The sequence below is a fragment of the Bradyrhizobium sp. NAS80.1 genome (assembly GCF_001908205.1).
GTDB lineage: Bacteria > Pseudomonadota > Alphaproteobacteria > Rhizobiales > Xanthobacteraceae > Bradyrhizobium.
On the sequence record NZ_LGHL01000048.1, the window covers coordinates 1 to 113,918 of the forward strand.

Here is a 113,918-nt window from a genome sequence, read left to right on the forward strand (position 1 = left end):
GCCAGCCTGCCAGCGATCCCAGATCTCAGACCCCTGAACCGCAGAATAATAGATGCTACGTCGCCGCTTCATGCCCACACTCCATCTTTGCTAAAAAATTAGAGTGTTGCACCGACCGGTTGAGTCCACCGCGCATAGCGGACGTTCTGGCGAGCCCTGTAACTGCAACCACGGATTTTCTTGCGCCAGATATCCGCGATACGTGCCGTCGCGCGTACCCCGCAGTTCTCACGCTCCCCGAAGGACCCGAGAAACCGATTGGGGGTCCCACACTAAAGAAAGGCCGCCTGCGTTGCCACAAGCGGCCCAAGTGTAGGGAGGAAACGCCCAAGGAGGGCAGCGATAGCAGGAGCGCTACCGCACGCCCTATACAATACGATCGCGATCGGCGGCTCAATTGAACGTTGGTAATCGTCGGGCATCCAAACGCGTAACGGACCGACACGAAGGTTTAGGCCGCTCGCCCGCCCGGATCTCGCGCCAGCATTCGCGCATCATCGCAACCTCGATGCGACCTGTGCCAGCATCGAGCGCACACCGTCACCATGTTAGGGCGTGTCGGGGCTCAGGTCTGCTTAGTCCCCACGCTCTAGCGATAGCGAACATCCTTGCAGTTATTCGTCACCGCGAACGCGGCGGGTACTCGCTCTTGTCCCCAAATCGAGCGGCCGGCGCGTCGCGGGGCGATGGCGAACGTGCGGTTCCGGTCTTCGAAATAGCGTGTGATCGCTGTCTTAGCCTCGACCACACTGGCGTAGTCGCTGTTGTGGATAATTGCGCGAGCCATCCCACTGAACACCGCCTCAATGACATTCAAAAATTGCGCTTGTGCCGGCAAAGGCAATATCTCGATCTGTGGCGCTTCGTCGTGCTCGGCCCAACCATTAAAAAATTCGACGCGGCTGAGAAGCTCTTTGGATGAGTGCCACGGCGCCGCATCCCAGGAGAGGTAAATACGACGATAACCCTTGTACTGACGCCTCACTTGATCGATCAGTTTGCATGTCTCCGCGCTGTTCTTGCGATCAGAGTAAAAGTAAACGATCTGGTTTCGCGACAGTTCAAGCGCAGCAGTTACGATCAGCGAACCCTTTGACTTCTGCCACTGAGGGACGTGCCGAATGCTACCGGGCGGCTGCAGCGCTTTGCCCCCACGCATCCTTATGGCGAAGGGCCCAAATTCGTCGATTGAGAAAAATGCCTCATCCTCTTTCAAGTCCGAAAGCACTTTCTTAATCGCGTCCACCTTCTCGCGATAGAGTGCATCTGAGCTGGTGAGCGTGACCCGCGCCTTCCTCCATTGATATCCCGCTTTCTTGATCACAACGCTGAGGTTGTTACGGCTTGTCAGAACTCCATGCTTTTTTAGAGTGGAGTGAAGATCGTCCAATCGCCATGTTGTTCGGTTGAAGCCGCTATCCCTCGGTGGTGTGTGCAGCAACGCGAAAACGGCATCGCTTAGCTCACTGCCGGGCTGCAAGTGGCGCCGGGCAATGCGATGCGGTTTGGAACTTCGATCAGCAAATCCAGCCCGACCTTGCGTACGAAAACGCGCGGTCCACTTGAGCACCGTCTTTAGGCTGACTTGGAAGTCCCGAGCGACGGATGCCGCTGGTAGGCCACTGAGTACCCTCGAAACGATTAGAGAGCGGCAGTGTGGGCACGTTTGCGCGTTGGCGTGTAGTTTCATGGCTACTTCCTCTTGCGGCGCCCCCGACGGCTCAAACCTCGAACGCAAGGTTCGGGCGATAGGCATCAGGCGGAAAGGCGCGAGGCCGCTCGGAAGGCCGTAGAGCAGGCCGGGAGCGCAGGCTACAGCACCGGACCGGCCACAGGGCCAGGGCGGCAAGCCGCGCGGAGGGGCGGCCCAGAGGGACACAGGAACGGGGGCGTTAGCGGCGCATGCGGCGAAATAGGGCCTAATAGGGCCCAGCCGAATTCCGGCGGACCTTTCGCCCGTCGCGAAAGATCGAGAAATGCCCTTATTTTCAAGGACTTTCGACGTTTCCAACGGGGCGAAAAGAGCGCTTGCGGAAAGGACCACACGGTTTTGCCGTACGCACGGCTCGTTGGCGCCACAGGGTTCGACGGCGTTGTGCACATTGCCATCGAAATGCTGGCGAGACGAACCAGACAGCGCCGCTCGTCCAGCACGAAGCCTCGGGCTCACGGAGAGCAATCCGCCCCGCCCTTGACCGCCCGCGCCCGACGCTGCCGCGTCCACCGCAAGCCCGGCCCTGCGAATCGTGACGACACACGATCGCCCCTCAAGGGTGAGCCGGGATGGGCGACACATACGATATTTCCGAATTTCGGTAAAGCGGAATATTTTCGTGCGCGGCGCTTGACACCAAGTGGGGTGTTTTGCCCGTCGGCAAAGTGAGAACCCCGTAGCCCGGATGGAACGCCCGGATCGGCGGCAGGTTGCCGAGCTGCGGCCGACCGTCGGCGAGCCGGTGAAGGCCGTTGAGCAGGACGACTGCGGCTCGCGGCGTGATCAACTGGCAAATTATTGCCAGTTGCCTGATCAGCCCGGTCGGCACCTCGCCGGCCGGGTTCTTCATTTGAAAGCCGGTGAAGCACGCTGTTTGGCCGCTGGAGCGTCCGATTCCCGCCCGGTGTCGGTCGCGGCCCGGTCAGGGAGTCGCACCAGCGGGCCGCGCTGCGAGCTTCACTGCGTGATCGCCCAGAGCGTGCGAGTCAATCGGTCAGGTTGAGCGTCTTATCGGCGCAAACGTTGATGCCGGACGCATCCATCGACACGCCATCGTCGAACGTCCCGCGCAGATCGAAGCGGCAATCGTTGGCCTGCGGCAGTTTGGCCGACGCTTGCGTGCCGGATTTCACCGGGCCGACCACTTTCTTCCAGTCTGTAGAGCCGGCCCCGGCCGCCTCCAGCTGAACTAGGTCCGCTTTGCGCGAGTTCGTCACCGTTACAGTGACGGTGGCCGCCGGTTTCGCCTTGTGCTTGGGCGTCGGCGCGGCCTGCGCGGTAAGGCCGAACAGTGTCGCTCCTGCGAGCGCCGCTGCAAGTGTCCGAGTGTTCATCAGGTTCACTCCCCTAACTCAGGTTCACCCCCTAGCATCACCACGAACACGCGATACTTACGCCCACTGCGTTAACCATCTGTTAAAACGAATCGGGGCCGGCCTGACGAGGAAACGCACAGGCGGGCCGCGCTGCGAGCCGGGTGACGGCTGCGCCAGGGCTTCACTCCGGGTTCAGCTTGTCCAGCTCAGTCTTCGCAAGCGCCGTGGCCTTCTCGATGGCGTCTTGTCGCGTGAGGGTGCTGGGGTTCAGCCGGCGTGAGACGAGGTTGTCCCAATAGAACCGGACCGATTTCCGTCCGTCCGCGAACCATACCTCAAGGCTCCCGCAGTCGTCGTCTACACCACGGTGAGGAATGATGCGGATGGCATCGCCTTCGGCCATGGGGTGGATTGGTACCATTCCAGCGGGACGGGGACAAAGGTGGCATGTTTGGCAGCTGATGCGCGCGGTGTCTGGAAAACGGTGGCCTGTCCAGAGGCGTTATCTGAGCGAGAATTGCGCCCGGCGAGCAAGACACGCGCGCTCAACTCGTAGGATGGGTAGAGCGAAGCGAAACCCATCGCGGATCAGTTAGGCGCCGGAGCATGATGGGTTTCGCTTCGCTCTACCCATCCTACGTCAGCCTCCTACACCGGATCGAACGCCCGGATCGGCGGTAGGTTGCCCGTGAACTTCTCCACCTCCACCGCCGTGAGCTGCCCCGTGCAGCCTTGCGCGAAGGACGAAGTACCGATGTCGCGGGTGAGCACGTTCGGATTGCCGTGAACGCAGAGCGGCGCCTCGTCCTCGGGATCCATCGGGTCGTACCAGGCGCCGGTCGGTAGCTGCACCACACCGGGCGCAATGCCGTCGGTGACGTGCACTGCCGCAAGGCAGGCGCCGCGCTCGTTGAACAGGCGGATGATGTCGCCGTCCTTGATGCCGCGAACGTCCGCATCGCGCGGGTTCATGCGCGCGACCTCGCGGCCGCGATGTTTGGCAGCCAGCGAATGTCCGCCGAAATCGAGTTGGCTGTGCAGGCGTGTCACCGGCTGGTTGGCGACGAGGAAGCACGGGGCGCCAGGCTTCGGCATGTCGGTCTTCTCCAGCCAGACCGGATGGCCCGGACAATCCGCATCGCCGTGGCCCGCGATCTTCTCGGAGAAAATCTCGATGCGGCCGCTCGGCGTCGGCAGGGCATGAGTGACCGGATCTTCGCGGAAGCGGCGCAGCCGGCCGCCGTCGTCGGGCTGCTGCGGCACGACCAGGCTGCCACGCTGCCAGAATTTTTCGAAACTCGGCGCCTCCAGACCGCGCACTTCGAGCGAGGCGCGGGTCGGTTCGTAGAGATGCTCCAGCCACTGGCGTGACGTGCGTCCCTCGGTGAAGGGTTCGCGCGCGCCGAGCCGCTCGGCGAGTTCGGCGAAGATCTCGTAGTCGTCGCGCGCCAGGCCAAACGGCTCGGCGATCTGGTGCATGGCGACCATGAGGGGATCGTTGCTGGAATAGCCGATATCCTCGCGCTCGAGCGTCATCGTCGAGGGCAGCACGATGTCGGCGTGCCGCGCCGTCGCGGTCCAGGCGAGCTCGTGCACGACGAACGTGTCGACCTGCGCGAAAGCCTTGCGCAGACGATTGATGTCCTGGTGATGATGGAAGGGATTGCCACCGGCCCAGTAGACGAGACGGATGTCCGGATAGGTGCGCGTCTCGCCGTTGTAGCGATAGGTGCTGCCCGGGTTGAGCAGCATGTCGGCGATGCGCGCCACGGGAATGAAATCCCTGACGCCGTTGCGCCCCTGCCCCAGCGTCGGCCCCGGCACGTCGTTGACGCGGCGGCCGTAATAGCCGATCGCCCCGAGCGAATAGGCATAGCCGCCGCCGGGAAGGCCGATCTGGCCGAGCGCGGCAGCCAGCACCATGCCCATCCACACCGGCTGCTCGCCGTGTTCGGCGCGCTGCAGCGAATGGGAGACGGTGATCAGCGCGCGCTTTCCGGCAAGGCGACGCGCGAGCTTGCGGATCGTGTCGGCGTCGACGCCTGAGATCGCGGCGGCCCATTCGGCGTGCTTGGCTTGCCCGTCGCTCTCACCGGTGAGATAGCGCAGGAAGACCGGCCAGCCCTCGGTGTAGCGATCGAGGAAGGCCTGGTCGTGCAGGTTTTCCGTCACCAGTGTGTGGACGATGCCGAGCATCAGCGCGGTGTCGGTGCCCGGCACGCAGGTCATCCATTCGGCGCCGGCCTCGACAGGCAGATCGTCACGCAGCGGACTGACCAGGATGAACTCGCAACCGCGCCGGCGCGCAGCTTCCATGGCGCCGCGCTCGACATGCTTGCTGATCGAGCCACCGGCCACCATGGAGTTCTTCAGCGCCATGCCGCCGAACGCGAGCACGATGTCGGTGTCGTCAGCGATCTGCTCCCAGGTGACGTTGCGCTTGGTGATGTCTTCATAGCCCGCCAGGATCTGCGGCAGCAGCACCGAGGACGCGCCCGAGGAATAGGTATTCACCGAGCGCACATAGCCGCCCAAGGCGATGTTGAGGAAGCGATGCACCTGGCTCTGCGCGTGATGGAAGCGGCCCGCGCTGGACCAGCCATAGGACCCGCCGAACACGGCGCCGGGACCGCGCGTGTCGCGGATGCGGCAGAGCTCGTCGCCTAAGAGATCAAGCGCCTTCTCCCAACTGACGGAAACGAATTCGTCGCGGCCGCGGCGATCATCGGGGCCGGGCCCGCGCTCAAGCCAACCGCGCCGTATCGCCGGCTGCGCGATACGCGCCTGGTGGCGCAATGCACCGGGGAAATTGTCGATGATGCCGTTCGGATCGGGATCGCCCGCATAGGCCCTGACCTCGAGCCCGGCCTCGCTTTGGCGCGCGGAAAACACGCCCCAGTGCGAGGTATGCGGCTTGAAGCCATCGGACAGGTCAACGCCGGGGTCGGGGAAGCCAATCGTCTCATTCATCGCGTGTTCCCTTTCGCGGACCGTTGTTCGCATCCGCTCCCGTCGCAATCATCGACACAATATACAATCAATATAATGAGGCGCTCGCCTGAAGGGCAACGGATTACCATTGCCTGGAACCGGCAAGCATAGCGGCGTCGCGCAGATCGCACAGGCCGGCAACGCCATTCACTCTCGTGTCCGGACGCGCTGCAGCGCTCAGGCGTTGCTGCGCAGAGCCGGGACCCAGAAGGCAACACGACACAGCGCAGCAACATGGGCCCCGGCTCTGCAGCGCAGCATCGGGGGGCACGAGAGCGTGATTCAACCTCCTGATTTCAATTCTCAACCCGCAGACACACCTTCGCATTCCCGCGCCTGATCTCGCCCGAGCTTATCTCTCCACCTGCTGCGTGTTCCTACTCGATCAACCCGCCGCTTCTCCGGTGGTTCGCTCGAGATTCCGGATGTGCGCGCGAAGAAGCGACACGGCCCTCTCGAACTCCCGTTTCCTGAGCGCGTTTACAATCTGGCGATGCGCAAGACTTGAACCGGGCTTCCAGCCAGCGGAGCGCGTTGCAGAAAAGATGATCCGGGAGTTTGCCAGCTGAAGATCGTCGAGCATGGACAGCAGTCTGGGCATCTTGCAGGGTGACACGATCTCCCTGTGGAATGCTCGATTGGCTCGCTCCCAGTCGACTATCGATTGAGCTTGGTCGCCTGCAAGGAGCGCTCTTTCGATTCGATCGAAGCACGCGGCGTTCATTCTGGGAGCGGCCAAGGTGAGTGCTAGCGTCTCAAGAGCGGCACGGATTTCGACGACTTCTTGCACTGATGCAGGATCAAGCGGAGATACACGCACGCCGCGGCGAGGCACGTTAACAACCAGTCCGCGGGATCGTAGCAGTTGGAAGGCTTCACGCGCGGGCACATGGCTCGCGTCGAACTCCTCGGCCACATGGTCCTGCCGAAGAGGTGTTCCGGGAGCCAGCTCACCGGAAACAATGCGTTCTCCAATCACGTTTGCAATCCGCTCAGCAACTGTTTCAGCCATCTGCATCTCATAGATAATCTACGTAATTCCAAATTGACCGGCTCCCCTTGTCGGGTCAAGTACGAGAGCACGACGCAGATGAATAGATTATCTATGAAATTTGCTCGTGATCAGCACGACGGCGCAAGGAGAAGCGAGAATGCCGGAAGACTATTCGCTAACGGCGGAGAGCAGGAAGCTGCAAAGGTGGACACTTGAGGAGGCACGCTCCTTGTATGAGCGTCCCTTCAACGATCACCTGTTCCATGCGCACACACTGCATCGGGCCAACTTCGATCCCAATCGGGTGCAGCTCAGCAAGCTGCTCAACATCAAGACCGGTGGCTGCCCGGAGGATTGCGGCTATTGCAGCCAGTCCATTCATCATCTCTCGGGGGTGAAGGCGTCGAAGCTGATGACCCCAGAGCAAGCCGTCGAAGAGGCGCGCAACGCGAAGGAAAGCGGCGCCACGCGATATTGCATGGGAGCCGCCTGGCGCAGTCCCAAGCCGCGCGACGAGGCGACAATTGTCGCAATGGTGAAGGGCGTGAAAGCCCTTGGCCTCGAGACCTGTATGACGCTCGGCATGTTGTCGCCCGAGCAGGCCCAGACTTTTGCCGACGCGGGCCTCGATTACTACAATCACAACATCGATACTTCCGAGCGATTTTACCCGGAGGTCGCGACGACCCGCACTTTCAAGGAACGACTGGAAACACTGGCCTATGTTCGCGAAGCGGGCATGAAGGTTTGCAGCGGCGGAATACTTGGGCTCGGCGAAAGCGAGGATGATCGCATAGACATGCTGGTGACCTTGGCGAATCTGCCGACGCCTCCGGAAAGCGTCCCCATCAACATGCTCATCCCGATGAAAGGCTCCAAGCTCGCGGATGCCGCGCCGATCGATCCGATCGCGTTCGTTCGCATCGTGGCCCTCGCCCGCGTTCTTATGCCGCGATCGCATGTTCGTCTGACCGCTGGGCGCAGCTCCATGTCGGACGAAATGCAGGCGCTTTGTTTTTACGCAGGCGCGAACTCGATCTTCATCGGCGACACGTTGCTGACGGCAGCCAATCCTGGCGATGATCGCGACTCAAGTCTTCTGCACAGACTTGGCCTCACAGCGGAGACAGCGTGACGGCGCCTATGCCCGCTGCGGTCGCGGCATGCCGGCGCGGTCGACGAGCAAATCCGTGAGCGCTGCGCCCAGCCACATGCCGCCGAGAACGAGCCAGGCTGTGAGTGCGAACACCGAGGCGCCGATCACGCCGGCGCCGACCGCGCAGCCACCGGCGAGCATCGCGCCGAACCCCATCAGCACCGCGCCGAGCAAATAGCGCCGCATGCCGAGCCCGTCCGAAAACCCCTCGAGCTTCAGTTCATCAGCGCTCGTTGCGGCGACGAACGAGCCGAGGAACACGCCGGGAATGATGCCGAGATCGAAACCGAGCCGGAGCTGCGCGCTGTTCAGCACCAGCATCAACAATTCAGCCGATGGTCCGCTGAAGGTGAGACTCTTCAACGTCACCGGCGCGAAGGACGCCTGCGAGAGCTGGTAGGTGAAGAGCCAGCCTGCCACCACTGCCGCGCCGGTTGCGAGCGCGGACAGGATCAGGCGGCGCGGCAGCTGGCTGCGAAAGGCGAAGGCGAGCCCCGCGATCAACCACAATCCGCCGAATGCGAGCTTCTCGGGCGTGCCGGCGCCGAAGACGGCCATGATGTCGCGCGAGGGGCCGCCGTCGACCAGCCACAGATTAGTCACCCATTCGCGCGCGGGCGACAGCAGGCCGCGATAAGAAGCCTGCGCGGTGACCGCAAACACCAGACCCGACAGCAGCGCTCTGAGATTGCCGTTGGCCGAGAGCACGAGCAGCCGGCTGGCGCAGCCCCGTGCGAGGATCATGCCGCAGCCGAACATCACACCACCAACGAGCGCGCCGGAGATGCTGCCCTGCTGCGCGAGCTGGCGCGCCTCCGACACGTCGAGCCAGCGGAGCGCGACCAGCGCTTGCGTGCCCACCAGCGCCGCCGCAAAGGTCAGGAGCCAGATCGCCAGGCGCGGCCCGCCCTCGCCGCGGGAGAATTCGACGGCGGCGGCGCGCAGGCAGAAGCGGCTGCGCTGGGCGAAGAACCCGAAGACGCCGCCGACCAGGAGACCGGCGAGCCATGACAGCCGGTCTTCCCCCAGGAAATCGATGACGGTGGTCAGCACGGCCGCCTCAGTGTTGCATTGAGGTCTGGCAATCTACCGTGCGGCATGGCCTCGCTGTATGAGCCAGATCAAGCTCGGCCAATCTGTAGGAGATTTCTGCGCCCGGTCAGGGACGCAGATAGGCGTATCCCTGCTGTTGCAGCTCGGCGAGCCGCACCACGCCGCCCTTCTCGGCGACCACGAAGCCGGGCGTGAGGTCGTCGAGCTTGACGCCCTGCGCCTTCATCGTGTTGGCGCAGGCGTCAAATCCGACGCCGGCATCGGCGAGCTTCTTCATCATCGCAATGGTGTGGTCTTCGGCGGCGAGCGCGTGGAAGGCGCGCAGCGCGGGCCCATGCACGACCAGCCTGATGTCGGCCTTGCCTGGCCCGCCGACGCCGTCGACGTGGTTCTGGAGATTGCCGAGAACGAAGATGACGCGGTCGGCATCGGCGAGGTGATAAACGACGCGCTGCCGCGCCGGCGTTTCCGTCGCCGCGGCCGCTTCGCGCACCGCGAACGCGCCAAATAGTCCGGCAAGGCTCGCGCGAAGCATGGATCGACGCTGCATGGTCCCTCCCTATCTTGTCTGCTTGATGAACTCGGCGATCCGATCAGCCACATCTTCCGCGAACAGGTCGCGGAAGAAATGATCGGCGTCCTCGATTTTCTCGAGCTTTATCCTGCCGCCGCTCGAATCGGCCGACGGCGCGAAGGATGCTACCACATCGGGCACGACCGTATCCTTGGTTGCGGCGAGCACCAGCACAGGCAGCTTGAGCCGCGCCACCAGCGCCGCAGTGTCCTGGCCGGCGTCGGCCGCGTAGAAGGACGCAAAGGCGCGCGCAGTCACCACGGCGTTACGGCAATAGATGAAGCCCGGCACGTCCATCCACTCTCCGCCGCGCCCCGCCGCGACTTCCTTCGTCGCCTGCTCCAGGAACGGTTCGAGGAGCTTGCCATAGGTCTGGGCATATGAGGCGCGCAGATCGGCCTCCGCTCTCGCCGTCACCGGCGCCAGCAGGACCGCACCCGCCACCGGCGGAGCCTGGCTCGCCGCCAGATAGCGCGCGACCTGGTTGCCGCCGCGCGAATGGCCGAACACGTAGACCTGGCTCGACAGGCCCCTCACGCGGTTCACCCAAGCGCCGATCTCGGCGGCCGCATCATCCGCGACATAGTCATGCCGCGTGGCGCAATCGTACATGCCCCTGCGGCGATCAACTCCCAGCGACAGCGTATGAGCCAGCGAGGCGATGCCGCGCTGCTCGAGCGCCTTCGCAACGCCCTGAATGACCTCCATGTCCTTGTGGGCGAGCGTGCCATGGGTCATCACGACGAGCGGCGTGTCCGGTCGCATCGATGCGGGCGTGCGCAAGGTCGCGAGCGTCGTTCGCCCGCCAACCGAGAGCTCGAGCTCCTGCTCGCCCGCGCCCGCAGGCTGCGAAAGCACGAACAAGATAGCCAGTGCCGTCAACCATTGCATCAGCGGCTATTTCCTTTCTTACGGCCGGACAACCGCCCAGCCCTTTTCCGCCAGATCCATCAAAGCAGCAACACCGACCTGGGTGACGCTGACGCCCTCGATCAGCGGAGGTCGCCTGCCCTCCTTCACCGCAAGCGTCTCCAGCGTATTGCCGCAGCCGATGAAGCTTACATTGGGCATCGATTTCAAGAAATTTGCCAGGCGCTCCTTCACCGGCGAGCGGTCTTCGAGCACCATGTCGAGGCCGCCGTTGAAGGCGACCACCACGATCTCGACATCCTCGCCCTGTCCCGAATAATGCCGCGAGACATTGGCTGCAACATCGAGAACGGCGCGCATCTTGGCCGGATCGTCGTCGCTGATCTGAAGCGCAAGCTTGTGCGGCTCAGCCGCTCGGGACGGGACGGCCAGAGTTGTCGCAATGAAGGCAGCCGCGACGAGACCGCGAAGCAATCCGCGGCGGCTGGCCCGGCCGCGGCTCACTCCACGCCCCGCGGCTTTCCGTTCTTGCTATCCTCAGGAGTCACGTCGATGACGGCGGCGCGCGCGGTGATCTTCACCGGCGCGATGCAATCCTTCATGCAGGGGTCCTTCTGCCAGAAGGATTTCTCGCTGGTGGCGCGATCGTCCATCACAAAACCCTGCTCGTTCGGCATCTTGATCGTGGCAAGGTTCTTGTTGTTCAGCTCGAAGTTCTGGTCGGTGACGACGTCGTTCAGGTAAAGGACATAGGCGACCAGCGCATAATACTCATCGACGGAGAACGACTCCGCATTGCCGTAGGGCATGGCGTGACGGACGTAGTCGAACACGGTCGAAGCGTAGGGCCAGTAGGAGCCCACCGTCTTGACCGGGTTGTCAGAGGTCAGCGAGCCCTTGCCGCCGGCCAGCACCGGCCAGCGGCCGTTGCCCTCGCCGAACTCGCCGTGGCAGGTCGAGCAATTGTCCATGAAGAGCTTCTCGCCCTGGGTGACCGTACCCTTGCCGTCCGGCAGGCCCTGGCCGTCAGGCCGCACGTCGATATCCCAGCCGCGGATTTCGTCCGCGGTCGGCGCCCGGCCGACGTGATAGCGCGGGCCGCCCTTGGCATCCGGCTTCTGTTGCGCGAGTGCCGGTGCGCTCACCGCGCAGAGGAGCAGCGCCGCTGCAATGACCTTAAGCGACTTCGACATTCTCGACCTCACCATTGGCCTGTACATGCCAGGTCTGGATGCCATTGTTGTGATAGATGGAGTTGACGCCGCGGATCTTGCGCAGCTCGGCCTTGCTCGGCTGCACATAGCCGGTCTCGTCCTGCACGCGCGACTGCAAGAGCAGCGGCTCGCCATTCCAGTCGAACTCGTAGTAGAAGCGCGTCAGCGCCTTGTCGAGAACGGGCCCATCGAGCCGCGCCGGCCACCAGTTGCGGCCGCCGTCGAGCGAGACGTCCACGCGCTTGACCTTGCCGTTGCCGCTCCAGGCAAGCCCCGAGACGACGGTGAAACCCTTGCCGTGCTTGATCGGAGCCTGCGGGCTCGGGCTCGTGATCACCGACTTGGCGTCCATCGCCCAGGTGAACCGGCGCGCCTTGCCGTTCGGCATGAGGTCCGTGTACTTCGACGTCTCCTCGCGGGTGTGCCAGGGCTGATCACCCACCTTGATGCGGCGCAGCCACTTGATCCAGAGATTGCCCTGCCAGCCGGGCACCACGAGCCGCATCGGATAGCCCTGTTCGGGATAGAGCGCCTCGCCGTTCATCTTGTAGGCGATGATGCAATCGTCGAGCGCCTTCTCGATCGGCAGGCTACGATCCATTGCGGCGGCATCGGCACCTTCGACCAGCAGCCACTTGCCGTTGCTCTTGACGCCGGCTTCCTCCAGAAGCGTGCGCAGCGAGACGCCGGTATACTGCACGCAATGGATCATGCCATGGGTGAACTGGCAGCCATTGAGTTGGGCGCCACGCCACTCCATGCCTGAATTCGCCGCGCACTCCATGAAGTGAATGCGATTGACACGCGGATAACGCTTCAGCTCCTCCAGCGTGAGGATCAGCGGCCGCTCCACCAACCCATGGATCATCAGGCGATGATCGGCCGGATCAATCTCCGCAATACCGCCGTGGTGGCGCTCGAAGCAGAGGCCGTTCGGCGTGATGATGCCTTCGAGCTCGTGCAGCGGGGTGAAGCTCACCGAGGACTCGCGCGAGGCGGTCAGCCATTCGACGTCGCGCCGGATGACCTCCTTCTCGAATTTCGACGGTTTGCCATAGGGGCGCACAGCGACGCCTTCGCCGAGCGCCTTGGTCCATTCCGGCACGTTGGGCGGCTGGTTTGCCGGATTGCCACCGGCAATAGCAGGCTTCGCCAGCATCGACGCCGCGACGCCGGCGCCAGCGGCCAGGAAATTGCGTCGGGACTGCCGGGGACTGTCCATCTTCGACATCGTTTCTTACGCTCCGGTCACTTTGACAGCTCTGTTGGGTTCGAGGCGAACCGCCTTCTGTCGGGTCAGATAATTCGCAATGACCTCCCAGATCGGCGGCCCTTCAGTGCCTTCATTGACACTGGCCCAGCCGGCGACCTGATATTCCCTGTTGGGATCGATCGGCGTATCGGTCTTGAGCACCCGCATATCCGAGATGCGGCTGCCTTGCGGCTTTGCGACGTCGATCGCGTAGGAGAGTCCGCCGATGCGAACCATGTCGCCGCCCTGCTGATAGTAGGGGTCGACGTTGAAGAGATTGTCGGCGACGTCCTCGATGATTTCCTTGAGGCGCGCGCCCGTCATGCCCATGCGATAAACCGCAGGATAGGTGATCGCGGTCGCGTTGGTGACGTCCTCGAAGGTGATGTCCTGTCCGGGCAGCACGCTGGTGCCCCAGCGGAAGCCCGGGGAGAGCGCGATCTCGGCGTCGCGCTCCTGCAGTAACGCCTGGCAGATCAGGTCATCGAACGTGCCGTTGAAGTTGCCGCGCCGGTAGAGCAGCGTGTCGGTCCTGCCCAGCACCTTGGCAAGGTCGGACGCGAAGGGCTTGCGCACTTCGGCAATCTTCGCAGCCATCTCCGCATCGGCCGAAATCACGTCGGAAAACAGCGGGATCAGCTTGTAGCGGTAAGCCCTGACCTCGCCATCGCGGACGTCGAGGTCCAGCCGCGAGACGAACTTGCCGGACGAGCCCGATGCGATCAGCAGGGTCTTTCCGACCTTCACGGCCTCGGGCAGCGCGTCATGGGTGTGTCCGGTCAGGATGACGTCGATGCCCTTGACGCGGCTCGCAAGCTTGCGGTCGACATCAAAGCCATTGTGCGAGAGCAGCACGACGAGCTGTGCGCCGTCCTTGCGCGCCTTGTCGACCTGCGCCTGGACATCCTCCTCGCGTACACCGAAGGACCAGTTCGGAATCATCCAGCGCGGATTGGCGACCGGCGTATAGGGAAAGGCCTGGCCGAGCACCGCGATCTTGACGCCGCCACGCTCGATCATGGTCGAAGCATCGAATGCGGCCTCGTTCCATTCGGTGTCACGGATGTTGAGACCGAGGAACGGGAAGCCAAGCCCCTCGATCGCCTGCTTTACCCGTTCGGTTCCGTAGGTGAACTCCCAGTGCCCGGTCATGGCGTCGGGCTTGAGCAACTTCATGCAGTCGATCATGTCCTGGCCGCGCGTCTTCAGCGACGACCATGATCCCTGCCAGGTGTCGCCACCGTCGAGCAGCGCGACCTTGTCGCCGCGCTCTGCGCGGATCGCCTTGATCACCGTCGCGGCGCGATCGAGACCGCCAATCCGGCCATAGGTCTTGGCCAGCGCCTCGAAATCCTCCGACGTCAGCGCGTAGGCCGCCGACGAGCCGGGCGCGATCCCGAAGCGGGTCAGGAAATCCTTGCCGGTGACGTGTGGCGGAAGCCCCTTCGCCTCGCCCACGCCGAGATTGGTCGAGGGCTCGCGGAAATAGAGCGGCATGAGCTGGCCGTGAATGTCGGTCACATGCACCAGCGTGACGTTGCCGAGCGGCTCGAACGCGAGCAGCTCCTTCTCGGTCAGGCGCTGCTGGGCAACCGCCCGCGTCAGACCGGAAGTGACGCCGGTCGAAAGTGCCGCCGTTGCCGCAGCAACCTGAATGAACTCGCGGCGAGAGATCATGCGCAATGCTCCTGCATGCTCGTCATTTCAATTGCGCACCGAGGGCGTCTCGACCGGCAGGCCGATGCCGCGCCAGGCGACATAGAGCTCGAGCGCGACAAACTCATCCGACAAGGGCTTGAACGGCTCGGCACGCACGTCGAACATGCAGCCTTCGAAACGCTCGTGCAGCGGCACCAGACGCTGGTCGCGCAGCCGATAGGTCGGAAAGCCGTTGGTCTGGCCCTGGCTCAGGAAATCGGCGCGCATGAACTTGCCGTTGTTGCGCTCGTGACAGGATTCGCAGGCGAGATCGAGCTGGCCGTAGCGCGTGTAATAGATCTGCTTGCCACGGTCGAACCAGGGCGACATCGGGCCGTCGGCCTTCACCGCCACCGGCATGCCGTGCGACTGGTATCGCACGAACGTGGTCATGTCGGTCAGTTCCTGGGATTTGAATTTCCAGGGCTCGGCCTTCATGTGCTCCGTGCGGCAGATGTTGATGCGCTGCTCGAGATTGACCGGCTTCTTCAGCTTGTCGTCCCATTTCGGCATGGCGGCGCCGACACCCTTCATGCTGGTCTCGGCCTCGCCGTGGCAGCTCATGCAGGACTTGCCCTCGCTGCCCTCGACCTTCTTCCAGACGTCCGCAGCGCGCTCCACGGCGAGAAAGCCCGGGTTCTCGAGATCGTCGTCCTGCAGCGCACGGGTTTCCTTGCTGCGAAACTCGTAGCCGGAGATGATGCTCTTGAAGACGTGACCGGGCGGCGCTGCGATGCCCTTGCGCTCGGCGTCCTGCGCGAACGCGCTGGCCGCAACCGATACGCCGGCGGCGACCACAGCAGCGAGACCGAGATATCGCACTGGCATCCGTGCCCCTCCCTTGAAGCTTCAGGCGCCTTACGCCTTCAGCGCAACCTTCTCTTCAGCCGTGATCACCGTGCCGTCGTCGTCCGTCCAGGAGAACTTGAACGTTCCGGCCTCGTCCACCTTCGCATCGAACTGGATGTAGGGATTGGCCGAGATCGCCGGCTCCAGCGCGCAGGAGAACACCGGCTTGCCATTGAACTCGCAGGCGAACTTGTTGATGATCTTGCGCGGCACCGTCTTACCCTGCGCGTCCTTGCGCTGGCCCGATTCCATGACGTGCGAGACCAAGGTCTTGATCTGGATGACCTCGCCCTTGGCCGCTTCCTTCGGAAGCTTGATGCGCGGTTTGTCTGCCATCTTCTTTCTCCTAAGCCCTTAGCCGCCGCAGCCGCCGATCGTGACCTTCACGGTCTTCTGCTCCGTGAACAGCGAACCGTCGCTCATCTTCGCGATCGCAACCACGTTCTGCGTGGTCGCGAGCCGGATCCGGATCGAGGCTTCCGCCTTGCCCGACAACGGCGTGAAGGACAGCGTTGCAACGCCCGCATTAGGGTTGCCGTCCGCAAGGATCATGACATCCTTGACGTAGGAGTCCGCAGTCATCGGGCTCTCGATGCTGATCGACAGCGGCACCGTGTTGCCGTTCTCCGCGATCTCCGGCAGATCGAGCGAAATCTTGCCCTTGGCGGGCGCCTTGCCGCCAGTGAACTTCTCGATCCACTTTGCCGCGTCGTTCGTTACTTCGGCATCGGCCGCCATGGGCATCAGGGTCAGCATGACGAAGCCGCCCCCGAGCGCAAATGCCTGCCGTCGATTGATGGCTTTCATTCCTGATCCTCCTCGCCGTCAGTTCAGCGTCTTGAGAAATGCAATGACGTCCTCGACCTGCGCGGCCGTCAGAATCGACTTGCCGACGAATTCCGGGCGCACGCGGCTCAAGCCGTCGTTCTTGAAGAACGCCGGCATGACCGTGTCGGTAAAAATGCGCTTGGGGTCGGCGACGATGAGGCGCAATTGCGCCTCGGTGTAGCGGCCGGCCACGCCGTCGAGCGATGGACCGAACTCGCCGTGGAATTCCTCGGATTTCAGGCTGGTGACCTGGTGGCAGGCCAGGCAGTTGCCGAGCGTGCGCGCCAAAAACACCTTCTTGCCGGCATCGGCATTGCCGGGTGCGCCGGTCAGGGATTTCGGCAGGGAGTCGTTGACGATGTCGAGCTTGATCGGCTCCTTGATCGGCTCCTGGGCGCAGACGCCTCCAGCCGACAGACACAGTGCAAACGCAGCCGCAAGCGAGCGCCGCATGTTTCCTACCCTTATGGCGAGGTGACGCCCGCCGTTGACCGCGATGGACTCACAGTCCATCAAATTCAGTTATTACGATATGTTGATATGAACGACGACGTCAAGCGAAATTCGCGAAGCGCTCTCAGCTAGCCGTTGGTAGCGAGAAAATCCCGGAACGAGCCGCGCTCATAGGCCTGCTCCCGTACGAAGCGAAACATCGCCAGGAAGTGCTGCGGCTTGAGATAGCCCGGCGCCCGCGTCACCTCGCGGGCCATCGGCTCCTTGGCCTCGATGCCGCCCGACGACGGCGGAAAGAACTGGAACGTCGGCGTAAACCTGATCCCGTATTTCTGGGCGAGATCCTTCTCGGACAATTCCTGGCGGTCAAAATCCGTAACCTTGCGAGAGCCGATCAGATTGAGCTGCAACACCTCGAAATTGTCGCGGATGTATTTCGTGATGTCGGCGTCGGCGAAGTTCACCAGATGCGTCTCGCGGCAATAGGGGCAGCCACGCAACTCCCACATGATGGCGAGGCGTTTGCCGCCGGCGGCAGCGCTGTCGAGATCCTCGCGCAGATCGAGGAAGCTCTGCAGAAACCACGGCTCGTGATAGAGCCCGTCATCTCCGGGCGCCGGCTCGGCACGCGCCGCGCGCAAGCTCGCGACAAGAGCGGCACCGGGCGCCCATGCGAGAACTTTGCGCCGTGTCGGCTTGCTGGGCGACATCTGGGATTTGTCCTCTTGCACATCGATCATTTCCATTATGATATTCAAATACTCGAATGTAACAAGGATTTACTGTCTTGCGCTGCACCATCACCCTGCTGGCATGGCTGGCCTCGTGCGGGCTCGTTCTCGGTGCCGACGTCGGCAAGCCCAGAGATTTCGCATCGGCAATCGAGCCGATCATGGCCAATCTGCGCACCGCCGCGAGCTATTCCCGCACCGGCAACACCGCGCTGGCGCAAATGGAGTCCGATGAAGCCATGGCGGCGTGGAAGCGGCTTCAGGAGACCACAGCGTCCGGGCCCCTGCCCCCTTACGAGCCGGCTGCGCTGGCCGAATTTCTCGCCCAAGGCAGCGAACAGCTCAAGGCGGCGACACGCGCGCTAGACGGCGGGGACAATGGCGGCGCCGGCCGCGAGCTGCTTTCGCTTCGCCAATCCTTTCATGAACTCAGGCGCAGTTCGGGCCTTTACGATCTCGGCGACTGCGTCTTCGAGATCGCGCCGGCCATGGAGAAGCTGCGCGTTGCGGCCACGCAGTTCGGCGAGCAGCCTGCACCTGCGCGTGCCGAGGATACGGTCGCCACCGCGAGCGCGCTGCGCGATCGCCTGCAGCGCTGCAACGATTGGGCCCGCGCGGACGTCGCGGAAAAGAGTGAATTCCGCCGTTTGATCGATGGCGCGGTCGCAAGCAGCGGCGAGATCGCCCATGCAGCAATGGCGGGCGACGGACCGCTCGTGCATCGCTATCTGATAGAGCTGCAATCCTATGCGCAGCTCCTCGATTTCCGCTTTGGCTAAGTTCAGCCGATGCTGGTCAATCCAGGGAAATGCTGCAGCAGCCATTCGGAGACCGCAGGCATCAAGCCGGTCAGGAACATCAATCCGGTTACGACCAGAAAGGCCCCCATTGCTTTCTCAACTGCGCCAAGATGCCGGCGCGCGCGGCCCAGCGCCGCGATGAAGCGGCCGGTGAAGGCCGCGGCGGTCAGGAAGGGAATGCCGGTCCCGACCGAATAAGCGAGCAGCAAGAGCGCTCCTCGGCCCGTCGTGTCCTCGGCCCCTGCCATCATCAGCACAGCAGCGAGAATCGGCCCTGCGCAGGGGGTCCAGCCAAACGCAAACGCCAGGCCCATGACGAAGGCGCCCGCCACGCCGGCCGGCCGGCTGTCGACCTGCACCGTCGCGCTGCGATAGAGCAGCGGAATCCTGAGCACGCCGAGAAAATGCAGGCCCATGACGATGATCAGTGCGCCGGCGACGATGCCGAGCGTCGACAAATGGGCGGAAACGAAGCGTCCGGCAATCGATGCGGTCGAGCCGAGCGCAACGAACACGAGGGAGAAGCCCGCGACGAAGGCCAGCGCGGAAATCAGGATGCGGGGGCGCAGATCGGAACGGCCGTCGGAGAGATCCGTGACCGAAACGCCCGCCATGTAGCAAAGAAAGGGCGGGACCAGGGGCAGGATGCAGGGCGACAGAAACGACAACAGGCCCGCGACGAAGGCTGCACCGAGCGTGACGTCCAAGGTCATTGCGTCTCATCCCTATAACATATACGAATTTAATGATATAAAGCGCCGAGGAAGTCCAGAGATCGTTTAGAAGGCATGAGCCGAATCATCGCAATCCTCCTGGCCATTAGTGCCTTCACGCTCCCGGCGACGGGTTCGCGTGCCGCCGAGCTCGTCATGTTCGAGCGGGCGGGCTGCGTCTGGTGCGCGCGCTTTGACGCCGAGATCGCGCCGATCTACGGCAAGACCGAGGAAGGCCAAATCGCGCCGCTGCGTCGCGTCGACCTAAACGGCCCCCTTCCCGCCGACCTCGCCGGAATCGATCCGGGCGCCTTCACGCCGACTTTCGTCGTGGTAAAAGAGGGCCGCGAGATCGGGCGCATTCGAGGTTATCCGGGAGATGCCTTCTTCTTCGGCCTGTTGGACCGGATCCTCGCCGGCACGGGATCGGGGCCGGAAAGATCGTGACCGATCTCCGAGATTTTGAGCCAGGGGAATTTGACGCGATGCCATTGCCAAAGCTGAAGGATATCGAGGGTTCCGCCGAGCTCGAGCAGATGATCGAGAAGGCGCGCGAGGCCAGCGACATGCTGAAGGCCCTGTCGCACGAGTCTCGATTGCTCCTGCTTTGCATCCTGGCCGAAGGCGAGAAATCGGTGACCGAACTCGAGCAGTTCCTCGGCGAGCGGCAGTCGACCGTCTCGCAACAGCTCGCGCGCCTCAGGCTGGACCGGCTGGTGACGACCCGCCGCGACGGCAAGGCGATCTACTACAGTCTGGCCAACGAAGACGTCCGCAAGATTCTCACCGCCATCTACGACGTGTTCTGCGAGCCGGTGCGCCGGCGCCGCCGGTGATTTTCCACTCTGGATTTTCGGATCTTCCTAGCGCAGACTGCCGAGTAAGCAGAACAAAGACGTCCGGGAGGCATGCTGAGTCCTTCGATCATAGCGTTCGCATGCGGGCTTGCCGCAGGCGCGGTGCTCGGTGTTGCCGGCCGGGCGGGACGTTTCTGCACGCTTGCAATGCTCGAGGACGCGTTCTTCGGATCGGATTTCCGCCGGTTGAAGTCCTTCGCCCTTGCAGCCGCCGTCGCGATGCTTGCGACGCAGGCACTGGCTGAATTTAGCGTCGTCGATCTGTCGCGGTCGATCTACCTGACGTCGTCAATCGGCTTCGGTGGCGCGATCGTCGGCGGGCTGATGTTCGGCGTCGGCATGGCGCTGGTCGGCACCTGCGGCTTCGGCACGCTCGTCCGTGTCGGCGGCGGCGATTTGCGCGCCATCGTGGTCTTTCTTGTGCTCGGTCTCTCGGCGCTCGCGACCATGCGCGGCATTACGGGGATGCTGCGCCTGGCGTTGATCGAGCCCTTGGCCATCCGGCTGCCCGAGGGCACCAATCAGACGATGACATCGCTGCTCGCTGTGGGCACCTCGACGCACGCAATTCTCGTCGCATCGGTTGCGGCCACGCTGGCCTTCTGGGCGCTCGCGGACGGAAAACTGATCCGATCGCGCAGACTATTGCTTTCCGGCCTTGCCGTCGGCGCCGCCATCGCGTTCGGCTGGTTCGCGACGGGATGGCTCGCGGATGACGAATTTTATCCCGCCCGAGTTTCCTCGCTCACTTTTGTCGCTCCGCTCGGCGACACGATCCTATACATCGCTACCTTCTCAGGTGCGCGCCTGAATTTCGGCATCGGCTCCGTTGCCGGCGTTGTAGCGGGCTCTTTTGCCGCGGCAATGCTCGCGCGTGGCTTCCGCTGGGAAGCCTGCGATGACGCTCGCGAATTGAAGCGTCACATGACCGGCGCGCTTCTGATGGGCATCGGAGGGGTCATGTCGATGGGATGCACCATCGGCCAGGGATTGACCGCATTCTCGACGCTTGCTCTCTCGGCGCCGATCACCATGCTGGCGATCGCCTGCGGAGCCCGACTTGGGCTCGAGTTCACGATGACCGGCGAGTGGCTGCCAGCAGTGCGCAGGCTATTCGGCATGTCGACGTAACGAGACAGTACGTCGTTTCTGAGCCGCTATTTGTCGCGCGATAATCGGTCAATTAACCCGCAAGCTTCGACACCATGTTCAGCAACACGTCGGTTCCATCTGCACATTGTTGAGGTGTGCTGTATTCGGCCTCGTTGTGACTGATCCCGCTCTCGCTTGGCACGAATATCATCGCGGTTGGGCAGATTGTGTTCATCGGTACCGCGTCATGGCCGGCAACCGTAAGAATGTCCCGGTGCGAAAGCTCGAGCGCCTTTGCCGTCTCCCGCACCATCGCCGTCATGCCAGGATCAAATTCGATGGGGCCGAATTCGAAGTACTGCTCGAGTGATATCTCGACGCCGCGCTCCGACGCCACCTTGACGCAAGCGTCGCGCAGTTCCTGCTCCATCGCCAGCATTTCCGTTCGATCGCTATGCCGAACATCGCAGCTCAAGCGGACCTCGCCGGGAATGACCCCGCGCACATTAGGATAGAGTGAAAGATGCGGCGCATTCGACCGGCCTTCGCGCCCCCGTGATCGACCGATCCGGTCGATCTCCAGGGTCAACGCGGCCGCAGCGACCAGTGCGTCGCGACGCATGTCCATGGGCGTCGGCCCCACGTGCGCGGGCTCACCTGTCACAGTCGCGACGAAGTAGCGAGCGTTGAAGGATCCGTTCACGACGCCGATTTGCTCGCCGCCTTCCTTCATCAACGGCCCCTGCTCGATGTGAAGTTCGAGATAGGCCGAAATCTCGCGACCGCCTACGGGGGCTTTGCCGGCATAGCCGATGCGCGCGAGTGCATCAGCCACAGTGACCCCGTCGCCGTCGGTGCGGCCGAGGCCCGCTTCGAGGCCGTAATCGCCGGCGAACACCGAAGATCCAAGCGTCATCGGCGAAAAGCGCGATCCCTCCTCGTTGGTCCAGACGGCGACTTCCACGGGCGCTTTGGTCTTGATCGAGAGCTCATCGAGGCGGCGAAGCACCTCGATTCCACTGACCACCCCGAGCACGCCGTCGAACTTGCCGCCGGTCGGCACCGTATCGAGATGGCTCCCGATCATGACCGGCGCCGCGCGCGAGTCCGTGCCCTCGCGCCGGGCAAAGATGTTGCCGATACGATCGACGGTGACGCTGCAGCCCAATGCTTTCGCCCAGCTACAGAACCGGTCACGCGCCTGCCTGTCCTCGTCCGTCAGCGCCAGCCGCCTACAACCACCGCCTGGCGTCTGGCCGAAGGTTCCCATTTCCATCAGCGAGGACCAAAGCCGCTCGCCATCAACCCGGAGTATGCTCATGCTTTCGCTCGCTCGATTCCACACCAATCCGCAAGGAATAGCGCCATGGTCTTGGTCACAGCGCGCAGGCTATTGAGATCGACGCGCTCGTCGAACCCATGAGCGCTCTCGCAAATTGGCCCGTACACGATGGCCGGCGTTCCCTGATAGAGCCCGAAGAAACGCGCGTCCGTTGCTGCCGACGTCACCTCCTCTTCCAGAGCCGTGCCGAACACCATCCGATGGCTGTCTGCCAGGACTGCCTCCTGAGCCGCACCGTTCTCGAGCACGTAGCCCTCCGCCATGTGCCCGTGATATTCGATCCGAGGAGGATTGTTGGACAGATATGGGTCCGTCAGTGCAGCGTTGCGCACGCATGCCTCGATCTCCGCACACGCCTCGGCGAGGCTCCAACCAGGGAGGACGCTGCAGCGTACATGGAGCGTTGCCGTCGATGGCACGCTCGACGTCCATTCGCCGCCGGTGATCTCGCCGATGTTGAATCGAATCGGATGCGGATGATTCTTGTAGACCGGGTGATCGGACTTGCGTGCGTTCCACAGGTCTTCCAGCGCCTTGATGTGGGGCCACAGGGCAAGCGCCTTCTCGATCGCGTTGGCGCCGACCGAAGTGAAGCCGGATGCGTGCTGCGGATCGCCGGCAACATGCACGCGAAACCAGATCAGCCCGATCTCGGCGCGCAGCAACTTTGGCTGCAATGGTTCGGGCACGAAGGCGCAATCCGCCTTATATCCTCGCTGCAGGCAGGCGAGCGTTCCGTTGCCGGTGCATTCCTCTTCGACGACCGACTGGAAATGGATCGGCGCGGTGGGCTGGAAACCGGCCGCACGCACCGCGTCGAAGGCGAAGAGCGTTGCGGCGAGACCTGATTTCATGTCGCCCGCGCCGCGACCGTACATCCAGTGGCCGTCGATGCGTGGCTCGAACGGCGGGGTTGTCCATCGCGCTGCATCTCCAGTCGGCACCACGTCGACATGACCATTGAAGATCAGCGATCGCCCTTTGCGTGTCGCCGGCCGGTAGGTACCGACGACGTTGAAGGAATGTTCGTAGGATATCGTGACAGGGGCGAATCCCGGCAGATGCTTGATGTCGTCAACGTCGATGCGCCATTGGTCGACGGACAGGTCGCGCTCGGCCATCGCGCTGGCCATGAAATCCTGAACCGTGTGTTCCTGGCCGCGCAACGAAGGGATGCGCACGAAATCCTGAGTGAAACGAAGCTGCCTGTCGAAGCTTCGATCGACAGCCTCGATGATGGCGGACGCGACGTCCTGATCCAACATGATTTGTTCCCTGTTTATGATTGGTCTGTGCGCAGTCCGGCCGGACAAAGGCTAGAGGTGTTTGGCCGGTGACGTGGTGGGAGCCCTAAGGTAGGTAAAGCGCCGCCGCACGATCGGCCCGAGCGTTGCAAGCCCTTTGGGCAGGAACATCACAACGATGACGATGATCGCGCCGTAGATCAGCAGCCGCAGGTCGTTGAGATCGCGCAGCAACTCGACGACACATGTGAGGACCAGCGCACCGGCGAGCGGTCCGCTCAATGTGCCGAGGCCACCGACGAGCGCCATGGCGATGACGAGAATCATGAGATCGGGCCCGACAGCCGCGCTCGGTGTGAGGATCCCGATGTAGTGGCCGAAGAACGCACCCGCGAGCCCGACCAGGAAGGCACTGACGCCGAACACCAACAACTTGTGACGGGTCAGATTCACCCCGAGGCTCTCGGCAGCATCTTCGGCGTCTCGCATGGCGACGAGGGCGAGCCCCGACTTGGACCGCATGAGAAGCGTAATCAGGCCTGTCGAGAACACCAAGAGCACCAGGATAAGGTAGTAGTATCCGGCCTTGTCCGCCGGCGAGAACTTCATCTCGCCGAGCACCGGCAGCGTGAAGCTTTCGAACGGTGGAATGCCCCAAAGTCCGAGTTCGCCGCGCGTGATCGATTGCAGGTTGGAGATGGTGATGCGCACAATCTCGGCAAAGCCAAGTGTCACGATGGCCACATGCGGCATCGATCTGATGCGCAGGATCGGCAGCCCGATGAACAGTCCAGCCACGGTGGCGATCAAGGCAGCGATCCAGATCGTAAGCCAGGGACTAAGGCCTGAATGGAGGGCGACCAGCGCGGAGGAATATGCGCCAATGCCGAAGAAGGCATGGTGACCGAATGTCTTGAGGCCTGCAAACCCGGTCACCAGATTCCACGCCGAGGCAAATATCCCGAAGATCATCGACAGGATCAACACGTGGAGCACGTAGGAGTTGCTCGAAAGCAGCGGCAAGACAGCCAGCGCGGCGAGCGTGATCGCGACGAGAAGCCATTGCCATGGCCTAAGCGGCTGAAACATGCGTTCTACCCAACCATATACAAGTAGATGAAATCGCGAGCAGTGGCATCGTCAGCTTTTGCTGCCGAACAGGCCCCAAGGCCGAACCCAGATCACCGCGATCATGAGAGCGAAGGCAATGACATCTCTCCATTCCGTGGATGTCAGCTGCACACCGACTGCCTCGACCACGCCGAGAAGAAGACCGCCGACGATCGCTCCGGGAAAGCTACCCAGACCACCGAGAATGACCACGACGAAGCCCTTGAACAGGATGGGAAGGCCGCTCCATGGCGTGATGGCGTAGATCGGCGCCATCATCGCCGCGGCGATGGCGCCCAGCGCAGCGGCAATGCCGAAGGTGATGAGATAGATCCGCGACGCGGGGATGCCAACGACAGCAGCGGCATCCCGGTCCTGCGAGGTGGCGCGGATCGCCCAGCCAAGCCGGGTGGCTTTCAGCACATAGGTCATGACCGCAATAGTCAGAATCGCGACGCCCAGTATGAGCAGGCGCTGCATGGGAATGCGGATACCCGCGAATTCGACGATACCGGTCACATAATAAGGTACGCTCTGCACATTCTCGCCGAACAGCAGCAGGGCGGAATTCTGAAGAAAGATCGACAGGCCAAGCGTGACGGCGATGGTCGAGAAGGCCCATCCCTCTCGTTGCAGCAGATAGTGGATTGTAATTCGCTGAATGAGAGCGCCGAGGAGGAAGGCAGCCAACAGCGCTATCGGTATCGCCAGATAGGCAGGAACCCCGCAAGTGACGACCAGAAGGAAGACGAGGTAGCCGCCCAGCATGTAGAATTCGCCATGCGCCAGATTAAGCACGCGCATAGTGCCGTAGATCAGCGCAATACCGCTTCCGACCAGCGCATACATTGATCCGATGATCAACCCGTTGATGATTTGCTCGATGAAGAGAGAGATGGTCATCGGAGGCTTCCTCGCGCCTAGACGCCCAGATAAACGCGACGGATAACGTCCGAATGGATCATCTCCTCGCCGGTACCCGTCAGCATCATGCGTCCGCTCTCCAGGAGGTAACCGCGATGGGACACGCCGAATGAAAGATGGACGTTCTGCTCGTTGAAGACCACCGAGATTCCCTCCTGGTTGATCCGCTGGATGATGCCGGCGATCTGGCTGACGATCTTTGGAGCCAATCCGAGATAGGGCTCGTCCATCAGCAGCAGCCGCGGACGCGACATCAGGCTGCGCGCAATGGCCACCATCTGCTGTTCGCCACCACTCATCCGCCCCGCGATCTGGTCTCGCCGTTCGGCAAGGATCGGGAAGAGGCTTTCCACCCATTCGAGACGCGAGGCGATGTCCTTGTTGACGCTGCGGTGATAGGCGCCAAGCAGGATGTTCTCGCGTACGGTCATGGCGCCGAACAGGCGGCGTCGTTCCAGCACCATCGAGATGCCGCGGGCGACCATTTCATGGGTGGGCACCTTCGTCAGATCCTCGCCCTCGAAAATGATCTTGCCGGAGCGGACCGGGGTGAGTCCCATGATGGCCTTGAGCACCGTGCTCTTGCCGGAACCGTTGGGGCCGAGCACGGCGACGACCTCCTTCGCGCCGACCGTCATGGAGACGTCCCAGAGAATCTGAAAGTCGCCGTAGAGAACGTTGAGGTTTTCGACCTGCAGCATGGGAGCTTCAGCCATGTAGGACCTCCTCCCCCAGATAGAGTTCGACGACCTCCGGCCGCTGCATGACGTCTTCCGGCGTGCCTTCGGCCATCTTCTTGCCGCGGTTCATGAAGATCGCGCGATCAGCGAGCTCGTTGATGACGCGCATGTTGTGCTCGATGATCACAAGGGTCAGTCCCTCGCGACGAAGTTGCTTCACGAGTTCGATCAGCCCCGGGATGCTCTTCTGGTCGACACCGCCGGTCACCTCGTCGAGCAGGAGAAGCTTGGGCCGCGTCGCCATCGCGCGCGCCATCTCGAGCCGCTTGCGCTGGCCGGTGCTGAGCCCCTTGGCGAGCACGTTGGCCCGGTCGCTCAGCCCCACCATTCCCACGTAGCGGCGCGCGTCCTTGCGCGCATCCGCAATGCTGCGATGGTAGGCGAGCGAGCCCACCATCACGTTCTCTTCCACCGTCAATTCCTGAAAGGGTTGCGTGATCTGGAATGTACGCGCCACCCCGGCGCGACAGCGACCGTCAGGCCTGTAGAAGGTGATGTCCTGGTCGTCGAAGATGATGCGACCCGCAGTCGGCTTGTGGACTCCGGCAATGACGTGGAACGTCGTGGTCTTGCCGGCGCCGTTGGGCCCGACGAGCGCCAGGATCTCGCCGGTTTCGACTGTCAGGGACAGATTGGCAACGGCAACGATGCCGCCAAATGCCATGGTGATGTCGTCGACCCTGAGGAGCGTCTTCGAGGGCACGTTCGGCATTGAACAGTCGTCCGCATAGGGGATCAAGGGATCGACGGGACCCGGTTGGAATGCCCACCGGGTCCCGCCGGGTTTTACTGGGCGGGCTTGAACTTTGCGGTTGCAACCGTCGACGGCCAGATCGCGAAGCTGGTCCCGTTCTGGATCTGGGCGACCGGGACGGGGATGTAGTCAGCACCAATGCGCGGCGTGTGCAGCTCGGTGTCATAGACATAGCGGCCGATGGCGCACTTGGTGTCGCTCTTGGCGAACGCCTCCGACAGCTTGGCCGGTTCGACCGTGCCGGCAGCCTTGAGATTGTTCAGCAGCAGCATCATCTCGCAGTAGCCCTGCGCATGATCGCCATTGCCCACCACCTTGGCCAGGTTCTTGAATTCCGCAGCGAAGGCCTTGTGCTGGGCGCTGTTCACCGGATCGAAGAAGAACGGCGTCCAAAGCAGACCATTGGCCGCGCTCCCCGCGCCCGCCAGGAATTCGGGGCGGATCGGGTAGTAGACGGCCATGTGCAGCGACTTGAGACCCTGTTCCTGAATCTGCTTGACCAGTGCGATGCCGGAATTCACGGAGGTGAAGATCGAGACGATCATGTCCGGCTCATCGGCCCGCATTTTCGAAAGCTGCGGATAGAAATCAGCGTGCCCGAGAGCTACGACTTCCTTCGACGAGACCTTCCAGCCATCCTTTTCGAACAGCGGAATCGTGTACTCGGCGTTTGACTTGCCGTAGTCCGTGTCTTCCACCACGAAGGCAATCTTCTTGCTCTTGGGCTTGAAGCTTCCTGCGTCGATCAGTTCCTTGGTGGATGCGAACACGGCCTGCGCATAGGCGTCGCTATTGAAGCTTGATTTCCAGAAATTGGCGAAACGCTTCGGGTCCGACTGGATCTTCTTGGCGATCTCGATCGAGACCGGCTGGCCGCTCATGGCAAATTTGCCGAAGCTTGGCACGACCTCCATGATGGCGAGCGTGACGGAGCTGGCGATGCTGTCGCCGACGAGGATATCGACCTTGTCGCGGCTTAGCAGCTTCTGTGCGGCGCTGACGCCAACTTCGGGCCGCGAGGCGCTGTCTTCGAAGATGAGCTTGATCGTCTTCTGCTCGCCGTCGACCTTGATCCCGCCGTCCTTGTTGACCTGGGCCGCCGCGGCCTCATAGGCCTGGCGCATCGATATTCCCGACTGTGCGGCTGGTCCGCTCAGCGGGCCGATCACGCCGATAGCGATTTCGGCGGCCGGCGCTGTCGTTGCGAGCGTCACGCCGAGAGCGGCGCCAAGAGCGTATGCGAATATGCGGCTTCTCATTCCAAACCCTTCCTTAGTCTTCCTCTAACCATCGACCGTTTCTGATTGCCGGCCTGTTCGACGTCGACCGCTTCAAGCCCATCCACCCGCGATGAAGCGCGCGTCAGGGTCGTGATGCGTCCCTTTGGAGCAGCGCTCGTCACCCGGAGCAGAGGCCGCAGCTTCCCAAATCGATAGTGTCGGCCCTTTCCAATCGTGTCAAGGCATGACATCATGTGTCACGTGATAACACGCGCCGCGGCGTTTCAGGCAAGAGGCTTGCTGCTAATTTGATTGAGACTAGAGGCGGTAAGACATGACGATCGCGCCAAAGGTGAGTCTTCAGGCCCAATCACGACTGCGGTGCCCTGATGGCTTCCCCTCAGCCTCTTTCATTGTTTTTTGAGCGAGATACCGTTGACCCCGCCTGTCGCAACTCACGCATCAGATCCGCATCGCAAGTCGAGCTTGCCAGTGGTGCGAGCCGTCGAGCGCGCTGCCGCGCTGCTCAAAGCCTTCTCGCCCGGACATTCTCGTTTGACTCTCACCGAACTCGCCCGCGCAACCGCGCTCGACAAGGGCACTGCACGACGGCTGCTCCACACGCTGGCCGCGGTGGATTTCATCCACGTCGATCAGCAATCGCAGACTTACGCACTCGGCGCCGCTGTCCTGATGTTGGCGCCGGCAGTGAGTGTCGGCGGCGATCTGAGAGAAATTGCTGCACCGTTCCTGACGCGGATTGCAGAGACGACCGGCGCCACGGCCTTCCTGTGGGTTTACCATCAGGGCGAGGCGCTGTGCATCGATCGCGTCCGCGCGCGCTCCCTCCACATCGACACGCCGTGGGCCACCATCGGTGGCCGCATTGGGCTGAATTATGCTGGCGGAGCCCGAACCTTGCTCGCGTACATCGATGCAGCCGAACGCGAGCGTGTGCTGGCCGGGCCGCTCACGCCCATGACATCGTTCACCCAGGTCGATCCGGCGGTCTTGCGCGCCGATTCCGCTGCCATTCGCGCGCGTGGATGGGTGTTGGCCGTCGACGATTATGTCGTGGGGCTTGCTGGTCTCGGTGTGCCGATCTTCGATCGCAACGGCGCTTTCGTGGCAAGCCTCAGCATCACCACCCTGACGTCGCGACTGGTCCGCGAGGACGGCAGTCCGCGCTATCTCGACAGCCTGATCGATGCCGCCGCCGAGATTGGAGCCAGTTTACAGCCCTGATCGTTTGGCGAGTTCGTGCCTTGCGCAGCAGCCGTCAGGGCTTGAGCCTGCGCTCGAGTTCCTGGCGCTGGACTTTGCCACTCGTGGATCGCGGGAACTCGGCGAGGCCAATGAAGTGGAATATGCGTGGCCTTTTGTAGCCGGCAAGCTCGCGGGCGCACAGGTCGACGAGTTCAGCCTCGGTTGGCGGCTCGTCCCCGCCGCACGCGACGAAGGCGACCGGGACTTCTCCCCATCTGGGATCCGCGGCGCGCACAACCGCGACCTCCGTCACGCGCTTGTCGCGCAACAGGACGCGCTCAATCTCGGCAGGATAGATATTTTCGCCGCCGGACTTGATCAGATATTTGGCTCGGTCCACGAAATCGAGGGACCCGTCGGCGTTGCGCCTGAAGACGTCACCCATGTGGTACCAGCCGCCGCGGAATGCCTCCGCGTTCGCCTCGTGGGCCTGCCAATAGCCAGAGAACAATGTAGAGCCGCGCACGGCCAGTTCTCCAGGCTCGCCTGGTGCGACCTCCTCGTCTGCGGGGTCGACCAATTTGATCTCGCAAAACCCGTTTTGCTGTTTGGATAATCTTGTCGGAACTACTCCCGGCGAAATCAACGCTCGCGTTGCGGGAGGAAGGCCAGTCTCGGTTGACCCGAAGCTGTTCAGGTATGGCGCGCCCAGCAGCGCGGTCACCTCTGCGATCAGGTGCGGAGGCACGAGGTCTGCCATGGCCCCGCATACCCGCACCTTCTTCACAGGTTCCTGGTGAGCTTTTAAGCCCTCGACAAAGGCTTCGATCATGCCCGGTATCAAGAGCAACCAGCCGATGCTGTGCCGGGACACGGCGGTCAGAAGCGGCTCCAACTGAAATCCGTCGATGACGAGCACTGTCCCGCCACGCATAAGCGTGGCGAGTGCGTGATCGTTCGAAGCCATGTGGAACAGGGGAGCCCAAGCGACGAACGCGTCATGCGGTGCTATGCCGAGCTCCGAGGAGAATGTCAGCGCACGCATGATCATGGCCCGGTGCGAGATCACCGCTCCCTTCGGAAGGCCGGTCGTCCCACTCGTGTACAGGATGACAAGGCCGTCTTCCGAGCGTGCCACAGACGGAGGAAAGCTCCCTACCTGCTGTGCGAGTTCACTCTCGTAATGCGGCCCGATTTCGAGAACGGATGGCGATCCAGGGACAGGCGGGAGGCTGCTCACCAGATCGGCTTCTACGATCAGCAGTGCCGGCGCGATAAGCTCGATGCAATGAGCGAGTTCGCGACCTGCCAATCGCCAGTTGAGGCAGGCCGTAATGACCCCGAGATGAGCTGCCGCGAGTTCGACCTCAAGATATTCAGGGCGGTTTCGCGAGAGCAAGCCAAGCCGATCACCGCGCTTCAGCCCACGCGCGGTGAGCACGGCACTCAGCCGTCGGACGCGATCGAGAAGCTCTCGATAAGAGATGCATCGATCGCGATATTCGATCGCGACTCGCTCGGCGTTGACCTCGGCGCATGCTTCAAACAGGTCGCCAACGGTCCCAACCGCACATGCCGCACCGATTTCCCTACTGAGTCCGGTCGTCATCGGTTGCCTCACGAGATCAAATCGGGCATTCCGGCGGAAATACTGGCTTACGCTTCTCAAGATGGGACGCCAGGCCTTCACGAGCCTCCAGTCCGCTAAAGCCGAGAATTTCCAGCGCGGTCGATGTGTCGAACAGCGGACCATTGACCCGAAGCCAGTTGTTCAACGCGTATTTCGTCCAGCGGATCGCACTTTGCGCACCGCTCGCCAGGTCTTCGGCGGTTTCGAGCGCCACCTTCTGCAGGTCGGCGTCCTCGACACAGAGCGAGACGAGCCCGATCCGCTCGGCCTCCTCGCCGGATAACGGCTTGCAGGTCATCAGATAGTATTTGGCCTTGGCCAGACCACACAGCAGCGGCCAAATGATGCAGGCGACATCGCCCGCTGCGACGCCAAGCCGGGTGTGACCGTCGACGATGCGTGCGGACTTTCCGCAGATCGATACGTCAGCAAGAATCCCGACAACAAGACCCGCGCCAACCGCGACACCGTTGATGGCCGAAATGATCGGCTTGTTGCAGTTGATAACGTTGTAGACGAGATCCTTTGCTTCCTTCCAGGTGGCCATGCGCGCCACCGGATTGTCGAGGAGGCTCTTGATCAGCTCGAAATCGCCGCCGGCCGAAAAGGCCTTCCCCGCTCCCGTAACGATGACGGCATTGATATCCGGATCGTCATTGATGTCGCGCCAGATATGCGTGAGCTGGGTGTGGGTCTCCGCATCGACCGAATTGTACGTTTCGGGCCGGTCGAACGTCAGCCGCAAGACGCGCTTTGAGGGATAGTCGAGCTTCAACTTCGTATAGGCCGCGTAACGAGTTGACATGGACGTTCTCCTTTGATGTTCCCGCATTTGTGGCCGTGCCACGCGCACCTCAGCCTCTTGGGCGTTTCCAAGGCCCAGATCAACAGACGATCTGCTGATCTTCTCACTGATGCCGGACCCGGAATTGCTTGAGCGAGCCACTGTGCATGACCCGTCCTCCAAGAGGACGACCAATGATCCGCTCTGCCAGCCGCGCGGCCTCAATCAGTGCATCGAGGTCGACACCGGTTGCGATTCCCATTTCATGGGCCATGAAGACCATATCCTCGGTACAAACGTTCCCGGCGGCCGCGCCATTCTCATGTCCGGCAAACGGACAGCCGCCCAATCCGGCGACGGAGCTGTCGAACAGATCGACCCCCATGCGCAGGGCAGCGTAAAAGCTGGCGGGGCCACTACCCCGCGTATCGTGGAGGTGCAATCCGATGCGAGCGTCGGGCACGACTTCCCGAACGGCGCCGATGCGACGCTCGATCTCGGTAGGCACGGCCCACCCCACCGTGTCGGCCAAGTAGATCGCTGGAAGTGGCCGACGATCTTCCTTGAAGCGATCCACAATCCACCGCACCTGGTCCGTGACAGCCGAGACCGGGACATCGCCCTGCAAATTGCAGCCGAATGCCGTCATGATGTAAGCGGCCTGAATAGGTACGCCCGCCTCATCGTAGAGCCGGATCCAATCGTCCTGCTGCTGCAACATGGCCTCAGCAGTGCGCCCGTTGTTTTGCAACGCGAACGCGTTGGAGGCGTAGAACAGTAATATCCCCTTGAGATCAACGTTTCTTGCGCCCGCCGCTTGCCTGAACCCATTCTCGTTCAGCCACAATGCGGTATGCGCGACGCCGGGAACTTTCTCGATGTGCGCGAAGAGTTCGGCGGCATCTGCCATCTGCGGCACGCGTTTCGGATTGACGAACGATGCCACCTGGATCTGCTTCAGTCCTGTTCGCGACAGCGCGTCGACCAAGGCGACCCGATCCGCCAAAGGGTATATCGTCTTCTCGAACTGGAACCCCTCTCGGGGTCCCTCCTCGTGGATCTCGATATACGACGGCAGATCGCTCATGGAAATTTACTCCGATTCCGGCGTCACGACGAACACCACCTGATCGCGCTCGACGGTGCATCCCATTGGACACTCGATGGCAGTGACCCGACCCGCAAGCGGCGCAACGATGGACAGCTCCATTTTCATCGACTCCATCACCGCAAGCACGTCGCCGGCGGCGATCAGCTGCCCCTGCTCCGCATGAACCGACACGATGCGGCCCATCATCGGCGCACGAACCTGTCCGTCGCCGGCGCCGGCTTGCGCGAGCAATGAGCCCGACAGATAAGGATGCACCTCGAAGCTGGAGCTCGCAATGGCGGACGCGAAACCGGCGAACGTATCCGACAGCACCGGCGTGACCGTTATCGCGAGCCCATCGCACGAAACCATGGTCGTACCGTTGTCGTGTGCCTGGAAGTCGAGCGTCCGAACATTTCCGTCGACGCCGACCACAAGACAATCCCGTCCGCCGGCATAGCCAAACGTCACCTCGTGGTTCCGGCCCGACGCGACAAGCCGCAGCGTCGGCACCGTTGCAGGCTCGGACTTGCCCACGCCCAGCCGCCATGCGGTCAATCCTTCATAACCGCACCATGTCCGATCCTTTCGTGCCCATATCCACAGACCCGCGGCGATGTGCACTTCTAGCGGGTGCCTGACCGCTCCCCCGCTCGCGCCCGTCATCGCGTCGATGGTGCCGGTATGCACTTCGTTCGACAGCACGGCGGGCTCGGCAACGATGCGGTGTAGAAAGCCCAAATTGGTCGTCACGCCACCGACGCTGCAGTCGCGCAGTGCCATCGTCAACCTTGAATAGGCCTCCTCACGCGTCGCCCCGATCGCGATCAGCTTGGCGATCATAGGGTCATAATAGGGCGTGATCGGCATTCCCGCAGCAACGCCCGCATCGACCCGAACCATATCGGTCAGATGCAATTTCGCGATCGTCCCCGTAGACGGCAGAAAGCCCTTGTCGGCATCCTCGGCATAAAGCCGCGCTTCGACCGCTACACCGGAAGCCGATACGTCGGCCTGCGAGAGCGGTAACCGGCCAGTCGCGACGGCGCGGATCTGCAGTTCGACCAGGTCGAGATTGGTAATCAATTCGGTCGTCGGGTGCTCGACCTGAATGCGCGGATTCACCTCGAGGAAGAAGGCTGCTCCATCCTTCACGATGAACTCCACCGTGCCAAGGCCAGCATAGCGGGCCTTGGCGCCAAGCCGAACTGCATGCGCCAGGATTTCGGCGCGCAGAACCGGTTCAAGGCTGAGGACCGGGGCTTCTTCGATCACCTTCTGGTGCCGCCTCTGCAGGCTGCACTCACGATCGAACAGATGAATGACGTTACCTTGCCCGTCGCCGAGGATCTGGACCTCGATGTGACGGGCATCGGGCAGAAATTGTTCGACGATCAGACGTGGATCACCGAACGAACTCTTGCCTTCGCGCATCGCGGCAGCGATATCGGCCCGCACTGTCGCGGCATTCGTCACGACGCGCATCCCCTTGCCGCCGCCGCCGGAGGCCGCCTTGAGCAGAACCGGAAGACGCATGGTTGCGACGGCGGCCGCGATGTCCTCGACGGAAGCGCTGGGCTCATCCGTCCCGGGAACCACGGGAACTCCTGCGCGCCGCGCCACCTGCTTGGCGGAGGCCTTGTTGCCGAAGTCTCTGAGCACCTGCGGCGACGGTCCGATGAAGGCCATTCCGTGATCTTTCAGAGCCTCCGCGAAGTCGCCGTTCTCCGCGAGAAAGCCGTAGCCGGGATGAACCGCGTCGGCGCCGACGCGCCGGGCGGCCTCGATGATACGCTCGATAACGAGGTAGCTGTCGCCGGCGGCCGCGGCCCCGATCTCTACCGATTCACCTATCTCGCGCACGTGGAGCGCGGCACGATCGGCGGCCGAATGTACCGTTGCGACCTCGATTCCGAGACGACGACAAGTCCGGGCAATCCGGCAGGCGATTTCACCACGATTGGCGACAAGGATCTTGCGAAACACGCGACTACTCCGCCTCACATGCGAAATACGCCGAATCGCGTCTCGCGACGCGGGGTCCGGCTTGCAATATCGAGCAACAACGTCATCACATCGCGCGTTTCCGCCGGCTCGATTACCCCGTCGACCCACAGATTTCGGGCAAAGTTGTAGGCGTTGGCGAAGGTTTCGTACTCGCGACGGATCGGGTCCTTGAATGCTTTCTCCACCTCCGCAGTCCACTCCTGACCATTGCGCTCGGCGATTTGCCGCCGCACCAGCGCAAGCGTCGTCGCCGCCTGCTCAGGCCCCATGATCGCAGCACGCCCGTTCGGCCACATGAACATGGCCGTGGGGCGAAAGGCTCGCCCGCACATCGCGAGATATCCCGCGCCGTATGATCCGCCGACGATGATCGTGTACTTCGGCACGGATGCGGAGCTCATCGCCGTGATGAACTTCGCGCCGGCCTTCGCAATGCCGCCAGCCTCCGCTTCGCGCCCGACCATGAAGCCCGAAACGTCGGCCAGAAACAGCAGCGGAACATCGCGCTGGCAACACAGATTGATGAAGTGGGTTGCCTTCAGCGCGGACTCGGTGAACAGGACGCCGGCATTCGCCAGAATTCCAACTTGATGGCCGTTGATGCGACCAAATCCCGTGATCAGCGTGTTGCCGTACTCGGCCTTGAACTCCTGCAACTCGCCCGCATCCAGCATGCACTTGAGGATGGCCCGGGTGTCGGTCGGCTTGCGAGCATCACGGCTCACGATCTCGTAAATCCGCTCAGCCGGATGCAGCGCAGGCGCCGGAGCAGCTTGTGTCCGGCGCGGGCGCGCGGAAGCGGGCAATTCCGCGACAAGCCGGCGCGTGATGGACAATGCATGGGCATCGTTCTCGGCCAGATGATCGGTCACCCCGCTCACGCGGCTGTGCATCGTCGCACCACCCAAGGCCTCGGCATCGGTCAGTTCACCGGTCGCGGCCTGAACCAGCTGTGGTCCGCCAAGGTACATAAACCCTTGCCCCCGCACGATCACGACCTCGTCGCACAGCGCAGGAATGTAGGCACCGCCGGCCGTACAGGCACCCAGCACGACAGCGATCTGCGGAATGCCGTCCGCGGACATTCCAACCTGGTTGTGGAAGATCGAACCGAACAGCCCCTCATCGGGAAAGATGTTGGCCTGATCGGGCAGGAATGCACCGCCGGAGTCCACCAATGTGATGCAGGGCAGGCGGTTGTCCCAGGCGAAGCGCTGCGCGCGCACGTGCTTCCGGCAGGTCATTCCAAAATACGTGCCACCCTTCACCGTGGCGTCGTTGGCGATGATCATGCATGAACGCCCGGCGATCGTGCCGACGCCTGTGATCAGCCCCGCGCCCGGGGGAACACCTTCATAGAGTCCCTCGCCGGCAAGATCGGCCAGTTCGAGAAAGGGCGAGCCTGGATCAATTAAGACATCGATGCGCTCGCGCGCCAGGAGCTTGCCGCGCTCACGATGCTTTCGCCGGGCGGCGTCGGGACCCCCGACTCTTGCCGCACGGCGTCGCTCAAACAGATCATCCAGCAGCTTCCGATAGGCTTCTCGGTTCAGATCCGCTTCTGAAGCAACCGATGCCGTCTCGAGGTTCTCGACCAGTCCGCCAGTCATACCCTCACATCCCTCTCAATTCAGGCATCTTGCGCAGCGTCAACGACAGCTTTCGTGCGCCGGGCTTTTCGAAGAAGTTCGCGTCGATGATCGTGACGTCTGCCTTGACCGACAGCGCGTTTCGAATGCGCCCCTCGATATTGCTCTTGAGGACCGCATCGCCTTTCGGATCCCCTCCCTCGGCGCGCTCGACGAGAACCTTCAGATTGTCTTGGGTCGTGTGACCGGGGAAGTCGGCGACAACGCGCATAACGCGATTTGTCCCCGGCGTTGCGGCAACAACGTCCTGGACTGCCGACGGAAACAGATTGACCCCTCGCACGATCAGCATGTCGTCGGTGCGACCGAAACACCGGACGGCGGGCGTTGTCCGCACCCCACCCGAGCGTCCGTCGCTCGTCACGATGACATGGTCGCCACTTCGGAACCGCAACACCGGCGACGCCTCGCGTCCAAGCGCAGTATAGACAAGCTCGCCTGTCGCGCCGACATCGAAAGGACGCACGTCGCCGCTTTCCGGATCGATCAGCTCAACCAGGATATGATCGGGCGCGACCATGTACATGCCGTCGTCGGCGTTGCTCTCGGCCCAATAAGTGCACCCCAGATCGGTGCCCCCCCATCAGCTCGCGGCACGTCGCATTCCAGCGCTGCTCAATCGCCTGACGCACGGCCGGAATGCCGCCGCCGGGTTCTCCGCCCACGATCAGGCATTCGACGCCAAGCTCAGCTGCTTCGACGCCGGCGAGCTCTTTTGCCTTCTCCGCGAGGAAGAGCAGAAAGTTCGGAGTGCCGACGATGCAACGCGGACGAAGATCGCGGCAGGCGATCAGCAAACGGTCGAAGCCGCCGTCCGCGCCGATCGGAATATCGCGCGCCCCCAGATACTGGATTGCCTGGAAAATCGGAATGCCGCCGACAAATCCCTTGCTCATGGAGAAGCCGTGCAGCACGAGATCTCCCGGCCTCATCCCGCACGCGAACAGTGCGCGCGCAGTCATTTCCTGCCAGGCAAGCACATCTGCCTCAGTCAAGCCGACATAGGACGGACTGCCCGTGGTGCCAGAGGAAGCCTGGATCTGCACCACGTCTTCGAGCGACGCTGCAAGATGTTCGCCGAGCGGGGGCATTCCGGCAAGGCTGTCGCGCAAGTCCTGCTTGGTCGTGAACGGCACGCGCGCCAGATCCTCGATCGTACGGATACGCGACACGTCGATATTCGCCGCGTGGAAGCGGCGCCGATAAAAGGCCGAGCGCGCCGCGAGATAATCGAGCTGCACGCTGAGACGGTGTTCCTGAAGATCGCGGATCGCCGACGGGGACGCTGTCTCCACCCCGCTGAAGGTCGCGGCAATCGCATGGGAAAATGCCAACGGCTTACGAAATCGCATCTCACTCTCCCTTTTGGCGATCCACAAACGACGACGCCGAGTCCGGACGTTCAATTGTTAGATGGCCTCGCGCAAGAAAACAAGCGGTTGACCGTTTTTTTATTGGTCACAGCCGCAACGCGGCTCGGGCCACCCGGGGCGCGCTACTTCTTGATCAGGCCGATACCTTGCAGCACCAATTCGCGGTAGATTTCGATGATCTCGTCCTGAGACAATCTCCCCCGGGGGCGATACCAGTTGCACACGCCGGTGAGCATGGCGATCACTGCGTAAGTCGTCACTTTGGGATCACGCACCCGCCAGATCTTTTCCTTGTTTCCCCACTCGAGGATATCGCGCAGCTTGCGTTCGTACGTTTCGCGAAGCCGCACGATCTCGTTCAGGTGAGGCCCGGACAGGCTGCGGAGCTCCATGTTGCCGATGAAGACCTCCTCCCGCCGAGCCGTGTGCCAGCGCAGGTGGAATGCAACGAACGCCTCGAGCGCCGCAAGCGGCGTCTCGGGGCCCTCCAGATCCTTAGCCAAACCGTCAAGCAGTTCGACCAGGACCTCCTTGAGCAGCGAGTAAAGGAAATCTTCCTTGTATTTTATGTAGTTATAGAGCGACCCGGCCTGGATTCCGACATCATCAGCAAGGTCGCGAAGTTTCATCGCCTCGAAACCATGCTGATAGATGCGTTTGATGGCGGCCTTCCGGATGGTCTCCTTGGTCTTAACCCCGGTCGAGCCTGTGGTCCTTGCCATCAATTCGTCCCTTCATGCCGATTCTGCGATCCTACATATAGCATTTCGAACGCAGAAAACGGGCGTGAAGGCATGGGCTTATGCACCCCTACTCTGGGACGCGGACAAAGCGCGCATTCTTGAAATCGTTCTGCAAGACACGCACCGGCGAGTCCGAGAAGTGCTTGCTGGGCGAAAAGCCGAACGGAGCCGTAGCGCCGTTCACGGAAAACTTCTTGCCGCTCTCGAGTTGGCCGATAACGCAATCGCGTGTGAGGTCCTTCTCGCAGGCGCGCATCGACTGGATCAGGATGCTGGCGCCACTGTAGGACGCCATCGTGTAACGGTTCACCTTCTTCATTTCGTCGGCGGATAGATACTTCTTGGCGACTTCCACGAACGGCGCGGCGTCGGCATCGGAAAGATCGGCCATGTAATCGGCCGTGTAGTAGCCGTCACCCGCCTCGCCCGAGAGCTGCTGCACGATGGGGAGGTGGGCGGTCCACACCGTCCCCACACGCAAATCCTTCAAGCCGAGCTTCTTGGCTTCCTTGAAGATCGCGACGTTCTCCGCAATGATGCCGCCCGACGCTATGAATCCCACATTCTCGTTCTGGACGCGCAGCATTTCGGCCGAGAAGTCCTTCTGGCCGCGCTTATACGGAATCTCCAGCACGTTCTTCAAACCAAAGTCCTTAACCGCGCGCTGGTAGCCGAGCAGGTTGTTCGCGCCGAAGTCGTCGTCCTGGTAGATCACGCCGAAACGGGCGTCCTTCTTGCCCAACTTTTCGACCGCGTACTTGACCACCGCATAAAGGGCGTTGCCATAGTCGGTCCCGATGACAAAGATGTTCTTCTTGACCGGATTGTAGGCCTGCTCGGCCGGGTTAATCGAAACGATGGTAAGGACCTTCTGTTCGATGAACAACGGCATCATCGCGTTCAGATGACTGGTGCCCGAGGTCCCGGTAACGGCGAACACGCCTTCAGCCAAAAGCTTCTGGGCCGCCTGGAACGCGCGCGCCGGGACGTAACCGTCGTCCTCGGTCACCGCAACAACTTTGCGCCCCGCCACTCCGCCGGTAGCGTTGGCTTCCGCAAGCGCGACCTTGGTGCCGAGATAGTGCGCTTCGCCGGCAAAGCTCACAGGTCCAGTGAGCGGCAGCACCTCTCCAATCTTGATCTCCTTGTCGGTGATTCCGGGGTCGGCTGCATGCGCAGTACCGGCAAGTGCCCCCAGCATCAGAGCGCCCGCGACTCTTCTCATCAAATGCATCACTTTCTCCCTGTCGTTTCTATGGATTTCAGTAACGGAACGGCCAGTTGCTCCAAAGTCGCTTCGCATCGCGCCACAGCCCGATCAGTCCGTCGGGCTGTACCCGCAGTACGGTCATGATCACGACGCCATAGATCAGGCCTCGCACCTCGAGCGCGCGCGTCGAAAAGGTCTCCGTCAACCCGCTGCCAAGCGCATCAAACAACCACCTCGTGAACTCGGGCAGCAGCGACATGAAAATGGTGCCGAGAATGGCACCTGCGATCGACCCCAGCCCCCCGACGATGATCATCGCCAGAGCTTCGATGCTCACGAGTACGGCGAAGCTATCGACATTGATGTAACGCACCTGGTAGGCGGCGAGCGCCCCGGCCGCGCCGGTGAAGAACGCCGAGAGAGCAAAGGCCATCAGCTTGTAGGCAACCAGATTGATGCCCATCATCTCGGCCGCGATGTCGTGGTCCCGGATGGCGACAAAGGCGCGTCCGATCCGGCTACGCATCACGTTCATGGCCGCGGCAACGAACAGCACACAGGCCGCCAGGCTGAAATAATAGAACGACACCTTGCCGGCGAGCGAAATGCCGAGCAGATCGGCCGCCGGAAGTGACAGACCGGCTGATCCGCGCGTCAGCCAATCCAGGTTCAGGATCGAGTGCGTCACGATGATCGTGAACGCGAGCGTCGTGATCGCGAGATAAAGTCCCTTCAACCGCAGCGAGGGAATACCGACCAGCAGGGATAATGCCGCCGCCAAAAGACCGCCGCAGATGATGCCTGGAATGATAGGCACCGCGTAGTCGACGGCGAGGACGGCCGCGGTGTAGGCGCCTATCGCCAGAAAACCGGCGTGACCGAGCGAGATGAGGCCACACACTCCTGTCAGCAGGTTGAGGCCAACTACGCCAATCGCGGTGATGAGAATGGTGGTCGCCAGCGCCAGTACATAGGAGCTCGCAACCCACGGCAAGGCCATGCAGCCCACCAGCAACATCGCAGTCCATGCCTTGACCGCGCCGGAGTCGGTCAGCGCCACCAGCTCGAGGTAACTCTGCTTGAAATGTCCCGCCCGCATCAGACTCGCTCCACGTTGCGCGTGCCAAACAGGCCGAAGGGTCGAATCATCAGAACCACCAGAATGATCACAAAGCCGATGATCTCCTTGAGGCCGCGCCCTACGTAGCCCTCGCCGAGGTTCTCAAGGATGCCAATGATGAAGCCGCCCGCGGCCGAGCCGCCTACCGCGTCGAGCCCGCCGAGGATCGTCGCTGGAAATCCCCGCAGACCGAAGGCCGACATATCCGGGCCGAGTTCATAGATTGTCGAGATCAGGAGCCCGGCCAGTCCGGCAGTACTCGCGGCGAGCACCCAGGCCAGCGCATAGATCCGCCGCACATCGATGCCCATCAATAGCGCGACGGTCTCGTCGTTGGCGGCGGCGCGCATGGCAATGCCGGAGCGCGTATAGCGGTAGAACACCGCGAATCCCGCCATGATCGCGAGCAACAATCCGATCGCGATGGCCTGCGCCAGATAGAGACGAACGGGACCGAGCGACAAAACGATGTCTCCCGGCGAAGCCGAAAATTCCAGCGGCGCTGCGCCCCAGACCAGAACGACCAGTGACCTGATGAAGACTGCAAGGCCGACCGTCATCATCACGATCGAGATCGTAGGCTCCCCGATCATCGGACGGATCAGGACAAATTCAATGACGAGACCGAGCAGCACCGACACTACAATGACAACCGGCACCAGGCCCCAGAAGCCGAGCGCGGTGTGAACGCCGATAGTGTGGGCGATGTATGCGTTCAGCATCATCATCTCACCCAGGGCGAAGTTGATGACCCGGGTCGCCCGGTAAATAATAGCGAACCCGATCGCGACGAGACCGTAGATTGCGCCGACCGCCAGCCCCGACCCAAGGAGAGCAAAGAAATAGTTCAAGCTCGTGCTCCATAAAGCTCGGAGATTTCTTGCGCGAATTTCTGTTCGATCGATTTGCGCCGAACCTTCATGGTGGCGGTGAGCTCACCGTCGTCATGATCAAGCTCCTTGCTCAGCAGAGCGAACTTGCGCACCTGCGCCACCCGTGCGAAGCGGGAATTGGCTTTCTGCACGTCCTGCCCGATCAGCTCACGCACCTCGGCGAGCAATGTCAGGCTGCGAAACGTCGTGAACGAGAGCTGACGCTCCTGCGCCCACTTGCCCACGGTGTCGTAATCGATCTGGATCAGCGCCGAGACGAAGTTGCGGCCATCCCCGACCACGATGGCCTCGCGCACATAAGCGCTCTCCTTCAGCGCGTGTTCGATTTCCGAAGGCGAAATGTTCTTGCCTCCGGACGTGATGATGAGATCCTTCTTGCGGTCGATGATCTGCACCTCGCCGTCGACGACCGCCGCGATATCCCCGGACGCGATCCAGCCGTCATTCATCACCGCTGCCGTCGCTTCGGGAGCGTCTAGATAGCCCAGAAATACGGTCGGCCCTTTCATCAGCAGCTCGCCGTCCTCACCGAGGCGATACTGAAGCGAGGGGATCGGAACACCGACACATCCGAAGGCAGTTCGTCCCGGCTGCTGCTGAAAGGCGACGGCGGCCGTTTCCGTCATCCCGTAGACCTGGTAGATCGGAAGTCCGATGCAGCGGAAGAACAGGAGCGTCTCGGGCGACACTGATGCCGCTCCGCAGAAGCAGGCGGCAGCACGATAGAGACCCAGGAACCGCTGAATGTTGCGGAACATCAGCACATAGAGCAACCACGCCGCGGTCCTGTCGCGCAGGCTCCTCCGCTGGCCGCCGGCCGCAATCTCGCGCCGCGCGATAGGCAATGCCCGCGATAGCGCAAACTGATACGCCCAGCGGTGCAGCGGATAGGATTCCCTGATCTTGATATCGATGGTCTGCTGTAGCTTTTCCCAGATGCGCGGAACGCCGAGGAACAGGGTCGGCCCGATTTCGCGCAGGTCCGCAGAAACGGTATCGACCGACTCCGCGAAATTCACCACGGAGCCGCAACAGAGCTGCATCACCGTCGAGAATGATCGCTCCGCGACGTGACAGAGCGGAAGATAGCAGAGAACCTCGTGGTTATTTCCGTCGTAGCCGAAGGTATCGACAACGCTGCAGGCAGCTACCAGCATGTTTCGATGCGACAGCATCGCACCTTTGGGCGCGCCGGTTGTGCCCGAGGTGTAGACAATGATCGCGGGTTCGTCCGGCGAGCGCTCCGCCATTTGCTTCTTGTGAGCGACCAGCGCCGCAGGATCCTGCTCCAGCCGACGCCGGCCACGCTCGATCAGGTCGGCGAAGCTGATCAGGCCATCCTCCTGATAGCCTCGCATGCCTTTGTCATCGACGTAGACGATCCAGGACAGATTGGGCAGGTCTGTCTGTCGGCGCGCTTCGAGGATCTTGTCGACCTGCTCCTGGTCGCCGCACACGACAACCCGCGCTCCGGAGTTCTGGAGGATGTAGGCCAGCTCCGGCCAGGGGCTGGTCGGATACAGACCGACACAAATCCCGCCGAGCGACTGCGACGCGAGGTCGGCATACATCCATTCCGGAACACCCTCGCCGGCGATCGCCATCCGATCGCCTGGCCCATATCCAAGCTCCGACAGCCCAAGCGCAACGAGATCCATGTTGCAGGCGTACTCGCCCCAAGTGACGCGCTTCCAGATGCCGAGCTCTTTTTCCCGGAAAGCGAGTCGATCCGGCTGGATCTCGCTCCAGAGCCGAACGAGTTGCGGCAGTGGTAGATTTCCGGCACGAGCCAGATCGCGTATCGGATTGCTCATGCCGCTTCGCCCGCGCCGCCGAGATAGGCCGCCATCACCCGCGGATCCTGCGAGACCTGCGTTGGAGTGCCGTCGCCAATCTTCCGCCCAAACTCCAGGACGACGACCTGATCCGATATATCCATCACGATGCCCATGTCATGCTCAACCATCAGCACCGTGACGTTGAGCTGCTCCTTGATATCGAGAATGAAACGCGCGATGTCCTCGGTTTCCTCCTGGTTCATGCCCGACACCATTTCATCAAGGAGAAGGAACCGCGGCTCGATGGCCAGCGCTCGACCGAGCTCCACCCGCTTCTGCAAGCCGTACGACAACGTACCGACCGGCAGATCCCGCACATTCTGGATCTCAAGGAAGTCGATGATTTCCTCGACCCTGCGCCGGGCCCTGATCTCCTCGTTGCGGACACGCCCCCAATAGACCGCCGCCGTGAGCGGATCAGCCGAAAGCCGCGCGTGCATCCCGACTAGAATGTTGTCCACCACGGTGGCATGGGCGAAGACCGCCAGATTCTGGAACGTGCGACCCAGGCCGCGACTCGCCATGCGATAGGCCGGAGAGTTCGTGATGTCGCGCCGCTCGAAACTCACCCGCCCGGTCGTCGGCGGCACGAGACCGCTGATCATGTTGAGGACAGTGGTCTTGCCGGCCCCGTTTGGGCCGATCAAGCTGCAGATCGTCCCCTGCTCAACGGAAAATGACACGTCCTGCACGGCCTGCACGCCGCCGAAGGCCTTGCCCAGCCCTTCGACATCCAGAATCGAACTCACGACAGCCACCGCTTCCGGCGCTTATAATGTTTCACCTCGCGCATGCTGCGCCGATCCCCCTTGGCACCAAGACCCAGATAGAATTCGCAAATGTCTTCATTGCGCTTGAGCTCGTCTGAGGTCCCATCGAGCACAACGCGACCGTTTTCGAGAACGTAGGCCTGGCGTGAAGCATCGAGCGCGAGCTGAGCGTTCTGCTCGACCAACAGCACTGTCAGACCATTGTCGCGGCACAGACGCTCGACCGCCGCGTAGATCGCCTGCGCCATCAGAGGCGCAATGCCGAGCGACGGCTCGTCCAGCATCAAGAGGCGGGGATTCGTCATCAGCGCTCGCCCGATGGCCACCATCTGCTGCTCGCCGCCGGACAGATATCCGGAGAGAACCGCGCGCTTATCCTTGATCCGCGGAAATAGGGCGTAGATCTCCTCAAGCCTGCGCGCGACGTCAGCCCGTTCGGCGATGTGACCTCCCACAACGAGGTTTTCTTCCACAGTCAATTCGATGAAAAGCCTGCGCCCTTCCGGCACATGCGCGATGCCGAGCCGCACGATCTCATCAGGCGCCAGCGACGTCAGATCGTGCCCTTCGAACTTGATCAGCCCCTCGCGAATTGAGCCGTCTTCGGGATAGAGAACGCCGGATATGGCTTTAAGCAACGTCGTCTTGCCGGCGCCGTTTGCACCGAGCAGCGCCGTCATGCCGCCGACGCCGACCGCCAGCGAGGCATTACGAACGGCCTCAATGGCGTTGTTGTAGACGACCTGGAGATTTTCGACCTCGAGCATCTCACCCCCTCGCGCCGACCTCTTGAACGGGCCTCGCCGCCGCTACCGTTAGCAAGGCTCCGCAAGCGCTGCAATAAAAAAAACGGTTGCCCGTCCGTTTGTTGGCGCAGCCCTTTTTACCGCCAGGCAGGCCTTCGCTTCTCCAGAAACGCCTGCAAGCCTTCGCGCGCCTCCGCCGTCTCCCACCTCTTGACCAGAGCATCCGCCGCTTCGGCGATCATCTCGCCCTTGGATAGTCCGCCCGCCCTTTGAAATAGCCGCTTGGTTTCGGCAATCGCCCCCGGCGCCGACCTCAAGATCACGCCGACCTCCTCCTCGATAGCCGTATCAAGCTCGTCCTGCTCGACCACGCGATGCACGATACCGAATGTGAGCGCATCGGCAGCGGACACCGGATCACGACCAGTCAAGAAGCGCGCCCGCGCCGACGCTTCGCCGAGCCGAGCAACGACAAAGGGCGAAATCATCGCCGGGACAATGCCGAGCCTGACCTCTGACAAGCCGAACGATGCCTTCGTGCCTGCAATCGCAATGTCACTGCAGCAAACCAGCCCAAATCCCCCGCCGATCGCCGCACCATGGACGCGGGCGATAACCGGCTTCGGACACGCGTCCACAGCCACAAGCAACTCGCCGATCCGAAGCGCATCCTGACGGCGCTGCTCAGAGGAGAGATCCAGAATGCCACGCATCCATCGCAGATCGCCTCCAGCGCTGAAACTCCTGCCCTCTCCCGCCAGAACAACCGCGCGGACATCCCGCTCTTGCGAGATGCGCTCGACCGCATCGTTCAACGCAACAACCAACTCGGGATTCCAGGCGTTGTGCAGTTCAGGGCGATTAAGCGCAATCCGCGCCACACCCCGCGCGTCGACCTGACACGTCACGACGCCCGGCTGTGAGATCACCGACGATTCCTGCGTCATGACGGCTCCGACAATAAACAAACGGTTGACCGTTGCATTCCTAGATTGGTTTTGATACGCCGTCCACCGGAAAGAACGGCCACGACAAGCGAGAGGCGATCAAATGTCGCAGGATACTCGGCACCGAGCCAAAGGCTCGCCAGCCGCCGGCAATCCGCCGAAGATGCACAATGCTTTCCGGAAGCATACCTGCGATCGATCGAAAGACATGACCCGACGCGAACCTCGCAGCGGGGGCAATTCATGACGGTCCTTCGCGAGTTGGTCCATCCCGGCGTTGCGCTGATCACCATCAACCGGCCCGAAAAGTTCAATTGCATCGATCCCGCAACGGACGCCCTGATGCGCGAAGCATGGGCCTGGGCTGATCAGAGAGAGGACGTACGCTGCATCGTGCTGACAGGCACGAACGGATCGTTCTGCGCCGGCGGCGATATCGAGCGGCTCCTTCCCGACATTCGAGACCGCAGTCGGTTGAATGACGATGACGGGACCTTCTGCGGGTTGACCCGCGTCTATCCGACGCGAAAGCCGATCATTGCGGCGGTCAATGGTCTTGCCTTCGGCGGCGGCCTCGAACTCGCTCTGGCGTCCGATATTCGCATTGCCAACACCAGGGCCAGATTTGGCTTGCCGGAGGTTCAGATCGGTGTCCTGGCCGGTGCCGGAGGAGCAAGCCGCCTGCCACGCTTCATCGCGCCAGCCGTGGCAGCGGAAATGCTGTTGACGGGTGACCCGATCGACGCCGCAACCGCGCTCCGTATCGGTCTCGTCAGCCGCGTGGTCGAGGTCGATGCGCTTCTCGACACTGCATTGAAGATTGCTGGTCGTATTGCCGCCAACGCTCCGCTGGCTATCGCAAAGACCCTCGACCTCATCCGAAAGTCGCGTTCGCTCAGTCTCGCCGAAAGCTTCGACATCGAGCGAGCCGGCCTCCGCGATCTCCTATCGTCCGCGGACGCCGCGGAAGGCTTCGCCGCATTCGCCGCAAAACGAGCCCCTCAGTTCAAGGGACGCTGAGATGACTGATCTCTACCTGCTTGACGAAACCACGAGCCAAATCCGTGACACGGTTGCGGCGTTTGCCGCGGAGCGAATTGCGCCCCTGGCCGACAGGGTGGACCGGACCGACGTGTTCCCGCGCGAACTGTGGCCCGAACTCGGCGCGCTCGGCATTCTCGGCATCACCGCTGACGAGGCCGATGGTGGATCGGGCCTCGGCTATCTTGCCCATGTTGTCGCTTCGGAGCAGGTCTCGCGCGCGTCCGGCTCGATCGGAATTTCCTACATCGCCCACTCCAATCTATGCGTCAATCAGATCCGCCTCAACGGCAACGCCGCACAGAGAAAGCGCTTCTTGCCGAAGCTGATCTCGGGAGAGCATGTCGGGGCGCTCGCCATGAGCGAAGCGGGCTCTGGATCGGACGTCGTGAGTATGTCGCTCAAGGCTACCCGACGCGGCGATAAATTTGTCCTCAACGGCACCAAGATGTGGACCACCAATGGACACCATGCCGACGTCTACATCATCTACGCCAAAACCACGCCGGATGCCGGCAAGCGCGGCATCACCGCGTTCATCGTGGAGCGGAATTCGCCCGGGTTTAGCCAGGGCCAGAAGCTCGACAAACTCGGCATGCGCGGCTCCGGCACGTGCGAGCTGATATTCGAGGACTGTGAGGTTCCAGAAGAGAATGTTCTGGGGAAGCTCGACGGCGGCGTCCAGGTGCTGATGAAGGGGCTCGACTACGAACGCATCGTTGCCTCGTCAGCCTCCATCGGGTTGATGCAGGCGGCGCTGGATATCGCCCTGCCCTATGTCCGTGAGCGGAAGCAGTTCGGCCGCCCGATCGGAGAATTCCAGCTGGTCCAGGGCAAGCTTGCGGACATGATGACCTCGCTCAATGCCGCGCGAGCTTATTTGTATACGGTTGCTGCGGCTGCAGACCGGGGAATGCCGCTCAGGAAGGAAGCCGCCAGCGCCATCATGTTCGCGTCGGAGCGCGCGACCCAGGTGGCGCTCGATGCGATCCAGCTTCTCGGCGGCAACGGATATATCAATGATTTTGCCACGGGTCGTTTGTTGCGGGATGCCAAACTGTACGAGATCGGCGCAGGTACGACCGAGATCCGCAAGATGCTCATCGGTCGTGAACTGATGGAAGGCCATTGAACTCCGGTGACGGCAAAGCTGGAGCGACGGGCTAACGCCATGCTCGTCCGCCCCCTCGATCATGACCGCAAGAAGCTCAAAAGTCCGGACCGAATACGTCGCTGTTGAACTGGGCCGAGGCCTCGTCGTTGTCCATGCTGTTGATCAGGTTCTGCTCGGGATCCGTAAAGCCACCTGCTGAGAGCGCATCTGCCGGCAATGCGCCAAAACTGGCGCGATATTTGTCCATTGCGGCCACGCTGCCGACATAAGCACAGGTGCACCCGGAGGGATCGGCGTAGACATAGTAGGGACGCCCGCCCTTTTGCCGCAGCTGGAATTGATTGGGTGGAAACGACATCAGCCGCTTCAACATCTCCGGCGTGGTGGCGGCGATGGGGTTAAACCCCGACGATATCAACAATTGGCCCGTCGACTGCTGAGCATAGACGTGGGCGCCCAAATATACCTCGGCGAGAAGAACGACCGAGACGACGGTTGCAGTAGCGCATGCAGATCGAAGACTCATTTTCTGCTCCGGGGATGCCTGAGTGGACCACTGTTTCGAGCCTGGAGGGACACGGAAGGCATCTATAGATACGCCGTGTACGAGCCGATCCACACCAGGATCGACATCAGCAAGCCGATGACTCCGGCGTTGTCCGCGAACACGGTGGCGGTGCCGGGCATGCCGAGCCTGAGCTGACTGCGGTCAATGGTTTTCGGTATGGATATGGCAGCAGGATAGACCTTGGCACCGCCGATCGAGCCGACGCGCGCCAGCGCACCCGAGACCGCGATCTGGCCCTGCCCCACGCCCTGCGGGATGGCCGCGACCGTCGCTTCGTGGATACGGCCGGGATCATCGTCGAACACCAGCTTGACCCGCGCGCCGGGCTTGATGGTCTTGAATCCGTTGGGGGCGAACATGCCCGCAATGAGGATATCGCTTGTGACGACGAACGACATCACCGATCGCGCCGGCATGGCGCGGTCTCCAACGGCCAAGGCCATGATCGTAACGACGCCGTCGCCGACGGCACGGATCGTCGTTTGCTCGAGCTCCCATTTGGCCTGGTCAAGCTGGGCCTGGATCTGTGCGACGGTCGTATTGACCCCGCCGACCTCCGATTCCATAGCCAGCCGCGCATTCAGTTGCGCGGCCTTGGCTGCCTGTAGCTGAAACCCAGCCGTTTCGTACTGCACCTGGATGTCTTGCAGGCGAAACTCGGTCTGCGCGTCCTCGCTGACGAGCTTGCGGTAATCGGCAAGCCGCTGGGTGTGATAGGCGAGCTGCCCGGACAGCCCCTCGACATTTGCAGTCGCCTGCTCGTAACTGGCTGTCAATTGCTTGACCTGCTGGCGCGCCTGGGCGAGCGAGGCCTCGAGTTGGTCGACCTTGTACTGGAACGGTGCCGGGTCGATGCGAAATAGCACGGCGCCGGCTTTCACCGGTTCGTTAGGCTTGACCGGAATGTCGATCACCTCGCCGGAAACATTCGGCGTGACCTCCATGACGCGGGAAATCACGACAAAGCTTCCCGACGGGGTGAGGTAGTTGAACATCGCGAGGAACACCGCGAGGATAAAGGCACCGAACAGCCCTGCGACAGTACCGGACGCCCAACCCCATCGCACCAGCTTGAGCCTGAAGAAGACGAGCCACACCAGGATCAAGTACAGCGTCAGGATGATGAGCACGGTAGAACTCCCCTAACTGCCGAGTACCGGACACTAACAAGCCCGCAGCACGGCAGTATCGGCCAATTGCTTGCATCCACGACACCGGCGTGCGCCCGCCAGACAGGCCCGGAGCGAGACGCGTCAGCCCGTAGCTAGCCCGGCACAAGGGCGCCGGGCCAAATTCTACGCAGCTCCGTTAGTAGCACGGAGGATAAGGATAGTATCCGCAAACCGGCGGGCGATAGTAATACGGATACGGGTGGTACGCGTAGGCTGCCGCAGCGCCGGCCGCCGCGGCGGCTCCAGCATAAAACGCACCCCGATAGGCCGTACGTCGCGCAACGCCCGCGAATGAAAGCGGCGTAAAGGGAAGGCCGATGATGTCGATAAAGACAGAAGCAGGGCCATCGGCGCCCTTGAGGTCGCCTTCGAGGACATCGACATCGAAGGCAAGGTTATCGCCTTCGAGCTTGGGATTTTTCAAGGTGACAACGACATCCCGCACGCCGCTGCCGTCCTTCTGAAATACGGACACCGTGGCGTTAGGCGGATTCTTTGCAAAATTGTCGCTGCCCGATCCCCAATCTTCGACGATATGGCTGGTCAGATCGTGACCGGCCGAGCGAACTGGCCGATCTGCAAATATGATCGCATTTGGCGCGACGCCGGCGAGGACCAGCTTGCCGGGCTGCAGGTTCGCGCCTCTGGAGTTGACGACAATCAGCGATGGAACGACCTGGGGTTTGGTGGCCCCGATCGTCTTTAGTGGCGCATTGGGCGCCGTGTCTTGCGCCAAGGCCATGTTTGTGACCGTCAGCGCACCGAGAAACGCAAGCGCACGCATCGTATTCGATAGCATGTTTCAACTCCAAAATCAGGGACCATCCGGGCCGAGGCATGATGGGAAAGAATGGAGGCCGGCTGAATCGGCCGGCCTCCTTTCTTCATTAGTAACCGCCGAACTTGTAATTGACGCGCACGGTGAGCAGATTCACATCCGTTTTGGTGTTGGTGGTGATCGAACGGACAGGCGCCAGCGACGGCGTCGCGAAGGTGCTGCTGTCGCTCACCCGCCACAGATAGTCGTACTCGAGGCCGGCCGACCAATTCGGGGAGAAGCCGTACTCGAAGCCGACACCCACGACGCCACCCCAACGGGTGCGCTTCGCAAAGTCGAGGCCCGTGCCGGTTGCGGTGTCGTAAAGACCAAAATTCTGGCTACCAACCGCGGCACCGCCCTTGGCGTAGAACAGGACATTGTCCATCGCATAGCCAATTTGACCCGTGAACAGACCCAAGCCGTCGAGGGTCGACTTGTAGGTATTGGCCGGGTTCAGCAGACTGACACGCGTGTTGCGGATGTTGGTCCAGTCGCCCTGTCCTTCCAGACCGAACACCAACTGTCCGGCCTGCCAGCGATAGCCAACCTGGCCACCGATGGCGCCGCCGCCGGCGCTCTTGCAGCCTTCCGAGAAGATGCCGCCAATACCGTTGATGGCGGTGACATCGACACACTGGTTGCTCCAGCCATACCCGCCGTTCGCGCCGAGGTAAAAGCCGGACCAGTTGTACATCGCCACCGCGATTGGGGCCGCCTTGTAGACGGGCCGCGACGGAAGGTCAGCGGCCTTTGCAATACCCGTGAGCGAAACGGACATCGCAGCTGCCGCGGTAAGTAAGCTAATTTTCTTCATTGCCTGTAAGCCTCATCGAATTGGAGAACACCTGGGCCATTTGCCATCGACCTTGTCTCGGTCGATATGCAGAAACTGTCACCTCGGACCATTTCACCGCACTGTTGCACCAAAACACCATTCGGCGCTCACAGCGAATTGCGAGACTTCACTGCACAAGATCGGCGATATGTCTCGGATGGCAACTCTCCGAACAGCGACCGGTAGTGCCCGGCAAACCTGCCGAACTCGGTGACGCCATGGGCCGCCAGGATGTCTGCGAGCCTGGCCGATGCGCCGGTCTCGCGACGGACATCGTGGTAAACGAGGTTTAACTGCCGCAGCCTCAGATAGTGCTTTGGCGAGAAGCCGAGATAGCGCACAAAAGCGCGCAGCAAGGTTCGGTACTCCACCTTGGTAGCTTTCACGATATCCGTGATGTTGATGATGTCAGTCGACCGCGCCCGAACGAATTCAAGTGTCTCCAGAACGATTCGCTCGGACGAGAGGGTGTACTTGTTGGGCAGGACAGTTTCGCTCAGGCGATTGTCCCAAACGTAAGCCAGTTCCTCCATTAAGGCGCGCTCCATATCCCGGGCCATAATGGGCCGGTCAGCGGGAGCGCAATTGCGGATGGAGCGAAGAGCCTGCCTCGATGCTTCGATCAGTCTCGATGCGATCGGCTCTGGCAGCCGGACGAGATGCTTGGCGGTCTTCGGCGCATCCTGATTTGTGGCAGCGGGGAGGATCTTCCTCGCGATACTCTCTTCGCTCGGCAGCGACCACGCTATCCATTCGACATGACCGGTACGAACAAAGGTGAAGTGACAATCCGGAGGGAAAATGACCAGGTCAGACGCCTGGCATGGCGCGCCATCGAGCACCACGCGATCGTCGAAGTTGGACGACTGGATGATCAGCGTCGTAAAGGTCGGCTCAGTGACGCCATGGACGATCCCCGGGCCACCATCGGCGCCGAATTGAAGGATCGTGCGATTCAATGTGAGATACTTCACCCCCCAACGGCGCGAGGACGGGGCGGATTTCAGAAATGTCACCGTCGCGCCCTGAATGGCGTCGGTGTATTGCCCGAAATCATTCAAATCCAAGATCCCGCCTCGTCAGAGCGGCAGCTCAGGTGAGGTAGATGGGAGCCTCTGCGGATCGCCAAACTGCACAAGCGGATCGGTCCACAGCGGACGACCGACCCGCTCGCAGATAATCACTTCATCTGGATGCCCATCATCTCCCGCTCCGCCTTGAACACGACGGCGATGGCATCGATGATGAGTTTTTCGGGATTGGCCTTGCAGTAGACGATGACCTCGTGCTCCGTGAGCTTGCCCTTACGCAAGTCGAGGAAATGCTTCTTGGCAAGGCCATTGTACCACCCGCTGTACCAGGCCGTCAGCGCATCGGCGTCTTCCTGGTAGGTCCCCGCGAGCTGCGCGCAGGTCAGCTTCTGGACGTCGATGAATCCGTTCGCATCGACATAGGACGACAGCGGCACCTGGGCCTTGGCTGAAGCCATCATGGCAACCAGCAGAGTGACGGAAAGCAGAAGTTTCGAACGCATTGGGAACCCCATTGGAATGAAGCGGATATAGAGAGATTTCAAACGATCCGGATCTCGGAATCCGCACGGTGCAACGCTATCGGATAGTCGAAGCGGTGCGCCGCGCAGTCCGGTGGATCAGGGGCAGCGCATGTAAATGCGGCCATAGGCATCGACCGCCTGGACGCATGGGGGGGGCGACAACAACTGGCGCTGCCGCAGCGGCGGCCGCGCCGACCGCAACTCCCGTGGCGACGGCGCCTGCTGTCACCGCTCGCGCCGTCGTGCGCCTGGCAACGCCGGCGTAACTCAGGGGCGTCAAAGGCCGTCCGATGATCGCATGGGCCTGAGTGACAAAGGAGCCGGGCTCAACCAGCGCCTTGTCGCTCGCGAACAGGCCAGCAGTCACGGCGACGACCACTCCTGCGAGCTGCACGGACTTGGTGATGGAAGATGAAGATGTCATTTCTTTCCTCCCTGGAGTGATCCTGGCGGGACTTCATCGATGCCCCCAAGCGAGTCGAAAGCCACTGGCTTCACTTCCGCAGCGGGCTTGAAGACAAAGGCGTCCGCTGGCGGCTGGGCATTTGTCTTCCAGTTCTTGATCCGCAGGGTGTATTGAGGCGCGCCCGTCACTGCCTTGCTGGTAATGATGAACTTGCGGGGCACGGGATTGGCCCCGACTTCGATCCATATCTGCCAGTCGGTGTCAGGCGAGCGGAAGGCGAGATGCTCGCACTCGACCCCGTCGATGACGCCGCGGCCGATATGTTTTGCATCATATACACCCGTCATCAGGTCATCGAATGACCGTGGCAGCAGCAAGTCGGCACCCGGCGCCTCGACGCCGAAATCGGAACGCATCTTGTCGATCAATTGCTCTACGCTGCCGGAAAAATCCGCCTGGGCATAAGCGCCGACATGCTTTCCGAGGACCGTCAGCTTCTTGCCGTCGAAGACCAGCTCGAGGTCTGCATAGCCCCCAGTCCGGGTGGCACGCAGTTTGTCGGGACGGCTGAGCATGACCTGCCCCGAACTCGCAAACTGAATCTTTTGCAGATCGTTCGTGACCACTTCGATATCCGAATCGAAGGTCGCGTCGATGGTGGGTTGACCGCCGATATAGGCGGACATCCCTTTCAGGATTTGCAGGGCGCCGTCGCCCTGCGCCTGCGCGCCGCCGGCCAGGATGGCCGCGCAGAGGACAATGCCGGGCGCGAAGGCGCGCCGAACAAGACCGAGTGTGATCATCGATAGAGCCCTGTTCAGAACCGGTAGTTGACGCCGCCACGCACGATGTTCACTCGATCCGAGCTCACTCCGGTGCCGACGATTTTCGTGTAGAGATACTCGCCCTTCACGGACCAGTTCGGCGTGAACCCATATTCCACGCCAAGACCGGCCGAGATGCCCGGACGCCAGGACGAGCCCGAGCAATCCGGCAGGACGCCAAGCGTGCCGCAGGGTACGCCTGCGACGGTCGATGCGCTGGCGCTCGACTTGACGAAAGCTGCGCCGCCCGTGGCGTAGAGCAGCACATTGTTCATCGCCACACCGATCCGCGCCCTCACCGTCGACAGCGCACTGATGTTCGACGAGGTGTTCAGCGTGACGCCCTGCCCGATGCCGAGAATGCTGGGTGTTACGACGGACGAGCCCTTGATGTTGGCCCAATCCAAATCACCTTCCAGGCCGAGCACGACATATCCCTGCTGAATCTGTCCGCCAAACGTACCGCCGATCATGCCGCCACTGATGTCGAAACCAGCACGATCGAACCTGTTGGCGAACAGCACCAGCGGGTCCTGATTGCCCCAGCCATACCCGCCGTTAACGCCGACGTAGAATCCCGTCCAGTTATAGACGGCGGCAACCGAAGCCGGCGCCTTGTAGGCGGGTGCCGCCGACAAGTCTGCCGCAGCAGCGTAGCCGCCCATCATTCCCGAAGCTGCGATCGCAACTGCAAACTTACCAATCTTGTTCATTGCCCACCTGAGTGATTGAAGAAATTCGTGCAGCATCAAATCGCATCTGGCGCGCGCAACCCGCTATGCAGAATCTGACGTATGCCTTCAGTTTTCCCGACTGTGGCCAAGTTGCAGCAGCGGAAGCATTGGCTGACCGCAGGCCCACCTTCGCGAATGGCCTCTTGGTGCAAGGCGTGCGGTTGGACGAACATGCAAATTCTGACAATCGGTGATGTTGAGCGGTGACCGGGCGCTCGTGGCCTGGTTCAACTTTGGCGAACGCCATCCCCAACAATGCGTCGGAACGGTCTATGCAAAATCTGCCAATGCATAGCGGGCCGCATCGCAGCGGCTCCTACGGCAGATCTGCCTCTTTGGTGTCCTCGAAGGAGGCCGGCTCGACAAATGGCGGCTCGGACATTTCCGCAAGCCAATCGCAAATGAGCGTCGAGGGTATTGCCCGTCGCGGTGTGCAAGGATTGATGGTGCCCGCGGTCACGATGTATCCTTGCTCGAATTTCTGGCGAGCAAACCTCTGGGCGTCGAGCTCGGTCGGAAAGCTTTCACTTTGTCTCGAACGTCGTTGCGCCGATGCTTTGCGCACCTTCTTCGGCACCTCAAACGAAACATACCATGTTTTCGGGAGGTCAGCTGGCACCGGGGTTTTCCGATTTGTTTTCCCTGTGGGCTCGCCTATTTCTGCGGGCTCACTCTCGCCATCCGCTTTCGGCACCACGAACTGGAGCCGCGTCCCATCCCCTCACGCCAAAAGGCGCGGAGCGTCAGTAGACCGGACGCAGCTGTAGGCCGGAAAGGCCGACGGTGACGTCGATGGCAACCGACCCCTCTACGGAAACGGGCTGCAACGCAAATGACCGCCCCGAGCCACCGACAAGAACATTGACGCCGGCGCCCAAGCCGAGGGCGATATCACCTGACGCCCCGACATATTCGCCGGCGAGAGCTCCAACCGGAGGACCTGCCGTCGGGGCAAGAACCGCCCAAGCAAGTGCGCCTCCCGCCGAAACGCCGATATCGATTCCGACAGTGTTGAGTGCCCCTTCATAGAACTGAGTGGGGAACGGCGGGTTTTGTGTAAAGCGACATGACATCGATTGATGGCCAAATATGACAAACCCGATGCTGGGGTCGACCTTGCACCCCAGCATGCCGATCTGGGTCCACGATGCCTGCTGGGCGCCCGCGGAAGACACAGAGCCAGACCATGCGCCGAAGGCGCAGAGGGCAGCTAAAATTGGTGCACGCATTCGCTTCCCCATCATCACACAAAACCTCGTTGATCGCGGGCAGGAGCTTGGTCCTGGACCGCCCTCTGCTTTTGGTAGTTGAGCATGCTCGAAGCCGATCAGACTATGCAAAATCGGCACTCCGAACCTGCCGTGAGCGAAAAATCGCGCCCTCGACGGCTGAATCACGGGGTGAGAATCCAATAGCCGAGCCGCTTTGCGGACGTACGCGTCGCCTGGCGTAGTCGGGAACGGCTGGACGAGAACCTACGATCAGCCAGCGGAAACTTTGCCGAAATTGCATAGTCGACCTCGAGGGCGCGCGCTATTCGGGTCTCAATCCAAGCGTTACGTCCCCACCGCGCCTGCAAGTCGCGCCGCGCGGACCTGGTCCGCGGAAGAAAGCATCGCGATGCCGATCGACACACCGACTGCCGCGCACCTGTCGCAGGTCATTTCGCAGGTGACGCCGCCAGCGTTTCTCCTTGGCGCAGTTGCAGCTTTCGTTTCGGTTCTGATCGGACGGATGAACCGCATCGTCGACAGGCTACAGGCATTGCACGCTACAATCGACGGCGACATTTCCCCAGCGCATCCCGACGTGCCGCACCTTAGGCGCCGGGCAGTGCTTTTGAACAAGGCAATTATTCTTTCGACGATCAGCGCGATTGTCACGTCGCTCCTGGTGATCCTAGCGTTCGTCTGCACCTTCTTCCAGTTTCGGCATGAATACGGCGTTGCCCTGCTCTTTGTTATCGCGTTGAGTTTCTTCACGCTTTCGCTGGTGGATCTGGTCCGCGAGGCCCGCCTGTCGCTGCATGACCTCAGCCATCACAAACCACGCCGAAGCCCGTAGCAAACAAAATTCAAACGCCTGAGCGCTCCGGGCATCGATCATTTCCCGTCATAACCGAGACCTACCGGGAGCTGAATGCGACAACGCGAGGATTGCCCTTTCGTTTTCGAAATAGTAGCTTCATAGATCAGAAGTTGTATGCGACTTTGAGCTTCAATTTACCTGTTTGAAGACGATGTTACGTTCGTGCGATCTCTCTCAGGCATTCAAATGTTGCGGGGGTATCCGAAGTGTTTTGGGTTAGAAGGATGAGGATCGAAGATCCGCTGCTTTGCCCGAGCGCGGTTCAAGGATGCGAGATCAACGTATTTCCGACAAAGCGCGGCGAGCTCGATCTGACCATTGAGCAAATTGGTTTGAATCGGCTTTGGATGAGCCGGTATGAGCTGAATCTGCCTCAAGTCAATAAAATTGCCGTCCGGCCCGGGCGCAGATCCATCGGCTTTCTGACACGATTGGAAGGCCCCCCGATTCAGCACTGCGGTGTGGACGTCGCGCCGGGGGATATCGTCATCGACACGTACGATGTGTCGCATCAGCGTTGCGGCACCAACCATCGCTATGGCGGGATGTCGCTCTCCGAGGAAGATATGAGTGCAACGCTGGCAACCGTTGTTGGAGCTGACTTTCCGGCAAAGCTGCCAACCCGCGTCGTTCGGCCCCGCCCGGAGTTGATGTCACGCCTGTTGAAGATGCACGAAACCGTCGGCGAGTTAGCCCGTACGACGCCGGACGCTCTGGAATCGCCGGAGCTACGTCGCGGGTTCGAACAACAAATGTCTCATCTGATGGTTCGATGCCTTGCCGAGGGCGCCGGCATCGAGATCACCGCCGGCAGGCGGCGTCACGATGCGATCATCGCGCGGCTCGAGGATTATCTGGCCGAAAACCCGGACCGTGCCATCTATCTGACCGAACTCTGCGCTGCGACCGGCGTTTCCGAGCGGACGCTGCGATCGGCTTGCGAAGAACATCTCGGCATGGCTCCGATCCGCTATCTCACACTGCGAAGAATGCATCTGGTCCGGCGCGCGCTGCTGCGTGCTGACGCATCCAAGACCACCGTTACCCATATCGTGACCAACTACGGGTTCTGGGAGCTCGGGCGCTTCTCGGTCGCCTACCGCACGCTGTTTGGAGAGTTACCGTCGGAAACACTGCGGCGGCCCCCGCAGGATCCCCACGTCCATCTCATGCGTCCCACAACGCTGCCAGTCGAAGTCATTGTAGGACGGCTTCACTAGTCGCGGCATTTCCTTACCTGATGGCGCACATCGACCGGCCGATTTGCGCCATCGCAGCTTGCGATCGAAATGTCCTATTGCGCTCCTTGAAGCGCCCTTTTGTCTCATGGCGCCGGAATTGCATAGTCGAACCCTATCGATAGCCTGATGGTGCCTCATCGACGGGCCCCATGAGCATCAAATGGTCGCAAGAGCCATCCGCCCGTCCGATGGGACGAGGGGATATGGCTGAACGCTCCATTTCAAGGTTTGACGATCCCGGAGCCTACGAAGCCGGATTTGGCGATTTCGGTGTCAATCTCACGATAACTGGCCCCGGGGAATTCGAAGCGGAGTTGCTGCGGCTGAAACTGGACCATCTCGTCATCATGCGGCTGCGCGAATCGCTGCCGCGCATTGCCTGCATTTCGCTTGCAGCCGACAGGGTCTTTTTGTCCTTCCCAGTTGGCCGGGTGAGCCTGGAATGCGACGGGTTTGCTTTCCAAAGTGACCAGATCGCCCTTCATGGCCCGAGCCAGCAGATGCATCAGCTATCGAGCGGGAAATGCCAATGGGGCCTGATATCCTTGCCCGTGGAGCAGTTTGAAAAGAGTGGCGCGGCATTGACCGGCCAGCCGATCCTGCGCCCGCGCTCCACGAGGCTACTCCATCCTACCGGCGTGGACCTGGCCCTTTTTCGGCACCTGTTCCAACACGCCTGTCACCTCGCGGCTCCTGCAAACAAACTGATTGAGAAGCCCGAAGTGGCAAGGGCGCTCGAACAAGACATGATTCATGCCGTGATCCATTGCCTCACCGGCGACGGGACGGAAAACAGATCCAGGACACGCTCCAACCACACAGCCTTGATGACCCGCTTCGAAGCAGCGCTGCGCAAATCCGTCGACCGGAAGATCACGTTGCCCGATCTTTGCGCCGAAATCGGCGTGGCCGAACGCACATTGCGGATGTGCTGTCACGAATTTCTCGGCATCAGCCCGATGCGATACCTCCTGTTGCGCAGGCTGAACAAGGCCCGCGCCGCGCTACGGCGCGCCGATGCCTCTACCGCGAGCGTCGCCAGCATCGCGCGGGAGCATCAATTCTTTGAGCTCGGACGCTTCGCTGCGACTTACCGTGCAGCTTTCGGAGAAACGCCGCTGACGACGCTTCAGCGCAAGGCTTAGCTCTGTTCGGGAGAGGTGCACTTTTTGCCGATTTTGCATAGGCGGCCGGTTTCGGCGTGTCTACGGTCCGCCTCCACCAACGTGCCGGAAGCCCCCGGCTGATCGCAAGGAGAACGAGATGCGCAACAAGAAAGGCCTGCACATTTGCATGGCGTTGCTGGCGGCGACGTTACTGCTCGACACCGGGACTGCGCGGGCTCAGAGCGCACCCAACGGACAACTGAAGACGATCGGCGCGCCCTCCGCTGCAAATACTCAAATTGTGCCGTCGCTCATCGTTCTCAATTCTCGCAGCGCGACATTGCAAGGCGACAGCCTCGTGCTGACCGGCGTCACGCCGAACTCGATCATATTCGCAGACCGGCCCGTGCGCGCCGCCGGCCATCAGCTCACCGCTGACATCATCGCCGATTGGGGCACGGGCAAGGACAGCTTTGCCAGCGATCCTCCGAACGCGACTGTTTCGGCTTTCAACACCAAGGATGGCTCCGTCAAGGATGCCGTGGTCGTCCTGAAAAATCCGAAGCTGGATGGGGACAAGCTCGTCTTCGCGGTTCAGACACTCGAGGGCGATCTAAACGGTGCCGACGGCGCAGCCTCGATCTTCATCGATATTATCGGCCGCCCCTTTACACCGCTTTCCTTTGCGGGCGTCGCGCGGCGCACTGCATTCCGGGGCGCGATGTATGCCGGAGCCGCCGCTGTTGGAGCTGCAGCCGTGGGAGCCGCTTACGCCCGGCCCTATTGCGGCTATTATCCCTATCCTCCTTGTTATTGAACGCGTCCCGTGCCGGGCGGCACGTAGCTGCCGCCCGTTCCGGTTCGAACCTTGCAGCCTGGTCTCGCCTTGCCGGGCCCTGGTCGAGCAGGTGTCGTACCTGTATCTCCTGCTCTTCCCCCTCCTCAGCGCTATAGAGTCATCGCGCCAACGGCATGCACGTCACGGAGCGCTAGCGTTATTGCCGCCGCCCGCCGAAGTGGCGCAATTCTGGTAACCGATCGTCGTGCGTTCTTGACCCGATCGACGCCGACAATACGGCTCAAGGCGGTAGAAACATGGATTTTCTCGCGTCGGGAGCGTGGATCACAGACTGGCTGTGGGGACTCCCCTTGATCGTCCTTGCGTCGGTCATCCACGTCATCGGACTCGGAGCGATAGAGCTTGGCGTTGAGCGAGGTCTGAAGCGCGCGAAAAGAGTTCGCGGCCATCTGGCGACGTTTGTAGCGGTGGTGGGAGCGACCGTGCTGTCGGCCACCGCCTTGCACGCCATGGGGGCAGCTGTCTGGGCCGGAGCCTACCTCTGGCTCGGCGCTCTTCCAGACGAGCGCTCGGCGATGCTGTATTCAATTGGCGCGATGACGACCTTCGGCCATGCAAGCCTCCATCTTTCTGACCGTTGGCAGATGTTGGGGGCGCTCGAAGCTCTCAACGGCATGCTGCTGTTTGGGCTGACCACGGCCTTCCTCTACGCCACCATACGCAACGTTCATGCTGCCGTGTTGGGCACGCGGACGGTCGTAGTGGAGGCCGTCGAGGACATGCGAGCGGTCGATCCGGTTGGCCCAACGCGTCAGTCCAGGTCCTGAATGCAAACGGTCATTTTTCTCAGCATGGGCGGAGTAGCCACTGAAACAGCCAGGCGGCTCCCCTCCTGAGGTAGAACCGGAAACTTCTATCGCGGATTTGGAGATCGGAGCGTGCGGAGCGCTGGCGACATCATAGCGCCGCGACGAAGCAATGCTCATTCGCCATCGGCCGTGGCGCGCCGCCCTCTACGCAGAATGCAAAAGCCACTGGTCTACAGGAGGCGCACGATCGCCCGGCTACCTCTCTCGCCGAGATTCGTGCTTCTGCACCGTCGCCGATCAGCTTGGCGACGGTGCAGTGGGCTCACGAAGTGGCTATGCCGGCCCACCCAAGGACCGGCATAAGTTCATGTTTTCAACTGACCTTCTTGGCGGCGGGAACCGTCCAGGTGCCGTTGATGATCGACGGGTCCGTTTCCTGCGGCCAATACATGCGCAGCATGAGGATGAAATCTCCCTCGGGCGCGGGGAGCCAGTTCGACTCCTTGTCCTTACCAGGGGAGTCCTTCTGGATGTAGAGGTCGGTTGAGCCGTCCGGATTTTGCTTGAGGTCTTGCCGCGCGCTGATCGAATAGCGGTTGAGCGGATTGTCCACGAAGAAGTACGCGCTGTTGTACATCGTGAGCGACCAGAATCCCTCGGCGGGGGGCAGGTGCCCCTTCGGGAAATGCATGACGTACTTGTTTGCGCCATTGTACGCGCGGCCGTCCGCGTCCTTTTGCGAGGTCGGGTAGACCGCATCCTGCGGACGGTTGGCGCCGAGTCCGATCGCGGTGACGAGGGCCCGCATCAGATAGTCGGTGCCATAGATGCCGGTCCTCGTCGTGTAGGCAAAGCCATTCTCGTCCTTGATCGCCTTGTTGATCTTGAACTGAAGCATGATCCTGTCGAACGACACCTCCGGCACACGCTTCAGGAAGTCCGCCTTGAGCTTGCTCTCGTCAAAGTCCTGTCCGGGGACGATGCCGATGCGCGCAAACTTGGCAAGCTGGGGGGGCGTCCGCTTCGTAGGGCGGATTGGCTTTCATGAGCTCGCAGAGCAGCTTGAAATACGACACCGCGTCCATGCGATTGACCTGTTCGCGAACGGCCGTCTTCATGTCGATCGAGGGATCGACCTTGCCCGCAGGCGGCGTGTACGGCTTGCCGTAGGCGCTGAGCGGAACGAGCTTGCACTCATCCTGCAGCTTGTGCACAGCCTCGTAGTCCTCCGGCGTGCCGGTGCAATAGATGCGGCCGAGCAGCCAGACCATGTTGGTGGACGACTTGTACTCTTTCACGCCATCCGGCAGTGTGCCTTTCCAGCCAGGTCCGGTGATCGCGTAGGTCTGCGCCCCGGTGCCGGTGGTGCGCTTGCCTGGCGCCTGGAATACCGTGGTCCAGCCGTCCAGCATCGGCATCAGGAAATAGCGCCCCTTCATGTCCGGGATGCTGAGGACCCACGGTTCTTTCCCGACATCGAAGAAGGAGGTCGTGTATAGCGTGTCCGCGTTCGGTGCCGTGACGTCCTTGAATGAGGCGTTCGGATACTGGCGCAGCTTGATGATCTGCCCCATCGGCGCCTTCGTGCCCACGGGCTCGGCGACGTTGGTGAGAACCCGGCGGGTCATCTCCATCGTCACCAACGGATAGCCGAAAACGTAGGCGTCGCTCGCGAGCCAGAAATCTTCCAGGCCTCGCCCCACGCCAAAGAAGGAATCCTGCGCAAGGGCTGATTTTGTTGCAGCCGCGCCTGCCAGCAGGCCCATGCCTCCCAGCGCAAGATTACGACGAGTGATCTCCATTTCTTTCTCCTTGGTACCTGATTGAAACGACTTCAAACGATTGGCGAGTGGGGTCGACGACGATATTTCTTCCAGGATCACGACCGCAGAAATTCGCGCTTCGTCAGCACGTATGCGCTCTGGGTCAATCGCTTTTGCATCAAATGCTCCCTTGCCATGTTGAGCGGGCTGGCATGCCAGCCACTTCTGGTGCGCTTACCAACTTACGGAAAGCTCGGCGGGCGGCTATGCAAATTCGGCAAGCGCGAGCTTTGGTCGCGCACCAATGGACGCAGGATCAGCTTCGGTGCGACCACGAGGGACCGTTCATCGCACGCTGCCAACGGAATCCGCGCCTGTGCTGAAACTGCATAGCGGATCGGTAGAAATGCTCTCTAATGACTTCCATAGTGCGCGTTCGCCCCGACGCCTGAGGAAGCGGCGGCGCACTTGGCCGGTTCGCGAGGAAAGCATTCAATGCAGATTGATACTCCGTCAGCCGCGCACCTGTCGCAGGTCATTTCGCAGGTGACCGCGCGCGGGGCGCACCTCTCGCTCTATGAAATCTCACACATCATAAGCAAAGCTAAAGTCGGTTCGCGGCGTCGAATGGAGCTTGATATCCCTGTCACTCCGAGGCGGCACCAGCGCTCGAACAGCTTCATGCCGTGATCCATTGCCCGACCCGCGACGGGACGGAATACAATTCAGGGACATGATCACACTTCAGCGCAAGGCTTAGCTTTAGTCGGAGAATTGCTCGATGACCGCCGTCAAACTACCGGCCTGGCTTCGTATCGTGATGGTGAGCGGCGCATTCCTGCTGGCCATTGGCGCGGGGCTGTTCGCCTATTTCTGGTACATCCGACCGGTCACGCTGACCGCCGCGGTTGGATCGCTTGATGGCGAAGCCGATAAGGTCCTGTCGGCGATCGCAAGTCGCCTGACCGCCACGTCAGCACCGGTGAGGCTGCGGATCGTCAATCAATCGGGGGCCCTCGAAGCCGCCAATGCCTTTTCATCCGGCAAGGTCGACCTCGCGGTCGTCCGCGGCGACGTCGGCGACCTGTCGCAAGCCCAAGCAGTCCTCGTGCTTGCACATGCAGTCGTGCTGATTGTGGCCCCTCCTGGTTCGCCGCTGACTGACGTGGCGAGCCTGAAAGGCCACCGCGTTGGCGTGGTCGGCGGAGAGATCAACAGGTCCGTCGTTAACGCACTGCGTCAGCAATATGATCTCGAGCGCGCAAACGTGAAGTTCAGGGACCTCTCGTTGCCTGAGGCACGCCAGGCAGTCGACGCCAGGAGCGTCGATGCGCTTCTGCTCGTCATTCCCCTGACCCCAAAATACCTGTCGCTCGCGCGTAGCCTCTTCCCGCAAAACATGAAGTCCCAGCCGGTCCTCATTCCCATTGAATCGGCCGACGCGATTGCGGAAAGTCATCGTGCCTACGAAAGTTTCGACGTGCCGAAAGGCACGCTCAGAGGTTCGCCGGCAGTCCCGGATGACGACCTGACGACACTTCGGGTGTCTTTCTACCTGGTCGCGCAGAAGAAGCTCAATCCCGACACCATAGCCGATCTGACAAGATCACTTCTCGCCGCGCGCCGGGACCTCATCGGCGAACTGCCAGTCCTGGCGCAGGTCACAGCGCCTGACACGGATCCCGACGCCTTCCTGCCGGTCCACGCCGGTGCATCGGAATATTTCAACGGCACTCAAGAAGGTTTTTTGGACGAATGGAGCAATGCGATCTACCTGACGCCGATGATCCTCGGCGGAGTGGCTTCGGTCCTCGCTGCGGCCTGGAGGTTCATCGGCCTGCGGACACCGAAACCGGGCGAATCGGCGCTCGACGCGCTCTATGCCCTGGCCCGCCGGGTTCGCAAGGCGCAGCACGAGGATGAATTGTCCGACATCGAAAGCCGGATCGATGACATCTTGAGCGACCAGCGTCTCAAGATTGCAAGCGGAGACGAAGATGCCGCCGATATGGCGACATTGAACGTTGCCGCGAACAGGGTCGAGAGCCTGATCCATGCTCGCCGGGCCATGCTAAGCACGTCTTAATTGTCCACTTCTACCGATTTGCATAAGCGACCGGATGGTACGCGGACTGGCCGGTCTCCTTGGCGATCACACGTCCGGAGCCCATTCCAAGCAAATCGAGCGTCTCGACAACGGCATCGATGTCATAAGCGACGTTGTTCTCGCTTAACTAACCACTCATTTCGCGAAACACATTACTTAGGACATGGCTTGCTTCGCGCCGGAGCCGCCCCTTGGGCGCGACCATCAGCCCTACGAAATCGCAGAAACGGAGTGAAGATACGGAAACAAACAAAGAGTCCGACAGCAACCTGGCCGTGCGACCTCCTTCACAAAACACGTTTCACGAGAACCGTTCTGTTCTCGGCCTCCGTCTTGCGAAGCCATCGGAAAAGAAGGTTCTTTGTATGGTGGGCGCACCAGGGCTCGAACCTGGGACCCGCTGATTAAGAGTCAGCGACGGCTAAAGAACAATCAATGACTTATTCGTTGTACCACCGGGCTTATCCGACCGAAAACGAGCATTCGTCGCACGATCACAGTGCGTCGTTGCACTTCCTATTAGCGGGCCTTGATCGTCCGCCAAATGTCGAGTGCGCGATAACCTCGATACTCCGGCGTTGACGCCTGTGCTTTCCTGCATCAAACCGAGACGAGAGCTCCGCTTTCCGCCGCACGTTTGACCGCATCGATCACTCTGAGGGTTTTCAGCCCCTCGCGCCCGCTCACCACAGGCGCGGCCGTACCGCGGATAACCCCACAGAAATTGGCAATCTGCAGGCCAAGCGGGTCTTCTTTCTCGTACCTGGGCCGCTCGCGCTCGATCGGCGCCCACCAGCTGGCCTTGCTCGGGTGATGCCATAGATCGAGTTGCGGAATAGCCAGCGATGCTCTCGTACCGCCGATCTGGTAGCAGCTCTCCTGCGTATGACTGTAGGCCGGATTCTCACCAGCCGTGAATTCCCAGCTCCAAGGCGATTGGATGGTGTCGGAGACATTGACCGTTCCCAGTGCGCCCGAGGCGAAGTGCAGGATGATCACCGCTGTCTCTTCAACGGCATTTCCACGCAGCCGACTGGATTGCGCAGCTTGCACCGCGACGATATCCCCACACAGGTAGCGCAGCAGGTCGACATCGTGGATGAGATTCAAGAAGACCGGCCCCGCCCCCTTTTCGCGACGCCATGCTACATCGAAATAATCGTCCGGCTTGATCAGCCAGAACATGCCATGCACTGATACGATCGTGCCGAGCTGGCCGCCGTCGATCTCCGCCTTGGCGCGCTGGATCATCGGGTTGTGGCGGCGATGATGGCCGGTGAGCAAGGGCACGCGCGCCCGCTCGGAGGCTTCGACCAACGCCTGTGCAGCGACGATGTCATCCGCTAACGGCTTCTCGATCAGCGCCGGGATACCCGCAGCGATACAATCCATGCCGTTAGCCACGTGCATCTGATTGGGGGTGGCGACAATCACCCCCTCCGGCCGGTTTTCGGAGAGCATGTCCTGAAAAGACGGAAACCAGTCTACCTTCAGCGAAACCGCCAACTCTCGTGCCGCAGGCGCCGGGTCGACGATCGACGACAGTATCGCCTCCGGCCGCGCGAGAATGTGGTCGATGTGCCGCTTGCCGATGAGACCCGCTCCCATCACTGACAGCCGAACTGGTGAACTCATACAATGCTATCCCTTGTTCTCATCAAGCAGCCTGGCCACGCGACGCAAGCCGAGCAGGTACCCTTGAGTGCCGAAGCCTGCGATGACTCCATCAGCCCGTTTGGAGACAAACGAGTGGTGGCGGAATTCCTCACGTTTGTGCACGTTCGAAATGTGCACCTCGATGACGGCGCCCTCGAATGTGTTGAGAGCATCAAGGATGGCGACCGACGTATGGGTGAAAGCGGCGGGATTTATCACGATACCGGCGGCCGCCTCACGCGCCTCGTGGATCCAGTCGATCAGCTCGTATTCTCTGTTGGATTGATGAAAGCGAATCTGAAGGCCGAGCTCCTCGGCTAGCGCTCGACAATCCCGCTCCACATCCGCAAGCGTCTCGTGACCGTAGATGTGGGGCTGGCGCTTGCCGAGCAAATTGAGATTTGGTCCGTTGAGGACGTAGACAAGACGACTCATGGAAGTACTCCGTTCAGTGATGGGCGAGGATTTTCGCCAAGGAACTGCCTGGTGCGGGCGTGCTGTGGGTTGCGGAAGAAGGCGTCGGGCGAGCCTTCTTCGATGATCTGACCTTCAGCCATGAAGATCACACGATCCGCAACCTGGCGGGCAAAGCCCATCTCGTGGGTGACGCAAATCATGGTCATGCCGTCGTTGGCGAGGCCTATCATCGTGTCGAGCACCTCCTTGACCATTTCGGGATCGAGCGCCGAGGTCGGCTCGTCAAACAGCATCACCTTGGGCTGCATGCAGAGCGCACGCGCGATCGCGACGCGCTGTTGCTGGCCGCCCGAGAGCTGAGCAGGATACTTCTCGGCCTGGTCGCCGATGCGGACCCGCTCGAGAAATTTTCGCGCGGTCGCTTCCGCCGCGGACTTGCCGATGCGGCGCGCGCGAATGGGTGCAAGCATGCAATTCTGCAACACCGTCATATGCGGAAAAAGGTTGAAGCTCTGAAAGACCATGCCGACGTCCTGCCGTACGACATCGATGGCCTTGATGCTGTCGTCCAGCCGGTGACCGTTCACCACGATGTTGCCCTGCTGGATCGCCTCGAGGCGGTTGATGCAGCGGATCAGCGTCGACTTGCCCGAACCGGACGGACCGCAGAGCACGATCTTCTCGCCCTTGCGCACGGTGAGATCAACATCGCGAAGTGCCTGGTACCCGCCGTACCACTTCTGCACGCCCTTCATTTCGATCAGGATCTGGTCCTGCATGGATTCGGCTCCGCTGTGGGCGGCGGCCAACGCGGATTATGCGTCGGCCGCGCGCAGTGGCTACTGGACGGTGAATGGAACGCCGGGGACCGAGTCGGGGAAGATCGGCACGGGCGCCTTCATCCATTTGGCGTAGAATGCGGCCAGCTTGCCATTCGACTTGATCTCGTCGATGAATTTGTTGGCCGTCTCGTTCCACTCCTTGTCTCCAAGGCGCGTGCAGGCCCCGTTGTAAAGAGCAGTAAAGTGAAGCTTGGGCTCGAAACCCAAGTTCGCGCTTTGCCGCGTTCAGACGCTGCGGGTAGAAGCTGTTTGCGCCGACGGCTTGCACTTGGCCCGAGAGCAGCGCCTGGATCGTGGCCGCATCATCGTCAAATCGGCGGATTTCGGTGCCCGCTGGAGCGCTATTGGTGACCTGGGTGTCCTGCGTCGAGGACCTCGGAACGCCGATAACGTACTTGCCCATATCGGCATTGCTGTTGATCGGGGTCGCCTGGGCAGCGACCAGCGTAATCTCGTTGGCAACATACGGCTTGGAATACTGCACCGCTTTCGCGCGCTCGGGCAGCATGGCCATGGTTGCGAACAGAATGTCTACGCGGCCTGTGGTCAGCGCCGGAATACGATTGGCCACCGCCAGCGGCACGAACTCTGCCTTCACGCCGAGATACTCGGCGAAGGCGCGCCCCATGTCGGCGTCGATGCCATCCTGTTTTCCCGAGCTATCGACATAGCCCCAGGGAGGATTGTCGCCCTGAATGCCGACGACGACGACGCCCTTCTTCTTGACGTCTTCCAGCGTGCCGGCCTGTGATTTGCCTGCGATGGCGATAGCCGCCAATGCCAGCAGCGCGATGCCGAGCTGGCGGCGGTTGGATGAAAACAACATGAGTATCTCCTCCTGGTGATGGCTGTATTTGATTGAGCAGGTGCGCCGTTCCTACCTTTGGCTGGCCAGGGCGAGCCTGGCCTCCATCCGACTGCCCCACCACGACAGTGGCCAGCAGAGGATGAAATACATCGCGCCGACCACGCCGAAAACGAGCAACGGCTGGAAGGTCTGGTTCGAAACGATTTGACCGGCGCGGGCGAGTTCGATGAAGCCGACGATGGCCGCGAGCGACGTGCCTTTGATGAGCTGCACGAGATAGCCGATGGTCGCCGGCAGCGAGATGCGGATTGCCTGTGGCAATACGATGTCGCGCATGCGGGACGAATAGTGCAGTCCGAGCGCCATCGCCGCCTCGGTCTGGCCACGCGGCACGGCCTGGATTGCGCCGCGCCAGATCTCACCAAGGAAGGCGGAGGCATTCACGGTGAAACCGATCGCCACCGCGACGAAGGCGTCGAGCTTCAGCCCGGTCAGCGCCAGCCCGTAATACACGACGAAGAGCTGCAGCAGCAGCGGAGTGCCCTGGAATATCCCGATGTAGATGCGGGTGATCCATTCCACGCCCTTGTGACCGCAAGTGCGCAGCAATGCGACAGCGAGCCCCGCCGTGCAGCCGCCTGCGAATGCGACCAGCGTAAGCAGCACGGTCCATTGCAGACCACGCAGCAGGAAACCGAACTCGGGAAGGCCAAAATGCGGTGTCATGACCTGCCCTCCTCAGCGTGTCGGATAAGAGAAGAAGCGGTGAGAGATGACAGCAAAGCCCAGCATCAGCAGCCAGGAGATCGCGAGATAGAGGAAGGTGACGGAGAAATAGACCTCGAAGCTGCGGAATGTGTCGCTTTCGATCCGCTGCGCAACCGATGTCAATTCGTAAGCCGACACCGCCGAACAGATCGATGAGGTCAGCGTCAGCATGATGAACTGACCGGTGAGTGAAGGGTAGATCGCGCGGAGTGCGGGCTTGAGCACAATGAAGCGGAACACCTGCCCTTTGTGCAGTCCGAGCGCGTAGCCGGCCTCCACCTGCCCCTTGTGAATTGACTGCACGCCGCCGCGGATGATTTCGATGGCGTAGGCGCCACCATTCACTCCGAGTGCGATAATGGCGGTAGCGGTTGGATTGAGCTTCAACCCGATGAGCGGCAGGGCGAAGAACAGAAAGAAAATCTGCACCAGGAAAGGTGTATTGCGGACGATCTCGACGAAACCGATCACGATGGCCCGCAACCAGGCCGCTTTTGAATCGCGTGCCGCGACGCCGGCGACACCGATCACCATCGCGAGCGTCATGCCGGCAAGCGCCAGGCCCAACGTGCCCACGCAGCCCCACAGCAGGGCCGGCACCGCGTGCCAAACCACAGAGAAATCGAGCGTGTAGCCCATCTTGCGTTTCCTCTCAGGCGTTGTGCGTGCCGCTCGCCCATCGGCCGGGTGTCACCCTCCCAGGGATGCAAAAGTGGCGAAGAAGACGCCTGGATCAGGTGAGATGCCGGTGAACAGGCGGAATGCTTCGGTGCCCTGGAAGATGGCCATGCCGCCGCCATCGACGGTGCGGCAGCCGAGGGCACGTGCGGCCCGCAGCAGCGCGGTTTCCAGCGGGAAGTAGACGATCTCAGCGACCCACAGATCAGGGCGCAGCAGAGCCGTCGGCAGCGGCGTCCCTGGATATTTGTCCATGCCGATCGGCGTTGCGTTGACAATACCGTCTGCGGCAGCCACAGCTGCGGCGACATCCTGGCCGGCCCGTAAGCGCCCTTCTGGAAATCGGGGGGACAAGCTATCCACCAAACTCTGCGCCTTGGCCAAGTCGACATCGATGATGGTCAGCTCCTGCACGCCGAGCTTCATGAGCGCGAAAGCAACTGCCGCGCCCGCACCGCCCGCACCGAATTGGACGACGCGACCAAGCGATGCACCTTGCATGTTGCGGCGAAAGTTCTCAGCGAAGCCGAACCAGTCGGTGTTGTGGCCGGTCATTCGACCGTTCCTGATGACCACGGTGTTCACCGCACCAAGCGCCTCAGCGTCGGGCGACAACTCGTCGAGGAGGGGCAGGATCGCCTGCTTGCAGGGATGGGTCACGTTCAGCCCGTCGAAGCCCATCCGTCTTGCTGCCGTGAGCAGTTCCGGCAACGCCTCCACGCCCAGCTTCAACTCTGTCAGATCGATCTTCTTGTAGAGATAGCGGATGCCGGCGGCGTCAGCGGCCGCTTCGTGCATAGGCGGGGTGCGGGACGCGGCGATGCCGCTACCAATCAGGCCGACGAGAAAGCTGGACTTCGGATGCATGCTCGGCATCGCCCGTCAGCTCAATGGGACAGTCAGTTCGGCAATGACCTGAGCCGTGCCCGGTCGAACGCCGCGCCACCAGGCAAAAGCTTCTGCCGCCTGCTCCACCAGCATGCCGACGCCGTCGGCGAGCTTGGCTACGCCTTCGCCGCGGGCCGATTGCAGAAAGGGAGTCAATCCTTTGCCGTAGGCAAGTTCGTAAGCCAGCTCCGCACCGCGGAAGACATTGCCTGGAAGCGGCGGCATTTCACCTCGCAGGCTGGCCGATGTCGCGTTGACCACGACGTCATAGCCCTCGGCAAGATCGGCCAGCTCGGCGTAGCCGCTGACCATCAAGGGACCACAGCCGGCAAACTCTTCGGCCAGCGCCACCGCTTTCGCCAGCGTCCGATTGACGAGGACCAGCTCGGACGGCTCCTCACACAGGAACGGCAGCAGCGCGCCACGCGCCGCTCCTCCAGCGCCGAGCATCAGGACGCGCCGGCCGGCCAGCTTGACGCCGAGATTGACCGTGATGTCACGCGCGAGGCCGACACCATCGAAGTTCTCGGCAATGATCCGATCGCCCTCGAACTTCAGGCAGTTTGCGGCGCCCGCTCGTCTGGCGCTCTCTGAAAGCTCGTTTGCGTAGGCGAGAGCATCGAGCTTGAACGGCGCGGTGATGTTCAGCCCCTTGGCGCCCTCTGTCCGGAATTGATCAACCCGTTCGCTGAAGCCATTGAGGGGGCCCTCGATCGCTTCATAAACAAGGTCCTGTCCCGTCATGTTGGCGAAAGTGCCATGGATGAGAGGTGATTTGCTAAAGCTGATCGGATTGCCAATCACCGCATAGCGATCGCTCATGGCTCACTCCTGCACTGCAGCTTCGTTGTAGAGCACGCCATCGCGCACCATCGCTTCGACGACCTCGGCCGATAGTCCAAGCGACTTTGCAATGCGGCGATTATCTTGGCCGAGCAGTGGCGCCGGCGTGCGCACCGTGGTGTCGCAATCGGAGAAGCGGAACGGCAGATTCGGCAGCGTCACCGTGCCGAGCACGGGATGCTCCTGCTCGACCAGCATGCCACGCGCGTGGATCTGCGGATCCTTCACGACCTCTTCGATGGTCTGCACGGGAGCGGAGGGAACACCTGCTTGATCGAGTGCCGCAAGACAGGCATCCCGAGATGGCTGCGACAGCGTCCAGGCGCGCACGATCTCCATGGCTTCGGCATAATGGGCGTTCCGCGCAGCAGGCGTGGTGAAGCGCTCGTCGGATGCCAACGTGTCTCCCCCGATCAGGCGCGCCAATCGCCGCCACGCATCATCGACTTGCGCTGCGATGACAAGATTGCCGTCCTTGGCTGGAAAAACCCCGTAGACGGTCGAGTCCGGCTGTCCGCTTCCAGTCTGCTTCGGCAGGTCGCTACCGCCGGAGAGGAAGTAGCGCTGAACCGCATAGTCGTGCATCGAGACCATGCAGTCGTACAGCGCCAGATCGATATGTTGGCCGCGTCCGGACGACGCGCGGCCGACCAGCGCTGCATTGATGGCAGCCACACCGTGAATGCCGGTGTACATGTCCGCCAGCGGCATCCGCAGCAGCGGCGGGGCTTCCCCGGGGGAGCCCAGCTGCGCCAGAGCGCCCGACATCGCCTCTGCGATCAGGCCGAAGCCTGGACGGTCGGCATAGGGACCGGTGTGGCCATAGGCGGATACCGAACAGTAGATCAGCCTCGGATTCCGCGCCGACAGCGCCTTGTAACCCAGCCCGAGGCGCTCGAGCGCGCCCGGGCGGTAGTTCTCGATGAAGACGTCGGCTGTGTCGACCAGCTTCATCATAATGTCGAGGCCACGCTTGTCGCGCAGATCGATACACAGGCCCTGCTTTCCCATGTTCTGCTGCAGAAAATAGCCGGATTGCCCGTCCTTGAAATAGCCATGGGCACGGCCCGCATCGCCTTCCTTGGGACGCTCCACCTTGATGACTTCAGCGCCCATCGCGGCGAGGCAACGGCCCATGAACGGGCCTGCGAGAAAATGGCTGTAGTCGATGACGCGAATGCCCTTGAGCGGCAGATCTTGTGCGCTCATGCCCGCTCTCCCGCGATATCGGTCTTCGGACGCATCGGAATCATCAGCCGGTGTTCGCCGAGCTGCGCCACTTCGCCGCGCTGATTGATCAACTCGGAGGGCAACACCACGATGCCCCAACCTTCCCGCTTGGTGGCGCGCATCGAACCGACGCGGAACTTCACATGCACGGTATCGCCGAGCTTGATCGGCAGCTTGAAATCCCACGTCCAGCCCAGCGACATTCCCGGAAGGAAGCGGTAGTCGGCACGGGTCTTCAGACCGTCGGCCAGCGACAGACCAAACAGCCCGTGCGCGACGCGCGTGCCGAATGGTGTGGTCCTTGCGTATTCCTCGTCGACATGAACAGGCGTGAAATCACCCGTCAGTTCGGCATAGGCATTCACCATTGCTTCGGTGACCGTCACCGCGGGGGTGACGCATTCGTCGCCGACCTTGGCATCGTCCCAGTAGCGCTCATCGGTCATGTCGCGTGTTCCTTAGGCCCGTGGGTTGATCGCCAGCGCCGCTTCCACGGCACCCGCACTGGCTTGCAAGATTTCGACGTTCAGCCCGCCCGGCAGCTCGAGCCAGTTCGGCCCGGCAGGCAACGCCTTGGCGCCCCAGGCGGCGGCACGGGCGAGCACGCCTTCGTAATCGTCGACCATGATGCCGAGATGGGCGAGACGCCCCTCGGGTCCGACAAAGTTGCGATCTTCGATGAGTTGCACGCTCCCGAACACCCATACCTGCCGCGGGCGTGCACCATCGGCGGGTTGTTCGTCGCGAACGGCAAGACCAAGCACCTCACGAAAGAAGCTGACGTGCCGGTCAACATCCGGCACGCGGATCGCGACGTGTTCGACGTAGGCGCGCGGCAGCGACATCGCCTCAGGCCTTTCCTGGATAATTGTTGCGGGCGTATTCGAGCCCTTTGATCAATGCGACGAGGGTCGAGTTGACGGGGGTGGGCACGTTGAGCTTGGCGCCCCAACGCACGACGGAGCCGTGAATGTAATCGACCTCGGTCGGATTGCCTGATTGCAAGCTCTGCAACATCGACGTCTTGAACTCGGGCGGCAATCCAGCGGATGCCATCGTCCAGGCGCGGCGCGGATCGGCAATCGAGATCTTTACGCCGGCAGCCTGTGCGACCGCGATGCTCTCCGAGATCGCGGCCAGCGCGCAGTCTTCCAGGATCGGTAGGGAATAGAGGCCGCCATACGTCAGCCCGGTAATTGCGGTAATTCCTCCGCCGGCGACGTTGATGAACAACTTGTCCCACATCGTGCCCAAGATGTTATCGCTGAGCTGCGTGAGAATGCCGGCTCGATTGAAAGTCTCGGAAATTCGCTGTGCGCGTTCCGTCAAACGTCCATCAAGTTCGCCGATGATTGTTTCCTTGCCGATGACCCCGGAGCGAACGTGACCGGGGCCCAGCAGCACGCCGCCAACGTAGGTTTTGCCCGCCATGACCCGGTCACGACCAACTTCCTCCGAAAGAATGTCCTCGTGACCAAGGCCGTTTTGAAGCGACATCACAACGCTCTGCGGTCCGATGATCGGCGCCGCCGCCCGGATGGCTTCCCGCGTGTGGTAGGATTTGACGAGGACGATGACGAGGTCCGCCACGCTGCCAACCTCCGTCGCGGAGGTGCAGGCAGAGACCTTCACAACGGTCTCGGCGTCACCTTCGAGCATCCGCAGACCACGGGCATTGATCGCGTCGACATGAGCCTGAAACGGATCGATCAGCCAAACCTCGGCACCACCGCGCGCCAGCGTGCCTCCGATGGTCGAGCCCAAGGCGCCCGCTCCGATAAAGCAGATCCTCATCCGAACGCGTCTCCCCGGCCAATTTTGGCGTTCGAAGCGTGGTAGCAGGCTGCCTGGTATTTGGATATGCTATGATCCTTATACCCATTATTGTGATTTGCAATGAAACACCAGGATCACGCCGAGACCAACCTGCTCGACCCGCGCCTGCTCAGGCTCTTCGATGCATTGTTCACCACGGGGAGTGTCACCAAGGCAGCCGAGAAACTTGGCCAGAGTCAGCCGACCATCTCCATCTGGCTCGCACGCTTGCGACGGGAATTGAGTGATCCGCTGTTCATCCGGTCGGCGGAGGGAATGCTGCCGACGCCGCGCGCCGAGGCTCTCATCGGCACCGCCAGACAGGCATTGGAGATGCTGCGTCGACTGGCCGAGCTTCGCCCTGAGTTTGATCCGGCGACTGCAAAGCGCCGCTTCGTCATCTGCATGACGGACGCGAGCCACATCACGCTCCTTCCGGCCATCCTCGCCTACGTTCGTCGTGTTGCTCCGGGCATCCGCATCGAGGCGGCGCAGATCGGCGGCGATACGCCACGAATGCTGCAGTCAGGCGAGGCCGATTTGGCACTCGGCTACATCTCGGACCTCGACGCTGGGCACTTCCAACAGGCACTGTTTCCGCAGGATTGGGTCTGCCTGGCGAACGCCAAACATGCCCGGATCCGCGACCGCATCACCGCAAAGGATTTCAGGCGTGAGGCGCACGTCCTCATTCGTTCCGGCACCGGACATCGCTTGCTCGCGGAAGCGCTACGGGAGCAACGGATAGTCCTTGACGTTGCGCTCGAGCTACCTGGCTTTTTAGGACTCCCCGCAATCGTCGGGACGACTGATCTGATCGCCACCCTTCCAAGACACATCGGCGAAACGCTCGCTCACTATTACGGCCTGCGCGTGCTCGATTGCCCGCTAGCGATCACCGGTTTTACGGTGAAGCAGTATTGGCACGCCCGCTTCCATCACGACCCGGCAAGCCGATGGTTGCGTGATGTGTGCGGCGAGCTTTTTCAACAGCAGGAAGTGCGGGGTTTGCATCGTTCCGGGCGGCCAAAGAGGCGAAAGCCGCGCGATTTTCCGTCGTAGCCGAGAGCGTCCAGACGCGCCTCCCAAGGGCTTGGAAATAAGGACTTTCCAATGGCGGGCGCACCAGGGCTCCGCTTTCTGGAATTAGCCGACACGCAGGTTGAGTCGTTTGACGCCGGCCTCGAGTTGTCCGTGTACAGCCATGTCGGCGACGGCAATCTGCACTACAACGTGCTCGTTCCTCCTGACGTCGACCGGCTGGAGTTCACCAAACGGATCTAAGGCAGCCTATCGTTGCAACTCTACGACATGGCCGCGGCGCTCGGCGGCACCTTCAGCGCGGAGCACGGCGTCGGTCGTTTCAAGAAGCACCTTCTGGAACGGTACGGTGATGTCGGGCGTATCGCGGCGATGCGCCGGATCAAGACCGCCTTTGATCCGGCTGATATCATGAACGCCGGCGCGATCGTTCGTCCGCTGGACCAGACGTCTGCCTCTTGAACCATCGGCCGGCGAGCTGGCGATACTTTCGTCCAGGCCCAAACGTTGCGTCCTCGGCTGACGCCCCTCGATCGCCCAAATCGCTTTCTAAGATAAGGAAAGAGCCACTCCCAAGGAGTGGCTCAAGTTGGGGAGGAAACGCTCCTTCGGAACTGCTGACTTCCGGCTCGATCTTCAGATGGCAGAGATGTCCAGCTTCGAGCCATCGACCAGACGCGACAGCCGGAACGGTGTGGGATCGACGCAAGGCGTGTCGTTGACGACAAGCTCTGCGGCCAGATAGCCGAGCCCCGGGCCCAGACCAAAGCCGTGACCCGAGCAGCCTGCCGCGAGGACGAGGCCTTCCACCCCATCCACCTGCGACACCACAGGCACTGCGTCCGGCGTGCAATCGACGAAGCCGCCCCAGGCGCTATCGATCTTTATTTCGCCGAGTTGGGGGAAGGTTTTCCGGACACTCTCCACCACTTGGCTCACCAGCCATTTCAAGGGCGGAGGATCCAGCACGCGATTCTGTTCGAAGATCCGATCGTCGTTGGTCAGCAGGGCCGGCATCGAATCCGGCCCCGAAACGAACGATCGGCCGACGCCGAGCCTGACGTTCTTCAAGCGACGCAAGAACTGCGGCATGAATTCCCGGCTGTACCGGATGGCCTGGGGCGTGATTTCGAGGTTCGCCTTGCCGCTGATCGCAAGCGTATAGCTGCCGTCCAGTCGGCGCGTGATCGTGCAGTAGGGTGTGGAGACCGCCTCGCCTATGTTGATTGTCGGGGTAGAACGCAGCGCGGTCTGCCGGATGCTCGCTTGGGGGAAACTGATCCCGAGCGGCCGAAGGAAGCGCGAAGACCAGGCGCCGGCGGCGCACAGCACAGCGCTGGTTCTGATGTAGCCCTTCTCCGTGTGCACGCCCGCAATCTTGCCATTGGCCAGGTCGAGCGCCCGCGCGGCGCATCCCTGATGGATCGTGGCGCCCAGAGTTCTGGCCGCTTCGGCGATAGCCGGCGCAGCGAGCGCAGGTTCGGCCTTGCCGTCCCGCTCCGAATAGGTCCCGCCAACCCATTTGTCGCGCGCTTCCGGGACGCGCTCGGCCACCTCCGCCCGGCTCAGCACGCGCGTCTCGACGTCGTACTCCCTGGCGACCTCGCGCCACTTTTCCCAGCCGGCGAGCACAGCCTCGTCGTGGGTCGCATAGACGAGACCGCAGCGTCGAAATCCGAGGTCCCGATTGATATCGCGCGTGAGCTCGTCCCACAGCCGCATGGAGAGCACCGAGAGCGGCAGTTCGCGCCGGTCGCGGTTCTGCTGGCGGCACCAACCCCAGTTTCGGCTCGATTGTTCACAGGCGACGTGGCCTTTCTCGAGCAGCGCAACAGAGAGACCGCGCTTCGCCAGGTAATAGGCGGCCGTAGAGCCGAGAATGCCGCCGCCGATGACGACGACGTCCGCCTCGGCCGGAAGACGCTCATCGCTGTGAATGCGCTCGACGTGGGGCGACATGTTCCAACGAACCTCGGCTGCCAGGAATGCGGAAGCAAAATTCCGATCAGCTCTTCATCGCATCGTGCGCACGATACAATGTGCTGAAATCATCTAGAACTTCGCAAGAAGTTCGGTTTTTGAGCGCTTGAGCGATACGAGCTGCTCAAGCCCCGACCGAGTATGGTAGCAAGAACAGTGTAAGAGTTTCATCTCAAGCGCGATGCCGCAGCTTTTCGGAGCCGACATTGAGCTATCGGTAGAATCCGAGAACTGCTTTGGTCTCGAGATACTCCTCCATGCCCTCGATGCCATATTCCCGGCCGTTGCCGGAACGCTTGTAGCCGCCGAAAGGTGCGTTGGGGTCCCAGTCAGGATAGTTGAGATGCACTTGACCCGACTGGATCTGCCTGGCGACGGTCCGCACCATCTCCATATCGGTGCCCTGCACATGGGCGCCGAGGCCGTAGACGGTGTCGTTGGCGATCGCGATCGCCTCGTCCACGGTGTCGTAGGGAATGATCGACAGCACCGGGCCGAAGATCTCCTCCCTTGCGATCCTCATGTCGCGATGGACGTTCGAGAAGATCGTCGGGCTCACATAGAGGCCGATCCGCAGGTGGTCCGGCCGACCTCGCCCGCCGATGACGAGCTTGGCGCCTTCCTCCAGGCCGACACCGATCATGGTCTGCACACGCTCGAACTGTGGCCGGTTCGCAATCGGACCGTGAGTCGTGTTTTCCGCAAGGGGATCGCCGACCACCAGTTCCGAAGCGGTCGCCGCTGCCAGGCTCTCGACCTCTTCCATCTGCGGACGGTACACGAGCATCCGCGTCGGCGCGCTGCAGGATTGGCCGAGATTACGGAAGGCGGCGCCGACGCCGAGCGGAACAGCACGGCTGAGATCGGCGTCCGGCAAGATGATATTCGGCGACTTGCCGCCGAGCTCCTGGGCAACGCGCTTGACGGTGGGCGCCGCCGCTTGCGCAACGAGAACACCGGCCCGCGTCGAACCGGTGATCGAGATCATGTCGACCTCTGGATGCGACGCCAGAGCGGCGCCCACGATCGGACCTGTCCCATTGACGAGGTTGAACACGCCGGGCGGACAACCGGCATCGTCCATCAGCTCGGCGAACAGCAAGGCGCTCAGCGGCGACAATTCACTCGGCTTCAACACCACGGTGCAGCCGGCCGCGATCGCCGGGCCCACCTTGGCGGTGATCTGATAAAGTGGCCAGTTCCAAGGCGTGATGAGGCCGCAGACGCCAATGGACTCGCGCATGATCGCGGTGCTGCCGCGCGCGGCGATGAACGGATAATTCGCGAGATTATGCCGGGCGACACGGATGTGTTCGGCGGCCAGCGGCACCTGGGCGCGGCGCGCGTAGGTGATGGCGGCTCCCATCTCGCACGTGAGGGCCTGCGCGAACAACTCTAGCCGCTCCAGCAGCAAAGCATGAATCCGGTCGAGCAGCACCGCTCTCTCAGCAGGCGGTGTCATGGACCAGCCGGCGAAGGCTCGTCTGGCGGCTGCGATCGCGCAGTCCACATCATCGTCATCGCCGAGCGCAACGTCAGCTATCGGCTGCTCCGTCGCCGGATCGATGACGGTTGCTGCTGCCGTAACTGATCCGATCGGCTTCCGCCATTCTCCGTCGATGTAGAATTTTCCGAGGAAGCCGGCTTCCGTCAGGTGTCGAAGGGGCGAGGTCATTGGAAGCGATCCTTGATCCGGTAATAGGCGCCGATCTGCGGCAGGAACCACGGGGCCGAGGTGGGCGGGAATGACCGGCCAGTCCTACCAGCCGCGCATCCGCGGCCATCGGGCGTGAATCGCGTTGCTGCCGTCGGAGACGACGTTGTACAACTCGTGTTGCGACGCCGTCGCACAGGCGTGATTGGGGAGAATCCTGACCTTCGCGCCGATCGGAAGATTGGGCAAAGCGTGCGCCGACCCGGGCCTGATGGCGAGGATTCCGTGCTCCTGGCTTGCTTGCGCAACGATCAGGTCGGGATAGATCTTGCCGGCCACGTCGCAGACCAGACCATATCCCTGGTCGACCCGCTGCGCCGCGGTGCCACGGTCGCGCGACAGCGCCATCCACCCCGCATCGACCAAAATCCAGCCCTTCTCGGGTTTCGTGCCGATCACGGTGGCGAGCACCGAGATGGCGATGTCATCGGTTGTGCAGACGCCGACGCCGTGCATGACCAGATCGAAGAACATGTAGACGCCGGCGCGCATTTCCGTGACGCCGGTCAGGTCTTCGGCGAAATGGGCGGTCGGCGTCGAGCCGACGCTGACGACAGGACATTCATGGCCGGCCGCGCGCAATGTCGTTGCGGCCGCGACGGCCAAGGTGCGTTCGTTCTCCGCAGCCGCGACAAGGGCCGCCGGCATGCTGAGGCTGTAGGATTCGCCGGCATGGGTGAGAACGCCGGCAAGCTTGACGCCGGCCTCGGCCAGGGCTGTCGCGACGACCAGGAGCTTCGGATCGGTCCCGGTCAGCCCGCCGCGATGACCGTCGCAGTCGATCTCGATGAAGGCGGACGGTGTCACATCGGCTGCGCGCCCGGCCGCGCCAAGAATGGCGGCCTGCTCAGGCAAATCCAGCAGCACCTTGATGTCGATGCCTGCTTTCCGCAGGCGCATCGCCCTCGCGGCGGTGTGAGGTGCAAGTCCCACGGCATAGGTGATGTCCCGGAAGCCATGCTGCGCGAAGTACTCCGCCTCCGCCAAGGTTGAGACAGTGATTGGTCCCACCCCCGATGGATAGGCGCGTTGGGCGACGTCAATGGATTTCGCTGTCTTCATATGGGGACGCAGCACGATGCCTTGCGCGGCCATACGAGAGAAGAGGCGCGCGAGATTGCAATCCAGTCGGTCGCTGTCGAGCAGGAGAGCTGGTGTTGCCAGCGCGCCGAGCGTCGCGGCTGCCTGTTCCGACCCGGCGTCCGGGATATCCGTTCTGTCCATCTCCACCCGCAGCATCCCGATGTCCCCTAGCCGAATGACTGGTTGGCGAGCCCAAAGATGCGCGCCGGTCCCGTCCATGGAGCCGGCGTTCCCAGCACCATGGTTGTGGCATCGCTGACGCGCTGCAGGCCGATGCTTTCGAGCCATTCCCCGAGCTGCGAGGAGGCTGGAGTGTCGATCCGGACGAAGACAGGCCCGAGCCGCGCGATCGTGAATTCAATCAGCGCGCGCGCATCGGTCGGGCTCTCGGCCACCACGGGGCCGACGACATGCCCGCGGCCGAAAATGCGAGAGATGGCGTAGCCCCGAAGTGTGCCGTCACGCAGCAGGACATAGCCGTTATCGCTGTCAAACAGCCGATTCAGCAACTGCCGCCGCTCCAACCCCGTAGCGGCGCGGTCGAGCCGCGCGATCGCCTCGAACTCCGATGCGGACATCGGTCTGAGGAGACCCGATCGCGGCGTCTCGTGGGTTACACTTGGAATTCCCTGATGCTGGTGAATAATCCCGGTCGGTACGAAGCCGCGGCGGCGATACAGCGTGATGCCTTCGGCCGTCGAATTCAGTGCGATGGTCCGCGGATGGGCCGACGCCAGCAACGCGTCCATCAGCCGCGCCCCATAGCCACGGCCCTGAGCGGCCTTCGCGACAATGATCATGCCGGCGGAAGCATGAGTCTCGCCGTGCGGCCACCAGGCCGCAGTCCCGATCACCGTCCCGGCGTGCTCCAGAACAAAGCCATGGCCCAGCTGCAGCGCGACGTCCCAATCCTCGATCCGGTAAGGCCAGGACATCTCTTGCGAGAGCTTCAGGGCGCCTTCCAGATGCGATCTGGCGAATGGAAGCAGGACCACGTCCTCATTGTCGCGATGCCCGACTGGATAAGCGGCGGCTGTCATGATCGGTCGACGTCTCTTGCTCGGGTTGCCGGACTACTCGCCACAGTGCGAGTGCGATCTGACGATCGTCGCACGGTCTGCAGCGTATCTTGAGGCCGACAGCATTACGCAATCAGACTCGAGCAAAGTTCGGCATAGTATTTCATTGATGATGCGGCAGAACGACCAATCTGCCTTCAGCGGCTGGCGCGCCACAGCGCGAGCCGATCACGCATGCGATAGCCCGGAATGAAGGCGGGCATGAACCAGGGATTGCCTCGATAGAACGGGATGAAGGCTGGAGGGCGGAAGTCAAAGGCCGTGCGTGCCCGTTCCTCATGCTCCATGAGCTTGTGAGCTGCATGCATACCGACCCACGGCGCCCAGACCACGCCCGAGCCGCAAAAGCCGGTGGCATAGACGATGCCGTCCTTCTCGAAGATGCGAGGAACCATGTCGCGGTTCATCGCCACGTTGCCGAACCAGCTGTGCGAGAGGCGAACGCTCTCCAGTTCCGGAAACAGATTGATCAGGCCCTTGCGGAGAAGCAGCTTCGGGGCGATAGGATCGCCGACGCGGGAGCTGTCGCGGCCGCCGAGCAGAATGCGTTTGCCATCGGGCGAAGGCCGGTAATAGAAGCCGACCTCCCGATTCTCGGTGATCATCATCCGTTTCGGCATCAGCCGCGTCATGACGTCTGGCGCGAGTTGCTCTGTCGTAATGATCCGGCTGCGGACCGGCACCAACCTGCGACGCAGGAAGGGCAGGGCGGCATCGGTGTAACCATTTGTGCAGACCAGCACCTGACGTGCCTGCACCGAGCCGGCCGAAGTGACGACGCAGAATCCGGAGCCATCCCTCTCAATCGAGATGACCGGTGTTCGACCGTGGAGGGTCAACCCCGAAGCGAGTGCGACGCGCAGGAGTTCGGCGTGAAATTTCGCCGGATGCAGCCCGCCGATGTCCATCCGAACCGTGCCGCCGCGATAGACATCCGTGCCGATGTACTTTCGCTGCTCGGCATAGGGAACTGCATAAGCCTCGATCCCAAGCCTCTTCGCGAGCCTCTCCGCGGTCCGCGCCATGGATTCGTATTGTTCATAGCCGAATGCGCCTTTGAACTGTCCCACCGGCTGGAAGTCGCAGGCAAGTCCTTCCGTCTTGATGAAATCGTAAAGGAATTCGCGTGCGTTCTTGCCTTCGGCCTCGATCACCAGCGCCCTCTCCTCCCCGAACCGCCGCGTGAGCATCGCGAAGTCCGGCCGAATGGTTCCGCTGGTGATCCCGCCGTTGCGCGTAGATGCTCCCTCTCCCGGATCCATCGCATCGAACGTCGCAACAGAGCGTCCTTCGCGCGCCAGCACCAGACCGGCCGAAAGCCCGGCATAGCCCGCGCCCACGATCAGCACGTCGAGTTTCTTGGGCAGTGGCTGTTGAGGCAGCGGCTTGAGCGGTGAGGCTTCCCACCAGTAGGGCGTCGCCTTCTCGTCAACTCCCGGCGCGGGCATGGCGGTTTCTTCTCGTATGTTCAACGGCGACCCGGCTCGAAATATCAGATGTGGTCGTTTCGAACGTCGAGGGCATCTCGCAAGCCATCGCCGATGAAATTGAAGCTCGTCACCGCAATTGTAATCGCGGCACCGGGAATGATGGCGAGCCATGGAGCGCTCGCCAGATACTGCTGCGCGCCGTTGAGCATGTTGCCCCAGCTCGGCAGTGGCGGCTGGATGCCGTAGCCGAGGAAGCTGATATAGGCTTCCAGCAGAATTGCGCGGGCGACCGCCAAGCTTGCGGCGACGATGATTGGACCCATGGCATTGGGCAAGATCTCGCGGAACATGATATGCTTCCCGCTGAGCCCCACCATGCGGGCAGCCTGGACAAACTCGCGCTCGCGCAGCGAGCGGACTTCGGCCTCGACAATCCTGGCAGTCTCCATCCAGCTCGTGACGGCAATGATGACGGTGATCATGACGGGACTCGGCCGCAGCGTCGCGGCCAGCGCCAGGACGAGGAAGATCGAGGGATAGGACAGGAAGCCGTCCACGGTGCGCATCAACGCCGCCCCGACCCAACCGCCGCGATAGCCCGCCGTCACGCCAACCAGGGTGCCGATCAGCGTCGACAACAGCATCGCGGAGACTCCCACCAGCAGCGAGATGCGCCCTGCCATCAAGAGCCGTGCGGCCAAGTCACGTCCGAGAGGGTCGGTGCCGAGATAATGGTGACCGCTAAGAGGTGGAGCGAAGCGGGCGCGCAGATCGATGTGGAGTGAGTCGTAAGGCAACGCATAGGGGCCGATGACGCACGCCAGCACGAGCAGGGTGATCATCGCGATCCCAACGAGCGCCAGATGATGGCGCATGAAGCGGTACACCGCACGGCTGTGCCACCAGCGAGTTGGAGTAGCGTGCGCGGCGATGACGGTCATATCTGCTGCCTCCTGTTATCAGGCATGAGTCCGCGGGCTCAGCCCAGGCGAATGCGCGGGTCGACGGTGGCGATGATGATGTCTGCGATCAGGTTGCCCAACACGACCAGGACGGCCGAGAAGATCAGCAGCCCCATCACGACCGGATAGTCGCTGTAACCGAGACTATCGAGAAACAGCCGACCCATTCCGGGCCACGTAAAGACCGTCTCTGTGACCAATGCGCCGGTCAGAATGCTGGGCAGCTGCATCCCTGCCAGCGTGATCATCGGCAGCAATGCATTGCCGACGACATGCTTCAGCAAGATGCGGCGCTCGCTGACGCCCTTGGCCCGCGCCGTCTTGACGAAATCCTGACTCAACGCGTCGAGTGTCGCCGTGCGCATGTAGCGGCTCCAGATCGCGACGTGAACGAGCGAGAGCACCAGGCTCGGCAGGATCAGATGATGCAGATAGTCCAGCACCGAGCCGTCGCCGATCGTGTACATGTTACCTGCAGGAACCCACCCGAGCTTCAGGGTGAAGATATAAATGCCGATGAGGCCGAACCAGAAAGTCGGGACCGACAGGGCGACCATGGCGCCGGCTGTTGCGCAGTAGTCAAACAGGGAATAGCGGTGGGTGGCGCCGCGGATTCCGATCCAGGCACCGACCGCGATCGCAAATGCGGTGGACGTGCCCATCAGCAGTAGCGTCGCCAGCAAGTGTCGACCAATCACCGCCAGCACCGAAGAGCCGTCGCGGAACGAATGTCCCCAATCGCCCTGGAGCAGCCGCCAGGCCCAATCGAGATACTGTATCCATAGGGGCCGGTTCAACCCGAGCTGCGCTGCGAGCCGCTCCACATCCTTCTGCGTCATGCCCGGATCGAGCCCGAACTGCGCGAGAGGGCCGCCCGGCATGAGATTGAGAACCGTGAAGCCGATGATCGAGACGATCACCAGCAGCACGATGCTCTGCGAGAGACGATTGAGCAGGAACCCGGACATTCGAGTCACCATGTTGGCGTTGCAGCATCACTCCAGCGCCGACCTCGGCCACACGGGCCTCGGCCGGCAGAACATCAGCTCGCCCAATACCAGGCCAGCGCGTTCCAGGATTCCGTGCGCGTATTGCCATTCGGCACGAAACCGTTGATCCCCTTCTTGAGGCCTTCGACCGCATTGCTCTGGTACAACGGCAGGAAGGGGAGATCGCGACGGACAAGTTCCTGGACGCGAGAGTAGATCGCGCGCCGGGCTTCAGGATCGAAGGTCCGCGCGCCCTTGTCGAGCAGGGCATCGACCTCCGGATTGTTGTACTGCGCATTGTTCGAGCCGCGACCGCCTTTCACAGCGATCGAACGGGAGTGCAGGCGATTGGTGACATCCGGGTCGGCGCCGATCAGATACGAGCTGCCGACGATCACGGAATCGAATTGCGATTGCGTCCAGAACTCACCCCACATCACGGCAGCGGGCAGGTTCGATATCTTCATCTCGACGCCCAGTTGCGCAAACGTTTGCTGCAGGAACTGCTGCACCTGTTCGCGCAGGGGATCGCCGGACGTGGTCGAATTGGTGAAGGACAGGCGAACGCCGTTCTTGGCACGAATGCCGTCCGCGCCCTTTGCCCAGCCGGCCTGATCGAGAATCTTGCCCGCGCGATTCACGTCGAATTGTTGCAGGGGCAGGTTGGCGTTGAAGAAGAAGGACTGCCTCGGCATGAACGTCTCTGTCGGTGTCGGCACTCCATAATAGAGCCCCTGGATGATCGCCTCCTTGTCGATCGCCGCGTATAGCGCCTCGCGAACGGCAAGCTCCTTGAACTGCGGGCGCTCGAGGTTCAGGTAGAAGGATTCGAACGAGGTCCTTGGGACGAGGGTCACGACGCGGTTCGGCAGCGTCTTGGCTTCCCCGTAGTGGTCAGGGGTGATGTAGGGCTGACCCACCAGATCAACGTCGCCGCTCTTGAATTGGGTGTAGAGGACGGTGAGATCGGGAATGTATTTGAAGACCAGCCTCTCGATGTGAGGACCTTCACCGAAATAGTCGGGGTTAGCTACAAGCTCGAGATGATCGCCGGCGACCCGCTGGCCCCACTTGAACGGACCGGTGCCGACCGGCGCCTGATTGAAGGCGGCATTGTTCGGATTAGCCTCCTTCTCGAGGATGTGCTTGGGGACGATGAAGGTTTCGGTCAGGAAGGACAAATAGGGCGCGAAGGGCTCTTCCATTCGCCACGAGATCTCCGTCGGCGAGACCACCGTGATGTCGCGCACGAGAGCGTGTCCGGCGGTGCGCCAACTCCGGAAGTTGGGGTTCACGATCAGCTCGAGCGTGAACTTCACGTCCTCGGCGCTGAACGGCGTGCCGTCGTGCCAGCGAACGTCGTCACGCAGGCGGATGCGCCATTTGAGACCGTCCTCCGAAATTCCGCCATTCTTCAGGTCAGGCACTTCCACCGCAAGGTTGGGTTGAATGACGCCCTGCGGATCGATGCGGAAGAGCGCATCGAAGACCGAGAAATGCACGCCATCATCGACTTCGATGTGCACCATCAGCGGATTGAAGACGGTCGGCTCTTGTCCGAGCCCGACGATCACGCGGCCGGTCGGCTTTGCCGCAGAGGTACGTGCGAAGGCCGGCTCGCCAAGAAGGTTCGGCGTGATGAAGACAGCAGCTCCGCCGAACGCCACCATTCGGAGGGCGTCGCGCCGCGAGTAGTTCGATGAATCCGCAGAACGCTTGGTCATAACGTCTCTCCTTGCTTGGGGTACTCGACGTAGCCTTCATGTTCGAGCATGCTTCCGGGCTGTTCGCCCGGGATCGCCGCCACGAGTTCTCGCGTGTAACTGGATTTCGGGGCGAGAAAGATCTGGGATGGCGGTCCGCGTTCCACGATTTGTCCTCGATGCATGACCGCGATTTCATCGCAGATCTGGCTGGCGACGCGCAGATCATGCGTGATGAAGATCATCGAGACGCCGGTCTCGCGCTGAATCTGGTCCAGCAGCTTCAGGATCTGCGCCTGGATCGATACGTCGAGCGCTGAAACGGCCTCGTCAGCGATCAGCAGCTTCGGCTTGAACATCAGCGCCCGGGCGATGCCGATGCGTTGGCGCTGCCCGCCGGAGAACTCGTGTGGATAGCGATCGAAGGCTCCCGAATCGAGACCGACATGGAACAGAAGCTCCCGCGCCCGCTCGCAGGCTTCACTGTAGCGCATCCCATGCGCGACCGGACCAACTGTCAGAATTTGCCCGACCGTCGATCGCGGATTGAGCGAGGCAAAAGGATCCTGGAAGATCATCTGGATTTTTGGCCGCAGCGGCCGGAACTTGGCTTCGGAAAGCTGAGCAAGGTCGCGGCCCTCGAACAGGATCGAGCCGCTGTCGCTCTCCATAAGCTTGATCAGCAGTCGGCCGAGCGACGATTTCCCCGAGCCGCTTTCGCCGACGACGCCCAGCGTGCGCCCCAACGTGAGATCGAAGGTGATGCCATTGACCGCGGGCACGATGCGCTGCGTACGGAAAAGTGCGCTGCCGCTGCGATAGGTCTTTACAAGGCATTCAACCTTCAGGATGGGGCGCCTCTCGGCAGCGTCCAAGGGAGCACGGTTCGTGCCGGTCAGGTGGGGCACGGCCGCGATCAGGCGCCGCGTATAGAGGTGGCCGGGCGACTTCAGCACCTGCTCGGCACTGCCCTGCTCCACGCAATGGCCTTTCTCCATCACCACAACGTAGTCGGCGATCTCGGCCACGACGCCGAAGTCATGGGTGATGAACATGACGCTCATCCCCTTGCGGCGCTGAATGTCGCGGATCAATTTGAGGATCTGCGCCTGGGTCGTCACGTCCAGTGCGGTGGTCGGCTCGTCTGCAATCAGGATCGCGGGCTCCAGAGCCAGAGCCATGGCGATCATCACGCGCTGCCGCTGTCCGCCCGAAAGCCGGAATGGATACTGGTGATACATGAGCTGCGGATCGGGCAGACCCACTTCAATCAACAGGTCGATGGCCCTGCTGCGACGGGAGGCCGGCGTGCCGACATCGTGTGCAGCCATCACCTCCTCGATCTGCGCGCCCACGGTCATCACCGGGTTGAGCGCCGAGAGAGGGTCTTGAAAGATCATTGAAACGACGCGGCCGCGCAGGCTTCGGAGCTTGTCGGGCGAGAGGCTCACGATGTTCGTCCCATCCAGGTGGATGGCACCGGCAGAGACCCGGATCGCCTTCGGCAGAAGCCCCATGATCGCGTTGGCGGTGACGGACTTGCCCGATCCGGATTCCCCGATGATACAGAGAATCTGTCCACGTTTCAGATCGAAGGAGATGTTCACGACGGCGTGGGCCCGCTCCATTCCTTCAGGCAGACTCACGGTCAGCTCGCGCACCGACAGCGCGACATCAGCGGGGCTTGCCACCTGGATGCCAGAGGCCATAAGAGCATCCTCCCCTTTCAAGCCAATGCCGTCATCTTGCTGCGGCCGGCGCCTTCGGCTCCTTGCGCCTCCACGCTCCCTGGACAGGTCGATAATTCGCCGCTCAACTTGCCATTCCTTCATTGGAGGCTGCGACATGATTCAGGCCTCTTCGCGCAAGAAGCAAGAGCTGTTGCTCAGAGCGCAGCGCCGACCCGATCGGCCATATCGATCAAAGCGAAGCTCAGCTGACATCCACGTCATGACTTGATCGCTTCTGCGAAGGCCTGCTCCTGGACACGGCTCATGCAAGTTGCCTCCGCGGACTTTCGCCGATCGATCGACTGATTCTGCCGATCTTGACGATTTGAATCAGCCCGGAGTCGCCGAAAGCCGGCATCGAAGCAGCAGGAACTTCTGAAAACGAAGTCCGATTTGGCATTTCAGTCTGCGCCGCCAGGCCTGCCGTGGCGCTTGCCGGGAAGCGCGCGATGGCTTGCAGGAGCACGTGCATCGGTCTCGCCGCCTGCAAGCTGCAACGCAAGCAAAGTATTTTCGCAATAATAGCCTGTGTCAAAGGCAGTAAACCGCAGGATATTCGGTCTCATGACCAAAGTCCGCGGGGCCTGCCGCAATTCCTCGGTTACGCTACGGCAACCTCCGGAGATCCCAGTCCGATGAGCGCGCCGCTCCTGCATATCGAATCCAGTCCATCCCTGCCTCGTGAAGCGGACGTCGTCGTTATCGGCGGCGGTGTCGTGGGCGTATTCGCAAGCTACTACCTCGCCCGTCGCGGCCTCAAGGTTGCCTTGCTTGAGAAGGGCCGCGTCGCCGCCGAGCAGTCCAGCCGCAACTGGGGATGGTGCCGGCAACAGAACCGCGACGCGCGCGAGTTACCGCTTGCAACCAAGAGCCTCGATCTCTGGGAGAGAGTTGCCGAGGAGACCGGTGAAGATACGGGTTTTCGCCGCTGCGGCCTGTTGTATTTGTCGAACGACGAAAGTGAGCTGGAGGGCTGGGCCAAGTGGCGAGACTTCGCCAGGACAGTGGGCGTCACGACGCACATGTTGAGTGCGGAAGAAGCCAACGAGCGAGGCAAGGCGACGGGCCGCAAATGGAAAAGCGGTGTCTTCTCTCCGACCGATGGGACGGCAGATACCTCAAAGGCGGTGCCCATCGCCGCGCGTGCGATCATGGCGGCGGGCGGCACGGTACACCAGCAATGCGCGGCGCGCGGCTTGGAGCTCAGTGGCGGCCGGGTCAGCGGCGTGGTGACCGAAGCCGGCACGATCCGGACGAAAACGGCGGTCATGGCGGGAGGCGCATGGGCCTCTTCGTTCTGCAACCAGTTGGGAATTCGTTTCCCGCAGGCATCCGTGCGCCAGTCCATTCTCGCCGTCGCTCCTGGCGCCGCCGGCCTGCCTGATGCTCTTTACACCGGGCTCGTCTCGCTCACCCGGCGGGGCAATGGCGGATACACGCTCGCTATCAGCGGGCGCGCGCGAGTCGACGCCACGCCGCAGCAATTCAGATTCGGCCGCGAATTCCTGCCCATGTTCGCCCGCCGGTGGCGAAGTCTCAGCCCTGGGGCTTTCGAAGGGCTGCGGCAGGGCCATGAAACCCTGGCTAAATGGAGGCTGGATGAGGTGACTCCAATGGAGCTGAACCGCACGCTCGATCCTCGCCCCGACATGAAGCAAATTCGGGCGACGCATCGACGAGCTTGCAAGCTGCTGCCGGAACTTGAGCACCTCGAAATCTCGAATGTCTGGGCCGGCTACATCGACAGCACGCCAGACGGCATCCCCGCAATCGGCGAAGTTCAGTCGATTCCAGGTTTCATCCTGGCCGCAGGGTTCAGCGGCCACGGCTTCGGGATCGGCCCTGGCGCCGGGCATATGATCGCAGACATCATTACAGGCAGCGCGCCAATCGTCGACCCGCGCCCTTACAGGCCGGAGCGGTTGAAAATGAGCGCCTGGGGCAAGGTCAGCGACTTCTAGAATCCAGTTTCCGCCCCCGGTGGGAAAAAATGCTGGTTGGTGTTATGACAACGCATATGACGCTAAAGCCTTGTCGCCGTTGTCGGCCCCATCTCATGGCATTGCTATGAAGCTCGATAAGATCGACATCAGGATTTTATGCGAACTGCAGAAGAACGGGCGGATTTCCAACGTCGAGCTCGCAGAGCTTATAAACCTATCCCCGAGCCCGTGCCTGATGCGGGTCAAGAGGCTCCAGTCGGAGGGCTTCATCACCGGCTATTCCGCCCAGATCGACGTTGCCAAGCTCGGTCAAACTCTGACTGTCTTCGCCGAAATCACCCTCAAGAATCACCGGCAGATCGATTTCGCGCGCTTCCTTACAACGATCGAAAAGATCGATTCCGTCGTCGAATGCCATCTCGTTTCGGGCGGGTACGATTATCTCGTGAAATTCATCACGGCAGGGATCAGCGAATACCAGGCGGTCATGGAGCGCCTGGTCGAGATGGATATCGGCATCGACAAATACTTCAGCTTCGTCGTGCTGAAGTCGCCGATCGTGAAATCTCATTTGCCTCTCGAAAGCATATTCAACGGCTAGAGGACAGGCTCGATCCTCAACCTATCATGGCCGCGCGAACGTCCTTGTCTTCGAGCGTCTGGTCGAGCGTCTTCCTGGTTCGCTCGATGATGCCGTCGATGTCCGCATCCGTGCAGCACAGCGGCGGCGCATAGCCCAGCACGCCTTGCGCGAAGGCACGGATGACGAGACCGTTGTCCCAAGCGCGGTCAAAAATGCGGCGCGCCGCGTCGGCTTCCGTCGGCAGGGGCGTCTTGCGTTCCTTGTCGGTGACAAGCTCGATTGCGGCCAGCATACCGCGACCCCTGACATCGCCGACAAGCGGATGATCGGCGAGCGCGCGAAGACCCTCCATGAGCCGATGCCCGGCCTTCCGGCCGTTTTCCAGCAAGCCGTTTTCATAAAGATCAAGGCAAGCAAGTCCGACGGCCGCGCTGACGGGATGGGCGGAATAGGTGTAACCGTGGCCCACGGCCGCCTTGCCGGCACCATCGGCAATGGTGTTGTAGACACGGTCGGACATCAGAACGGCCCCCATCGGCACATAACCCGAGGTCAGTCCCTTTGCCGTGGTCATGAGATCCGGCACGACGTCATCCTCTTCACAGGCGAAGAGAGGACCGACACGGCCAAAGCCGGTGATGACCTCGTCGGCAACGAACAGAATGTCATGCTCCTTGCAAACAGCGTGCATGGCCTTCAGCCAGGACGGCGGCGGAACGAGGACGCCTCCCGAGCCCTGTATCGGCTCGACATAGAAGGCGGCAACGCGATCCGCGCCTAGTTCGGCAACTTTCGCCCGCAGGGCCGCGACCGACGCATCGATGATAGCCTGGGGATGGGACCCGACAGGATTGCGATAAGCATAATGCGACGGGATTTTGTGCTGCCAGTTGTATGGCACGCCGAAGCCCGCATGAAAGGCCGGCAGCGCCGTCAACCCGGCCCCTGCCGTCGACGATCCATGGTAGCCAGACTCGACGGAAATGAACTGATCCTTCTGTGGCGTACGCTTGGCATGATAATAGTACCGAATGAACCGGATCGTGCTGTCGACGGCATCGGAGCCGCCCAAGGTGAAATAGACATGGTTCAGATCGCCAGGCGCCAATTCAGCCAGCCTTGCGGCGAGCCGGATGGCCGGGTCGGAGCCCAACCCGAAATAGCCCGTCGCATAAGGCAGTTCGCGGAGCTGCCTCGAAGCCGCTTCAACGATGCTGTCCTGTCCGTAGCCCGCATTGACACACCACAGACCGGCGAAGCCGTCCAGCAATTGACGGCCCGAGACATCGGTCAGCGTCGCGCCCCTGCCTGACTTCAACACGCGGACGCCAGTCGCCTCGTGGCTGCGATACGATGAGACCGGATGAATCAGATGCGCGCGATCGAGTTCAATCAGCGAGTTGCTCAACATGTTGTCCTCCAGATCAACCGCAACACTTGTGCGGCCACCCCGATGTTTTCGCAATCAACGTAGGATGACCAAGACAGCAGCTGCTCCCAGGCTGAACACGGACGAAGGACATTTTGACTGTCATTGACGATCGGCGCCGCATCTTATGCCGGCATCGGCCTGCGCCAGTCTTTGGCGCTCACGTCGGAGGGGCCTTTTCGCACAACTCTCTGCCACAGCTCCGATCCGGTACGACACAATCTGCTCCCAGTCACCGCGACAGCGGTGCTTTATCCGGTCGTCTGCCCGCTATGATCCCTGTCGTACCGGAGCACGGTGCGTGAGGACCGAAAAGGATCGAGCCATGGCAACGTTTAGACCGAAATACATCACCTTCGACTGCTACGGCACGCTGACCAATTTCGACATGGCCGGCGCGGCAAGGAGAGTCTATGGCTCCGAGCTCTCGTCGATGGCCATGGCAAAGCTGATCAAGGATTTTTCAGCCTACCGCCTGGACGAGGTCCTCGGCGCCTGGAAGCCGTACTTCGAGGTCGTGCACAATGCGCTGGAGCGCGCGTGCAAGCGCAACGGCATCGTGTTTCGGCCGGAGCATGCTCAGCGCATCAATGAAGAGGTCCACACATGGGGTCCGCATGCCGACGTTCCGGCAGGCCTGGCCAAAGTTGCCAGGGAGATTCCGCTGGTCATCCTGTCGAATTCGATGAAGAATCTCATCATGTCGAACGTCGAAAAGCTCGGCGCTCCCTTCCACATGGTCATCACGGCGGAGGAAACCGGCGCCTACAAGCCGCACATGAAGGGTTTCGAATATATGCTGGACAAGCTGGGCTGCGGGCCGGAAGACATTACCCACGTCTCCTCCTCCTTCCGCTACGACCTGATGACGGCCTACGATCTCGGCATCAAGAGCAAGGTCTGGGTGAACCGCGGTCACGAGCCCGCGAACCCCTTCTATGAATACACCGAGGTCGCTGACATCGGAGGGCTAGCTGCGGCAGTCGGCCTCGAGCCCCTGCGCAAAAGCGCCTGAGCGCGGTTCTTTTCGGGATCTTTCGCGACACTTCAGTTCTTGTAAAACCTCAATAGAGATCTACGCTGTAAAGGAAAAAAGGGGGCGGTTCAGCCGCCCCCTTTTCTTGTTTCAGCTGCAGATTGGACGACCGCTCAGTCCAATCCGCCGACATGGAGCGCCTTGGTCTCGAGATATTCTTCGATCCCGAGCTGGGATCCCTCCCGTCCAAGGCCCGACTGCTTGACGCCACCGAACGGCGCAACCTCAGTTGAGATCAGGCCGGTGTTCAAGCCGACCATGCCGAACTCCAGCGCCTCGGCAACACGCCATGAGCGCTTGAGGTTTTCAGTGTAGAAATAGGCGGCAAGGCCGAACGGCGTACCGTTTGCGATTGCAATCGCCTCGTCCTCGGTCTCGAACCTGAAAAGCGGAGCCACCGGCCCGAAGGTCTCCTCCGAAGCGAGCAGCATCTCAGTCGTCGCGCCGCCGAGCACGAGAGGCCGGGCATATTGCCGCCCTTCTGGCACCATTTCACTCTGCGAGATGATCTTCGCGCCCTTATCAAGGGCGTCCATGACGTGCCGCTTGATCTTCTCGATCGCCGCGCCGTTGATCATCGGCCCGATTGCGACCCCCTCTTCGGTGCCGGCCCCGACCTTCATTTTCGCGACCTGGCTGGCGAGCTTCTGTGCAAAGGCATCGTAGATGCCTGATTGCACGAGAATGCGATTGCAGCAGACGCAGGTCTGCCCACCGTTGCGGAACTTCGACGCGATCGCGCCCTCGACGGCCCGGTCGAGATCCGCATCGTCAAAGACGATGAACGGCGCATTGCCGCCGAGCTCGAGGCTGAGCCTCTTGATGTTGTCGGCAGCGCCTCTCATCAACAAAGCGCCGACGCGGGTCGATCCGGTGAACGAGATCTTGCGGACGGTTTCGTTGGCCATCAGCTCCTGACCGATATCCGCCGGCATGCCCGTCACGATGTTGATCACGCCCGCCGGAATTCCGGCGCGCTCAGCCAGAACAGCGATGGCGAGAGCTGAAAAGGGCGTGAATTCAGACGGCTTGATGACGACTGTGCAACCCGCAGCGAGCGCTGGTGCCACCTTGCGCGTGATCATCGCATTTGGGAAATTCCAGGGTGTGATGATCCCGCAGACGCCGACCGCCTCTTTCAGAACCAGAATGCGGCGATCGACAGTGGGCGCGGGGATCGTCGATCCGTTGATGCGGCGGGCTTCTTCCGCAAACCATTTGATGAAGGATGCCCCGTAACGGATCTCTCCGAGCGCTTCAGCAAGCGGCTTGCCCTGTTCAAGCGTCAGCAGAAGCGCCAAATCCTGCTCATGAGACCGCATGAGCTCATACCAGCGCTCCAGCAGCGCAGCACGCTCTGCATGAGCCTTTGTCTTCCAATGCTTGAACGCGGCGGCTGCGGCGTCGATTGCTGTCCTTGTCTCGTCTCGGCCCATATCGGGGATGGTGCCAAGAACTTTCTGGCTCGCAGGATCGATCACATCAACGGTGGCTTTCGTGCTCGCATCCCGCCAATCGCCTCCGATCAGCGCTTGCTGGCGAAACAGATCCTTGTCCTTCAACGCAATCATGGGCTTGCTCCTTGCCTTCGGGCCCGACCTCGCCATCACTGCCTGATTTGCGAGTGGCGAGACGAAGCCGTCTCATGCGAGCAGTACAGGACCGCACGCCGCATTTTTCATTAAGAATGAAGTGTCTGGCCGCGTTGAATCTGGTCAGGCGCGGCCCCGGAGGTCGAATATTCTGAGGGCCGCTTGATTGTGCTGCCCTCAGCATCGTCTCAGTCATAATGGCAGACGTAGATCTTCCGCACGGTTTCGATCGTGCGCCAGACCCCGACGAAGCCAGGTTTCATCACAAAGCTGTCGCCGGCGCGGTACCTCCTGGTCTCGCCGCCCTTTTCCTCGATTTCGATCAGCCCCGAGAGTATGTGGCAGAACTCGAAGGTGGTGCCCTTGATGGAATGGGTCTCGCCCGGCGTTGCTTCCCAGACGCCGGTCAGCACCTTCTCGCCTTTCGAGGCGTCCTGGGCCCAGGTCTTGAACGATGGATTGCCAGAAATGAGCCGTTCCGGAGCAGGCAAGGCGTTCTTTGGAGCGAAGTCTGGATTGGTGTCGATGGTGACCAGAAGTGACATGCACTTTTCCTGTTAGTAGCCCAGTGTTCGATCGACGAGACCTATGGGATTTCGTCCGGCGCGGTGGCGGCGGATATTCTCTATGATGGATTGTGCTGCGGTATGCGGTTGCGTCACGGACGCGATATGCGGCGTGATGATCACCTTTGGATGCGACCAGAGTGGATGGTTTTCCGGCAGTGGCTCAGGCTCGGTGACGTCAAGCATGGCGGCTGACAGGCGCCCGCTGTCGAGCGCCTCGATGAGTGCACCGTGGTCAAGCTGCGGGCCGCGGCCGACATGCAGCAGCATCGCTCCCACCGGCAAAAGCGAGAAGAGCCTTGCGTTCAGGATGCCGCTTGTTTGCTCCGTCAGGGGAAGAAGACAGACGAGGACATCAGTTCCTTGCAGGAAATTGCCAAGCTGATCCGCGCCATGGAAACAGGTTACACCCTCGACCACCTTCTTGCTTCGGCTCCAGGCGGCAAGGGGAAATTGAAAAGGCCTCAAGCGGTCTATCGCGGCTTGCGCCAACATGCCAAGGCCGAGGAAGCCAACACGCCGATCAGTCGCCTGGGACGATGCTAGCGCTTGCCAAACGCCCCTTCTCTGCCGCTCCCGATAGGCCAGCATCTCGCGATGCAGCGTCAGCACCCCAAGGACGACGTATTCCTGCATCATGCGAACGATGCCGTCCTCGACCATGCGCACGAGCTTTACGTGGCCAGGTATGGTCTCCGACTTGAATCGGTCGACCCCGGCGCCGATGGAGAAGAGCACTTCCAGATTACAAAAACGCGAGAGATCGTCGGGCACGTTCCAGGTCAGGAGATACCGCACCTTTTCCGGGTCGAAACTCTCGCTGCAATGATGGAATTCCAGATCGGGGAGCTCGCGCGCAAAGACCTGACGGAAGACTGCCGCCCTCGCAGCATCGGAATTGAACAAAAATGCCATCGGTGCACGCCTCTGCCTAGCTTGGCGTGTCGACGACGCCGGGAAAAGCGACTAGCCTCGCAACACTTTCTTGAGCATTCACGGCGGCTCACTCTGCCTGCGCAGTTTGCCGAACATCGAGAGGGTAGCTGCGAGCCGGAGCTTTCCCTGCCGAATTGCGCTGCAAGACAGGCCGAAGATTTCGAAAAGAAGGCCCAAACAGGGGAAACCTGCTGGGTTTCCGTGCGATAGTGCGGCGAAATACTCCCGCTGCCCTATTGTGGCGGGAGAGAAAAGGCGCGATGTGCAAGAGACTGGCATCCCGCGAAGGAACGGACGAGTTGAGATGGGACGAACGGTACGCGTGAAGTCCTTTGAGCTGGCCGCGAAAGACATCAACGACGTTGATGTGACGCTGCTCCACGCACTCTCGACCGGGGTTGGCTGGCCGCATCGCCCCAAGGATTGGGATTTCCTACGCCGCGCAGGTCATGGGATCGTAGCCGTTGATGGCATAGGACGCGTCTTCGGCAGCGCGATGTGGTTTCCACATGGCCGCGATTTCGCGACCATTGGCTTGGTGATCACATCGCCTCGAACCCAGGCTCAAGGCACCGGGCGATGGCTCATGGAGCAGGTGTTCGAGCGGTGTGGCGACCGGAATCTGACTCTCAACTCGACCGACGCGGCGTATCATCTTTATCTCTCGCTGGGCTTCACAAAGGAAGCCACCGTGTATCTGTGGCAAGGGGAGGTTGTTTCACCGCCCCCGCCGGTGCCGGTTCTGGACGGCGAATTGAGCTCGCTGTCCACCGAGAATATTGAAGCAATCGCAGCACTGGATGAACGCGCGTTCGGAACCAGCCGTCGTAGGCTGCTTGCATTGCTTTCTGAAGGCGCGTCAATCTGCGTCCTGCGCCGCGGCCGAGAGACCGTCGGTTATTCGATGAAGCGCGAATTCGGGCGCGGTCATGTAATCGGCCCCATCGTCGCCAGCAATGATTGTGACGCGATCCATCTCACGGCCGTACATCTGAAGGATCTCACCGGACGGTTCGCTCGCGTCGATACGCGGGAGCAGACGGGTCTGTTTGCGGACTTTCTTCAACAGAGCCGCCTCGGGATGAACGACACAGTCACGACCATGTCCAAGGGACGGCGGTTCCTGAACCGAAAGGAAAACGAGCCGTGGGTCTACGGATTGGCCGGTCATGCATTGAGCTAAAGCTGTGCAAGTGGCCTGATTCAACCAGGCGCCTGAGGCTAGCCTGACGGCGCTATCGTGGGCGCTTCCGGGAGCAAATCCGCTCGATGGCGCCAGACCGACTTTGGTGGCGGTGAATGTAATCGTCGCCCACCCATCGGTTGGAGATGCTCCGACAGAGCCGCTGATTGAGAGCCTGATAATTGCCGAGGGCTATTCAACGGGCTGGCCCGCGCGCCAGCCCATCTCCCAGAAGTCTGCCTCGAGTCGCGTGGCTTCCTTGAAGATCGCAATCAGCTCTGCCTCGCGGGCCGGCGTGGCGTAGAGATTGGCGAGATGCTCCAGGTGCGCCCGCGCTTTCATCGCGACCTCCTGGTATGGCACGCCGGCGTACTCGGCGATCCAAACGCGATAGGGGTTTTTCGCAGCGTTCGCATCGGGGCGCGAGGCGAGCCGCATTGCGATCTCCGCGTAGCCGATCACGCAGGGGGCAAGTGCCACCTTGAGTGCCAGCAGATCACCGCGCATTCCCGCGTCGAGAACGTAGCGTGTGTAGGCCAGCATCTCGATGGCGGGAGAGGTTTGCTCAAGGTCGCTCGCGGAAAGACCCCAACCAGCACAGAGCTTCACATGCAGGTTCATCTCGACGTCAAGAATAGCCGAGAGGCCGGCCGCCGCTTCACGCATGTCGGCAAGTTTGGGCGACTTGTAGACCAAGAGCGCGTAAGCGCGAGCAAACTCGACAAGGAATAAATAGTCTTGAGCGAGGTAGTGACGAAACGCCGCTTCGGGAAGCGAGCCGTCCGCCAGCCCGTTCGTGAAGGGATGCTCTGTATAGTCCCGCCATTCGCCGGATGCTCCTATCTTTAGACGCTCGAAGAAACCCACGATTTTTTTCCCCGGCTTGCTTTCCCATGAACGTCTTTGGCTCGCTACCGATAGCGTAGCGAACCGGGCGAAGGTTGATCACTACACGTCGCCGCGATCGGCCGGCACCGAAATCGCCTGCCGTTGCTCGCTAGGATTGTCGAGACCAACTTGCGTTCTCTCGTTATCACGAACAGAAGGCACATGCCCTATCCCGATCCCCAGCGTGGAGGCCGCCCCGACAACGTACTGCGTTGTGGGCTTACAGTGCGCTCGGAGGGCGGTCGCATTTGTCGCGATTTCAACGGCTTATCCGAGTGCAGGAACACGGCGTCATTTACGAGGGGAAGGTGCATGGCTGGACGCGGGATCGCGTCGAATCCCAACATGCCCCGCTCTCCATTGCGCAGGCGACGGACCAACGCAGTCAAAACCCATTGCACCGGTTCGTTGCCTTCCGGCCAAGACCACGCCGTCATCAAACCGTGATTTGACATTTCGTCATACTTTGTAAATTTCGACAAATGCAAGTCAGGCAGTCGCCCCAGGACCGCATTCTGGATGCCGCCATGCGCGTGTTCCGCCGCCACGGCTTTCGTCGCTCCTCGATAGAACAGGCGGCCGAAGAGGCCGGGTTGACGCGGCAGGCGCTCTATCATCACTTCGCTTCCAAGGAAGCGCTGTTTCGCGCGGGCATCGAGCGACTCTACGAGCAGGCGCTCGCCGCCGAGATCGCGGCGGCCAAGGCAGCGGAAGAAGCCGGCGCAAGCCTTTCCGATATTCTTGTCGCCGAAATCGGCGCGAGGCTTGGTGCGCTGTTCGCGGCGCTTGAGGCTTCACCGCATCTCGACGAGTTGTTCTCCGAACATCTTGCGCATGCGCGCGACCTTTATCAGGCCTATTCGGTGCGTTTTGGCGCCGAGGTTGCGTCAACGATCGCTCGCGTCCGCCGCGCACGAAAGCTTGAATTGGCCGGCGGCGTGACGGTCGAAGAGCTCGCGCGCTGCGTCGAGATGGCGATCCACGGCACCAAATCCGCTTACCCCTCGATGCAGCCGGTCGACGCATTCCTGAAACAGCTCGAAACAATGCTGCGCATGCTGATCGCGGGCGCGATGGCGCCAGTCGCAAAGAAATCCCCACGCAAAACGGGAGTTCGAAAATGACAACCACGACCATCAATGGCCGCCCCCAAGCGCTACCGGACGACCCGGACGCGCTCATGATCGACGTCATCCGCGATGGCGGTCTCACCGGCACGAAACTCGTCTGCGGCTCCGGCGTCTGCGGCGCCTGCACCGTGCTGCTCGACGGCGCGCCGGTCGTGAGCTGCCTGTTGCCGGCGCATGCGGCCGGCGGCAAATCGCTGACGACGATTGAAGGCATCTGCGCCAACGGCCTGCATCCGGTGCAGAAGGCCTTCATGGCGCACGACGCCCTGCAATGCGGCTTCTGCACGCCGGGTTTTGTCGTGGAAGCCACCGCCTTCCATGACCGCTGGCGCGCGACCAAGGGCACGGCCACGCCCTCGCGCGAGGAGATCGCCGCCGCGCTGTCGGGACATCTCTGCCGCTGCGGCGCCTATGAAGGGATTTTTCGCGCGGTGGCGGAGGTCTGTGCGGGCCGCTTCGACGGCAACGACCCGGTCCCATCGCGCCTCGAAGCGCGCGACAAGGTGACGGGAGTGGCGCGCTACACTGTCGATATCAGCCATAGCGGCCAGTTCGAAGGCGTCATCCTCCGCGCCCACCTCGCGCATGCGAAGATCACGGGCCTCGACCTTGCACCCGCGCGCGCCATCGCTGGCGTCGCTGCGGCCGTCTCGCTGCTCGGCGAGGATAACATGGTCCGCTTTGTCGGCGCGCCGATCGCGGCCGTCGCCGCCAGGGATCGCCGCACCGCGCTCAAGGCGATCGCCGCGATCAGATTCAGGTCCGAGGAATTGCCCGCGGTGATCGGGCTCGATGCAGCGCGTCGTGACGACGCCCCCGTCGTGTTCGAAAAAAAAGGACCGCAAACGCGCCGGCAATGTGTCCGAGGGCGCCGGCGGTGCTCCGGTGTCGTGGAAGGGCAATGTGCGTGGACCCTCGGCGCCGTTCTCGCAGAAGGCGAAACAGGCGAAAGGCTGGCTAGCGGAGGCGCGCGAGGCACGCAACCCGCTTCTGGTGGAAGAGACCTTCCGCGTCTCCACGCAGCAGCACGCGTGCCTCGAGCCGCATGCCGCAGTGGCGAAGTTCGACGGCGATCAGCTCACCGTGCACGTCTCCACGCAGGCCGTTCATGAGACAATGGAGAAGATAGCCAAGCGCTATCAGCTTTCCCACGACAAGGTGCGTGTGATCGCCGATCACGTCGGCGGCGGTTTCGGCTCCAAGGGCAGCCTCGGCCTGGAGACCATTGCCGCAATCGAGCTTGCGCGTGCCGCGAAAGCGCCGGTGCGCGTGGTGTTCGACCGCGAGGAGGAGCTTTCCGTCGCCGGCTATCGACCGGCGGCCGAATTGAAGCTGTCCCTGTTGCCTTCCGCACAAGGCGGCCTGAAAGCGCTGTCGCTCACCGCCCATGCCGACACCGGCGCCGCGGTGAACTCATTGATCGCGGGCCTCGCGCGGCTGATCTATCCGGCCGAGGCGAAAGAGCTCGTCGACTTCGACGTGCTCAGCAATCTGCCGCCTGGCGCGCCGTTCCGCGGCCCGGGCGGCCCGCCGATGGCCTTTGCGCTGGAGCAGGCGGTCGACGAAGCGGCTTTGCGGATGAAGATCGATCCGATTCACTTGCGCAAGCTTTGGATCGCGATCCCAACCGGCAGCGGCTTTACGACTGGGCCGCCGGCCTCGACGTCTGGCGCAACCGCATGCCGGCCTCCTCGCAAAGCGGCCGCTACAGGCGCGGTGTCGGTGTCGCCGCCGGATACTGGCTCTATCTCTGGCAGACCGGTTCGACGGTGGAACTCGCAATCAAGGGCGGACGCATCGCCGCAAGCTGTGCGGTGCAGGATATCGGCACCGGAACGCGCAGCGTGATCGCGAATACCGTCGCGAAGGCGTTCGACCTGGAGCCGCAGGACATCGACGTCAGCATAGGCCGGTCCAATCTGCCGCCGGGACCAGGCTCCGGCGGCAGCCGCGTCACTGCCTCGGTCGTGCCGCCGACATTGCTCGCGATCGAGAAGCTGAAGGCGGAGATCCAGCGGACCGCGGCGCAGAGGCCAATTCCCGGCTCGAACGCTCCGTGGCGCGAATTGATCGCGGCCGCGCCCGACCTTGCGGTGTCCGCGAAACGTCCGGAGGATCACAAGCCCCCGCCGGGCGTCAGGCCGGCGCTGAGGGAGGCCGGTTTCATGGGCATGGTGTTCGGCTGGGTGCTTCGGCTGATGAACCACATGGTGGTTGGCGCCGGCGTGCCGAGCTCGGTGCAGGTGATGGAGGTCGAGGTCGACACCTGGCTCGGCCATGTGCGGGTGCTAAACGCTTATACCGGGCTGGCGATCGGCAAGCTCGCCGCACCTGCGCTGGCGCGTAGCCAGGCCGCAGGCGCGGTCATTCAAGGCATCGGCTACGCGCTCTATGAAGCGCGTGAGACCGATCCCGGCAGCGGCCATATCCTGAGCGGAAGCATGGAGGATTATCGCATCCCCGGCATCGCCGACATGCCACGGCTCGAGGTGCATTTCGACGAGGCAGGTTTCGAGCATGTGCCCGGCGGCAGCGTCGGTATCGGCGAAGTCGCGACCGTGCCGACCTCGCCGGCGATCGCGAATGCGATCCGTGATGCCATCGGCGTGAGACTGACCGAGATTCCGTTCCGGCCCGATCGCCTGGTCGCCGCGCTGAAAGGGAGGAATGCCGCATGAGTGCCGCCGTCATGACCATCGAAGCCGCGCCGGAGTTCCGCGCCGCCGGCACCGATCTCAGCGAGCGCCGCCGCAGCGGCGTGTCGAGGGGACCGCTGATCGATCTCGCTGCAGCGGGCGACAACGCCATTTCCTGGGACGCGAAAGGCGCCGCCAGCATCGGCGCACTTGCCACCATTGCCACCATCGCGACCAACATGCGCATGATGGAAGCCTATCCTGGCATTGCGGCAAGCGCACAAGGCCTTGCCACCCCGCAGGTGCGCCATCTTGCAACGCTTGGCGGCAACCTCGCGCAGCGGTCGCGCTGCTGGTATTTTCGCAAAGCCGACATTGATTGCCTCAAGAAGGGCGGCAGTGCCTGCCCTGCCCGATCGGGCAATCATCTCTATGGCGTCGCCTTCGATCTCGGCCCCTGCGTCGCGCCGCATCCCTCCACCATGGCAGCGGCATTGCTCGCCTATGACGCCAGCGTCGTCACGGATTCCCGCGGCGGACTGACGATCGCCGATTTGCTCGGCGATGGTTCGCATGCGCGCTCCGATCACACGCTCGCGGCGGGTGAGATGATCAAGAGCGTCGCGCTTCCTGCTCCTCTTGCCGGCGAGCGCGCATCCTACAAACGCGCGATCAGCCGCACCTACGCCGAATGGCCGCTGGTGGAAGTCTGCGCTCGAATCGTGATCGCCGACGGCAAGTTCCAGTTCGTGCGTCTTGCCGCCGGCGGCATCGCGCCGGTGCCGCTTCGTCTCATTGCTTGCGAAACGGCGCTGCAGGGTAAGGCTACAAACGCCGCAACGATCGCTGAAGCCGTGGGGCAAGCCACCTCCGGCGCCAAGCCGCTGCCGATGACGGCTTACAAGCTCGACTTGCTCGAGGGACTCTTGCGCGATCTCCTGGAGCGCCTCATGGCATAGCGCGATAGATCATCGCTCGGCCATGTGCTGAGAGAGTCGGTCCGGCGCACCGATCTTAAGGATACATTGTTTTTCGGGAACGCTCGGCGGCGCCCACCGTCAGCGGTGCGGCTCAAAAAAAATCGATCGATCCCGCCGCAAGAGCCTCGGGTCTTTCTTCCGCGATCCAGTGCCCCGCACCAGACATCCCGAGGCCATGCACTGGCACCCGCGCCATACGACCGATCCAGGACATATGTGGTTGAGAGAGAAACTGCTCAACGACACCGCCTTGAATTTTGCGGGCGATGCAAGGTTTTTCCGGCCTCGAAGAGCTACAGCGGCAGAATGGATTGTCCGTTTTGCTCGCTGTAATATCCTAATCTACGACGAGCGCGTAATCGGCCTGCATCATCGGATTTGCACGCTGTATTGAATCGGTGAGAGTACAGAAATCAGGGAAAGGTCGAACAGCAGCCGGCTGACCAGTGTCCGATCACAAGAAACGTCGCACGAGACTCATTTTGTTCTCGGCGATTTCTCCGCGAGGGTATTGGAAAATAAGAGCTTTCCAATGGTGGGCGCACCAGGGCTCGAACCTGGGACCCGCTGATTAAGAGTCAGCTGCTCTACCAACTGAGCTATGCGCCCGAAAGGCGGTCAATGCCTTGCGAGGCCGGTCGTTTAGCAAAGCGATCCGGGTCTGGCAAGCGATGTGATGCAGGTTTTCCAAGAGTTCGTCCACAGGCCCCAAAAAGCGAAAAGCCGTTGGATTCCAGCGGCTTCGCCAAGGTTGATCTCCGGAAAACCCTCGAAGGCTCAGAGCCGCCCGTCACGGTCCTGGTCCTGGCCGCTGTCACGGTCGAAACGATCGCCCTGGAAGCGGTCCATACCCCGCTCCATCATGCGGTCCATCATGCGGTTCATGCCGCGTTCCATGAAGCGGCCGGGCGAGCCGTCCTCGCCGCCGCCGAACGGGCCGCGGTGACGGGTCAGCATGGCGAGACGCCGCTTCTGGCCCTCGTCGAGCGTCTTGTAGAGCGGATCGGCGGCATCGGCGATCTTCTTCAGGGCTGCGGAGGTAGCGCCCAGGTCCTCGGCGCGCTGGCGGAGGCGCGCGACCGGATCCTCGGGCTTGTCGGCGTCGCCCGGCGCCGCACTCATCCGCGCATTGGCGCGGTCGATCCGCATCTTGGCGAACTCGCGCACGGCAGCCTCGACCGGCGGCCACAGCTTCTCCTGATCGGCGTTGAGCTTCAGCCCCGCATGGACGGCGGCGATCCGCGCATCGACGAGGGCGGCGCGGTCTTCCGGGTTCACGCGCATGTGGCGGAAGTGCTCCATCCACGGGGAATGATACTGGGCATAGACCGCGCCCGAGCCGGCGATGCTGAGCACGGCGATGGCGGCGATGGTGAACTTCCTCATACGAACCTCCTTTGGAAGGATGCCCATGAGGATGAGCGCCGAACCGCTGACGCGCAAATTACAACTTGGACAGGGAGCGCGTTCTTACGGAAATGTCACTGCCCTGAATTTCTGTTCAGTCGCAATCTGAAATCATTCGCAACAAAGGGCTTCCGCGCCCGGCACGGAAGCCCTTTATTCATCATTCAGTCTGTTTAGATTAGTTCGTCGCGCTCTTCGCTTCCTTCTGGAACTCGTCGATCAGCGGCTGGCCGACGCGGCTTGCGGCGTCCTTGTAGACCGGCTCCATCGCCTTGCGCATTGCCGCGTCCTGCTCCGGCGTGAGCTTGATGATCTCGCTCTTGCCGCTCTTCTTGATCTCGGCAAGTGCGTCGTCGTTCTCCTTCTGCGACTGCGCGTTGTTGAAGTCGGTCGCTTCCTTCATCGCCTTCGCGAGCTGGTCGCGGATATCGCCCGGCAGGTCGTCCCAGAACTTCTTGTTCACGATCACGACGTAGCCGATGTAGCCGTGATTGGTCTCGGTGATGTACTTCTGCACCTCGTGCATCTTCTGGGTATAGATGTTCGACCAGGTGTTCTCCTGCCCGTCGACCACGCCGGTCTGCAGCGCCTGGTAGACTTCCGAGAACGCCATCACCTGCGGCAGCGAGCCGAGCGCCTTGAACTGGGCCTGGAGCACGCGCGAGGACTGGATGCGGAATTTCACGCCCTGATAGTCGGCCGGCGCCACCAGCTTCTTGTTGGCGCTCATCTGCTTGAAGCCGTTGTCCCAATAGGCAAGGCCAGTGATGCCCTTGGTGTCGAGCAGCTTGAGCAGCTTTATGCCGAGCGGGCCTTCCGTGACCTTCCGCAGCGTCTTCAGGTCGGGAAGGATATAGGGCAGATCAAACACCTCGAACTCTCGGATGCCGAGCGGGCCGAACTTGGAGTTGGACGGCGCCAGCATCTGCACGCTGCCGAGCTGGAGCGCTTCGAGCTCTTCCTTGTCCTTGTAGAGCGTCGAGTTCGGGTAGACCTCGACCTTGACCTTGCCGCCCGTGTACTTCTCGGCGAGTTCCTTGAATTTCTCGGCTGCCTTGCCCTTCGGCGTGTCGGTGGCCACGACGTGGCTGAACTTGATGATGATCGGCGATTGGGCCGATGCCGGCCCGGTCAACGCCAACGCCCCGGTCAAGGCCGCAATCGATGCCGCAGCCCAAATCAGTTTCCGCATGCTTCCTCCCGCACATTTTTGTGGAGCGCGGATCGCCGGCCCCTACCCTTAATTTCAAGCCTTAAAGTCAAGACTTGAGGGCAGCTTTATAGGGAAGCCGGCGGAGGTGCTATTGCCCCTTAGCAGGGGGCCGCCTGCAAAAATGCGGTATCCGAAACGAGAGCGAAGGAGAGCGGCTCGCACGAGACGACGAACGAAAAACGCGGCGCCGAGGGCGCCGCGTTTCTGCTGATTGGCTGTGAGAACGGGCGTCAGCTTGCAGCTGCCGTCGTCACCGTATCGCGCTGGCGCTTCATGACGATCTTGTTGAGCGCGCCGAGATAGGCCTTCGCCGAGGCCACCAGCGTATCCGGGTCCGCCGCGCGCGCCGTCATCGCACGGCCGTCCTGCGACAAGCGCACCGAGACTTCAGCCTGCGCGTCGGTGCCTTCGGTCACCGCATGGACCTGGTACAGCTCGAGCTTGGCCTCATGCGGCACCAGGCGCTTGATGCAGTTGAACACCGCGTCGACCGGACCGTTGCCCTCGGCCTCCTCGATCTTGATCTGGCCGTCGACGTCGAGCTTCATGGTCGCGCGCTGCGGGCCATGAGTGCCGGCGATCACGGTCAGCGAGGTCAGCTTGATGCGATCGTGCGATGCCGCCATCTCCTCATCGACCAGCGCCTCGATGTCCTCGTCGTAGATGTCCTTCTTCCGGTCGGCGAGCGCCTTCATCCGCGTAAACGCATCTTCCAGCTGGTTCGGACCGAGCTTGTAGCCCATCTCCTCCAGCTTGTGCACGAAGGCATGGCGGCCGGAGTGCTTGCCGAGCACCAGCGAGGACTGCTTCAGGCCGACCATCTCAGGCCGCATGATCTCGTAGGTGGAGGCATCCTTCAGCACGCCGTCCTGATGAATGCCGCTCTCGTGCGCGAAGGCATTCCGGCCGACGATGGCCTTGTTGTACTGCACCGGGAACGAGGTCGCCGCCGACACCACCTTCGAGGCGCGGGTGAGCTGCGTGGTGTCGATCTTGTTCCAGTACGGGAATTTGTCGTTGCGGACGTTGATCGCCATCACGATCTCTTCCAGCGCGGCGTTGCCGGCGCGCTCGCCGATGCCGTTGATGGTGCATTCGACCTGGCGCGCGCCGCCGACGATGCCGGCCAGCGAGTTGGCCACGGCCATGCCGAGGTCGTTATGGCAGTGCACGGAGAACACCGCCTTGTCCGAGTTCGGCACGCGCTCGATCAGCGTCTTCATGAAGTACGTGTATTCCTCCGGCACCGTGTAGCCGACGGTGTCGGGGATATTCACCGTGGTAGCGCCGGCCTTGATGACGGCCTCGACGATGCGGCACAGGAAGTCCATCTCGCTGCGGGTGCCGTCCTCAGCCGACCATTCGACATCGTCGATCTGGTTGCGGGCGCGCGCGACCATGGCGACCGAGGTCTCGATCACCTGCTCCGGGGTCTTGTTCAACTTCACCCGCATATGCAGCGGCGAGGTCGCGATCACAGTGTGGACGCGGCCGCGCTTGGCAAATTTCACCGCCTCGGCACAGCGATCGATATCGGCGGGATGAGCGCGGGACAGACCGGCGATGACCGCGTTCTTGGAGCGACGGGCGATCTCGCTGACCGCCTGGAAGTCGCCTTCGGAGGTGATCGGGAAACCGGCCTCGATGACGTCCACGCCCATATCATCCAGTAGCTCGGCGACCTCGAGCTTCTCCTCGAAGGTCATGGTGGCGCCGGGGCACTGCTCGCCGTCGCGCAGCGTGGTGTCGAAAATGATGACGCGGTCCTTCTCGGACTTGTTCACGGAGGCCATTACTAGATTTCCTTTTGAGCTTTTGCGCCGTTCAGTACTGGGCGCTTGAGGTGTCCGGTGATCTCGTACAACCCCTGAGTGCCCAGGCGCGTGGCGCCCAGCCGGCCCTCAGGGGCAAGTAAGAAGAAGGCCGCCGATAAGGAGGGTGGGCAGCAGCGCAGCCGGGATCGTGGCGGCGGCCAGAGCCACCTCCCCCGAAATCCCATCGATTTGGCCGCGAATCAGCATTGCCAGACCCTTTCAAGCCCTGAAATCCTCGGTCAAAACCGTTGACGGTTGGTTGCCGGGAGGCTCGATGCGCTGTTTCTAGACGAGAATTGGCCGCAACTGCAACGCCAAAAGATGGTCAGAATGGCTTACCTGATTGCGGGTGCGCGAGGCTATCCGGTACGGCGGGCGCGTGCCCTGGTTTCCCAGCGGTCCAGCATCTGGCCGAGCTCGCCGGTTGCAGGTGGCGCAATCCGATTGATGTTTGCAATCTCGTTGGTGTTGGCAGGTGCGTTGGCCTTAAGCCAATCCGGCTCAGTATATTCGCGCCAGCGGCGCGCCTCGGCCCGCCTTTTGCGCGAGACGTAATCGCGGGTGAAATAGCCGGCGGCAAACGCGATCCCAAGCAGCAAAACCAGTACGACGACGCCTAACACCATGAACTCCGGCCTTTGCCCCGAAAGACGTTCTGCCAGCATCGCGCAGAAGATCAAGGCTTGACATGCCCCAAGACCGGGCCCGGTCAACAGCTCGTGGCCGGGACGAATTATCGCCTTTGCACCTCGCACGGCGGCAATGCGGAAATAATTTGGCGTAGGCCTACATCCAGCGCTCCGGCCCCACCTGCAAGAGGCGGCGCCGGAATCCACATGGTGACGCGCTTGCCCGGATCAGGCACTATTGCGAGCGGTCCGAGGTCCAGCCCTTGTACTCGCCGACATTGTCGCGCGTTACGAGCTTTGACGGCAGCAGCTCGACCGTTGAGGCCGGCTTCTGTCCGTTCAAGATGCCGACGCCGACCTGCACGGCGCGGCGCGCCATGAAGAACGGGTCCTGCGAGGCGGAGGCCTGGATCTGCGGCGAGCCCGGATCCTTTAGCGCGGCCTCGATGTCGGGCGCGCCGTCGACCGCGGTGATGATGATGCCGCTGCGGTTCTGCTGGCGCGCGGCGAGATCGGTGCCGATCGCCTGCGGATCGTTGATGGCGAAGATCGCATCGATCTTGGGGAAGCGGGTCAGATAGCCCTGCGCGACCGTGAGGCCGCCCTCGCGCGAGCCCTTGCCGTCCTGGTCGCTGGACAACACCTTGATGCCGGCATTCTTGCCGAACACGGTCTTGCAGCCATTGACGCGATCGATCACGGCAGAGACCTGCGGCCCGTTTTCGATAATCACCTCGCCTTTGCCGCCGAGCTTGTCGACGATGTACTGGCACGAGATTTCGCCGGCCTGGACGTTGTTGGTGGTGACGGTCGCATCAGCGCCTTCGGCCGCGGTGTCTACGGCCACGACGATGATGCCGGCGGCCTGCGCCTTCTTGATCGCCGGGCCGATCGCCTTGGGATCGCCGGGGTTGAGCAGGATCAGGTCGACGCCGGCGGCGATGAAATTGTCGATCTGAGTCACCTGCTTGCCGAGATCATATTCGAAGCCGACGGTGGTGATCTTTACGTTGGGATTGGTCTTCTTGGCCTCGAACTCGGCGCCCTTCGACAACGCGACGAAGAACGGATTGCCCATCGATCCCAGCGAGACGCCGATCGATTTGAGCTCTTTTGCGAAGGACGGCGTGGTGCTCAGGGCGAGCGCCATCGCAGCACCGGCAAGCGTGATCGTCTTCAACATGGACTTCCTCCCTGGTCGGTCTTCATCCCCGGGCACGGCAGACCAGTTGCCGCAACCGAATCCACGTCGCGCGCTAGGTGCGCGCCGAGCCTTTTAGGTTCTGGCCGAGCCTTGCAGCCGGTAACGATCGAGCGCGACGGCGCCGATGATCACCAGGCCCTTGATGACGTATTGCCAGATGTCGGACACTCCGACGAGAATGAGGCCGTTCGACAGCACGGCGATGATCAGCGCGCCGACCAGCGTTCCCCAGATCGAGCCAATGCCGCCGACGAAGGAGGTACCGCCGAGGATCACCGCGGTGATGGCGTCGAGCTCGTAGGACTGGCCGAGTTGCAAACCGTTGGCCGCATAGAGCCGTGCCGCCTGCATGGCGCCCCCTAGCCCCGCCAGCAATCCCGACACCCCATAGACGAAGATCAGCACGGCCCAGACCTTGATGCCGGCCAGCCGCGCCGCGCTCTCATTGCCGCCAACCGCGTAGATGTGCACACCGAGCACGGTCCGGCGCAGCACCAGCCAGGACACGAGGATGACGAGCAAGGCGATCACCGACAGCCATGGGATCGACGCTACACCGGGAATGAGCGTCAGCGAGCCGTTGCCGATGAAGGCATAGGGAATGGCGGGGTTGAACACCGTGGTGTCGGCGCCGAGTAGGCGCGCTAGCCCGCGCACTGCGGTGAGCGAGCCCAGCGTCACGATGAAGGGTGGCAGCCGCAACAGCGCGATCAAGGCACCATTGACGACACCGAAGCCAAGGCCGGTGAGGACGGAGACCGGCAGCCACAGCGCGCCGAACTCGGGCAGTTTCGACAGCGTCAGCCCCGCCATCGCGGAGGCCGCCAGAATCGAACCGACCGACAGATCGATACCGCCCGTGAGGATAACGAAGGTCATGCCGGCGGCGAGCACGGTGTTGACGGCAGCCTGCTGCAACACGATTCCGAGGTTCTGTCCCGTGAAGAAACGCCCCTCGGACAGCACGTGAAAGCCGATGCAAAGGATCAGCAGCACCGGCAGCATGCCGAGTGCACTGATCAGCATCCGCACCCGTTGGCGCCCGGTTTCCGCGGCGGTGCCATTGGTCGCGCCCGAGGCGGCCTTGGCCTGCGAAGCACCATTATCCGGCATCGAGATGCTCCATCCCCGTGGCAAGCGCCATGATGTCCTCTTGCGTCAGCGGCGAGTCTGGCCCGCGCGCGACCTCGCCGGCAATGCGGCCCGCGCGCATGACGATGACGCGATCGCAGATGCCGATGATCTCCGGCAGATCGGATGAGATGACGAGGATCGCGGTGCCGGATTTGGCGAGATTGTCGATAATCGAATAGATCTCGGACTTCGCGCCGACATCGACCCCGCGGGTCGGCTCGTCGAGGATCAGTATTTTTGGCGCAATCGCAAGCAGCCGTGACAGCAGCACCTTCTGCTGGTTGCCGCCGGAGAGCCCGCCGGCGGAGACGCCGACATTGGCGGCCCGGATGTTGAGCGACGTGAAAGCCTTGTTGGCACGGTCTCGCGCCTTGTCGCGATCGAGGATGCAGCCGAGTTTTGCGTCATGGCCGAGGACGGCGAGATTGATATTGTCCAGGCACGACATGTCCAGGAACAGGCCGAGCGCTTTCCGATCTTCGGTGAGATAGGCGACGCCAGCCTCGAGCGCCTCGCCGGGCGTACGAATATCGACTTCGTGGCCCTCGACCTCGACGCGGCCCGATGTCCTGGTTGCAGCGCCGATGATGAGAAGCGCAAGCTCGGTGCGACCGGCGCCGATCAAGCCGGCGAGCCCGACCACCTCGCCCGCATGCACGGTGAGCGAACAGCCTTTGACGCGTTGCCCGTCCGCCATGTCGATCGCCGCAAGCACGGGATGGCCCCGCCCGCCGTCCGGATCATGCTCCTTCTTGTAGAAAGAAGAGACGTCGCGCCCGACCATCAGGCGGACGATGGTGTCGGCGCGAATGTCCGCCTTGTCGAGCGAGCCGACCAGGCGGCCGTCGCGCAGTACGGTGACGCGGTCGCCGAGCGCGTAGACCTCGTCCATGCGGTGCGAGATGTAGATGATGGCGAGGCCCTCGGCCCGGAGCTGGCGGATCAGCGCGAACAACCGCTCGCTCTCGCCGGCCGACAGCGCCGTGGTCGGCTCGTCCATGATCAGGATTTTCGACCGCGCGTGCAGCGCACGCGCTATCTCAACGAGCTGGCGCTGGCCCATGGACAAATGCGCGACCAGCGCCGACGGCAAAAAGTCCGCGCCCAGCCGCTGCAGGATCGGACCGACGCCTTCGCGCATGGCGCCGCGCGCCAGCAGGCCGGAACTGGAGATCTCGCGGCCGAGATAAATGTTCTCAGCAACGGTCAGGTTCGGGGCGAGTGAAAGTTCCTGATAGATGATCGAGATGCCGGCCGCGCGGCCGCCGAGCGGGCCTTCGATCCTGACCGGCTGGCCCTCGATGCGGATCTCGCCGCCGGGATCGGGCCGGTAGGCACCCGACAGAATCTTCATCAGGGTCGATTTGCCGGCGCCGTTCTCACCCATCAGGGCATGAATCTCGCCGGCATAGACGGTGAGGTCCACCGCCCTCAGCGCCTTGATGCCGAAAAAAGATTTCGAGACCCCGCGCATCTCGAGGATGGGATCGTTCACCGTGCCTCCCGGCGCAATGCGTTTCCTGTCCGCGTCTTTGGGTTTGGCAGCGCGGTTCGCGCATTAAACAAAAGGCCGTGGCAGAGGGCAATACCGAACCGGGGGCGTCGAGGCGATGGAACGCAATTTCACACGCGGAAGATGCGGCTAGTAACGCGGCCGGTACAGCTTGCGCCACTCGATCAGCCGCGCGGCATAGGCCTCGCTGAGCGCGCGGTCGGGTTCGAACGTCGTGATGCGCCGCGGCGGCGTGCACACGCTTGTGATCGTCTCGCCGGTGACGGCAAGGCGCCCCAATCGTGCCGCACCGAACGCAGCTCCAGTCTCGCCGTCAGCAAAACGATGGATCGGCACGTTCAGGACATTGGCCAACACCGCGAGCCAGAACGGCGACCGCGAGCCGCCGCCGATGACGTCGGCTTCCGCGACTTTGATGCCCGCGCTGGCGAGCGCATCGCGGCAGTCGGCGAGCGCAAAAGCCACGCCTTCGAGCACGGCCTGCGTGATCGCGGAGCGATCGGTGCCGTGATCGAGGCCATCGAGCAGGCCGCGGACGTCGGGATCATCATGCGGCGTCCGTTCGCCGGAGAGATAAGGCAGGAAGCTGACGGGCGACGGCGCCTGCGGACGTTGACCGAGCGGCGCCAGCAGTTCCGCCTCGGAGGCGCCGAACAACCGCGCGGCCCAGGTCAGGCAGGACGCCGCCGAGAGGATCGCACCGGCCTGAAGCCACATTCCGGGGATCGCATGGCAGAAGGTGTGCACCACCCGCTCCGGGTTGGCGGCGACTGCATCGGTCGGCGTCAGCAACGCACCTGAGGTTCCGAGCGAGATGAACGCGCTGCCCGGCAGGATCGCACCGATGCCGACCGCGCCAGCCGGATTGTCGCCGGCGCCGCCCGCGATCACCGGCTGCTTCGTCATGCCCCAGCGCTGCGCGAGCTCCCGCGTCAGCCGCGTCGCGGGCGCACAGCCCTCGACAAGGCG

Annotated in this window: 110 protein-coding genes, 2 tRNA genes and 4 pseudogenes (1 of these 116 running past the window's edge); 26 read left to right on the plus strand and 90 right to left on the minus strand. The window is 61.9% G+C overall.

Going from position 1 to position 113,918, the window contains the following annotated elements:
- Window positions 1-589 precede the first annotated feature (589 nt).
- The 6 genes from AC629_RS11950 to AC629_RS11975 form a co-directional block, all read right to left on the minus strand.
- Window positions 590-1,690 carry an IS630 family transposase gene (locus tag AC629_RS11950; protein WP_168195454.1) on the minus strand — a complete coding sequence of 367 codons (1,101 nt, stop codon included), beginning with the start codon at window positions 1,688-1,690 and terminating at the stop codon, window positions 590-592.
- Window positions 1,691-2,267: 577 nt separating this feature from the next.
- A complete protein-coding gene (locus tag AC629_RS46715; protein WP_084804966.1) occupies window positions 2,268-2,564 on the minus strand; it encodes a hypothetical protein in 297 nt (98 codons plus the stop codon).
- Window positions 2,565-2,700: 136 nt separating this feature from the next.
- On the minus strand, window positions 2,701-3,057 hold the full coding sequence (locus tag AC629_RS11960) for a hypothetical protein (RefSeq protein WP_084804967.1): 357 nt from the start codon (window positions 3,055-3,057) through the stop codon (window positions 2,701-2,703).
- A 154-nt stretch (window positions 3,058-3,211) separates the two neighbouring features.
- Window positions 3,212-3,433 carry a hypothetical protein gene (locus tag AC629_RS11965; protein ID WP_084804968.1) on the minus strand — a complete coding sequence of 74 codons (222 nt, stop codon included), beginning with the start codon at window positions 3,431-3,433 and terminating at the stop codon, window positions 3,212-3,214.
- A 245-nt stretch (window positions 3,434-3,678) separates the two neighbouring features.
- Window positions 3,679-6,000: a molybdopterin guanine dinucleotide-containing S/N-oxide reductase gene (locus AC629_RS11970; RefSeq protein WP_084804969.1), complete on the minus strand. Its 2,322-nt coding sequence runs from the start codon at window positions 5,998-6,000 to the stop codon at window positions 3,679-3,681.
- A gap of 406 nt (window positions 6,001-6,406) precedes the next feature.
- Complete coding sequence (locus AC629_RS11975; protein WP_084805131.1) at window positions 6,407-7,033, minus strand: GntR family transcriptional regulator; 627 nt, start codon at window positions 7,031-7,033, stop codon at window positions 6,407-6,409.
- Between the two features lie 139 nt (window positions 7,034-7,172).
- On the opposite strand from AC629_RS11975, the gene bioB reads away from it, so the two are divergent.
- A complete protein-coding gene (bioB, locus tag AC629_RS11980; RefSeq protein WP_084804970.1) occupies window positions 7,173-8,150 on the plus strand; it encodes a biotin synthase BioB in 978 nt (325 codons plus the stop codon).
- Between the two features lie 6 nt (window positions 8,151-8,156).
- On the opposite strand, the gene AC629_RS11985 is transcribed toward bioB, so the two are convergent.
- From AC629_RS11985 to AC629_RS12040, 12 genes are all read right to left on the minus strand, one after another.
- A complete protein-coding gene (locus AC629_RS11985) occupies window positions 8,157-9,224 on the minus strand; it encodes a YeeE/YedE family protein (protein WP_084804971.1) in 1,068 nt (355 codons plus the stop codon).
- 106 nt (window positions 9,225-9,330) lie between these two features.
- On the minus strand, window positions 9,331-9,774 hold the full coding sequence (locus tag AC629_RS11990) for a DsrE family protein (RefSeq protein WP_084804972.1): 444 nt from the start codon (window positions 9,772-9,774) through the stop codon (window positions 9,331-9,333).
- 9 nt (window positions 9,775-9,783) lie between these two features.
- The gene (locus AC629_RS11995) at window positions 9,784-10,689 is read right to left on the minus strand and encodes an alpha/beta hydrolase (protein ID WP_084804973.1); all 906 of its coding nucleotides are present in this window, start codon (window positions 10,687-10,689) and stop codon (window positions 9,784-9,786) included.
- An 18-nt stretch (window positions 10,690-10,707) separates the two neighbouring features.
- Window positions 10,708-11,142: a DsrE family protein gene (locus AC629_RS12000; protein WP_084805132.1), complete on the minus strand. Its 435-nt coding sequence runs from the start codon at window positions 11,140-11,142 to the stop codon at window positions 10,708-10,710.
- A 26-nt stretch (window positions 11,143-11,168) separates the two neighbouring features.
- Entirely contained in the window at window positions 11,169-11,861 is a 693-nt protein-coding gene (locus AC629_RS12005) for a c-type cytochrome (protein WP_168195455.1), read from the minus strand.
- Window positions 11,845-13,113: a sulfite dehydrogenase gene (gene soxC / locus AC629_RS12010; RefSeq protein ID WP_084804975.1), complete on the minus strand. Its 1,269-nt coding sequence runs from the start codon at window positions 13,111-13,113 to the stop codon at window positions 11,845-11,847. The genes AC629_RS12005 and soxC overlap by 17 nt, the downstream gene beginning before the upstream one ends.
- Before the next feature lie 6 nt (window positions 13,114-13,119).
- Window positions 13,120-14,811 carry a thiosulfohydrolase SoxB gene (soxB, locus tag AC629_RS12015; RefSeq protein WP_084804976.1) on the minus strand — a complete coding sequence of 564 codons (1,692 nt, stop codon included), beginning with the start codon at window positions 14,809-14,811 and terminating at the stop codon, window positions 13,120-13,122.
- Window positions 14,812-14,838: 27 nt separating this feature from the next.
- Complete coding sequence (gene soxA / locus AC629_RS12020; RefSeq protein WP_084804977.1) at window positions 14,839-15,660, minus strand: sulfur oxidation c-type cytochrome SoxA; 822 nt, start codon at window positions 15,658-15,660, stop codon at window positions 14,839-14,841.
- 30 nt (window positions 15,661-15,690) lie between these two features.
- Window positions 15,691-16,017, minus strand: coding sequence for a thiosulfate oxidation carrier complex protein SoxZ (soxZ, locus tag AC629_RS12025; RefSeq protein WP_074116882.1), 327 nt, complete (start codon window positions 16,015-16,017; stop codon window positions 15,691-15,693).
- Window positions 16,018-16,035: 18 nt separating this feature from the next.
- Complete coding sequence (gene soxY / locus AC629_RS12030; RefSeq protein ID WP_084804978.1) at window positions 16,036-16,488, minus strand: thiosulfate oxidation carrier protein SoxY; 453 nt, start codon at window positions 16,486-16,488, stop codon at window positions 16,036-16,038.
- An 18-nt stretch (window positions 16,489-16,506) separates the two neighbouring features.
- Window positions 16,507-16,962, minus strand: a complete 456-nt coding sequence (gene soxX / locus AC629_RS12035; protein WP_084805133.1) for a sulfur oxidation c-type cytochrome SoxX — start codon at window positions 16,960-16,962, stop codon at window positions 16,507-16,509.
- Between the two features lie 128 nt (window positions 16,963-17,090).
- Entirely contained in the window at window positions 17,091-17,672 is a 582-nt protein-coding gene (locus AC629_RS12040; protein WP_245331818.1) for a SoxW family protein, read from the minus strand.
- A 77-nt stretch (window positions 17,673-17,749) separates the two neighbouring features.
- On the opposite strand from AC629_RS12040, the gene AC629_RS12045 reads away from it, so the two are divergent.
- Window positions 17,750-18,472 (plus strand): hypothetical protein, encoded by a 723-nt coding sequence (locus tag AC629_RS12045; RefSeq protein WP_084804980.1) that lies wholly within the window; start codon window positions 17,750-17,752, stop codon window positions 18,470-18,472.
- 2 nt (window positions 18,473-18,474) lie between these two features.
- Here AC629_RS12045 and AC629_RS12050 read toward each other — a convergent pair whose 3' ends face one another.
- Window positions 18,475-19,206, minus strand: a complete 732-nt coding sequence (locus tag AC629_RS12050) for a cytochrome c biogenesis CcdA family protein (RefSeq protein ID WP_084804981.1) — start codon at window positions 19,204-19,206, stop codon at window positions 18,475-18,477.
- 75 nt (window positions 19,207-19,281) lie between these two features.
- Here AC629_RS12050 and AC629_RS12055 point away from each other — a divergent pair, with 75 nt between their 5' ends.
- The 3 genes from AC629_RS12055 (at window position 19,282) to AC629_RS12065 (ending at window position 21,194) form a co-directional block, all read left to right on the plus strand.
- A complete protein-coding gene (locus AC629_RS12055; RefSeq protein ID WP_143199079.1) occupies window positions 19,282-19,653 on the plus strand; it encodes a thioredoxin domain-containing protein in 372 nt (123 codons plus the stop codon).
- A 38-nt stretch (window positions 19,654-19,691) separates the two neighbouring features.
- Window positions 19,692-20,042, plus strand: a complete 351-nt coding sequence (locus tag AC629_RS12060) for an ArsR/SmtB family transcription factor (protein ID WP_084804982.1) — start codon at window positions 19,692-19,694, stop codon at window positions 20,040-20,042.
- 72 nt (window positions 20,043-20,114) lie between these two features.
- Entirely contained in the window at window positions 20,115-21,194 is a 1,080-nt protein-coding gene (locus AC629_RS12065) for a YeeE/YedE family protein (protein ID WP_084804983.1), read from the plus strand.
- Window positions 21,195-21,246: 52 nt separating this feature from the next.
- Here the strand turns inward: AC629_RS12065 and AC629_RS12070 are convergent, their stop codons facing one another.
- The 7 genes from AC629_RS12070 to AC629_RS12100 form a co-directional block, all read right to left on the minus strand.
- On the minus strand, window positions 21,247-22,476 hold the full coding sequence (locus AC629_RS12070) for a Zn-dependent hydrolase (RefSeq protein ID WP_084804984.1): 1,230 nt from the start codon (window positions 22,474-22,476) through the stop codon (window positions 21,247-21,249).
- A complete protein-coding gene (locus AC629_RS12075) occupies window positions 22,473-23,762 on the minus strand; it encodes an ArgE/DapE family deacylase (RefSeq protein WP_084804985.1) in 1,290 nt (429 codons plus the stop codon). Before AC629_RS12075 ends, AC629_RS12070 begins: the two co-directional genes overlap by 4 nt.
- 51 nt (window positions 23,763-23,813) lie before the next feature.
- Complete coding sequence (locus tag AC629_RS12080) at window positions 23,814-24,830, minus strand: branched-chain amino acid ABC transporter permease (RefSeq protein WP_084804986.1); 1,017 nt, start codon at window positions 24,828-24,830, stop codon at window positions 23,814-23,816.
- Between the two features lie 51 nt (window positions 24,831-24,881).
- The gene (locus AC629_RS12085) at window positions 24,882-25,754 is read right to left on the minus strand and encodes a branched-chain amino acid ABC transporter permease (RefSeq protein WP_084804987.1); all 873 of its coding nucleotides are present in this window, start codon (window positions 25,752-25,754) and stop codon (window positions 24,882-24,884) included.
- Between the two features lie 17 nt (window positions 25,755-25,771).
- A complete protein-coding gene (locus tag AC629_RS12090) occupies window positions 25,772-26,491 on the minus strand; it encodes an ABC transporter ATP-binding protein (RefSeq protein ID WP_245331819.1) in 720 nt (239 codons plus the stop codon).
- Entirely contained in the window at window positions 26,484-27,227 is a 744-nt protein-coding gene (locus tag AC629_RS12095) for an ABC transporter ATP-binding protein (RefSeq protein WP_084804989.1), read from the minus strand. Before AC629_RS12095 ends, AC629_RS12090 begins: the two co-directional genes overlap by 8 nt.
- 74 nt (window positions 27,228-27,301) lie before the next feature.
- Entirely contained in the window at window positions 27,302-28,528 is a 1,227-nt protein-coding gene (locus AC629_RS12100) for an ABC transporter substrate-binding protein (protein ID WP_084804990.1), read from the minus strand.
- A gap of 453 nt (window positions 28,529-28,981) precedes the next feature.
- Here AC629_RS12100 and AC629_RS12105 point away from each other — a divergent pair, with 453 nt between their 5' ends.
- On the plus strand, window positions 28,982-29,734 hold the full coding sequence (locus tag AC629_RS12105; protein WP_210419024.1) for an IclR family transcriptional regulator: 753 nt from the start codon (window positions 28,982-28,984) through the stop codon (window positions 29,732-29,734).
- Window positions 29,735-29,768: 34 nt separating this feature from the next.
- Here the strand turns inward: AC629_RS12105 and AC629_RS12110 are convergent, their stop codons facing one another.
- The 15 genes from AC629_RS12110 to AC629_RS12175 all read right to left on the minus strand — a co-directional run bounded on the left by AC629_RS12110 (window position 29,769) and on the right by AC629_RS12175 (window position 46,495).
- Window positions 29,769-31,304: a class I adenylate-forming enzyme family protein gene (locus tag AC629_RS12110; protein ID WP_084804992.1), complete on the minus strand. Its 1,536-nt coding sequence runs from the start codon at window positions 31,302-31,304 to the stop codon at window positions 29,769-29,771.
- Between the two features lie 16 nt (window positions 31,305-31,320).
- Window positions 31,321-32,130, minus strand: coding sequence for an enoyl-CoA hydratase/isomerase family protein (locus AC629_RS12115; protein ID WP_084804993.1), 810 nt, complete (start codon window positions 32,128-32,130; stop codon window positions 31,321-31,323).
- A gap of 103 nt (window positions 32,131-32,233) precedes the next feature.
- Window positions 32,234-33,196: a hydroxymethylglutaryl-CoA lyase gene (locus tag AC629_RS12120; protein WP_084804994.1), complete on the minus strand. Its 963-nt coding sequence runs from the start codon at window positions 33,194-33,196 to the stop codon at window positions 32,234-32,236.
- Window positions 33,197-33,202: 6 nt separating this feature from the next.
- On the minus strand, window positions 33,203-35,185 hold the full coding sequence (locus AC629_RS12125; RefSeq protein ID WP_084804995.1) for an acetyl/propionyl/methylcrotonyl-CoA carboxylase subunit alpha: 1,983 nt from the start codon (window positions 35,183-35,185) through the stop codon (window positions 33,203-33,205).
- Window positions 35,186-35,199: 14 nt separating this feature from the next.
- On the minus strand, window positions 35,200-36,816 hold the full coding sequence (locus tag AC629_RS12130; RefSeq protein ID WP_084804996.1) for an acyl-CoA carboxylase subunit beta: 1,617 nt from the start codon (window positions 36,814-36,816) through the stop codon (window positions 35,200-35,202).
- A 4-nt stretch (window positions 36,817-36,820) separates the two neighbouring features.
- Window positions 36,821-37,375: a phenylacetate--CoA ligase family protein gene (locus tag AC629_RS47655; protein ID WP_210419025.1), complete on the minus strand. Its 555-nt coding sequence runs from the start codon at window positions 37,373-37,375 to the stop codon at window positions 36,821-36,823.
- The gene (locus tag AC629_RS47660; RefSeq protein WP_210419026.1) at window positions 37,347-38,234 is read right to left on the minus strand and encodes a phenylacetate--CoA ligase family protein; all 888 of its coding nucleotides are present in this window, start codon (window positions 38,232-38,234) and stop codon (window positions 37,347-37,349) included. Before AC629_RS47660 ends, AC629_RS47655 begins: the two co-directional genes overlap by 29 nt.
- Before the next feature lie 116 nt (window positions 38,235-38,350).
- Entirely contained in the window at window positions 38,351-38,950 is a 600-nt protein-coding gene (locus tag AC629_RS12140) for a TetR/AcrR family transcriptional regulator (RefSeq protein WP_084804997.1), read from the minus strand.
- 88 nt (window positions 38,951-39,038) lie between these two features.
- Complete coding sequence (locus tag AC629_RS12145; RefSeq protein ID WP_168195456.1) at window positions 39,039-40,196, minus strand: ABC transporter substrate-binding protein; 1,158 nt, start codon at window positions 40,194-40,196, stop codon at window positions 39,039-39,041.
- A gap of 37 nt (window positions 40,197-40,233) precedes the next feature.
- Window positions 40,234-41,280, minus strand: coding sequence for a branched-chain amino acid ABC transporter permease (locus tag AC629_RS12150; protein WP_084804999.1), 1,047 nt, complete (start codon window positions 41,278-41,280; stop codon window positions 40,234-40,236).
- The gene (locus AC629_RS12155) at window positions 41,280-42,152 is read right to left on the minus strand and encodes a branched-chain amino acid ABC transporter permease (protein ID WP_084805000.1); all 873 of its coding nucleotides are present in this window, start codon (window positions 42,150-42,152) and stop codon (window positions 41,280-41,282) included. The genes AC629_RS12150 and AC629_RS12155 overlap by 1 nt, the downstream gene beginning before the upstream one ends.
- Window positions 42,149-44,008, minus strand: a complete 1,860-nt coding sequence (locus tag AC629_RS12160; RefSeq protein WP_084805001.1) for an AMP-dependent synthetase/ligase — start codon at window positions 44,006-44,008, stop codon at window positions 42,149-42,151. Before AC629_RS12160 ends, AC629_RS12155 begins: the two co-directional genes overlap by 4 nt.
- Window positions 44,005-44,781 (minus strand): ABC transporter ATP-binding protein, encoded by a 777-nt coding sequence (locus AC629_RS12165; protein ID WP_084805135.1) that lies wholly within the window; start codon window positions 44,779-44,781, stop codon window positions 44,005-44,007. The genes AC629_RS12160 and AC629_RS12165 overlap by 4 nt, the downstream gene beginning before the upstream one ends.
- A complete protein-coding gene (locus tag AC629_RS12170) occupies window positions 44,778-45,569 on the minus strand; it encodes an ABC transporter ATP-binding protein (protein ID WP_084805002.1) in 792 nt (263 codons plus the stop codon). Before AC629_RS12170 ends, AC629_RS12165 begins: the two co-directional genes overlap by 4 nt.
- Window positions 45,570-45,685: 116 nt before the next feature.
- Complete coding sequence (locus AC629_RS12175) at window positions 45,686-46,495, minus strand: enoyl-CoA hydratase-related protein (RefSeq protein ID WP_143199080.1); 810 nt, start codon at window positions 46,493-46,495, stop codon at window positions 45,686-45,688.
- Window positions 46,496-46,738: 243 nt separating this feature from the next.
- On the opposite strand from AC629_RS12175, the gene AC629_RS12180 reads away from it, so the two are divergent.
- Together AC629_RS12180 and AC629_RS12185 are read left to right on the plus strand one after the other, a co-directional pair.
- Complete coding sequence (locus tag AC629_RS12180; protein ID WP_084805004.1) at window positions 46,739-47,515, plus strand: enoyl-CoA hydratase/isomerase family protein; 777 nt, start codon at window positions 46,739-46,741, stop codon at window positions 47,513-47,515.
- A 1-nt stretch (window position 47,516) separates the two neighbouring features.
- Window positions 47,517-48,668, plus strand: coding sequence for an isovaleryl-CoA dehydrogenase (locus AC629_RS12185; protein WP_084805005.1), 1,152 nt, complete (start codon window positions 47,517-47,519; stop codon window positions 48,666-48,668).
- Window positions 48,669-48,744: 76 nt separating this feature from the next.
- On the opposite strand, the gene AC629_RS12190 is transcribed toward AC629_RS12185, so the two are convergent.
- The 11 genes from AC629_RS12190 to AC629_RS12240 form a co-directional block, all read right to left on the minus strand.
- Window positions 48,745-49,110: a hypothetical protein gene (locus AC629_RS12190; protein WP_143199081.1), complete on the minus strand. Its 366-nt coding sequence runs from the start codon at window positions 49,108-49,110 to the stop codon at window positions 48,745-48,747.
- A gap of 128 nt (window positions 49,111-49,238) precedes the next feature.
- Window positions 49,239-50,348, minus strand: a complete 1,110-nt coding sequence (locus AC629_RS12195) for an HlyD family secretion protein (protein ID WP_084805007.1) — start codon at window positions 50,346-50,348, stop codon at window positions 49,239-49,241.
- Between the two features lie 178 nt (window positions 50,349-50,526).
- Window positions 50,527-51,189 (minus strand): hypothetical protein, encoded by a 663-nt coding sequence (locus AC629_RS12200; protein ID WP_502693008.1) that lies wholly within the window; start codon window positions 51,187-51,189, stop codon window positions 50,527-50,529.
- Between the two features lie 88 nt (window positions 51,190-51,277).
- Entirely contained in the window at window positions 51,278-51,988 is a 711-nt protein-coding gene (locus AC629_RS12205) for an outer membrane protein (RefSeq protein WP_245331821.1), read from the minus strand.
- A gap of 164 nt (window positions 51,989-52,152) precedes the next feature.
- A complete protein-coding gene (locus AC629_RS12210) occupies window positions 52,153-53,112 on the minus strand; it encodes a helix-turn-helix domain-containing protein (protein WP_084805009.1) in 960 nt (319 codons plus the stop codon).
- Between the two features lie 113 nt (window positions 53,113-53,225).
- Window positions 53,226-53,579 carry an HdeA/HdeB family chaperone gene (locus AC629_RS12215; protein ID WP_084805010.1) on the minus strand — a complete coding sequence of 118 codons (354 nt, stop codon included), beginning with the start codon at window positions 53,577-53,579 and terminating at the stop codon, window positions 53,226-53,228.
- 76 nt (window positions 53,580-53,655) lie between these two features.
- Window positions 53,656-54,024, minus strand: a complete 369-nt coding sequence (locus AC629_RS12220; RefSeq protein ID WP_349531102.1) for a hypothetical protein — start codon at window positions 54,022-54,024, stop codon at window positions 53,656-53,658.
- The gene (locus AC629_RS12225) at window positions 54,021-54,809 is read right to left on the minus strand and encodes a DUF2092 domain-containing protein (protein WP_084805011.1); all 789 of its coding nucleotides are present in this window, start codon (window positions 54,807-54,809) and stop codon (window positions 54,021-54,023) included. The genes AC629_RS12220 and AC629_RS12225 overlap by 4 nt, the downstream gene beginning before the upstream one ends.
- Before the next feature lie 14 nt (window positions 54,810-54,823).
- On the minus strand, window positions 54,824-55,543 hold the full coding sequence (locus AC629_RS12230; RefSeq protein ID WP_245331822.1) for an outer membrane protein: 720 nt from the start codon (window positions 55,541-55,543) through the stop codon (window positions 54,824-54,826).
- A 337-nt stretch (window positions 55,544-55,880) separates the two neighbouring features.
- Window positions 55,881-56,261 (minus strand): hypothetical protein, encoded by a 381-nt coding sequence (locus AC629_RS47665; RefSeq protein WP_210419027.1) that lies wholly within the window; start codon window positions 56,259-56,261, stop codon window positions 55,881-55,883.
- Window positions 56,262-56,307: 46 nt separating this feature from the next.
- On the minus strand, window positions 56,308-56,793 hold the full coding sequence (locus AC629_RS12240; protein ID WP_168195457.1) for a DUF992 domain-containing protein: 486 nt from the start codon (window positions 56,791-56,793) through the stop codon (window positions 56,308-56,310).
- 391 nt (window positions 56,794-57,184) lie between these two features.
- Between AC629_RS12240 and AC629_RS12245 the strand changes: the two genes are divergently transcribed.
- From AC629_RS12245 to AC629_RS12265, 5 genes are all read left to right on the plus strand, one after another.
- A complete protein-coding gene (locus tag AC629_RS12245) occupies window positions 57,185-57,628 on the plus strand; it encodes a DUF2721 domain-containing protein (RefSeq protein ID WP_084805013.1) in 444 nt (147 codons plus the stop codon).
- Between the two features lie 248 nt (window positions 57,629-57,876).
- A complete protein-coding gene (locus AC629_RS12250; RefSeq protein WP_084805014.1) occupies window positions 57,877-58,872 on the plus strand; it encodes an AraC family transcriptional regulator in 996 nt (331 codons plus the stop codon).
- Window positions 58,873-59,096: 224 nt separating this feature from the next.
- The gene (locus AC629_RS12255) at window positions 59,097-60,038 is read left to right on the plus strand and encodes a helix-turn-helix transcriptional regulator (RefSeq protein ID WP_168195458.1); all 942 of its coding nucleotides are present in this window, start codon (window positions 59,097-59,099) and stop codon (window positions 60,036-60,038) included.
- 118 nt (window positions 60,039-60,156) lie between these two features.
- A complete protein-coding gene (locus AC629_RS12260) occupies window positions 60,157-60,816 on the plus strand; it encodes a hypothetical protein (RefSeq protein ID WP_245331823.1) in 660 nt (219 codons plus the stop codon).
- A 278-nt stretch (window positions 60,817-61,094) separates the two neighbouring features.
- On the plus strand, window positions 61,095-61,625 hold the full coding sequence (locus AC629_RS12265; protein ID WP_210419028.1) for a hypothetical protein: 531 nt from the start codon (window positions 61,095-61,097) through the stop codon (window positions 61,623-61,625).
- A 355-nt stretch (window positions 61,626-61,980) separates the two neighbouring features.
- On the opposite strand, the pseudogene AC629_RS12270 reads toward AC629_RS12265, so the two are convergent.
- A pseudogene (locus AC629_RS12270) lies at window positions 61,981-63,409 on the minus strand (DUF1254 domain-containing protein).
- Between the two features lie 742 nt (window positions 63,410-64,151).
- Here AC629_RS12270 and AC629_RS12280 point away from each other — a divergent pair.
- The gene (locus tag AC629_RS12280) at window positions 64,152-65,456 is read left to right on the plus strand and encodes a TAXI family TRAP transporter solute-binding subunit (RefSeq protein WP_084805017.1); all 1,305 of its coding nucleotides are present in this window, start codon (window positions 64,152-64,154) and stop codon (window positions 65,454-65,456) included.
- A 387-nt stretch (window positions 65,457-65,843) separates the two neighbouring features.
- Here AC629_RS12280 and AC629_RS46720 read toward each other — a convergent pair.
- The 13 genes and pseudogenes from AC629_RS46720 to AC629_RS12340 all read right to left on the minus strand — a co-directional run bounded on the left by AC629_RS46720 (window position 65,844) and on the right by AC629_RS12340 (window position 75,401).
- A tRNA-Ser gene (locus AC629_RS46720) sits at window positions 65,844-65,948 on the minus strand.
- A gap of 129 nt (window positions 65,949-66,077) precedes the next feature.
- Window positions 66,078-67,112: a Gfo/Idh/MocA family protein gene (locus AC629_RS12285; RefSeq protein WP_084805018.1), complete on the minus strand. Its 1,035-nt coding sequence runs from the start codon at window positions 67,110-67,112 to the stop codon at window positions 66,078-66,080.
- A 6-nt stretch (window positions 67,113-67,118) separates the two neighbouring features.
- The gene (gene aroQ / locus AC629_RS12290; protein WP_084805019.1) at window positions 67,119-67,568 is read right to left on the minus strand and encodes a type II 3-dehydroquinate dehydratase; all 450 of its coding nucleotides are present in this window, start codon (window positions 67,566-67,568) and stop codon (window positions 67,119-67,121) included.
- A gap of 13 nt (window positions 67,569-67,581) precedes the next feature.
- Window positions 67,582-68,329: pseudogene (locus AC629_RS12295) on the minus strand (amino acid ABC transporter ATP-binding protein).
- 60 nt (window positions 68,330-68,389) lie between these two features.
- A pseudogene (locus AC629_RS12300) lies at window positions 68,390-69,218 on the minus strand (transporter substrate-binding domain-containing protein).
- Window positions 69,219-69,269: 51 nt separating this feature from the next.
- Window positions 69,270-69,926: an amino acid ABC transporter permease gene (locus AC629_RS12305; protein WP_084805020.1), complete on the minus strand. Its 657-nt coding sequence runs from the start codon at window positions 69,924-69,926 to the stop codon at window positions 69,270-69,272.
- Window positions 69,927-69,938: 12 nt separating this feature from the next.
- Entirely contained in the window at window positions 69,939-70,607 is a 669-nt protein-coding gene (locus AC629_RS12310; protein WP_084805021.1) for an amino acid ABC transporter permease, read from the minus strand.
- A gap of 51 nt (window positions 70,608-70,658) precedes the next feature.
- On the minus strand, window positions 70,659-71,513 hold the full coding sequence (locus tag AC629_RS12315) for a shikimate dehydrogenase (protein ID WP_084805139.1): 855 nt from the start codon (window positions 71,511-71,513) through the stop codon (window positions 70,659-70,661).
- Window positions 71,514-71,528: 15 nt separating this feature from the next.
- Window positions 71,529-72,356 carry a shikimate dehydrogenase gene (gene aroE / locus AC629_RS12320; RefSeq protein WP_084805022.1) on the minus strand — a complete coding sequence of 276 codons (828 nt, stop codon included), beginning with the start codon at window positions 72,354-72,356 and terminating at the stop codon, window positions 71,529-71,531.
- Window positions 72,357-72,359: 3 nt separating this feature from the next.
- Window positions 72,360-73,586, minus strand: a complete 1,227-nt coding sequence (locus AC629_RS12325; RefSeq protein WP_084805023.1) for a CaiB/BaiF CoA transferase family protein — start codon at window positions 73,584-73,586, stop codon at window positions 72,360-72,362.
- Window positions 73,583-74,053: a MaoC family dehydratase gene (locus AC629_RS12330; protein ID WP_084805024.1), complete on the minus strand. Its 471-nt coding sequence runs from the start codon at window positions 74,051-74,053 to the stop codon at window positions 73,583-73,585. The genes AC629_RS12325 and AC629_RS12330 overlap by 4 nt, the downstream gene beginning before the upstream one ends.
- Before the next feature lie 12 nt (window positions 74,054-74,065).
- The gene (locus AC629_RS12335) at window positions 74,066-74,452 is read right to left on the minus strand and encodes a VOC family protein (protein WP_084805025.1); all 387 of its coding nucleotides are present in this window, start codon (window positions 74,450-74,452) and stop codon (window positions 74,066-74,068) included.
- Between the two features lie 4 nt (window positions 74,453-74,456).
- Complete coding sequence (locus AC629_RS12340; RefSeq protein WP_084805026.1) at window positions 74,457-75,401, minus strand: ketopantoate reductase family protein; 945 nt, start codon at window positions 75,399-75,401, stop codon at window positions 74,457-74,459.
- A 102-nt stretch (window positions 75,402-75,503) separates the two neighbouring features.
- Here AC629_RS12340 and AC629_RS12345 point away from each other — a divergent pair, with 102 nt between their 5' ends.
- From AC629_RS12345 to AC629_RS50515, 3 genes are read left to right on the plus strand one after another with little or no spacing between them, the layout of a single operon-like run.
- A complete protein-coding gene (locus AC629_RS12345; RefSeq protein WP_084805027.1) occupies window positions 75,504-76,484 on the plus strand; it encodes a LysR family transcriptional regulator in 981 nt (326 codons plus the stop codon).
- Window positions 76,485-76,535: 51 nt separating this feature from the next.
- The gene (locus tag AC629_RS50510) at window positions 76,536-76,706 is read left to right on the plus strand and encodes an FAD-linked oxidase C-terminal domain-containing protein (protein WP_245331824.1); all 171 of its coding nucleotides are present in this window, start codon (window positions 76,536-76,538) and stop codon (window positions 76,704-76,706) included.
- Between the two features lie 12 nt (window positions 76,707-76,718).
- Window positions 76,719-76,925, plus strand: a complete 207-nt coding sequence (locus tag AC629_RS50515) for an FAD-binding oxidoreductase (RefSeq protein ID WP_245331825.1) — start codon at window positions 76,719-76,721, stop codon at window positions 76,923-76,925.
- A gap of 174 nt (window positions 76,926-77,099) precedes the next feature.
- Here the strand turns inward: AC629_RS50515 and AC629_RS12355 are convergent, their stop codons facing one another.
- The 10 genes from AC629_RS12355 to AC629_RS12400 all read right to left on the minus strand — a co-directional run bounded on the left by AC629_RS12355 (window position 77,100) and on the right by AC629_RS12400 (window position 89,605).
- The gene (locus AC629_RS12355) at window positions 77,100-78,422 is read right to left on the minus strand and encodes an NAD(P)/FAD-dependent oxidoreductase (RefSeq protein WP_084805028.1); all 1,323 of its coding nucleotides are present in this window, start codon (window positions 78,420-78,422) and stop codon (window positions 77,100-77,102) included.
- 232 nt (window positions 78,423-78,654) lie between these two features.
- Window positions 78,655-80,118, minus strand: coding sequence for an aldehyde dehydrogenase family protein (locus AC629_RS12360; RefSeq protein WP_084805029.1), 1,464 nt, complete (start codon window positions 80,116-80,118; stop codon window positions 78,655-78,657).
- A gap of 84 nt (window positions 80,119-80,202) precedes the next feature.
- Window positions 80,203-81,396 (minus strand): alanine racemase, encoded by a 1,194-nt coding sequence (locus AC629_RS12365; protein ID WP_143199083.1) that lies wholly within the window; start codon window positions 81,394-81,396, stop codon window positions 80,203-80,205.
- A gap of 11 nt (window positions 81,397-81,407) precedes the next feature.
- On the minus strand, window positions 81,408-82,280 hold the full coding sequence (locus AC629_RS12370; protein WP_084805030.1) for a GNAT family N-acetyltransferase: 873 nt from the start codon (window positions 82,278-82,280) through the stop codon (window positions 81,408-81,410).
- 176 nt (window positions 82,281-82,456) lie between these two features.
- Window positions 82,457-83,767: an NAD(P)/FAD-dependent oxidoreductase gene (locus AC629_RS12375; RefSeq protein ID WP_084805031.1), complete on the minus strand. Its 1,311-nt coding sequence runs from the start codon at window positions 83,765-83,767 to the stop codon at window positions 82,457-82,459.
- A gap of 44 nt (window positions 83,768-83,811) precedes the next feature.
- Complete coding sequence (locus AC629_RS12380) at window positions 83,812-84,690, minus strand: ABC transporter permease (RefSeq protein ID WP_084805032.1); 879 nt, start codon at window positions 84,688-84,690, stop codon at window positions 83,812-83,814.
- Window positions 84,691-84,728: 38 nt separating this feature from the next.
- Window positions 84,729-85,679 carry an ABC transporter permease gene (locus tag AC629_RS12385; RefSeq protein WP_084805033.1) on the minus strand — a complete coding sequence of 317 codons (951 nt, stop codon included), beginning with the start codon at window positions 85,677-85,679 and terminating at the stop codon, window positions 84,729-84,731.
- 74 nt (window positions 85,680-85,753) lie between these two features.
- The gene (locus tag AC629_RS12390; RefSeq protein WP_084805034.1) at window positions 85,754-87,424 is read right to left on the minus strand and encodes a peptide ABC transporter substrate-binding protein; all 1,671 of its coding nucleotides are present in this window, start codon (window positions 87,422-87,424) and stop codon (window positions 85,754-85,756) included.
- A complete protein-coding gene (locus tag AC629_RS12395; protein WP_084805035.1) occupies window positions 87,421-89,112 on the minus strand; it encodes an ABC transporter ATP-binding protein in 1,692 nt (563 codons plus the stop codon). The genes AC629_RS12390 and AC629_RS12395 overlap by 4 nt, the downstream gene beginning before the upstream one ends.
- Window positions 89,113-89,395: 283 nt before the next feature.
- Window positions 89,396-89,605, minus strand: a complete 210-nt coding sequence (locus AC629_RS12400) for a hypothetical protein (protein WP_084805036.1) — start codon at window positions 89,603-89,605, stop codon at window positions 89,396-89,398.
- A 163-nt stretch (window positions 89,606-89,768) separates the two neighbouring features.
- On the opposite strand from AC629_RS12400, the gene AC629_RS12405 reads away from it, so the two are divergent.
- Together AC629_RS12405 and AC629_RS12410 are read left to right on the plus strand one after the other, a co-directional pair.
- On the plus strand, window positions 89,769-91,094 hold the full coding sequence (locus AC629_RS12405) for an NAD(P)/FAD-dependent oxidoreductase (RefSeq protein WP_084805037.1): 1,326 nt from the start codon (window positions 89,769-89,771) through the stop codon (window positions 91,092-91,094).
- Between the two features lie 106 nt (window positions 91,095-91,200).
- Complete coding sequence (locus tag AC629_RS12410) at window positions 91,201-91,677, plus strand: Lrp/AsnC family transcriptional regulator (RefSeq protein ID WP_084805038.1); 477 nt, start codon at window positions 91,201-91,203, stop codon at window positions 91,675-91,677.
- Window positions 91,678-91,693: 16 nt separating this feature from the next.
- Here the strand turns inward: AC629_RS12410 and AC629_RS12415 are convergent, their stop codons facing one another.
- The gene (locus AC629_RS12415; RefSeq protein ID WP_084805039.1) at window positions 91,694-93,070 is read right to left on the minus strand and encodes an aspartate aminotransferase family protein; all 1,377 of its coding nucleotides are present in this window, start codon (window positions 93,068-93,070) and stop codon (window positions 91,694-91,696) included.
- A 343-nt stretch (window positions 93,071-93,413) separates the two neighbouring features.
- On the opposite strand from AC629_RS12415, the gene AC629_RS12420 reads away from it, so the two are divergent.
- Window positions 93,414-94,103: a haloacid dehalogenase type II gene (locus AC629_RS12420; RefSeq protein ID WP_084805040.1), complete on the plus strand. Its 690-nt coding sequence runs from the start codon at window positions 93,414-93,416 to the stop codon at window positions 94,101-94,103.
- A gap of 134 nt (window positions 94,104-94,237) precedes the next feature.
- Here AC629_RS12420 and AC629_RS12425 read toward each other — a convergent pair whose 3' ends face one another.
- The 3 genes from AC629_RS12425 to AC629_RS12435 form a co-directional block, all read right to left on the minus strand.
- Window positions 94,238-95,695: an NAD-dependent succinate-semialdehyde dehydrogenase gene (locus tag AC629_RS12425; protein WP_084805041.1), complete on the minus strand. Its 1,458-nt coding sequence runs from the start codon at window positions 95,693-95,695 to the stop codon at window positions 94,238-94,240.
- Between the two features lie 209 nt (window positions 95,696-95,904).
- On the minus strand, window positions 95,905-96,261 hold the full coding sequence (locus AC629_RS12430; RefSeq protein WP_027544597.1) for a cupin domain-containing protein: 357 nt from the start codon (window positions 96,259-96,261) through the stop codon (window positions 95,905-95,907).
- 12 nt (window positions 96,262-96,273) lie between these two features.
- A complete protein-coding gene (locus AC629_RS12435; protein ID WP_084805042.1) occupies window positions 96,274-97,197 on the minus strand; it encodes a 2-hydroxyacid dehydrogenase in 924 nt (307 codons plus the stop codon).
- Between the two features lie 325 nt (window positions 97,198-97,522).
- On the opposite strand from AC629_RS12435, the gene AC629_RS12440 reads away from it, so the two are divergent.
- Entirely contained in the window at window positions 97,523-98,401 is an 879-nt protein-coding gene (locus AC629_RS12440; RefSeq protein WP_084805043.1) for a GNAT family N-acetyltransferase, read from the plus strand.
- Window positions 98,402-98,593: 192 nt separating this feature from the next.
- Here AC629_RS12440 and tenA read toward each other — a convergent pair whose 3' ends face one another.
- Complete coding sequence (tenA, locus tag AC629_RS12445; RefSeq protein ID WP_084805044.1) at window positions 98,594-99,268, minus strand: thiaminase II; 675 nt, start codon at window positions 99,266-99,268, stop codon at window positions 98,594-98,596.
- Between the two features lie 503 nt (window positions 99,269-99,771).
- Here tenA and AC629_RS12450 point away from each other — a divergent pair.
- The 5 genes and pseudogenes from AC629_RS12450 (at window position 99,772) to AC629_RS12460 (ending at window position 104,014) form a co-directional block, all read left to right on the plus strand.
- Window positions 99,772-100,413 (plus strand): TetR/AcrR family transcriptional regulator, encoded by a 642-nt coding sequence (locus AC629_RS12450; RefSeq protein ID WP_084805045.1) that lies wholly within the window; start codon window positions 99,772-99,774, stop codon window positions 100,411-100,413.
- Window positions 100,410-101,531 (plus strand): (2Fe-2S)-binding protein, encoded by a 1,122-nt coding sequence (locus tag AC629_RS48570; RefSeq protein ID WP_245331827.1) that lies wholly within the window; start codon window positions 100,410-100,412, stop codon window positions 101,529-101,531. Before AC629_RS12450 ends, AC629_RS48570 begins: the two co-directional genes overlap by 4 nt.
- Window positions 101,413-101,970, plus strand: a pseudogene (locus tag AC629_RS49815) (molybdopterin cofactor-binding domain-containing protein); the annotation flags it as partial. The gene AC629_RS48570 and the pseudogene AC629_RS49815, both read left to right, overlap by 119 nt.
- A 128-nt stretch (window positions 101,971-102,098) precedes the next feature.
- Window positions 102,099-103,097, plus strand: a complete 999-nt coding sequence (locus AC629_RS49820) for a xanthine dehydrogenase family protein molybdopterin-binding subunit (protein ID WP_283846376.1) — start codon at window positions 102,099-102,101, stop codon at window positions 103,095-103,097.
- Window positions 103,094-104,014, plus strand: a complete 921-nt coding sequence (locus tag AC629_RS12460; protein WP_084805046.1) for an FAD binding domain-containing protein — start codon at window positions 103,094-103,096, stop codon at window positions 104,012-104,014. The genes AC629_RS49820 and AC629_RS12460 overlap by 4 nt, the downstream gene beginning before the upstream one ends.
- Before the next feature lie 554 nt (window positions 104,015-104,568).
- Here the strand turns inward: AC629_RS12460 and AC629_RS12465 are convergent.
- The 9 genes from AC629_RS12465 to xylB all read right to left on the minus strand — a co-directional run.
- Window positions 104,569-104,644: transfer RNA gene (locus AC629_RS12465), tRNA-Lys, on the minus strand.
- A gap of 168 nt (window positions 104,645-104,812) precedes the next feature.
- Window positions 104,813-105,421: a Spy/CpxP family protein refolding chaperone gene (locus tag AC629_RS12470; RefSeq protein WP_084805141.1), complete on the minus strand. Its 609-nt coding sequence runs from the start codon at window positions 105,419-105,421 to the stop codon at window positions 104,813-104,815.
- Between the two features lie 199 nt (window positions 105,422-105,620).
- Window positions 105,621-106,634 carry a TRAP transporter substrate-binding protein gene (locus AC629_RS12475; protein WP_084805047.1) on the minus strand — a complete coding sequence of 338 codons (1,014 nt, stop codon included), beginning with the start codon at window positions 106,632-106,634 and terminating at the stop codon, window positions 105,621-105,623.
- Between the two features lie 251 nt (window positions 106,635-106,885).
- Window positions 106,886-108,448, minus strand: a complete 1,563-nt coding sequence (locus tag AC629_RS12480; protein WP_084805048.1) for a 2-isopropylmalate synthase — start codon at window positions 108,446-108,448, stop codon at window positions 106,886-106,888.
- A 380-nt stretch (window positions 108,449-108,828) separates the two neighbouring features.
- Window positions 108,829-109,092 (minus strand): hypothetical protein, encoded by a 264-nt coding sequence (locus AC629_RS12485; RefSeq protein ID WP_084805142.1) that lies wholly within the window; start codon window positions 109,090-109,092, stop codon window positions 108,829-108,831.
- 241 nt (window positions 109,093-109,333) lie between these two features.
- The gene (locus tag AC629_RS12490) at window positions 109,334-110,281 is read right to left on the minus strand and encodes an ABC transporter substrate-binding protein (protein WP_074118330.1); all 948 of its coding nucleotides are present in this window, start codon (window positions 110,279-110,281) and stop codon (window positions 109,334-109,336) included.
- Between the two features lie 93 nt (window positions 110,282-110,374).
- Window positions 110,375-111,415 carry an ABC transporter permease subunit gene (locus AC629_RS12495; protein WP_084805049.1) on the minus strand — a complete coding sequence of 347 codons (1,041 nt, stop codon included), beginning with the start codon at window positions 111,413-111,415 and terminating at the stop codon, window positions 110,375-110,377.
- Window positions 111,405-112,931, minus strand: a complete 1,527-nt coding sequence (locus AC629_RS12500) for a sugar ABC transporter ATP-binding protein (RefSeq protein ID WP_084805050.1) — start codon at window positions 112,929-112,931, stop codon at window positions 111,405-111,407. Before AC629_RS12500 ends, AC629_RS12495 begins: the two co-directional genes overlap by 11 nt.
- Before the next feature lie 147 nt (window positions 112,932-113,078).
- Window positions 113,079-113,918 carry the 3' portion of a xylulokinase gene (gene xylB / locus AC629_RS12505; RefSeq protein ID WP_084805051.1) on the minus strand. 606 nt of this gene lie beyond the right edge of the window, so only the last 840 of its 1,446 coding nucleotides appear in the window; the start codon falls outside the window, past its right edge — the gene reads right to left on this strand; its stop codon occupies window positions 113,079-113,081.

Excerpts from the sequence above, each read along its gene's own strand:
- AC629_RS12150 (WP_084804999.1), bottom strand. The coding sequence starts at position 41,280 with ATGCGGGCGGGACATTTCAAGCAGAGTTACCTCGAGCTGGTGGCGCTG.
- AC629_RS12330 (WP_084805024.1), bottom strand. The coding sequence starts at position 74,053 with ATGACCGATGAGCGCTACTGGGACGATGCCAAGGTCGGCGACGAATGC.
- AC629_RS12240 (WP_168195457.1), bottom strand. The coding sequence starts at position 56,793 with ATGCGTGCACCAATTTTAGCTGCCCTCTGCGCCTTCGGCGCATGGTCT.
- aroQ (WP_084805019.1), bottom strand. The coding sequence starts at position 67,568 with ATGAGTCGTCTTGTCTACGTCCTCAACGGACCAAATCTCAATTTGCTC.
- AC629_RS12090 (WP_245331819.1), bottom strand. The coding sequence starts at position 26,491 with ATGGCTGAAGCTCCCATGCTGCAGGTCGAAAACCTCAACGTTCTCTAC.
- AC629_RS12175 (WP_143199080.1), bottom strand. The coding sequence starts at position 46,495 with ATGACGCAGGAATCGTCGGTGATCTCACAGCCGGGCGTCGTGACGTGT.
- AC629_RS11950 (WP_168195454.1), bottom strand. The coding sequence starts at position 1,690 with ATGAAACTACACGCCAACGCGCAAACGTGCCCACACTGCCGCTCTCTA.
- AC629_RS12180 (WP_084805004.1), top strand. The coding sequence starts at position 46,739 with ATGACGGTCCTTCGCGAGTTGGTCCATCCCGGCGTTGCGCTGATCACC.
- AC629_RS12355 (WP_084805028.1), bottom strand. The coding sequence starts at position 78,422 with ATGTCGCCCCACGTCGAGCGCATTCACAGCGATGAGCGTCTTCCGGCC.
- AC629_RS11970 (WP_084804969.1), bottom strand. The coding sequence starts at position 6,000 with ATGAATGAGACGATTGGCTTCCCCGACCCCGGCGTTGACCTGTCCGAT.
- AC629_RS12185 (WP_084805005.1), top strand. The coding sequence starts at position 47,517 with ATGACTGATCTCTACCTGCTTGACGAAACCACGAGCCAAATCCGTGAC.
- AC629_RS12130 (WP_084804996.1), bottom strand. The coding sequence starts at position 36,816 with ATGACTGGCGGACTGGTCGAGAACCTCGAGACGGCATCGGTTGCTTCA.
- AC629_RS12415 (WP_084805039.1), bottom strand. The coding sequence starts at position 93,070 with ATGTTGAGCAACTCGCTGATTGAACTCGATCGCGCGCATCTGATTCAT.
- AC629_RS12405 (WP_084805037.1), top strand. The coding sequence starts at position 89,769 with ATGAGCGCGCCGCTCCTGCATATCGAATCCAGTCCATCCCTGCCTCGT.
- AC629_RS12260 (WP_245331823.1), top strand. The coding sequence starts at position 60,157 with ATGCGCAACAAGAAAGGCCTGCACATTTGCATGGCGTTGCTGGCGGCG.
- AC629_RS12285 (WP_084805018.1), bottom strand. The coding sequence starts at position 67,112 with ATGAGTTCACCAGTTCGGCTGTCAGTGATGGGAGCGGGTCTCATCGGC.
- AC629_RS12390 (WP_084805034.1), bottom strand. The coding sequence starts at position 87,424 with ATGACCAAGCGTTCTGCGGATTCATCGAACTACTCGCGGCGCGACGCC.
- AC629_RS12215 (WP_084805010.1), bottom strand. The coding sequence starts at position 53,579 with ATGCGTTCGAAACTTCTGCTTTCCGTCACTCTGCTGGTTGCCATGATG.
- AC629_RS12070 (WP_084804984.1), bottom strand. The coding sequence starts at position 22,476 with ATGAGCATACTCCGGGTTGATGGCGAGCGGCTTTGGTCCTCGCTGATG.
- AC629_RS12395 (WP_084805035.1), bottom strand. The coding sequence starts at position 89,112 with ATGGCCTCTGGCATCCAGGTGGCAAGCCCCGCTGATGTCGCGCTGTCG.
- AC629_RS12220 (WP_349531102.1), bottom strand. The coding sequence starts at position 54,024 with ATGACATCTTCATCTTCCATCACCAAGTCCGTGCAGCTCGCAGGAGTG.
- AC629_RS12370 (WP_084805030.1), bottom strand. The coding sequence starts at position 82,280 with ATGACAGCCGCCGCTTATCCAGTCGGGCATCGCGACAATGAGGACGTG.
- AC629_RS12250 (WP_084805014.1), top strand. The coding sequence starts at position 57,877 with ATGAGGATCGAAGATCCGCTGCTTTGCCCGAGCGCGGTTCAAGGATGC.
- AC629_RS12005 (WP_168195455.1), bottom strand. The coding sequence starts at position 11,861 with ATGTCGAAGTCGCTTAAGGTCATTGCAGCGGCGCTGCTCCTCTGCGCG.
- AC629_RS12080 (WP_084804986.1), bottom strand. The coding sequence starts at position 24,830 with ATGTTTCAGCCGCTTAGGCCATGGCAATGGCTTCTCGTCGCGATCACG.
- AC629_RS12110 (WP_084804992.1), bottom strand. The coding sequence starts at position 31,304 with ATGACGACCGGACTCAGTAGGGAAATCGGTGCGGCATGTGCGGTTGGG.
- AC629_RS12075 (WP_084804985.1), bottom strand. The coding sequence starts at position 23,762 with ATGTTGGATCAGGACGTCGCGTCCGCCATCATCGAGGCTGTCGATCGA.
- soxC (WP_084804975.1), bottom strand. The coding sequence starts at position 13,113 with ATGTCGAAGATGGACAGTCCCCGGCAGTCCCGACGCAATTTCCTGGCC.
- AC629_RS12420 (WP_084805040.1), top strand. The coding sequence starts at position 93,414 with ATGGCAACGTTTAGACCGAAATACATCACCTTCGACTGCTACGGCACG.
- AC629_RS12280 (WP_084805017.1), top strand. The coding sequence starts at position 64,152 with ATGACCGCCGTCAAACTACCGGCCTGGCTTCGTATCGTGATGGTGAGC.
- AC629_RS12360 (WP_084805029.1), bottom strand. The coding sequence starts at position 80,118 with ATGACCTCGCCCCTTCGACACCTGACGGAAGCCGGCTTCCTCGGAAAA.
- AC629_RS12305 (WP_084805020.1), bottom strand. The coding sequence starts at position 69,926 with ATGACACCGCATTTTGGCCTTCCCGAGTTCGGTTTCCTGCTGCGTGGT.
- AC629_RS12345 (WP_084805027.1), top strand. The coding sequence starts at position 75,504 with ATGAAACACCAGGATCACGCCGAGACCAACCTGCTCGACCCGCGCCTG.
- soxB (WP_084804976.1), bottom strand. The coding sequence starts at position 14,811 with ATGATCTCTCGCCGCGAGTTCATTCAGGTTGCTGCGGCAACGGCGGCA.
- AC629_RS12495 (WP_084805049.1), bottom strand. The coding sequence starts at position 111,415 with ATGCCGGATAATGGTGCTTCGCAGGCCAAGGCCGCCTCGGGCGCGACC.
- AC629_RS12375 (WP_084805031.1), bottom strand. The coding sequence starts at position 83,767 with ATGCCCGCGCCGGGAGTTGACGAGAAGGCGACGCCCTACTGGTGGGAA.
- AC629_RS12450 (WP_084805045.1), top strand. The coding sequence starts at position 99,772 with ATGCAAGTCAGGCAGTCGCCCCAGGACCGCATTCTGGATGCCGCCATG.
- AC629_RS12255 (WP_168195458.1), top strand. The coding sequence starts at position 59,097 with ATGGCTGAACGCTCCATTTCAAGGTTTGACGATCCCGGAGCCTACGAA.
- AC629_RS12160 (WP_084805001.1), bottom strand. The coding sequence starts at position 44,008 with ATGAGCAATCCGATACGCGATCTGGCTCGTGCCGGAAATCTACCACTG.
- AC629_RS12245 (WP_084805013.1), top strand. The coding sequence starts at position 57,185 with ATGCCGATCGACACACCGACTGCCGCGCACCTGTCGCAGGTCATTTCG.
- AC629_RS12490 (WP_074118330.1), bottom strand. The coding sequence starts at position 110,281 with ATGTTGAAGACGATCACGCTTGCCGGTGCTGCGATGGCGCTCGCCCTG.
- soxY (WP_084804978.1), bottom strand. The coding sequence starts at position 16,488 with ATGAAAGCCATCAATCGACGGCAGGCATTTGCGCTCGGGGGCGGCTTC.
- AC629_RS12315 (WP_084805139.1), bottom strand. The coding sequence starts at position 71,513 with ATGCATCCGAAGTCCAGCTTTCTCGTCGGCCTGATTGGTAGCGGCATC.
- AC629_RS12435 (WP_084805042.1), bottom strand. The coding sequence starts at position 97,197 with ATGGCATTTTTGTTCAATTCCGATGCTGCGAGGGCGGCAGTCTTCCGT.
- AC629_RS12265 (WP_210419028.1), top strand. The coding sequence starts at position 61,095 with ATGGATTTTCTCGCGTCGGGAGCGTGGATCACAGACTGGCTGTGGGGA.
- soxZ (WP_074116882.1), bottom strand. The coding sequence starts at position 16,017 with ATGGCAGACAAACCGCGCATCAAGCTTCCGAAGGAAGCGGCCAAGGGC.
- AC629_RS12205 (WP_245331821.1), bottom strand. The coding sequence starts at position 51,988 with ATGTCCGTTTCGCTCACGGGTATTGCAAAGGCCGCTGACCTTCCGTCG.
- AC629_RS12115 (WP_084804993.1), bottom strand. The coding sequence starts at position 32,130 with ATGTCAACTCGTTACGCGGCCTATACGAAGTTGAAGCTCGACTATCCC.
- AC629_RS12340 (WP_084805026.1), bottom strand. The coding sequence starts at position 75,401 with ATGAGGATCTGCTTTATCGGAGCGGGCGCCTTGGGCTCGACCATCGGA.
- AC629_RS12085 (WP_084804987.1), bottom strand. The coding sequence starts at position 25,754 with ATGACCATCTCTCTCTTCATCGAGCAAATCATCAACGGGTTGATCATC.
- AC629_RS12410 (WP_084805038.1), top strand. The coding sequence starts at position 91,201 with ATGAAGCTCGATAAGATCGACATCAGGATTTTATGCGAACTGCAGAAG.
- AC629_RS12335 (WP_084805025.1), bottom strand. The coding sequence starts at position 74,452 with ATGTCGCTGCCGCGCGCCTACGTCGAACACGTCGCGATCCGCGTGCCG.
- AC629_RS12380 (WP_084805032.1), bottom strand. The coding sequence starts at position 84,690 with ATGACCGTCATCGCCGCGCACGCTACTCCAACTCGCTGGTGGCACAGC.
- AC629_RS11975 (WP_084805131.1), bottom strand. The coding sequence starts at position 7,033 with ATGGCTGAAACAGTTGCTGAGCGGATTGCAAACGTGATTGGAGAACGC.
- AC629_RS47655 (WP_210419025.1), bottom strand. The coding sequence starts at position 37,375 with ATGGTCGCGCCCGATCATATCCTGGTTGAGCTGATCGATCCGGAAAGC.
- AC629_RS12480 (WP_084805048.1), bottom strand. The coding sequence starts at position 108,448 with ATGGCCTCCGTGAACAAGTCCGAGAAGGACCGCGTCATCATTTTCGAC.
- AC629_RS50510 (WP_245331824.1), top strand. The coding sequence starts at position 76,536 with ATGGCGGGCGCACCAGGGCTCCGCTTTCTGGAATTAGCCGACACGCAG.
- AC629_RS12170 (WP_084805002.1), bottom strand. The coding sequence starts at position 45,569 with ATGCTCGAGGTCGAAAATCTCCAGGTCGTCTACAACAACGCCATTGAG.
- AC629_RS12230 (WP_245331822.1), bottom strand. The coding sequence starts at position 55,543 with ATGAACAAGATTGGTAAGTTTGCAGTTGCGATCGCAGCTTCGGGAATG.
- AC629_RS11995 (WP_084804973.1), bottom strand. The coding sequence starts at position 10,689 with ATGCAATGGTTGACGGCACTGGCTATCTTGTTCGTGCTTTCGCAGCCT.
- AC629_RS12065 (WP_084804983.1), top strand. The coding sequence starts at position 20,115 with ATGCTGAGTCCTTCGATCATAGCGTTCGCATGCGGGCTTGCCGCAGGC.
- AC629_RS12440 (WP_084805043.1), top strand. The coding sequence starts at position 97,523 with ATGGGACGAACGGTACGCGTGAAGTCCTTTGAGCTGGCCGCGAAAGAC.
- aroE (WP_084805022.1), bottom strand. The coding sequence starts at position 72,356 with ATGAGCGATCGCTATGCGGTGATTGGCAATCCGATCAGCTTTAGCAAA.
- AC629_RS12460 (WP_084805046.1), top strand. The coding sequence starts at position 103,094 with ATGAGTGCCGCCGTCATGACCATCGAAGCCGCGCCGGAGTTCCGCGCC.
- AC629_RS12385 (WP_084805033.1), bottom strand. The coding sequence starts at position 85,679 with ATGTCCGGGTTCCTGCTCAATCGTCTCTCGCAGAGCATCGTGCTGCTG.
- AC629_RS12050 (WP_084804981.1), bottom strand. The coding sequence starts at position 19,206 with ATGACCTTGGACGTCACGCTCGGTGCAGCCTTCGTCGCGGGCCTGTTG.
- bioB (WP_084804970.1), top strand. The coding sequence starts at position 7,173 with ATGCCGGAAGACTATTCGCTAACGGCGGAGAGCAGGAAGCTGCAAAGG.
- AC629_RS12055 (WP_143199079.1), top strand. The coding sequence starts at position 19,282 with ATGAGCCGAATCATCGCAATCCTCCTGGCCATTAGTGCCTTCACGCTC.
- AC629_RS12310 (WP_084805021.1), bottom strand. The coding sequence starts at position 70,607 with ATGGGCTACACGCTCGATTTCTCTGTGGTTTGGCACGCGGTGCCGGCC.
- AC629_RS12040 (WP_245331818.1), bottom strand. The coding sequence starts at position 17,672 with ATGTCGCCCAGCAAGCCGACACGGCGCAAAGTTCTCGCATGGGCGCCC.
- AC629_RS11990 (WP_084804972.1), bottom strand. The coding sequence starts at position 9,774 with ATGCAGCGTCGATCCATGCTTCGCGCGAGCCTTGCCGGACTATTTGGC.
- AC629_RS12225 (WP_084805011.1), bottom strand. The coding sequence starts at position 54,809 with ATGATCACACTCGGTCTTGTTCGGCGCGCCTTCGCGCCCGGCATTGTC.
- AC629_RS12145 (WP_168195456.1), bottom strand. The coding sequence starts at position 40,196 with ATGAGAAGAGTCGCGGGCGCTCTGATGCTGGGGGCACTTGCCGGTACT.
- AC629_RS12060 (WP_084804982.1), top strand. The coding sequence starts at position 19,692 with ATGCCATTGCCAAAGCTGAAGGATATCGAGGGTTCCGCCGAGCTCGAG.
- AC629_RS12475 (WP_084805047.1), bottom strand. The coding sequence starts at position 106,634 with ATGCGGAAACTGATTTGGGCTGCGGCATCGATTGCGGCCTTGACCGGG.
- AC629_RS11965 (WP_084804968.1), bottom strand. The coding sequence starts at position 3,433 with ATGGCCGAAGGCGATGCCATCCGCATCATTCCTCACCGTGGTGTAGAC.
- AC629_RS12400 (WP_084805036.1), bottom strand. The coding sequence starts at position 89,605 with ATGCACGTGCTCCTGCAAGCCATCGCGCGCTTCCCGGCAAGCGCCACG.
- AC629_RS12120 (WP_084804994.1), bottom strand. The coding sequence starts at position 33,196 with ATGAGCGATCTGCCGTCGTATATCGAGATCCACGAGGAGGGACCCCGA.
- AC629_RS12430 (WP_027544597.1), bottom strand. The coding sequence starts at position 96,261 with ATGTCACTTCTGGTCACCATCGACACCAATCCAGACTTCGCTCCAAAG.
- soxA (WP_084804977.1), bottom strand. The coding sequence starts at position 15,660 with ATGCCAGTGCGATATCTCGGTCTCGCTGCTGTGGTCGCCGCCGGCGTA.
- AC629_RS12100 (WP_084804990.1), bottom strand. The coding sequence starts at position 28,528 with ATGAGAAGCCGCATATTCGCATACGCTCTTGGCGCCGCTCTCGGCGTG.
- AC629_RS48570 (WP_245331827.1), top strand. The coding sequence starts at position 100,410 with ATGACAACCACGACCATCAATGGCCGCCCCCAAGCGCTACCGGACGAC.
- AC629_RS12095 (WP_084804989.1), bottom strand. The coding sequence starts at position 27,227 with ATGCCGAACGTGCCCTCGAAGACGCTCCTCAGGGTCGACGACATCACC.
- AC629_RS12365 (WP_143199083.1), bottom strand. The coding sequence starts at position 81,396 with ATGCTGCGGGTGGAGATGGACAGAACGGATATCCCGGACGCCGGGTCG.
- AC629_RS49820 (WP_283846376.1), top strand. The coding sequence starts at position 102,099 with ATGCCGGCCTCCTCGCAAAGCGGCCGCTACAGGCGCGGTGTCGGTGTC.
- AC629_RS12140 (WP_084804997.1), bottom strand. The coding sequence starts at position 38,950 with ATGGCAAGGACCACAGGCTCGACCGGGGTTAAGACCAAGGAGACCATC.
- AC629_RS12200 (WP_502693008.1), bottom strand. The coding sequence starts at position 51,189 with ATGCTATCGAATACGATGCGTGCGCTTGCGTTTCTCGGTGCGCTGACG.
- AC629_RS46715 (WP_084804966.1), bottom strand. The coding sequence starts at position 2,564 with ATGAAGAACCCGGCCGGCGAGGTGCCGACCGGGCTGATCAGGCAACTG.
- AC629_RS12425 (WP_084805041.1), bottom strand. The coding sequence starts at position 95,695 with ATGATTGCGTTGAAGGACAAGGATCTGTTTCGCCAGCAAGCGCTGATC.
- AC629_RS12325 (WP_084805023.1), bottom strand. The coding sequence starts at position 73,586 with ATGAGCGCACAAGATCTGCCGCTCAAGGGCATTCGCGTCATCGACTAC.
- soxX (WP_084805133.1), bottom strand. The coding sequence starts at position 16,962 with ATGCGGCGCTCGCTTGCGGCTGCGTTTGCACTGTGTCTGTCGGCTGGA.
- AC629_RS12470 (WP_084805141.1), bottom strand. The coding sequence starts at position 105,421 with ATGAGGAAGTTCACCATCGCCGCCATCGCCGTGCTCAGCATCGCCGGC.